Source organism: Actinomycetospora endophytica, assembly GCF_021026375.1.
GTDB lineage: Bacteria > Actinomycetota > Actinomycetes > Mycobacteriales > Pseudonocardiaceae > Actinomycetospora > Actinomycetospora endophytica.
On sequence record NZ_JAJNDB010000003.1, the window covers coordinates 57,672 to 168,649 of the forward strand.

The 110,978-nt window shown below is 73.0% G+C and carries 122 protein-coding genes and 1 riboswitch (2 of these 123 cut by a window edge); of the genes, 72 read left to right on the top strand and 50 right to left on the bottom strand.

The features are described 5' to 3' along the window. The 3 genes in view from LQ327_RS15580 to LQ327_RS15590 are tightly spaced (at most 16 nt apart) and all read right to left on the bottom strand, a layout consistent with a single transcriptional unit that may run on beyond the window. Positions 1-195 carry the beginning of a linalool dehydratase/isomerase domain-containing protein gene (locus LQ327_RS15580; protein ID WP_230735229.1) on the bottom strand. The gene continues 1,335 nt to the left of window position 1, outside the view, so only the first 195 of its 1,530 coding nucleotides appear in the window; it begins with the start codon at positions 193-195; the stop codon falls past the left edge of the window. Positions 196-211: 16 nt separating this feature from the next. Further along, on the bottom strand, positions 212-877 hold the full coding sequence (locus LQ327_RS15585) for a hypothetical protein (RefSeq protein ID WP_230735232.1): 666 nt from the start codon (positions 875-877) through the stop codon (positions 212-214). After that, positions 874-1,344: an SRPBCC family protein gene (locus LQ327_RS15590; RefSeq protein ID WP_230735234.1), complete on the bottom strand. Its 471-nt coding sequence runs from the start codon at positions 1,342-1,344 to the stop codon at positions 874-876. Before LQ327_RS15590 ends, LQ327_RS15585 begins: the two co-directional genes overlap by 4 nt. A gap of 97 nt (positions 1,345-1,441) precedes the next feature. On the opposite strand from LQ327_RS15590, the gene LQ327_RS15595 reads away from it, so the two are divergent. Continuing rightward, positions 1,442-1,912, top strand: coding sequence for a winged helix-turn-helix transcriptional regulator (locus LQ327_RS15595; protein WP_230735237.1), 471 nt, complete (start codon positions 1,442-1,444; stop codon positions 1,910-1,912). Positions 1,913-1,980: 68 nt separating this feature from the next. Here LQ327_RS15595 and LQ327_RS15600 read toward each other — a convergent pair whose 3' ends face one another. The 3 genes from LQ327_RS15600 to LQ327_RS15610 form a co-directional block, all read right to left on the bottom strand. After that, positions 1,981-2,580: a hypothetical protein gene (locus tag LQ327_RS15600; protein WP_230735239.1), complete on the bottom strand. Its 600-nt coding sequence runs from the start codon at positions 2,578-2,580 to the stop codon at positions 1,981-1,983. A gap of 40 nt (positions 2,581-2,620) precedes the next feature. Beyond that, positions 2,621-3,802, bottom strand: a complete 1,182-nt coding sequence (locus tag LQ327_RS15605; protein WP_230735241.1) for a sodium:calcium antiporter — start codon at positions 3,800-3,802, stop codon at positions 2,621-2,623. A gap of 167 nt (positions 3,803-3,969) precedes the next feature. Then, positions 3,970-4,554 carry a TMEM165/GDT1 family protein gene (locus LQ327_RS15610; protein ID WP_230735243.1) on the bottom strand — a complete coding sequence of 195 codons (585 nt, stop codon included), beginning with the start codon at positions 4,552-4,554 and terminating at the stop codon, positions 3,970-3,972. A gap of 183 nt (positions 4,555-4,737) precedes the next feature. On the opposite strand from LQ327_RS15610, the gene LQ327_RS15615 reads away from it, so the two are divergent. The 4 genes from LQ327_RS15615 to LQ327_RS15630 all read left to right on the top strand — a co-directional run bounded on the left by LQ327_RS15615 (position 4,738) and on the right by LQ327_RS15630 (position 7,977). After that, positions 4,738-5,376, top strand: coding sequence for a DedA family protein (locus LQ327_RS15615; protein ID WP_230735246.1), 639 nt, complete (start codon positions 4,738-4,740; stop codon positions 5,374-5,376). Positions 5,377-5,385: 9 nt separating this feature from the next. Continuing rightward, complete coding sequence (locus LQ327_RS15620) at positions 5,386-5,940, top strand: dihydrofolate reductase family protein (protein WP_230735247.1); 555 nt, start codon at positions 5,386-5,388, stop codon at positions 5,938-5,940. Positions 5,941-5,975: 35 nt separating this feature from the next. Further along, positions 5,976-6,329 carry a VOC family protein gene (locus LQ327_RS15625; protein WP_230735250.1) on the top strand — a complete coding sequence of 118 codons (354 nt, stop codon included), beginning with the start codon at positions 5,976-5,978 and terminating at the stop codon, positions 6,327-6,329. 328 nt (positions 6,330-6,657) lie between these two features. After that, the gene (locus tag LQ327_RS15630) at positions 6,658-7,977 is read left to right on the top strand and encodes an LLM class flavin-dependent oxidoreductase (protein WP_230735253.1); all 1,320 of its coding nucleotides are present in this window, start codon (positions 6,658-6,660) and stop codon (positions 7,975-7,977) included. On the opposite strand, the gene LQ327_RS15635 is transcribed toward LQ327_RS15630, so the two are convergent. Continuing rightward, positions 7,974-8,372, bottom strand: coding sequence for a hypothetical protein (locus LQ327_RS15635; RefSeq protein WP_230735256.1), 399 nt, complete (start codon positions 8,370-8,372; stop codon positions 7,974-7,976). The two genes, LQ327_RS15630 and LQ327_RS15635, sit on opposite strands and share 4 nt — an antisense overlap. A 1-nt stretch (position 8,373) precedes the next feature. Then, positions 8,374-8,763, bottom strand: coding sequence for a hypothetical protein (locus LQ327_RS15640; protein WP_230735259.1), 390 nt, complete (start codon positions 8,761-8,763; stop codon positions 8,374-8,376). 222 nt (positions 8,764-8,985) lie between these two features. Here LQ327_RS15640 and LQ327_RS15645 point away from each other — a divergent pair, with 222 nt between their 5' ends. Next, positions 8,986-11,391, top strand: coding sequence for an ATP-binding cassette domain-containing protein (locus LQ327_RS15645; RefSeq protein WP_230735261.1), 2,406 nt, complete (start codon positions 8,986-8,988; stop codon positions 11,389-11,391). Here the strand turns inward: LQ327_RS15645 and LQ327_RS15650 are convergent. From LQ327_RS15650 to LQ327_RS15660, 3 genes are read right to left on the bottom strand one after another with little or no spacing between them, the layout of a single operon-like run. Beyond that, on the bottom strand, positions 11,376-12,347 hold the full coding sequence (locus LQ327_RS15650) for a heme-dependent oxidative N-demethylase family protein (protein ID WP_230735264.1): 972 nt from the start codon (positions 12,345-12,347) through the stop codon (positions 11,376-11,378). The genes LQ327_RS15645 and LQ327_RS15650 overlap by 16 nt on opposite strands. After that, positions 12,344-13,270, bottom strand: a complete 927-nt coding sequence (locus LQ327_RS15655; protein ID WP_230735266.1) for a PDR/VanB family oxidoreductase — start codon at positions 13,268-13,270, stop codon at positions 12,344-12,346. Before LQ327_RS15655 ends, LQ327_RS15650 begins: the two co-directional genes overlap by 4 nt. Next, entirely contained in the window at positions 13,270-13,725 is a 456-nt protein-coding gene (locus tag LQ327_RS15660) for a dimethylamine monooxygenase subunit DmmA family protein (protein WP_230735269.1), read from the bottom strand. The genes LQ327_RS15655 and LQ327_RS15660 overlap by 1 nt, the downstream gene beginning before the upstream one ends. Positions 13,726-13,860: 135 nt before the next feature. Between LQ327_RS15660 and serA the strand changes: the two genes are divergently transcribed. Together serA and LQ327_RS15670 are read left to right on the top strand one after the other, a co-directional pair. After that, on the top strand, positions 13,861-15,060 hold the full coding sequence (gene serA, locus LQ327_RS15665) for a phosphoglycerate dehydrogenase (RefSeq protein ID WP_230735270.1): 1,200 nt from the start codon (positions 13,861-13,863) through the stop codon (positions 15,058-15,060). Positions 15,061-15,314: 254 nt separating this feature from the next. Beyond that, the gene (locus LQ327_RS15670; protein ID WP_230735277.1) at positions 15,315-17,717 is read left to right on the top strand and encodes a DUF8728 domain-containing protein; all 2,403 of its coding nucleotides are present in this window, start codon (positions 15,315-15,317) and stop codon (positions 17,715-17,717) included. Between the two features lie 3 nt (positions 17,718-17,720). Here the strand turns inward: LQ327_RS15670 and LQ327_RS15675 are convergent, their stop codons facing one another. After that, on the bottom strand, positions 17,721-18,236 hold the full coding sequence (locus LQ327_RS15675; RefSeq protein ID WP_230735279.1) for an isochorismatase family protein: 516 nt from the start codon (positions 18,234-18,236) through the stop codon (positions 17,721-17,723). Positions 18,237-18,267: 31 nt separating this feature from the next. Here LQ327_RS15675 and LQ327_RS15680 point away from each other — a divergent pair, with 31 nt between their 5' ends. From LQ327_RS15680 to LQ327_RS15690, 3 genes are read left to right on the top strand one after another with little or no spacing between them, the layout of a single operon-like run. Then, a complete protein-coding gene (locus LQ327_RS15680; RefSeq protein ID WP_230735284.1) occupies positions 18,268-19,500 on the top strand; it encodes an acyl-CoA dehydrogenase family protein in 1,233 nt (410 codons plus the stop codon). After that, positions 19,497-20,015 (top strand): adenylyltransferase/cytidyltransferase family protein, encoded by a 519-nt coding sequence (locus LQ327_RS15685; RefSeq protein WP_230735286.1) that lies wholly within the window; start codon positions 19,497-19,499, stop codon positions 20,013-20,015. The genes LQ327_RS15680 and LQ327_RS15685 overlap by 4 nt, the downstream gene beginning before the upstream one ends. Beyond that, a complete protein-coding gene (locus LQ327_RS15690) occupies positions 20,012-21,382 on the top strand; it encodes a BPG-independent phosphoglycerate mutase family protein (protein ID WP_230735287.1) in 1,371 nt (456 codons plus the stop codon). The genes LQ327_RS15685 and LQ327_RS15690 overlap by 4 nt, the downstream gene beginning before the upstream one ends. Here the strand turns inward: LQ327_RS15690 and LQ327_RS15695 are convergent. Further along, positions 21,345-21,704 (bottom strand): DUF1330 domain-containing protein, encoded by a 360-nt coding sequence (locus LQ327_RS15695; protein ID WP_230735289.1) that lies wholly within the window; start codon positions 21,702-21,704, stop codon positions 21,345-21,347. The two genes, LQ327_RS15690 and LQ327_RS15695, sit on opposite strands and share 38 nt — an antisense overlap. A gap of 65 nt (positions 21,705-21,769) precedes the next feature. Between LQ327_RS15695 and LQ327_RS15700 the strand changes: the two genes are divergently transcribed. Continuing rightward, positions 21,770-23,473: a DHA2 family efflux MFS transporter permease subunit gene (locus LQ327_RS15700; protein ID WP_230735293.1), complete on the top strand. Its 1,704-nt coding sequence runs from the start codon at positions 21,770-21,772 to the stop codon at positions 23,471-23,473. A 55-nt stretch (positions 23,474-23,528) separates the two neighbouring features. Here the strand turns inward: LQ327_RS15700 and LQ327_RS15705 are convergent, their stop codons facing one another. From LQ327_RS15705 to LQ327_RS15715, 3 genes are read right to left on the bottom strand one after another with little or no spacing between them, the layout of a single operon-like run. Beyond that, the gene (locus LQ327_RS15705) at positions 23,529-24,095 is read right to left on the bottom strand and encodes an HD domain-containing protein (RefSeq protein WP_230735295.1); all 567 of its coding nucleotides are present in this window, start codon (positions 24,093-24,095) and stop codon (positions 23,529-23,531) included. Positions 24,096-24,113: 18 nt separating this feature from the next. Continuing rightward, positions 24,114-24,479: a hypothetical protein gene (locus tag LQ327_RS15710; protein ID WP_230735297.1), complete on the bottom strand. Its 366-nt coding sequence runs from the start codon at positions 24,477-24,479 to the stop codon at positions 24,114-24,116. Positions 24,480-24,523: 44 nt separating this feature from the next. Then, positions 24,524-25,321, bottom strand: coding sequence for a hypothetical protein (locus tag LQ327_RS15715; protein ID WP_230735299.1), 798 nt, complete (start codon positions 25,319-25,321; stop codon positions 24,524-24,526). Between LQ327_RS15715 and LQ327_RS33965 the strand changes: the two genes are divergently transcribed. Continuing rightward, on the top strand, positions 25,283-27,361 hold the full coding sequence (locus LQ327_RS33965; RefSeq protein ID WP_308286322.1) for an HNH endonuclease signature motif containing protein: 2,079 nt from the start codon (positions 25,283-25,285) through the stop codon (positions 27,359-27,361). The genes LQ327_RS15715 and LQ327_RS33965 overlap by 39 nt on opposite strands. A gap of 66 nt (positions 27,362-27,427) precedes the next feature. Then, positions 27,428-28,156, top strand: a complete 729-nt coding sequence (locus LQ327_RS15730) for a UPF0158 family protein (RefSeq protein WP_230735301.1) — start codon at positions 27,428-27,430, stop codon at positions 28,154-28,156. Here the strand turns inward: LQ327_RS15730 and LQ327_RS15735 are convergent. From LQ327_RS15735 to LQ327_RS15745, 3 genes are all read right to left on the bottom strand, one after another. Continuing rightward, entirely contained in the window at positions 28,153-28,536 is a 384-nt protein-coding gene (locus LQ327_RS15735; RefSeq protein WP_230735304.1) for a cupin domain-containing protein, read from the bottom strand. The genes LQ327_RS15730 and LQ327_RS15735 overlap by 4 nt on opposite strands. Before the next feature lie 67 nt (positions 28,537-28,603). Beyond that, positions 28,604-29,389: a crotonase/enoyl-CoA hydratase family protein gene (locus LQ327_RS15740; protein WP_230735306.1), complete on the bottom strand. Its 786-nt coding sequence runs from the start codon at positions 29,387-29,389 to the stop codon at positions 28,604-28,606. Beyond that, positions 29,389-30,525 carry a TIGR03617 family F420-dependent LLM class oxidoreductase gene (locus LQ327_RS15745; RefSeq protein WP_230735308.1) on the bottom strand — a complete coding sequence of 379 codons (1,137 nt, stop codon included), beginning with the start codon at positions 30,523-30,525 and terminating at the stop codon, positions 29,389-29,391. The genes LQ327_RS15740 and LQ327_RS15745 overlap by 1 nt, the downstream gene beginning before the upstream one ends. A gap of 135 nt (positions 30,526-30,660) precedes the next feature. On the opposite strand from LQ327_RS15745, the gene LQ327_RS15750 reads away from it, so the two are divergent. Then, on the top strand, positions 30,661-30,819 hold the full coding sequence (locus LQ327_RS15750; RefSeq protein WP_230735311.1) for a hypothetical protein: 159 nt from the start codon (positions 30,661-30,663) through the stop codon (positions 30,817-30,819). After that, entirely contained in the window at positions 30,816-31,670 is an 855-nt protein-coding gene (kynA, locus tag LQ327_RS15755) for a tryptophan 2,3-dioxygenase (RefSeq protein WP_230735313.1), read from the top strand. The genes LQ327_RS15750 and kynA overlap by 4 nt, the downstream gene beginning before the upstream one ends. Positions 31,671-31,679: 9 nt before the next feature. On the opposite strand, the gene LQ327_RS15760 is transcribed toward kynA, so the two are convergent. After that, positions 31,680-33,170, bottom strand: coding sequence for an amino acid permease (locus tag LQ327_RS15760; protein ID WP_230735315.1), 1,491 nt, complete (start codon positions 33,168-33,170; stop codon positions 31,680-31,682). Positions 33,171-33,433: 263 nt separating this feature from the next. Here LQ327_RS15760 and LQ327_RS15765 point away from each other — a divergent pair, with 263 nt between their 5' ends. The 4 genes from LQ327_RS15765 (at position 33,434) to LQ327_RS15780 (ending at position 36,015) form a co-directional block, all read left to right on the top strand. After that, entirely contained in the window at positions 33,434-33,610 is a 177-nt protein-coding gene (locus LQ327_RS15765; protein ID WP_230735317.1) for a YegP family protein, read from the top strand. A 132-nt stretch (positions 33,611-33,742) separates the two neighbouring features. Further along, positions 33,743-34,549, top strand: a complete 807-nt coding sequence (locus LQ327_RS15770; protein WP_230735319.1) for a DUF1684 domain-containing protein — start codon at positions 33,743-33,745, stop codon at positions 34,547-34,549. A gap of 167 nt (positions 34,550-34,716) precedes the next feature. Further along, a complete protein-coding gene (locus LQ327_RS15775; protein WP_230735321.1) occupies positions 34,717-35,280 on the top strand; it encodes a hypothetical protein in 564 nt (187 codons plus the stop codon). Positions 35,281-35,538: 258 nt separating this feature from the next. Further along, entirely contained in the window at positions 35,539-36,015 is a 477-nt protein-coding gene (locus tag LQ327_RS15780; RefSeq protein ID WP_230735323.1) for a class F sortase, read from the top strand. A 1-nt stretch (position 36,016) separates the two neighbouring features. Here LQ327_RS15780 and LQ327_RS15785 read toward each other — a convergent pair whose 3' ends face one another. After that, positions 36,017-36,550 (bottom strand): GNAT family N-acetyltransferase, encoded by a 534-nt coding sequence (locus LQ327_RS15785; protein ID WP_230735325.1) that lies wholly within the window; start codon positions 36,548-36,550, stop codon positions 36,017-36,019. 47 nt (positions 36,551-36,597) lie between these two features. Here LQ327_RS15785 and LQ327_RS15790 point away from each other — a divergent pair, with 47 nt between their 5' ends. Both LQ327_RS15790 and LQ327_RS15795 read left to right on the top strand, forming a co-directional pair. Beyond that, positions 36,598-37,320: an SDR family NAD(P)-dependent oxidoreductase gene (locus LQ327_RS15790; RefSeq protein WP_230735328.1), complete on the top strand. Its 723-nt coding sequence runs from the start codon at positions 36,598-36,600 to the stop codon at positions 37,318-37,320. A 282-nt stretch (positions 37,321-37,602) separates the two neighbouring features. Further along, entirely contained in the window at positions 37,603-37,935 is a 333-nt protein-coding gene (locus tag LQ327_RS15795; protein WP_230735330.1) for a hypothetical protein, read from the top strand. A gap of 19 nt (positions 37,936-37,954) precedes the next feature. Here LQ327_RS15795 and LQ327_RS15800 read toward each other — a convergent pair whose 3' ends face one another. Next, positions 37,955-38,896 carry an amidohydrolase family protein gene (locus tag LQ327_RS15800; protein ID WP_230735333.1) on the bottom strand — a complete coding sequence of 314 codons (942 nt, stop codon included), beginning with the start codon at positions 38,894-38,896 and terminating at the stop codon, positions 37,955-37,957. Positions 38,897-38,916: 20 nt separating this feature from the next. Next, complete coding sequence (locus LQ327_RS15805; protein WP_230735335.1) at positions 38,917-39,783, bottom strand: oxygenase MpaB family protein; 867 nt, start codon at positions 39,781-39,783, stop codon at positions 38,917-38,919. A gap of 35 nt (positions 39,784-39,818) precedes the next feature. On the opposite strand from LQ327_RS15805, the gene LQ327_RS15810 reads away from it, so the two are divergent. Together LQ327_RS15810 and LQ327_RS15815 are read left to right on the top strand one after the other, a co-directional pair. Next, on the top strand, positions 39,819-40,562 hold the full coding sequence (locus LQ327_RS15810) for a GntR family transcriptional regulator (protein ID WP_230735337.1): 744 nt from the start codon (positions 39,819-39,821) through the stop codon (positions 40,560-40,562). Positions 40,563-40,615: 53 nt separating this feature from the next. Next, positions 40,616-41,752 (top strand): acyl-CoA dehydrogenase family protein, encoded by a 1,137-nt coding sequence (locus tag LQ327_RS15815; protein ID WP_230735339.1) that lies wholly within the window; start codon positions 40,616-40,618, stop codon positions 41,750-41,752. 15 nt (positions 41,753-41,767) lie between these two features. On the opposite strand, the gene LQ327_RS15820 is transcribed toward LQ327_RS15815, so the two are convergent. Beyond that, positions 41,768-42,445 (bottom strand): response regulator, encoded by a 678-nt coding sequence (locus LQ327_RS15820; protein ID WP_308286323.1) that lies wholly within the window; start codon positions 42,443-42,445, stop codon positions 41,768-41,770. Between the two features lie 5 nt (positions 42,446-42,450). Further along, on the bottom strand, positions 42,451-43,725 hold the full coding sequence (locus LQ327_RS15825) for a sensor histidine kinase (protein WP_230735341.1): 1,275 nt from the start codon (positions 43,723-43,725) through the stop codon (positions 42,451-42,453). 146 nt (positions 43,726-43,871) lie between these two features. Between LQ327_RS15825 and LQ327_RS15830 the strand changes: the two genes are divergently transcribed. From LQ327_RS15830 to LQ327_RS15850, 5 genes are read left to right on the top strand one after another with little or no spacing between them, the layout of a single operon-like run. After that, positions 43,872-44,366 (top strand): hypothetical protein, encoded by a 495-nt coding sequence (locus LQ327_RS15830; RefSeq protein WP_230735342.1) that lies wholly within the window; start codon positions 43,872-43,874, stop codon positions 44,364-44,366. Further along, complete coding sequence (locus LQ327_RS15835; protein WP_230735344.1) at positions 44,363-45,010, top strand: methyltransferase family protein; 648 nt, start codon at positions 44,363-44,365, stop codon at positions 45,008-45,010. Before LQ327_RS15830 ends, LQ327_RS15835 begins: the two co-directional genes overlap by 4 nt. Continuing rightward, on the top strand, positions 45,007-45,378 hold the full coding sequence (locus tag LQ327_RS15840; protein WP_230735346.1) for a VOC family protein: 372 nt from the start codon (positions 45,007-45,009) through the stop codon (positions 45,376-45,378). Before LQ327_RS15835 ends, LQ327_RS15840 begins: the two co-directional genes overlap by 4 nt. 12 nt (positions 45,379-45,390) lie before the next feature. Beyond that, positions 45,391-46,128, top strand: a complete 738-nt coding sequence (locus LQ327_RS15845) for an SDR family oxidoreductase (protein ID WP_308286324.1) — start codon at positions 45,391-45,393, stop codon at positions 46,126-46,128. A gap of 31 nt (positions 46,129-46,159) precedes the next feature. Continuing rightward, on the top strand, positions 46,160-46,612 hold the full coding sequence (locus LQ327_RS15850) for a GatB/YqeY domain-containing protein (protein ID WP_230735348.1): 453 nt from the start codon (positions 46,160-46,162) through the stop codon (positions 46,610-46,612). On the opposite strand, the gene LQ327_RS15855 is transcribed toward LQ327_RS15850, so the two are convergent. Further along, positions 46,609-47,364 (bottom strand): sulfite exporter TauE/SafE family protein, encoded by a 756-nt coding sequence (locus LQ327_RS15855; RefSeq protein ID WP_308286325.1) that lies wholly within the window; start codon positions 47,362-47,364, stop codon positions 46,609-46,611. The genes LQ327_RS15850 and LQ327_RS15855 overlap by 4 nt on opposite strands. Positions 47,365-47,422: 58 nt before the next feature. Here LQ327_RS15855 and LQ327_RS15860 point away from each other — a divergent pair, with 58 nt between their 5' ends. From LQ327_RS15860 to gcvP, 12 genes are all read left to right on the top strand, one after another. Further along, entirely contained in the window at positions 47,423-47,650 is a 228-nt protein-coding gene (locus tag LQ327_RS15860) for an RNA-binding S4 domain-containing protein (protein WP_230735350.1), read from the top strand. A 393-nt stretch (positions 47,651-48,043) separates the two neighbouring features. Beyond that, on the top strand, positions 48,044-48,931 hold the full coding sequence (locus tag LQ327_RS15865; protein ID WP_230735352.1) for a DUF742 domain-containing protein: 888 nt from the start codon (positions 48,044-48,046) through the stop codon (positions 48,929-48,931). 55 nt (positions 48,932-48,986) lie between these two features. Then, positions 48,987-49,991: a selenide, water dikinase SelD gene (gene selD, locus LQ327_RS15870; protein ID WP_372460683.1), complete on the top strand. Its 1,005-nt coding sequence runs from the start codon at positions 48,987-48,989 to the stop codon at positions 49,989-49,991. Positions 49,992-50,027: 36 nt separating this feature from the next. Then, on the top strand, positions 50,028-50,945 hold the full coding sequence (locus tag LQ327_RS15875) for a zinc-binding dehydrogenase (protein ID WP_230735356.1): 918 nt from the start codon (positions 50,028-50,030) through the stop codon (positions 50,943-50,945). A 48-nt stretch (positions 50,946-50,993) separates the two neighbouring features. Continuing rightward, on the top strand, positions 50,994-51,737 hold the full coding sequence (locus LQ327_RS15880; RefSeq protein WP_230735358.1) for an SDR family NAD(P)-dependent oxidoreductase: 744 nt from the start codon (positions 50,994-50,996) through the stop codon (positions 51,735-51,737). Between the two features lie 25 nt (positions 51,738-51,762). Then, positions 51,763-52,353: a cardiolipin synthase ClsA gene (gene clsA, locus LQ327_RS15885; RefSeq protein ID WP_230735360.1), complete on the top strand. Its 591-nt coding sequence runs from the start codon at positions 51,763-51,765 to the stop codon at positions 52,351-52,353. 99 nt (positions 52,354-52,452) lie between these two features. Beyond that, a complete protein-coding gene (gene gcvH / locus LQ327_RS15890) occupies positions 52,453-52,839 on the top strand; it encodes a glycine cleavage system protein GcvH (protein ID WP_230735362.1) in 387 nt (128 codons plus the stop codon). A gap of 250 nt (positions 52,840-53,089) precedes the next feature. Further along, entirely contained in the window at positions 53,090-53,563 is a 474-nt protein-coding gene (gene garA / locus LQ327_RS15895; RefSeq protein WP_230735365.1) for a glycogen accumulation regulator GarA, read from the top strand. Between the two features lie 58 nt (positions 53,564-53,621). Further along, positions 53,622-54,569 (top strand): MerR family transcriptional regulator, encoded by a 948-nt coding sequence (locus LQ327_RS15900; protein ID WP_230735367.1) that lies wholly within the window; start codon positions 53,622-53,624, stop codon positions 54,567-54,569. Positions 54,570-54,742: 173 nt separating this feature from the next. After that, on the top strand, positions 54,743-55,210 hold the full coding sequence (locus LQ327_RS15905; RefSeq protein ID WP_230735369.1) for a bifunctional nuclease family protein: 468 nt from the start codon (positions 54,743-54,745) through the stop codon (positions 55,208-55,210). Positions 55,211-55,446: 236 nt separating this feature from the next. Beyond that, a complete protein-coding gene (locus tag LQ327_RS15910; protein WP_308286339.1) occupies positions 55,447-56,037 on the top strand; it encodes a MerR family transcriptional regulator in 591 nt (196 codons plus the stop codon). Between the two features lie 69 nt (positions 56,038-56,106). Next, a riboswitch (glycine riboswitch) is annotated at positions 56,107-56,211 on the top strand. A gap of 229 nt (positions 56,212-56,440) precedes the next feature. After that, positions 56,441-59,359, top strand: coding sequence for an aminomethyl-transferring glycine dehydrogenase (gene gcvP, locus LQ327_RS15915; protein WP_230735371.1), 2,919 nt, complete (start codon positions 56,441-56,443; stop codon positions 59,357-59,359). 137 nt (positions 59,360-59,496) lie between these two features. Here gcvP and LQ327_RS15920 read toward each other — a convergent pair whose 3' ends face one another. The 5 genes from LQ327_RS15920 to LQ327_RS15940 all read right to left on the bottom strand — a co-directional run bounded on the left by LQ327_RS15920 (position 59,497) and on the right by LQ327_RS15940 (position 64,521). After that, entirely contained in the window at positions 59,497-60,369 is an 873-nt protein-coding gene (locus LQ327_RS15920) for a universal stress protein (RefSeq protein ID WP_230735373.1), read from the bottom strand. A gap of 79 nt (positions 60,370-60,448) precedes the next feature. Further along, the gene (locus LQ327_RS15925; RefSeq protein ID WP_230735375.1) at positions 60,449-61,513 is read right to left on the bottom strand and encodes an NAD(P)/FAD-dependent oxidoreductase; all 1,065 of its coding nucleotides are present in this window, start codon (positions 61,511-61,513) and stop codon (positions 60,449-60,451) included. Positions 61,514-61,522: 9 nt separating this feature from the next. Continuing rightward, positions 61,523-62,674 (bottom strand): hemolysin family protein, encoded by a 1,152-nt coding sequence (locus tag LQ327_RS15930; protein WP_230735377.1) that lies wholly within the window; start codon positions 62,672-62,674, stop codon positions 61,523-61,525. Continuing rightward, positions 62,671-64,047: a hemolysin family protein gene (locus tag LQ327_RS15935; protein ID WP_230735379.1), complete on the bottom strand. Its 1,377-nt coding sequence runs from the start codon at positions 64,045-64,047 to the stop codon at positions 62,671-62,673. Before LQ327_RS15935 ends, LQ327_RS15930 begins: the two co-directional genes overlap by 4 nt. 9 nt (positions 64,048-64,056) lie before the next feature. Next, positions 64,057-64,521: a PPOX class F420-dependent oxidoreductase gene (locus LQ327_RS15940; RefSeq protein WP_230735381.1), complete on the bottom strand. Its 465-nt coding sequence runs from the start codon at positions 64,519-64,521 to the stop codon at positions 64,057-64,059. A gap of 64 nt (positions 64,522-64,585) precedes the next feature. On the opposite strand from LQ327_RS15940, the gene LQ327_RS15945 reads away from it, so the two are divergent. The 4 genes from LQ327_RS15945 (at position 64,586) to LQ327_RS15960 (ending at position 67,703) form a co-directional block, all read left to right on the top strand. After that, a complete protein-coding gene (locus LQ327_RS15945; RefSeq protein WP_230735383.1) occupies positions 64,586-65,380 on the top strand; it encodes an SDR family oxidoreductase in 795 nt (264 codons plus the stop codon). Between the two features lie 73 nt (positions 65,381-65,453). After that, a complete protein-coding gene (gene coaA, locus LQ327_RS15950) occupies positions 65,454-66,389 on the top strand; it encodes a type I pantothenate kinase (RefSeq protein ID WP_230735385.1) in 936 nt (311 codons plus the stop codon). A gap of 149 nt (positions 66,390-66,538) precedes the next feature. After that, on the top strand, positions 66,539-67,003 hold the full coding sequence (locus LQ327_RS15955; protein WP_230735387.1) for a MarR family winged helix-turn-helix transcriptional regulator: 465 nt from the start codon (positions 66,539-66,541) through the stop codon (positions 67,001-67,003). A 115-nt stretch (positions 67,004-67,118) separates the two neighbouring features. Continuing rightward, positions 67,119-67,703, top strand: coding sequence for a mycothiol transferase (locus LQ327_RS15960; RefSeq protein ID WP_230735390.1), 585 nt, complete (start codon positions 67,119-67,121; stop codon positions 67,701-67,703). On the opposite strand, the gene LQ327_RS15965 is transcribed toward LQ327_RS15960, so the two are convergent. Genes LQ327_RS15965 through LQ327_RS15975 form a run of 3 tightly spaced genes read right to left on the bottom strand, consistent with a single transcriptional unit; the run spans position 67,621 to position 70,039 of the window. Next, positions 67,621-68,625, bottom strand: coding sequence for a DODA-type extradiol aromatic ring-opening family dioxygenase (locus tag LQ327_RS15965; protein ID WP_230735392.1), 1,005 nt, complete (start codon positions 68,623-68,625; stop codon positions 67,621-67,623). The two genes, LQ327_RS15960 and LQ327_RS15965, sit on opposite strands and share 83 nt — an antisense overlap. Further along, positions 68,622-69,548, bottom strand: a complete 927-nt coding sequence (locus tag LQ327_RS15970) for an alpha/beta fold hydrolase (RefSeq protein WP_230735394.1) — start codon at positions 69,546-69,548, stop codon at positions 68,622-68,624. Before LQ327_RS15970 ends, LQ327_RS15965 begins: the two co-directional genes overlap by 4 nt. Continuing rightward, positions 69,545-70,039, bottom strand: coding sequence for a cupin domain-containing protein (locus tag LQ327_RS15975; RefSeq protein WP_230735396.1), 495 nt, complete (start codon positions 70,037-70,039; stop codon positions 69,545-69,547). The genes LQ327_RS15970 and LQ327_RS15975 overlap by 4 nt, the downstream gene beginning before the upstream one ends. Positions 70,040-70,118: 79 nt before the next feature. Between LQ327_RS15975 and LQ327_RS15980 the strand changes: the two genes are divergently transcribed. The 3 genes from LQ327_RS15980 to LQ327_RS15990 all read left to right on the top strand — a co-directional run bounded on the left by LQ327_RS15980 (position 70,119) and on the right by LQ327_RS15990 (position 72,973). Next, positions 70,119-70,877: an IclR family transcriptional regulator gene (locus LQ327_RS15980; RefSeq protein WP_230735398.1), complete on the top strand. Its 759-nt coding sequence runs from the start codon at positions 70,119-70,121 to the stop codon at positions 70,875-70,877. 129 nt (positions 70,878-71,006) lie between these two features. After that, positions 71,007-71,471 carry a cupin domain-containing protein gene (locus LQ327_RS15985; protein WP_230735400.1) on the top strand — a complete coding sequence of 155 codons (465 nt, stop codon included), beginning with the start codon at positions 71,007-71,009 and terminating at the stop codon, positions 71,469-71,471. 14 nt (positions 71,472-71,485) lie between these two features. Beyond that, on the top strand, positions 71,486-72,973 hold the full coding sequence (locus tag LQ327_RS15990) for a flavin-containing monooxygenase (RefSeq protein WP_230735402.1): 1,488 nt from the start codon (positions 71,486-71,488) through the stop codon (positions 72,971-72,973). Here the strand turns inward: LQ327_RS15990 and LQ327_RS15995 are convergent. From LQ327_RS15995 to LQ327_RS16010, 4 genes are all read right to left on the bottom strand, one after another. Beyond that, complete coding sequence (locus tag LQ327_RS15995) at positions 72,954-73,757, bottom strand: DUF427 domain-containing protein (RefSeq protein WP_230735404.1); 804 nt, start codon at positions 73,755-73,757, stop codon at positions 72,954-72,956. The genes LQ327_RS15990 and LQ327_RS15995 overlap by 20 nt on opposite strands. 52 nt (positions 73,758-73,809) lie before the next feature. Then, positions 73,810-74,439 carry a class I SAM-dependent methyltransferase gene (locus LQ327_RS34790; RefSeq protein ID WP_230735406.1) on the bottom strand — a complete coding sequence of 210 codons (630 nt, stop codon included), beginning with the start codon at positions 74,437-74,439 and terminating at the stop codon, positions 73,810-73,812. A gap of 67 nt (positions 74,440-74,506) precedes the next feature. Further along, positions 74,507-75,274: an SRPBCC family protein gene (locus tag LQ327_RS16005; protein WP_230735408.1), complete on the bottom strand. Its 768-nt coding sequence runs from the start codon at positions 75,272-75,274 to the stop codon at positions 74,507-74,509. A gap of 1 nt (position 75,275) precedes the next feature. After that, complete coding sequence (locus tag LQ327_RS16010) at positions 75,276-76,004, bottom strand: VIT1/CCC1 transporter family protein (protein ID WP_372460685.1); 729 nt, start codon at positions 76,002-76,004, stop codon at positions 75,276-75,278. A 151-nt stretch (positions 76,005-76,155) separates the two neighbouring features. Between LQ327_RS16010 and LQ327_RS16015 the strand changes: the two genes are divergently transcribed. The 5 genes from LQ327_RS16015 to LQ327_RS16035 all read left to right on the top strand — a co-directional run bounded on the left by LQ327_RS16015 (position 76,156) and on the right by LQ327_RS16035 (position 81,800). After that, positions 76,156-77,043, top strand: coding sequence for an acyl-ACP thioesterase domain-containing protein (locus tag LQ327_RS16015; RefSeq protein ID WP_230735410.1), 888 nt, complete (start codon positions 76,156-76,158; stop codon positions 77,041-77,043). 66 nt (positions 77,044-77,109) lie between these two features. Further along, positions 77,110-77,583: an SRPBCC family protein gene (locus LQ327_RS16020; RefSeq protein ID WP_230735412.1), complete on the top strand. Its 474-nt coding sequence runs from the start codon at positions 77,110-77,112 to the stop codon at positions 77,581-77,583. A gap of 104 nt (positions 77,584-77,687) precedes the next feature. After that, on the top strand, positions 77,688-79,172 hold the full coding sequence (locus tag LQ327_RS16025; protein ID WP_230735415.1) for an efflux RND transporter periplasmic adaptor subunit: 1,485 nt from the start codon (positions 77,688-77,690) through the stop codon (positions 79,170-79,172). Beyond that, positions 79,169-79,933, top strand: coding sequence for an HlyD family secretion protein (locus tag LQ327_RS16030; protein WP_230735418.1), 765 nt, complete (start codon positions 79,169-79,171; stop codon positions 79,931-79,933). The genes LQ327_RS16025 and LQ327_RS16030 overlap by 4 nt, the downstream gene beginning before the upstream one ends. 160 nt (positions 79,934-80,093) lie before the next feature. Continuing rightward, positions 80,094-81,800, top strand: a complete 1,707-nt coding sequence (locus tag LQ327_RS16035; RefSeq protein WP_230735421.1) for a DHA2 family efflux MFS transporter permease subunit — start codon at positions 80,094-80,096, stop codon at positions 81,798-81,800. A 20-nt stretch (positions 81,801-81,820) separates the two neighbouring features. Here the strand turns inward: LQ327_RS16035 and LQ327_RS16040 are convergent, their stop codons facing one another. Further along, complete coding sequence (locus tag LQ327_RS16040; RefSeq protein ID WP_230735424.1) at positions 81,821-82,555, bottom strand: VC0807 family protein; 735 nt, start codon at positions 82,553-82,555, stop codon at positions 81,821-81,823. Positions 82,556-82,677: 122 nt separating this feature from the next. On the opposite strand from LQ327_RS16040, the gene LQ327_RS16045 reads away from it, so the two are divergent. The 4 genes from LQ327_RS16045 (at position 82,678) to LQ327_RS16060 (ending at position 86,886) form a co-directional block, all read left to right on the top strand. Continuing rightward, positions 82,678-83,325 carry a TetR family transcriptional regulator gene (locus LQ327_RS16045; protein WP_230735426.1) on the top strand — a complete coding sequence of 216 codons (648 nt, stop codon included), beginning with the start codon at positions 82,678-82,680 and terminating at the stop codon, positions 83,323-83,325. A 53-nt stretch (positions 83,326-83,378) separates the two neighbouring features. After that, on the top strand, positions 83,379-84,644 hold the full coding sequence (locus LQ327_RS16050) for a macrolide family glycosyltransferase (RefSeq protein ID WP_230735428.1): 1,266 nt from the start codon (positions 83,379-83,381) through the stop codon (positions 84,642-84,644). Positions 84,645-84,690: 46 nt separating this feature from the next. After that, a complete protein-coding gene (locus LQ327_RS16055; RefSeq protein WP_230735430.1) occupies positions 84,691-85,215 on the top strand; it encodes an AAA family ATPase in 525 nt (174 codons plus the stop codon). A gap of 114 nt (positions 85,216-85,329) precedes the next feature. Then, positions 85,330-86,886: an HNH endonuclease gene (locus LQ327_RS16060; protein ID WP_230735432.1), complete on the top strand. Its 1,557-nt coding sequence runs from the start codon at positions 85,330-85,332 to the stop codon at positions 86,884-86,886. A 12-nt stretch (positions 86,887-86,898) separates the two neighbouring features. On the opposite strand, the gene LQ327_RS16065 is transcribed toward LQ327_RS16060, so the two are convergent. After that, complete coding sequence (locus LQ327_RS16065) at positions 86,899-87,492, bottom strand: hypothetical protein (protein WP_230735434.1); 594 nt, start codon at positions 87,490-87,492, stop codon at positions 86,899-86,901. A 127-nt stretch (positions 87,493-87,619) separates the two neighbouring features. Between LQ327_RS16065 and LQ327_RS16070 the strand changes: the two genes are divergently transcribed. The 4 genes from LQ327_RS16070 (at position 87,620) to LQ327_RS16085 (ending at position 89,399) form a co-directional block, all read left to right on the top strand. After that, complete coding sequence (locus LQ327_RS16070; RefSeq protein WP_230735436.1) at positions 87,620-87,946, top strand: YnfA family protein; 327 nt, start codon at positions 87,620-87,622, stop codon at positions 87,944-87,946. 84 nt (positions 87,947-88,030) lie between these two features. Beyond that, complete coding sequence (locus LQ327_RS16075; RefSeq protein ID WP_230735439.1) at positions 88,031-88,480, top strand: group II truncated hemoglobin; 450 nt, start codon at positions 88,031-88,033, stop codon at positions 88,478-88,480. A 108-nt stretch (positions 88,481-88,588) separates the two neighbouring features. Beyond that, on the top strand, positions 88,589-88,984 hold the full coding sequence (locus LQ327_RS16080) for a helix-turn-helix transcriptional regulator (RefSeq protein ID WP_230736227.1): 396 nt from the start codon (positions 88,589-88,591) through the stop codon (positions 88,982-88,984). A 10-nt stretch (positions 88,985-88,994) separates the two neighbouring features. After that, positions 88,995-89,399, top strand: coding sequence for a VOC family protein (locus LQ327_RS16085; RefSeq protein ID WP_230735441.1), 405 nt, complete (start codon positions 88,995-88,997; stop codon positions 89,397-89,399). A 10-nt stretch (positions 89,400-89,409) separates the two neighbouring features. On the opposite strand, the gene LQ327_RS16090 is transcribed toward LQ327_RS16085, so the two are convergent. Both LQ327_RS16090 and LQ327_RS16095 read right to left on the bottom strand, forming a co-directional pair. After that, on the bottom strand, positions 89,410-89,604 hold the full coding sequence (locus LQ327_RS16090) for a hypothetical protein (protein WP_230735443.1): 195 nt from the start codon (positions 89,602-89,604) through the stop codon (positions 89,410-89,412). A 109-nt stretch (positions 89,605-89,713) separates the two neighbouring features. Continuing rightward, positions 89,714-90,547: a class I SAM-dependent methyltransferase gene (locus tag LQ327_RS16095; RefSeq protein ID WP_230735445.1), complete on the bottom strand. Its 834-nt coding sequence runs from the start codon at positions 90,545-90,547 to the stop codon at positions 89,714-89,716. Between the two features lie 94 nt (positions 90,548-90,641). On the opposite strand from LQ327_RS16095, the gene LQ327_RS16100 reads away from it, so the two are divergent. The 9 genes from LQ327_RS16100 to LQ327_RS16140 all read left to right on the top strand — a co-directional run bounded on the left by LQ327_RS16100 (position 90,642) and on the right by LQ327_RS16140 (position 97,843). Continuing rightward, entirely contained in the window at positions 90,642-91,490 is an 849-nt protein-coding gene (locus tag LQ327_RS16100) for an SDR family NAD(P)-dependent oxidoreductase (RefSeq protein WP_230735448.1), read from the top strand. Positions 91,491-91,587: 97 nt separating this feature from the next. After that, a complete protein-coding gene (locus LQ327_RS16105; protein WP_230735449.1) occupies positions 91,588-92,595 on the top strand; it encodes an AraC family transcriptional regulator in 1,008 nt (335 codons plus the stop codon). A gap of 165 nt (positions 92,596-92,760) precedes the next feature. Then, on the top strand, positions 92,761-93,903 hold the full coding sequence (locus LQ327_RS16110; protein WP_230735451.1) for an LLM class flavin-dependent oxidoreductase: 1,143 nt from the start codon (positions 92,761-92,763) through the stop codon (positions 93,901-93,903). A gap of 27 nt (positions 93,904-93,930) precedes the next feature. After that, entirely contained in the window at positions 93,931-94,689 is a 759-nt protein-coding gene (locus LQ327_RS16115) for an SDR family NAD(P)-dependent oxidoreductase (RefSeq protein ID WP_230735453.1), read from the top strand. 27 nt (positions 94,690-94,716) lie between these two features. Then, positions 94,717-95,154 (top strand): GlcG/HbpS family heme-binding protein, encoded by a 438-nt coding sequence (locus LQ327_RS16120; RefSeq protein ID WP_230735455.1) that lies wholly within the window; start codon positions 94,717-94,719, stop codon positions 95,152-95,154. 104 nt (positions 95,155-95,258) lie between these two features. Next, entirely contained in the window at positions 95,259-96,773 is a 1,515-nt protein-coding gene (locus tag LQ327_RS16125; protein WP_230735457.1) for an AMP-binding protein, read from the top strand. Between the two features lie 20 nt (positions 96,774-96,793). Beyond that, complete coding sequence (locus LQ327_RS16130; protein WP_230735459.1) at positions 96,794-97,135, top strand: ArsR/SmtB family transcription factor; 342 nt, start codon at positions 96,794-96,796, stop codon at positions 97,133-97,135. Next, entirely contained in the window at positions 97,104-97,577 is a 474-nt protein-coding gene (locus LQ327_RS16135) for an SRPBCC family protein (protein WP_230735461.1), read from the top strand. Before LQ327_RS16130 ends, LQ327_RS16135 begins: the two co-directional genes overlap by 32 nt. Continuing rightward, on the top strand, positions 97,574-97,843 hold the full coding sequence (locus LQ327_RS16140; protein WP_230735463.1) for a YciI family protein: 270 nt from the start codon (positions 97,574-97,576) through the stop codon (positions 97,841-97,843). The genes LQ327_RS16135 and LQ327_RS16140 overlap by 4 nt, the downstream gene beginning before the upstream one ends. Positions 97,844-97,847: 4 nt before the next feature. Here LQ327_RS16140 and LQ327_RS16145 read toward each other — a convergent pair whose 3' ends face one another. The 8 genes from LQ327_RS16145 to LQ327_RS16180 are packed head-to-tail and all read right to left on the bottom strand — an operon-like array spanning position 97,848 to position 109,166. Beyond that, entirely contained in the window at positions 97,848-99,563 is a 1,716-nt protein-coding gene (locus tag LQ327_RS16145) for an acyclic terpene utilization AtuA family protein (RefSeq protein WP_230735464.1), read from the bottom strand. Beyond that, complete coding sequence (locus LQ327_RS16150; RefSeq protein WP_230735466.1) at positions 99,560-100,372, bottom strand: TIGR03084 family metal-binding protein; 813 nt, start codon at positions 100,370-100,372, stop codon at positions 99,560-99,562. The genes LQ327_RS16145 and LQ327_RS16150 overlap by 4 nt, the downstream gene beginning before the upstream one ends. A 5-nt stretch (positions 100,373-100,377) precedes the next feature. Continuing rightward, positions 100,378-101,184 carry an enoyl-CoA hydratase/isomerase family protein gene (locus LQ327_RS16155; protein WP_230735468.1) on the bottom strand — a complete coding sequence of 269 codons (807 nt, stop codon included), beginning with the start codon at positions 101,182-101,184 and terminating at the stop codon, positions 100,378-100,380. Next, positions 101,184-102,734, bottom strand: a complete 1,551-nt coding sequence (locus LQ327_RS16160; RefSeq protein WP_230735470.1) for a class I adenylate-forming enzyme family protein — start codon at positions 102,732-102,734, stop codon at positions 101,184-101,186. Before LQ327_RS16160 ends, LQ327_RS16155 begins: the two co-directional genes overlap by 1 nt. Then, positions 102,731-104,728 (bottom strand): acetyl/propionyl/methylcrotonyl-CoA carboxylase subunit alpha, encoded by a 1,998-nt coding sequence (locus LQ327_RS16165; protein ID WP_230736228.1) that lies wholly within the window; start codon positions 104,726-104,728, stop codon positions 102,731-102,733. The genes LQ327_RS16160 and LQ327_RS16165 overlap by 4 nt, the downstream gene beginning before the upstream one ends. A 56-nt stretch (positions 104,729-104,784) precedes the next feature. Beyond that, entirely contained in the window at positions 104,785-106,383 is a 1,599-nt protein-coding gene (locus tag LQ327_RS16170) for an acyl-CoA carboxylase subunit beta (protein WP_230735473.1), read from the bottom strand. Positions 106,384-106,385: 2 nt separating this feature from the next. Then, positions 106,386-107,990: an AMP-binding protein gene (locus LQ327_RS16175; protein ID WP_230735475.1), complete on the bottom strand. Its 1,605-nt coding sequence runs from the start codon at positions 107,988-107,990 to the stop codon at positions 106,386-106,388. Positions 107,991-108,014: 24 nt separating this feature from the next. Continuing rightward, a complete protein-coding gene (locus tag LQ327_RS16180; protein ID WP_230735476.1) occupies positions 108,015-109,166 on the bottom strand; it encodes an acyl-CoA dehydrogenase family protein in 1,152 nt (383 codons plus the stop codon). Between the two features lie 228 nt (positions 109,167-109,394). On the opposite strand from LQ327_RS16180, the gene LQ327_RS16185 reads away from it, so the two are divergent. Continuing rightward, positions 109,395-110,144 (top strand): TetR/AcrR family transcriptional regulator, encoded by a 750-nt coding sequence (locus LQ327_RS16185; protein WP_308286326.1) that lies wholly within the window; start codon positions 109,395-109,397, stop codon positions 110,142-110,144. A 70-nt stretch (positions 110,145-110,214) separates the two neighbouring features. After that, positions 110,215-110,978, top strand: the start of a protein-coding gene (locus LQ327_RS16190; protein ID WP_230735478.1) for an AMP-binding protein. 925 nt of this gene lie beyond the right edge of the window; only the first 764 of its 1,689 coding nucleotides appear in the window; its start codon is at positions 110,215-110,217; its stop codon lies off the right edge, out of view.

Consider the following 110,978-nt stretch of genomic DNA (forward strand, 5'->3'; position numbering starts at 1 on the left):
CATCTCGGAGAGGTCGAAGCGGGGGAACACGCACATCGGCGGGCTGCCGTAGCGGTCCCACCACGGGTGGGGTTCGCCCTGGTCGCTCCAGTCGTCCGGGGTGGTCGCCTTGTCCCAGGCGAATCGCAGCCAGCCGAGGGCGCGGTCGCTGAGCTCGGGCTGCGGCACGGCCTGCGGGCCGGGGCGGGTCGACATCCGGTGACGTTCCGTTCTACGGCTCGGGCATGGGTTCGCCGGCGCCACCGCGCGGCATCCACAGCCTCGCGCGGGCCCGCCAGGCGTCCGTCCAGGTCGGGTCGAGCACCGTGACCGCGGGCTCCCGCGTGATCGTCTCGTCGCCGTCGAGGCTCGGGTCGGGGCTCAGGTAGGCCCCCGGGGGACGGACGCGGGGTCCGCGTCGGCGACCGATCCGCACGATCCGGCGGGTCAGTCCGTGGAACCAGATCACCACGAACGCGCTGCCCTCGATGCGCATCCGTTGGGTCACGACCCCGGCGACGACCCGATCGACGGTCCGGGTGGAGAGCAGCGTCGCGAGGGCCTGGCCGCTGGTGGCGAAGCGCAGCGCGTGGTCCGGGGCGCCGGCCGTGACCGTGGTGCTGCGGGCCCGTCGTCCCGGTCCGTCGAACGACCAACGCCGTGCCACTCCGTCGTCCGTGGTGATGTCGACGACCAGGCTGCGGGTGATCTGCCGGCGCAGGACCGGGTCCCAGCGCGACGCCGGCGGCAGCACGACCCCGAACAGGCCCAGGACCAGACGCAGCAGCGAGGCCGCCCACGATCTCGGCAGCAGCCCCCATGCCCGTTCCCACGCCGTGACGTCCTGCCGGGGAGAGCTGGTCGCCGACGGTGCGCGACGAGACCCGGGCGAGCTCACCGGCCGTTCTCGGCTGTCGCCTTGAGCCGTTGCAAGGTCGTCTCGAGCATGCTGTGGGTGAAGGCGACCCGGTCGTCGACGCCGGTGACGAGCTTGCCGACGGCGACGAGGGCACCCGGGCGGTGGTCGGTCCAGGTCTCGGTCACCGAGCATCCGCCGTCCTCGACGGGAGCGATGTCGTAGACCCACTCCGCGGCCATGACCGGGCCCAGGCGGGTCTCGAAGGCGAACCGACGGCCCGGTGTCGCGTCGGTGACGAGGGTGGTGGTCGGCCACCAGCGACGTGCCCCCTTGTTGGTGCCGACGAACCGCGCTCCGACGGCCGGACCGCGCCGTCGCCCGACCCAGCGGCCGCCGGTGTTCTCCGGGCTCCACTCGCCCATTCGCGGGAGGTCGCTGACCAGGCCGTAGACCTCCTCCGGGCTGGCGGTGACGGTGATCGACGTCGAGGCGGTCGCTCCGGTCATGGGGATCGTGGGCTCCTTCGCTGGGCCATGTGCCACTGACTGCTGCGAAGAAAGTTAGGGATGCACGGAGAGTGCCGCAATCCCTACTCTGAGAGAGATGAGCTGGCTGGACCTCGACACCGGGAACTGCTCGGTGCAGCGCGCACTCGACGTCATCGGGGATCGCTGGTCACTGCTGATCCTGCGCGAGACCTTCAACGGTGTCCGCCGCTTCGACGACCTGGCCGGGCACCTGGCGATCTCCGAGTCGGTCCTCAGCCGCCGACTCCGGAGCCTGGTCGAGGCCGGCGTGCTGGAGCGCAGCGCGTACCGCGCCGCAGGGCAACGCACCCGCCACCAGTACCGGCTCACCGAGCGAGGACTGGACCTCCTCCCGGTGCTGACCTCGCTCATGGAGTGGGGCGATCGCCACCTCGCCGACGAGGCCGGAGTCGCCTGGGAGGTCCACCACGCCGACTGCGGCCACCGAGTGGAGACCGTGGTGCGCTGCCCGGCCCACGAGCAGACCCTCGGACCGCTCGACACCAGCACGGCCGCAGGACCCGGAGCGTGCGCCCGCCCGGCGTAGGCAGGGCGCCCCCCGTCCACCCCCCCCCAGTTCGATGAGGCCGCCTCCTGCGAGCGATTCGCGACCGCTCAGTTGTCGTCGTCGTCCCCGTCGTTGTCCTTCTTGGTCGGCGCGGGCGCCTGGGTCTGCTGCTGCGGTGCCGGGTTGGTCGCCGCGGGTACCCCCGGTTGGCCCTGCCCGGGGACGGCCGGAGCCGTCTGGCTCGGTGGTGCCGGAGCGCTGGGCGCATTGTCGTCATTGTCGCCGCCGCCCTTCGTGCCGGCTCCGGTGACCACGAGGACCATTCCGACGATGGCCGCAATGGTCGCGAGTGCGTTCGCGATCCGATTCCTGGTCACCATGTCATCGCTCCCTTGTTGGATGGTCCTGATCTGCCGGGCCACGGAGGTGTTCGGATGGGCCGCCGGCCCCATGGATTGCGCGTGGTGCCGGTGGAGCAGACCGGCGATCGTCGGTGCTCGTTCGAGACGGCCCAGCCAGTCCTCGGGGCGCTCGGGAAAGATCAGGCGGCGTCCGATCAGCGCCGCGAACGCGTAGACGGCCGCGATGACGAAGCAGACCCAGGTGAGCCAGTTCGTGCTGCCGGCCGCGACGAGGCGGATCGACCCGACGGTGAACGCGACCACGGCGACCGCGAGCCCCGCCTTCCACCTCCGCAGCGCCCGCACGTGGCCGACTGTAGGTCGCCGTCATCGGCTGGCGCACGATCTAGCTGGTGTCGACCGGGACGCCGCTGAAGGCCACCAGGCTGACGACGAAGTAGATGACGTAGAGCCCGAGCAGGACCGCGCCGTGCCACCGTCGCAGCCGCCCGGTCGCCAGGAAGATCGCCGACAGCGCCGTCATGACGATGAGCACCGGGAGGTGCCAGCGCAGGACGTCGGCGTCGACGGTGATCGCCCCGCCGATGAGCAGGACGATGCCGAGCTTCCCCGTCACCGAGAACACGACGCTGCCGAGCACGTTGGCGATGCCGATCTCGGGTGCACCGCGGCGCTGGGGCTCGACGGTGAGGAAGATGTCCTCGAGGGAGAGCGCGAGGGTCGCGATGGTGACCCCGAAGACGGTGCCGTCGATGTCGAACGTGTTGAGGATGCCATCGGTGCCCTGACCGGCCACGATCGCGCCGATGACCAGGCCGATCAGCGCGACGACCGCCCAGCCGAGAGCGGCCCAGGGCGAGTGCTGGCGGGCGCGGAGGAATGCCTGGTCGACCCGCAGGTCGGGCGGGAGGTCGAAGCCGCCCGAGCCGCTGCCGCCTGGACCGCTGCCGCCTGGACCGCCGCCGCCTGGACCGCCGCCGACGCCCGGCCCCGCACCTCCCCCGTTCCCGCCTCCGGGAGCGGCATCATCGCCGCCGGCCACGAGGGTCGCGGTCCCGGCGCCACCACCGACTCCGGCTCCGACGGTCTCGAGCTGCTCGTAGAACTCCTCGTTGCGCCAGATCGGGCGTCGGCCGGCCTTCTCGCAGTAGGCGATCCAGCCGACGAACGCCACGAACAGCAGGCACAGGATGACGCCGGTGACCAGCGTCAGCGCCCCGGTGGCGGCGAAGGCGTACATGACGATCGGCGAGGCCACGAACAGCACCAGATAGGACTTCGGCACCTCGAACTCGCACGGTGCGATGAGTGCGGCGAGGGCGAGCACGATGCCGGTCATGGCCACCGTCGTCCCGATGACGGTGCCCAGTGCGGCCGACTTGAGGTCGTCGATGTTCAGCACGATCCCGTAGGCGAGGTCGTCGAACTCGATCCCGGTGAACACCACGGCGACCAGGAAGAGCGAGATCGCCCACCGACTCGCGACTCCGACGAGGTGCGCGATGAGTTTCTCGGCGCTGTAGACCAGGACCGCGATACCCAGCACGAACTCGATGATCGGGATCACGGCCGCCCCCTTCGCCACGCTGCCGCCGAACGGATCGCGCCCAAGAGCGTGATCGGCGCCACCCGAGGTATCAACCGTTGACATGGACACCGACATGTGTCTAAGCGGCGATTTGCCCTCTTCGGGCGGTACCGGTGTTCCGGAATCGGTGAACGGGAGGATGGGCGTCAGCCGCGGATGGCCTCGATCGCGCTGATCACCCCGAGGACCACCATGATCGCGGCCGCCGCGATGGTCACCCACCGCACCGGCACCCAGCGCTGGATCCGGGTTCCGCCGTACACCGCGAGCACGGACACCACCCACAGGGCGAGCAGGGCGCTGATCCCGACCGCGACGGGGCTGTCGTACCGCGCGGCGAGGGTGGCGATCACGAGTTCGGACGGGTCGGCGAACTCGGAGAGGGCGGTCACGAGGAACGCCGTCGTGATCACTCCCCAGCGGGTGCCGGAGGAAGTGCGGGCCTCCGACTCGTCATCGTCGTCGTCCTCGTTCGCTTCCCGCCACAGCAGGAACGCGCCGACGATGAAGATCACCGCGAGGACCGCCTCGAGAGGCCGTTCCGGGAGCAGCGCGACGAGGCGCCCGGCGATCACGGCCACCACGACGTGCACGGCCATGCCGGCGAAGACGCCGATCAGCACCCAACGGGCGGGGAACTTGGTGGCCAGCACGAGTGTCGCGATGGCGCTGGTGTCCGCCAGTTCGGCGAGGAACACGATCCCGAACGTGATGGCGACCACGACCACCACCTGATCGTCTCCTCTCTCCGCGCCGCACACAACGGCTGCGGGTCGACGGGGGGTCGCGCGACGGCGTCCGCCGGTGGGCCGGAAACGTAACGGCGGGCGACGTGCATTGACCGGTCGGTAGCCGTCCTGAACCGTCCCGGGGGAGACGGGTACGAGCCCAGGACACCGGGAGTCACGATCTCGATGCATGCTCTCGTCACGTCCGCCGCGCCCGCCGACGGGGGAGTCGTCGGATGGCTCGACTCCGTGATGTCGATGCTGGGGGCGCCGGGAGCCGGGGCCGTGCTCGCCGTCGAGAACGTCTCGCTGATCCCCTCCGAGGTCGTCCTGCCGCTGGCGGGGTTCGCGGCCGCCCGCGGGGAGTTCAGCGTCGCGGCCGCCGTCGTCTGGACCACGATCGGCACGACGACGGGTGCTGTCGTCCTCTATCTCGTCGGCATGCTCGCCACACCCGCCACCGTGCGGCGCTGGATCACGAGAATCCCGCTGATCACCGACCGCGAGGTCGATCTCGCCGAGTCGTGGTTCGACCGGCACGGTCGTGCGGCGGTTCTGCTGGGGCGGATGGTGCCGATCGTCCGCAGCCTGATCTCGATTCCCGCGGGGCAGCGGCGCATGCCGTTCCTGCAGTTCCTCGTGCTCACGGTGCTGGGCAGCGCGGCCTGGAACTCCCTGTTCGTCGGGGCCGGGTACGTGCTGGGTGCGCGGTGGGAGCTCGTCGAGCGCTACGCGGGTCCCGTGCAGATCACCCTGCTGGTGATCGTCGGCGTGGTCATGGTGCTCGCGCTCGTGCGCCACCGCGCATCGCCCGCCCGGCGGTAACCTCACGCCGTGGGCTCCCTCCGGTATTCGATCAACGTGACGCTGGACGGTTGCTGCGACCACCGCGCGATTCCCGCGGACGAGGAACTGCACCGCAACGCGGCCGAGAACCTCGCCCGGGCCGATGCCCTGCTGTTCGGCCGCGTGACCTACCAGATGATGGAACAAGCGTGGCGGCAGCCGGCCGACCCGGAGGAGCCACCCGGATCGACGGATCCTTTCGCCCGGACGATCGATGCGGCCGAGAAGTACGTCGTGTCGAGCACGCTCGAGCGGGTCGACTGGAACGCGGAGCTGGTGCGCGGGGACGACCTGGAGAGCACTGTCCGGGCGCTCAAGGAATCGAGGAGGACGCTCTTCGTGGGAGGCGTCATGCTTCCGCTCGCACTGGCCGAGCTGGGACTGATCGACGAGTACGAATTCGTCGTGCATCCCCGGCTGGCCGGTCACGGGCCCACGCCGTTCGCGGGCCTGTCCCGATTCGTCGACCTGAAGCTGGTGGGCCGTGAGGAGCTCGGGTCGGGCGCGGTGGCGATGCGCTACGAGCCGAGAGCCGCGGCCTGAGGCGGCGCCACCAGCCGACACACCGGGGAGGACCCGTGCGCGTCACCACCGTCTACACCAACCTCCGCGTGCCCGACATCGCGGAGGCCCGGAGCTTCTACGCCGGCTACCTCGGGTTGAGCGACGAGAGCATCAACATGGACTGGGTGACCCGGTTCAGCTCCCCGGACGGCGACGCGAACGTCCAGCTCGTCACCCGCGACGCCACCGCCCCGGAGGACTCGGTCGCCACGATCAGGGTCGACGACGTCGAGGCCGCCTACGACGAGGCCCGCGAGCGCGGCTACCAGATCGTCCACCCGCTCACCACCGAACCGTGGGGCGTGCGGCGGTTCTTCGTCCGGGCCCCGGACGGCAACGTCTTCAACATCGCCCAGCACCGGGACTGAGCACGACGCCGCCCGGCGGTGTCGATCACAGTCGCGCCCGTCGGATTGACGACGGGGCCGTCGAGGTCCCTAGTCTGATCGAGATCCCGCGTCCGGACGGTCGCGGGGGGTGAGCAGGAGGCGGACCGGATGTTCCTCGCGGTGCGGCGGCGCCACGTCGACCTCCTGCGCACGGCCAGCGACGGCTGTCGGGCCTGACCCACCGTTCCGCTCGTCCGTTCCTGAACTCCTCCCCCGACCGCGCCGCTCGGCGCCGGTTCGCCCCGCAGCGCCTCGGTCATCGAGTGTGACGGCGGGGCGGGGCCTTTCGACGACCAGGAGACCCCTGATGCCCCGGCAGCTCCACCTCGGCGGATTCGAGATCGCCTCGCACGTCCCGCACTCCCACGCGGCCTGGCGCCACCCCGGCTCCGACCTCGACTTCCTCCGCCCCGAGTACTGGCACCGCGTCGGCCGCACCCTGGAGCGCGGCCGGTTCGACTTCGTCTTCTTCGCCGACCTCCTCGCGGTGCCGACCAATTTCGGCGACGACGAGGACGAGGCGCTGCGGCGGGGGACGCAGGCCAGCGCCACGATCGATCCGTCCCTCGTGACGGCGAGCATCGCCGCCGTCACCCGGGACCTCGGCGTCGCGATCACCAAGAGCACGACGTACTTCCACCCCTTCGAGGTGGCGAGGATCTTCGCGAGCCTCGACCACCTCAGCGGCGGCCTGGCCGCCTGGAACATCGTCACCTCGCTGAGCAGCGCCGAGGCGCGCAACTTCGGCCTGGAGAAGGCGCTGGACCACGACCTGCGCTACGACCGGGCGCAGGAGCTCGTCGAGGCCGCGGTCGCCCTCTGGGAGAGCTGGGAGCCCGGGGCACTAGTCGGCGACAAGGTCGGCGGCCTCTTCGCGGACCCGGACAAGGTGCACCGCGTCGACCACGAGGGACGCTTCTACAAGACCCGCGGGCCGCTGCCCACGCCGCGCTCACCCCAGGGACGGCCGGTGCTCATGCAGGCCGGTTCCTCCGGCAAGGGCAAGGACTTCGCCGCCCGGTGGGCCGAGGTGATCTTCGAGATCGACCCCACGCCCGAGGGCCGGCGGGCCTACTACGACGACGTCAAGAGCCGGGCCTCGAACGCCGGCCGCAACCCCGACGACGTCAAGATCTTCCCGTCGTTCATCCCGTTCGTCGGGGAGACCGCCTCGATCGCGCGCGAGAAGCAGGCCTTCCACAACGAGCTGGCCGACCCGATCTCCGGCCTGATCACGCTCTCGGTGCACACCGACCACGACTTCTCCGCCTACGACCTCGACACCCCGGTCGAGCAGGTGGAGGTCGCGGGCAGCCAGGGCCTCTTCGACGTCGCGAAGCGGCTCAGCGACCGGGACAACCTGACCCTGCGCGAGGTCGGGAAGCTCTACGCCCAGGGCGTGCTGCTGCCGCAGTTCGTCGGGACGGCGTCCGACGTGGCCGACGAGATCGAGGCGAGCTTCACCGGCGGCGAGGCGGACGGCTTCATCCTGTCGTGCGCGCAGAGCCCGGGGACCTTCGACGACTTCGTCGACCAGGTCGTCCCCGAGCTGCAGCGCCGGAAGCTGTTCCCGGAGGACTACACCGGCGGCACCCTGCGCGACAACCTCGCGCAGGGCGACGTCTAGGAGGCGGGCTCGCCCGTCGCGAGGCGGTGCCCGGGGTGGATCCACAGCGGGTAGAGCAGCGCCCCGAGCCCCGGGAACAGGGTGAAGACGGCGAGCCAGACGAAGGTGCGGGGGCGGTGGCGCTGCTCGGCCGGGATGTCGGAGTACATCCAGAAGCCGAGCACGCCCGCCACCGCGCCGAAGTCGGACAGGCCCGCGCTGAGCACCGGGTCCCCGAAGGACAGCGTGAAGAACTTGAGGATCGCGCCGACCAGCCCGTCGTGCCTCGTCCGCCAGCCCCCGCCGCCCTGGAAGAACGCGTGCCACACGTGGAAACCCAGGAGGACGACGACGGCGGCCGTGAACCCGGCCCGTCGCCGTGCCGCCTCCGGCCCCGCTCCGGGTGACCACGACATCTCACCGACCTCCGAGGTGGGCGTGGTCGTCGAGGGCGACCGAGCCGAGGACGAGGCATGCGGTCGACGCGGCCCCGAAGATCGCCGCGGATCCCGCGGGCATCCGACCGGCCCGCCAGGCGAGGAGCACCGCGAGCAGGTCGGCACCGTCGCACGCCTGGCCGGTCCGCAGCCCGCGCCGCCGGGCGTCGTCGTCGCCGGCGTGCGGCAACGTCGCGAGCGCCACGTCGCGCGTCCCACCGAGGCGCAGCCACAGCGGAGCGCTGGCCTCCGTGCTCACGTCCAGCCCGAACACCCGTGACGCCCGCACCGGCGCGACCCACGTGCTCAGGCCGATCAGCACCCGGACGACCGAGAGCGCCCTCGCCGCCGATCCGTTGACCCCGCTCACGCGCACCCACCCGTCGTCGAGCCGTCTCTAATCCAGATTAAAGACTGTCCGAGGTGTCCGGTCCCGTCAAGATCGTGCCGGCCCGGTGGACGGACCCAACCGGTCAGGATCGGAGAAGCACGGCCGGGCCGTCCGCCTCTAGCGTGATCGCGGCCGCGTCGCTGTCGGGGATCTCGACATACTGGTCGTGGCGAGGAGTCGGGATCGAGGACGGAGACGCAGATGAGCACCGCCACGCGGACGGACACCGCCCGGACGCAGCACGCGGCGGACGGGCACGATCTGATCCGCGTGCTCGGCGCACGCGAGAACAACCTCGCCGACGTCAGCGTCGACCTCCCGAAGCGCCGCCTCACGGTGTTCACCGGTGTCTCCGGCTCGGGCAAGAGCTCGCTGGTGTTCTCGACGATCGCCGCCGAGTCGCAGCGGCTGATCAACGAGACCTACAGCACCTTCGTGCAGGGGTTCATGCCGACGCTGGCCCGCCCCGACGTCGACGTTCTCGACGGCTTGACCACCGCGATCATCGTCGGGCAGGAGCGGATGGGCGGGGATCCGCGCTCCACCGTCGGGACGGCCACCGACGCCGGGGCGATGCTGCGCATCCTGTTCAGCCGGCTCGGCGATCCGCACATCGGTTCGCCGCAGGCGTTCTCGTTCAACGTGGCGTCGATCAGCGGTGCGGGCGCGGTGACCTTCGAGAAGGGCGGGCGCGCGGTCAAGGAGCGCCGCGAGTTCAGCATCACCGGCGGCATGTGCCCGCGCTGCGAGGGGCGCGGGTCGGTCTCCGACTTCGACCTGACCGCTCTCTACGACGAGGAGAAGTCGCTCGCCGAGGGCGCCCTGACGATCCCCGGCTACAGCATGGACGGCTGGTTCGGCCGCATCTTCAAGGGCAGCGGCTATTTCGACCCGGACAAGCCGATCAAGTCCTACACCAAGCGCGAGCTGAACGATCTCCTGTACCGCGAGGCGACCAAGATCAAGGTCGAGGGCATCAACCTCACCTACGAGGGTCTGATCCCGAGGATTCAGAAGTCGATGCTCGCCAAGGACGTCGACTCGATGCAGCCGCACATCCGGGCGTTCGTGGACCGCGCGGTCGTATTCGCCACCTGCCCGGAGTGCGACGGCACGCGGCTCACCGAGGCCGCCCGTTCCTCGAGGATCCGCGGGATCAGCATCGCGGACGCCTCGTCGATGCAGATCAGCGACCTGGCGGACTGGGTGCGGGCTCTCGACGACGGGTCCGGCCCGACGACGGCGGGCGTCGCCCCGCTGCTCGAGACGCTGCGGGACACCCTCGACTCGTTCGTCGAGATCGGCCTGGGCTACCTCTCGCTCGAGCGGCCCGCGGGGACGCTCTCCGGTGGTGAGGCGCAGCGGGTCAAGATGGTCGGGCACCTCGGCTCCTCGCTCACCGACGTCACCTACGTCTTCGACGAGCCGACGATCGGGCTGCACCCCCACGACATCGCACGCATGAACGACCTGCTGCTGCGCCTGCGCGACAAGGGCAACACGGTGCTCGTCGTCGAGCACAAGCCGGAGACGATCGCGATCGCCGACCACGTCGTCGACCTCGGGCCCGGCGCGGGCAGCGACGGCGGCACGATCTGCTTCGAGGGCACCGTCGAGGGGCTGCGGGCCGGCGGGACGATCACCGGGCGCCACCTCGACGACCGCGCGTCGCTCAAGGAGTCGGTGCGGACGCCGTCGGGAGCCCTCGAGATCCGCGGCGCCGACGCCCACAACCTGCGCGGCGTCGACGTCGACATCCCGCTCGGCGTGCTGGTCGCGGTGACCGGGGTGGCGGGCTCGGGCAAGAGCTCCCTGATCCACGGGTCGGTGTCCGGGCGGGACGGCGTCGTCGCGGTCGACCAGACCCCGATCCGCGGCTCGCGGCGCAGCAACCCGGCCACGTACACCGGGCTGCTCGACCCGATCCGCAAGGCCTTCGCCAAGGCCAACGGCGTCAAGCCCGCCCTGTTCAGCGCGAACTCCGAGGGCGCCTGCCCGAACTGCAACGGCGCGGGCGTCATCTACACCGACCTCGCGATCATGGCCGGCGTCGCCACCACCTGCGAGGTGTGCGGCGGGAAGCGGTTCTCGGCGGACGTGCTGGAGTACACCTTCGGCGGCCGGGACATCAGCGAGGTGCTGGCGATGTCGGTGGCACAGGCGCGGGAGTTCTTCGGCTCCGGCGACGCGAAGACTCCGGCGGCGCACACCATCCTCGGCCGCCTCGCCGACGTCGGTCTCGGATACCTCCGCCTCGGGCAGCCGCTCACCACGCTGTCCGGCGGCGAGCGGCAGCGGCTCAAGCTGGCCACCCACCTGACCGAGAAGGCCGGGGTCTACGTGCTCGACGAGCCGACGACGGGCCTGCACCTCGCCGACGTCGAGCAGCTGCTCGGCCTGCTCGACCGCCTCGTCGACGCCGGGAAGTCGGTGATCGTGATCGAGCACCACCAGGCGGTCATGGCGCACGCGGACTGGATCGTCGACCTGGGGCCGGGTGCCGGTCACGACGGCGGGCGGGTCGTCTTCGAGGGCGCGCCGGCCGAGCTCGTCGCCGCCCGCTCCACCCTCACCGGCGAGCACCTCGCGGCCTACGTCGGCGCCTGATCCCGTAACCACGTGGCGGCGAGCGAGCCGAGCCGGGCGAGGTCCTTGTAGTCCGAGGTGTCCGGGTCGAGGGTCTCGAGGACCGAACGGAGCCGGGCCGCCCACGCCGGCACGAGGGCGACCCGCTCCAGGGGGAGCGGCCGGATCCCGATCAGGAAGAGCACGCTCCCCGTCAGCGGCAGCCGGATCAGGTGCTGCACCTCGGTGCGCAGGTGTACCTCCCGGCCCGGGTCGACGACGTCGAGGGCCGCCCGACGCGGGCCCCAGGTCGGGAACGTGTCGAGCGAGAGGTCGGGGCGGGCGTCGAGCTGCAGGCCCCAGTTCAGCCGCCGGTAGGCGTCGCCCGGGTGCAGCCCCAGCAGGAAGCGCTCGGCCCGTTCGAAGACCCGCCGGGCCTCGTCGCCCGGCACGGGACCGTGCAGCTCGGCGAAGCTCATCCCGGCGTCGAACCCGATCGACCAGACGGACGCGAACACGACCATCCCGGCGTCGAGCCGGAGCTCCCCCTCGCGGGCGCCGAGGACGACGACGTCCTCCTCGACCTGCCGGCCCGCGAACGTCACCGGGTGCACGGGCAGCGAGGTGTCGTCGCCGAAGGTGAACTCCCGGGTGACGCCGAGGCGGTGGTTGTACCAGCGGTACCGGTCGCCGTCGCGCTCCAGGGACGCCTCCGTCGGGCGCTCCCGGGCCATCCGCTCGAGCAGCCACAGCATCGCGTCCCAGGAGGCGGCCCGTGCGTGCGGCGCGGCGACGAACCGGCGCGGCTCGCGATGAAGGATCTCCGAGCGCAGTCTCACGACGGCGTCGTGGTCCGGGCCGACGTGCAGCATGTCCCGACCCCACGAGCCCGCCTCGGTGGGCCGCTCCACCCCGGCCTGCTCGACGTTCGCGCTGACCCGGTAGGTGTCGTACGGCAGCGGGAACGGATAGCCGGCGACGTCGTCCGGGAGGGTCACAGCTCCAGCTCCAGGGTCTCGCCCGCGGCCGCGCGGGAGACGCAGAGCGCGATCCGGCCCGATCGTCCGGCGTCGGACAGCACGGTGTCCCGATGATCGACGCGACCGGCGAGGAGGCCCGTGACGCACTCCCCGCAGACCCCCTGCCGGCACAGGTGGGGCGCCTCGACCCCGGCCCGGTGCAGGGCGTCGAGCAGCGACTCGTCCGCGCCGACCCCGACCTCGCGACCCGAGCGACGCAGTACCGCGGTGAACGCCTCGCCCGCCTCGACGGCGTGCACGAACGGCTCCGCGTGGATGCGGGCGTCGACCCAGTGGGCGCGGCGGGCGGCGGCCGCGACGTCGGCGATGAGCCCGGGCGGCCCGCAGGTGTAGACGTGGCTGTTGAACGGTGCCGCGCGCAGCGTCGGGTCGAGCAGCGCGTGCAGCCCGTCCCGGTCGGTCGCGGTCCTCAGCCGGTCACCCGCGGCGTCGCGCAGGTCGGTCGCGTGCGGCGTCGTCCCGGGCCGCTGCACCAGCAGGACCTCGAACGGGTTCCCCCAGAACGCGTGCCACCGGGCATGGGCGAGCACCGGGGTCACGCCGATCCCGCCGGCGACGAGCACGTGGTGCGCGGCCGTCTCCACGGGCGGGAACGACGAGCGCGGCGGCACCGCCCGGACGCGGTCGCCGGCCACCAGATCGTGCACCCGACGGGACCCGCCGGCACCGTCGGGACGCCGCGCCACGCTGATCTCGTACGTCTCCGGTGCGCGACCCGGCCCGGTCAGCGAGTACGGATTCACCCGGCCCGGCCGCCACTCGATCCCCAGGTGCGCCCCCGGCGGGAACGACGGCAGGGGCGCGTCGCCGTCGCCGACCAGGGTCACGGAGCGCACGCTCGGGCACGGCGTCGCGATCGCGGCGACACGGAGATCCAGCATCAGGGCACCGTCGGGACGCCGAGGGAGGCGCCGTGGATCCGGGAGCGGTGGTCGGTGACGCTGAGCGGTTCGCCGCAGCCGGGACACGGGAGCACGTCCCCGACGGCGGCGTCGAGATCCGCCTGGTGGTGGCAGTGGCCGCAGTGCACCCGTCGCAGGCGGCGGGTGCCGTCCCCGTCGTGCTGGTCCACCGCGAGCACCGTGATCTCCTCGTCCAGCGCGCCCCGGGCCAGCGCCGCCCGAGCCACGATCAGCACGTCCCGCTCGAGCCCGACCGCCAGGACCCGCCACCCGGTCGACAGGCGGGCGAGCTCCTCGTCGAGGACCGGGCCGGCGTCGTCGGCCGCGTCCAGGGCGCGGTACCGGTCACTGTCACGACGCAGTTCCTCGGCCACCGTCCGGGCTCGGGTGCCCACGGCGAGCACCAGGTGTGGTGCCGGTCCGGGCGTCGTCATGTCCGTTCCCTCCCGCGACACAGATCTCCCCGGAACACAGGGTGGCCCCGGTCATAGGCGGTCTGACCTGCACCGATACCGGGTTCCCCGGTCGACGGCGGCACAGGCACCCCTCGTCGACAGTAGGCTCGCCGTGTGAAGGTCCTTCTGCTGGAGAGCATCCACCCGACCGCCGCGGACGCGTTCCGGCGCGCCGGACTCGAGGTCGACGAGCGCCCGGGGTCGCTCTCGGCCGACGAGCTGGCCGACGCCCTGTCCGGCGTCTCCGTGCTCGGGATCCGCTCCAACACCAAGATCACCGCCGAGGTCCTCGATGCCGGGAAGGAGCTCCTGGCGGTCGGGTGCTTCTGCATCGGCACCAACCAGGTGGACCTGACCGCGGCGGCCGAGCGCGGCGTCGCGGTCTTCAACGCGCCGTTCTCGAACACCCGCAGCGTCGTCGAGCTGGTGCTCGGCGAGATCATCGCGCTGGTCCGGCGGCTGCCGGAGAAGACCCAGCGGATGCACGAGGGCATCTGGGACAAGTCGGCCCGGGGCAGCCACGAGTTCCGCGGCCGGACCCTCGGCATCGTCGGGTACGGGAACATCGGCACCCAGCTCTCGAACATGGCGGAGGCGGTCGGGCTCCGGGTGATCTTCTACGACACCGCGGACCGCCTGGCCCACGGCAACGCCCGCAAGGTCGACTCGCTCGAGGAGCTCCTGGCCGAGGCCGACGTCGTCACCCTCCACGTCGACGGCCGGCCCGGGAACGCCGGACTGTTCGGCGCCGAACAGTTCGCGCTGATGAAGGACCGTTCGATCTTCATCAACGCCTCGCGCGGGATGGTCATCGACGACGAGGCGCTGCGCGAGAACATCCTCTCGGGCCACATCGCCGGCGCCGCGATCGACGTCTTCCCGATCGAGCCGAAGGCCCAGGGCGACACCTTCGAGTCCCCGCTACGCGGCCTTGACAACGTCATCCTCACGCCGCACGTCGGCGGGTCGACCCAGGAGGCCCAGGAGGAGATCGGCGGCTTCGTCTCCACCAAGCTGCTCTCCTTCGTCGCGACCGGCGGCACCGCGCTGTCGGTGAACCTGCCCGAGGTCGCGACGCCGCTGGCGCCCGACGCGTTCCGGCTGGCCTACCTGCACACGAACAAGCCGGGTGTCCTCGCCCGCATCAACCAGCAGCTGCACGACGGAGGTGTCAACGTGCTCGCGCAGGCGCTGTCCACCCGGGGCGACCACGGCTACGTCGTCGTCGACACCGATGCTCCGGTCCCGGAGGAGGTGCTCGCCGAGCTCCGGCGCGCGCCGCAGACGATCTGGCTGCGGACCTGGACGCCCTGATCGAAATCCTGGTGGTTTCCCGGCGAGGTCGATCCTCGTCACGGGGTACAGACCCGTGTGCCGGGCGCCTCGGGGGGCGTCGGGCAGCGGGCCGGAGCTGACTCGGGGGTCGGCTCCGGCTCGCGCGGGACACGTTTCTCCCAGCCCCCGCACAGCGCGCGCACAGCCCCCTCGTACAGTTCTCCGTGACCAATTCGTGACATAGGCCTCCCCCGATCGTCGGGGACCGCGGTCACGACGGCCGGGGGGCCAGCATGCGAGCAGGGCCGGGGGGCTCCGTCGCGGAGCAGGAGAGCGTCGAGCCGCGGGGCGGGGACGCCGAGCCCGTCGACGCGTCCCCGTGGCGGTCGCGGTGGCAGGAGCGGCTGCGGCCGCGCGGCCGCCTCGATCCCGTCGTGGGCCTGGTGGCCCTGCTGTCACTGCTGTGCTCGGCGGCGTTCGTGGCGGTGAGCCTCGCCTACAACGACGGCCGGCTGATCGCCCCGCTCGACGACGTCTACATCCACCTGCAGTACGCCCGGGAGATCGGCGCGGGGAACTGGTTCGCCTACAACCCGGGCGACCCGGTCAGCACCGGGGCCTCGAGCCTGCTCTACGTCGTCGTCATGGGCGGTGTCGCCGCCCTCGGCGTGCAGGGTTCGACGCTGCTGGCCGCGGCCGTGCTGTTCGGCGCGGTCTGCGTGGCCGTGACCTGCGGGCTCGTCGTGGTGCTCGGGACCCGGGTGGCCGGGCGCCGGGTCGGGATCTGGGCCGGGCTGCTCACCGCTCTCAACGGGACCCTGCTCTGGGGCGCCACCAGCGGCATGGAAGTCGGCCTGATGGCGCTGCTGCTGATCGCCACGGTCCTCGGCTTCGTCGTCGAGGCGCCCCGGGTGCGTTTCGTGGTGACGCCGGCGCTCGGTGTCCTGCTGGCCCTCACCCGGCCCGAGGGCCTCATCGTCGCCGCGGCCGTGTGTGCGGGCATGCTCTGGACGCTGGTCCGCCACGCCCGCGCGCCGCGCTGGCTGCCCCCGGAGTGGGACGGCTGGGCGCGCTGGTCGGGCCGGGCGGTGATCACGCTGCTGCCCCTGCTGGCGGGCGCGGCCCAGTTCGCGTTCTACCGGTCGGCGACGGGCAGCGCGCAGGCCAACGGCGTGCAGTCGAAGTCGTGGCTGCACCAGGGCGCCGGGCTGCCGCTGCCCGAGGTGCTCGACCACACGATGCGCAACGTCCAGGACCTCGCGGCCACCCTCTCCGGCCTCGCGGGCGCCCAGGACGTCCTCCCGCCGGCGGCCGGGATCGTGGCGCTGCTCGGCCTCGCCGCCCTGATGGTCGGGCCCGCCCGGGGGTGGCGCACCCTCGGCGTCGTCCTCGCCGTCGGGATCGGCCTGGTGATCCTCTCGGTGTCGACGCTGGTCACCGCGATGTGGCAGAACCTCCGCTACGTCCAGCCGTTCCTCCCCCTGATCCTGCTGCTGGCGGTCGTCGGGGTCGACGCCCTGCTGCCGGCCCGGCCCGCCTCGACCTCCGACGGGCCCGACAGTCACGAGATCCGCCGGCGACGGCTGGCCTTCCACGGCCTGCTCGCGGTCGCGCTGATCGCCACCGTCGTCTACACCCCGACCTGGGCTCTCCGGCTGGCCCAGCAGGCGAGCACCATCCGGGAGGCGCCGGTCTCCATCGGGAACTGGCTGCGCGGGCACGTGCCCGCCGGGTCCACGGTCGCGGTGAACGACGTCGGCGCGGTCGCCTACTTCAGCGGGCTGCGCACCTTCGACCTGGTGGGCCTGGCGACCGACGGCATGGCGACCGCGGCGAACAACGGCCCGGGGACCCTCTACGAGCGCCTCGGCCACCTCCCCGCCGCCGCCCGGCCGACCATCTTCTCGATCTACGACGACTGGCCCGGCGTCGACGTGCAGGACCTCAAGCGCAGTGGCGTCCTCGGCACCGATCCGCTGACCACCTTCTATCTCAAGTCGCCCGCCCGGCCGGTGCTCGGCCTCGCCCCGCCACCATGTCAGACCGATCGCTCGTGCAAACAGGTCAGCGTGTGGCGGGCCGACTGGTCGCTCGTCGGGAGCGGCGACCGCCCCGACCGGCCGCTGGGTGGGACGCTGCGCGACGCGGTGAACGTCGGCGACCTCGACGACGAGGCGGCGCACGGCTGGCACGCCGACCTGCCGTTGCCCGGCCTGCAGCCCACCAGTGACGTCACCCGCCGTGAGCTGCCCGGCGCCCGCACCGTCGTCGACAGCAGTCGGCACATCGTCGGCGGCGAGACGTTCACCCTCCACCACCTCACGCCCGGACGGCCCGTCACGCTGACCGCCCGGGTCACGCCCCGCGCCGACGGCGAGGACCCGCCCGCCGACGCCGGGCCGGGTACCGGGGCGAAGCCGTCCACCACCTCCGCCGCGACCGGTACCTCGAGCTCGTCGGGGACCACCACGCTCGCCGGTCAGGAGGTCGCGGTGACCGCGGGCGGTGCCCCGGTGGGTCGTTGGACGCTCAACCCGGGCGAGGGGAGCAACGCGGACGCCTGGACCCAGACCCGGTTCGACATCCCCGCGTCGGATGTCACGGGCCCCGACCTCACGGTCAGCACCGGTCCGCTGCAGCCGTTCCTCGCGCCGTACCCGGACTACCGCTCCTACCACTACTGGGCCACCCAGTAGCCCTCACTTGATCAGCTTCTGCACCTCGCGGAACGCCGGGTTCCGGCTGGAGCCGAGCCACTCGAAGACGACCATCTCCGTCGTCACCACGTCGACGCCGTGCGCCCGCATCCGCGCGAGCGCGGCGTCCCGGTTGTCCGGCGACCGGCTCCCGACCGCATCGGCGACCACGGCCACGTCGTGACCCGAGGCGCGCAGCGCCAGCACGGTCTGCAGCACGCAGACGTGGGCCTCGCACCCGCAGACGACCACGGTCGTCGTCGGGAAGGACAGCCCGGCGGCGAAGGACGACTTCGCGACGGCGGGTGTGGGCAGCAGGGCCGCGACCGGCTCGACGGTGGCGCCGAGCTTGTCCGGGTCCTGCTCGGTGGTCGTGATCGCGACGTCGAGGCGCGTCGCCGCCCGGATCAGCCGACCGGCGTTCTCGAGCACCGCGGGCGCCCCGCTGATCGCGGGCATCAGCCGTTCCTGCAGGTCGACGACGAGCAGCACCGAGGACTCCGCGGACAGGGCAGGCACGGCTCCGACCATAGGTGCTAGACCAGCACCCATGACGAGCGCAGCGGGCCTGACCGACCGCGTCGAGCACTACCGGGAGCGGTTCGCCGGCTTCCTCACGACCGAGGTCGGGCCGCTCGAGGAGGAACTCGCGCGGCAGGACGTCGGCTCGGCCTTCAACCCCCGCCTCGACGACGCCGGGCGGATGCACCCCGCGGTCTGGGAGGCGCGCCGGGAGGTCCAGCGGCGCTCGGCGAAGGCCGGCCTGTACTCGCCCCACGTCGGCGAGGCGTCCGGGGGCGGCGGCTTCACCCGCGCCGAGATGCAGCACGTCGAGGAGTTCGTCTACCACCGCGCCGGACTCGGTCTCGGGCTCGCGGCACTGGGGTGGACCGAGGGCGCGAACGCGGCGATCGAGCACTGTTCCCCGGCGGCGCGCGAGCAGTGGTTGGCCCCGCTGGTGGCCGGCGAGATCACCGCGGCGTTCGCCAACACCGAGATCTCGGTCGGCACCGACGTGCTCGCGATGGAGACCCGGGCGGTCCGGGACGGGTCCGACTGGGTGCTGGACGGCCACAAGGCGTGGATCACCAACGCCCACTTCGCCGACGTCCTGCAGGTCACCGCCGTCACCGAGCCCGGCGCGGGGACCCGCTCGCTGACGATGTTCCTGGTCGACGCGAGCGCGCCCGGAGTCACCCGCGGCCGGGACATCCCGACGATGCTCGACGACGGCCTGACCGGCGAGCTGGATTTCTCCGGGGTCCGCGTCCCGGCGGAGAACGTCGTCGGGGAGCCCGGCGGCGGGTTCGCGCTGGCCATGGCCTGGATCAACTGGCGGCGGATGTGCCGGGGCGGGATGTGCGCCGGGTGGGGCGCATGGCTGCTGGAGCGCGCGGTCGACCGGGCGCGGACCCGCGCCTCGGGCGGGACGCCGATCGGCGACCTGCAGGCGGTGCAGCACCTGCTCGCCGACATGGACGCCGACGTCTACACCGCCCGGGCCGCCTCGCTGGCCGCGCAGGTCGAGCTCGACGAGCTGCCCGGCGGCCCGTACGGGATGCCGCTGCACCCCGACGCGCCGCGGCTGATGAGCCTGATCAAGGTGGTCAACGACGAGGCGTTCTTCCGGGTGGCCGACCGCGCGGTCCAGGTCCACGGCGGCACCGGCCTGCGTCTCGGCTCGCCCGAGGAGAAGCTCTTCCGGCTGGCCCGCAACCTCAAGATCCCGGCGGGCACGGTCGAGATCCAGCGCAACGCGATCGCGCGGAGGCTGTTGAGGTGAGCCTCGCCGCCGTCACCGGCCGGTTCCAGCCGGTCCACGCCCAGCACCTGGAGCTCTTCGCCCGCGCGCTGGCCGAGCACGACGAGCTCGTCGTCGCCGTCACCAACCCGGACAGCGGCGCCCGCCGTCAGGAGGCCACCTCCGCGCACCGCCACACCGACGCCGCCAACCCGTTCACCTACTACGAGCGGGCCCGGCTCCTGCACGCCGCGCTCGCGGGCGCGGGCCTCGCGGAGCGCGCGGTCGTCGTGCCGTTCGACCTCACCCGCCCGTCGTTCTGGCCCGAGTACGTGCCGCTGCACGCTCACCACTACGTGCGCGCGTACTCGGCGTGGGAGAAGGACAAGGCGGCGCAGCTCGAGGCCGGCGGGTACGCGGTGACGGTGCTCGACGGGGACCCGGCGACGAAGCTCGAGGCCGCCGCCATCCGGTCCGGGTTCGACGACGGGTCCTGGGTCGCGTCGGTCCCGCGGGCGACCGTCCCGCTGCTGCGGGCCCTGCTGGCGGCGCGGTGAGGACCCCGGGGCCCGGCTACGGGGAGAGTCAGCCGCGGCTCGTCGACGACCGGCTGCCGGTCGTGCTCGTCGTCCTCGACGGCCTGGGCGACCGGCCGGTCCCGGAGCTGGGCGACCGCACGCCGGCCGAGGCGGCTCACACGCCGGTACTCGACGCGCTCGCCGCGCGCGGGTGCTCCGGTTGGCACCTGCCGTTCGGCTGGGGTCGCGCGCCCGCGTCGGAGCTGGCGCACTGGGCGATGTTCGGGTTCGACGGCGTGCCGTTCCCCGGGCGGGCGGTGCTGGAGGCGCTGGGCGCGGGCGTCGAGGTGCCGCTCGGGACGGCGGTGACGCACGCGGCGCTCCGGGCCTCGACCGTCGGCGACGACGGGCGGGTGTGGATCACCGGGCGGGTCGGCCCGGACGACGGGGCCGATGCGTCAGCGCTGCTGGAGGTGCTCGGACCCGTCGTCGCGCGTCACGGGGCGGAGCTGGTGCCGCTCGGCGGGCGCGGCGAGGCGCTGCTCGTGCTGCACGGTCACGCGGACGGCGCGGTCACCGACTCCGACCCGTTCTTCGAGGACCGCCACCCGTGGCTGCGGGTGCTGCCGACGGTTCCGGAGGGCTCACCGGACGCGGCGGCGACGTTGAATGCCCTGCTCCTCGAGGCCTGCGCCGCGCTGGTCGACCACCCGGTCAACCGCTCCCGATGGGCCCGGCCGCCGCTGGACGTCCTCACGACGAAGTGGTCGGGCACGCGGGCCGAGCTCCCGGACTTCGTCGAGCAGACCGGGGTGGCGGGGGCGGCCGTCACCAGCACGCGGCTCTACCGGGGGATCGCGCGGCTGCTGGGGATGTCGTTCCGCCACGTGGCTCCGGTCGCCGACGCGGGAGAGGACCTGGCCGCTCGGCTGGCGGTCGCCGACGAGCTGATCGCGGCGGGCGCCCGGTTCGTCCACGTCCACACCAAGGCCACCGACGAGGCCGGCCACACCAAGGAGCCCCGCGCCAAGCTCGAGGTCCTCGAGGCGGCCGACCCCGGACTCGCGGGCCTGCTCGATCTCGCCGACCGCGCCGTCGTCGCCGTCACCGGTGACCACGCGACCCCGTCGACCGGCGGCGTGCTGCACACCGGGGACCCGACCCCGCTCGTCGTCGCCGGGCCGACCGTCCGGCCGGACCCCGTGACGACGTTCGGCGAGGCTCCGGCGGCGTCGGGGTGGTACGGCGTGGTGCAGGCGGCCGAGCTGATGCCGCTGCTCTTCGGGCACGCGAACCGGCCGGTGTTCCTGGGGCACCGCGCGACGGCGCGCCGGACGCTCGCGCTGCCCGACGATCCCGCGCCGATGCTCAGCGGGGAGTCGTCGGCTGCAGGACCGCCTCGGTGAGCGCCTCGGTCCGCAGGTGCGTGCCCTCCTGGTAGCCGGGGTCGCGCACCATGTCGGAGAACGCCCGACGGCTGGGGTACGAGACGAGCAGCACGGCGTCCCAGGCCTGACCCTGCTCGGCGACCACCGCGTCGGCCCCGTGCCCGAAGTAGACGATGCTCGCGCCGACCTTCTCCGCGTACGTCCGGAAATGCGCGAGGTATTCGTCGTAGCGCTCTGCTCCGCCCTCCGCGAAGCGCAGGAGGTTGAGCATGACGACGGGCTCGTCGGGATTTGCGGCGAGAAACGCCTTCATGTCCGATCCGCTGGGATTCACGGCCATGAAGGTCAGACTACGGAGTCCGCCTGCGAGGGATCCGGTCGGGAAACGGTGGCAGACTCCCGGTGATGACGACCACATCGGCGGCGGAGGACGCGGGCACGGCCACGGCCGTCGCGCCGGCTCCTCCGCAGGTCGACGCGCCCGCCCGGGAACCCGTCGCCCCACCGGCGCCGCCCGCGCCGTCCCCGGCACCGTCACGCGGCTCGGCGACGCCCTGGATCATCTCCCTGCTCGTCCTCGTCACCGGCATGTTCATGTCGGTGCTCGACGTGAGCATCGTGAACGTCGCGATCCCGTCGATGCAGAAGGACTTCGGGGTCACCACCGACCAGATCCAGTGGGTCTCGACGGCCTATTCGCTCGCCCTCGGCGTGATCGTGCCGGCGAGTGCGTGGCTGGGGGAGCGGCTCGGGCTCGGCCGGGCCTATGTCGTCTCGCTCGTCGCGTTCGGCCTCGGGTCGGCGCTGTGCGGGCTCGCGTGGGACATCAACTCGATGATCGTCTTCCGCATCCTGCAGGCGATCCCGGGCGGGATCATCCCGGTGGTGGCGCTGTCGATGGTCTATCGCCTGGTGCCGCGGGAGCGGATCGGCGCGGCGATGGGGCTCTACGGGCTCGGCATCGTGTTCGCGCCGGCCGTCGGCCCCACGCTCGGCGGCTACCTGGTCGAGTACGTGAACTGGCGGCTGATCTTCTTCATCAACGTCCCGATCGGCATCATCGGCGCGATCGCGGCGCTGATGCTGCTGCCGCTGCCGAAGGGGTCCCGCGGGAAGCGGTTCGACGTCCTGGGCTTCGTGTCGATCGCCACCGGGCTGTTCTCCCTGCTCCTGGCGCTCTCCGAGGGGGAGTCGTGGGGGTGGACGTCCTACCCCGTGATGATCCTGTTCACGGTGGGCGCGCTGTGCCTGGCGCTGTTCGTCGTCATCGAGCTCGAGGTCGACGAGCCGATGCTGAACGTCCGGGTGTTCAAGTACTGGGCGTTCACGAACTCGCTGATCCTCATCGCGGTGCTCTCGGTGGGCCTGTTCGGCGTGCTGTTCTTCATCCCGTTGTTCCTGCAGCAGACGCAGGGCCTCGGCGCATTCGACACCGGCCTCCTGCTGCTCCCGCAGGCCCTCGTCATGGGTGTCCTCATGCCGGTCGCGGGACGGATCTACGACCGGTTCGGGCCGCGCTGGCCGGCGGTGATCGGGTTGTCGATCCTCGCCATCGGCACCTGGATGCTGCGCGACCTCGGGGTGGACTCGTCGTGGAGCGACCTGCGCTACATCCTGATGTTCCGGGCGATCGGCATGGGGCTGGCGATGATGCCGATCATGACCGGTGGGATCTCCGCGGTGCCTCCGGACCAGGTCAGCGGGGCGAGCGCGTTCAACAACGTCACCCAGCGCACCGCGGCCGCGATGGGCCTCGCCGCGCTGACCGCCCTGCTCGGCTCCCGCGAGGCGCAACAGCTCTCCGACACCGGCGGGATGATGGGGATGATGCCGAGCGCGACCGGTGGTGCCGCCTCGGCGGCGGCGGCGGCGTCGTCGTCCGGTTCCGGTTCCGGTTCGGGTGGCGGGGGCGGTGCCGCGGCCGCCACGTCGCAGATGCTCGAGCACTACATGACCTACCAGCAGGCCTCGGCGCAGGCGTTCGTCACCGCGTTGGACAACCTCATGATCGTCACCTCGGTGCTGACCGCCGTGGGCGTGGTGCTCGCGTGCTTCCTGCGCAGCGGGCCCGCCCCGTCGAGTGGGGGACCCGCCGTCGTCGAGGCGTGATCGTCGGGGCTCTGCCACGTGGCGGGGTGAAGCTGGCGGGCTCAGAGTGGCGGGCTCAGGGGGTCGTCGTGACGGGGTCGATCCCGGCGGCGGCCATGCGCGCGCGAGTGCGGTCGACGGCGGCGCGGAGCTGCGGTTCGGCCTCGTCCAGGAACCGGCTCACGACGTGCTCGGGTCCGTACCGGCGCCGGATCTCGGCCCAGCGTTCGTCGGGGATGGTCGGTAGGCCGGTCGGGCCGCGGACGGCGTCGCAGTACCAGAGCGCGTCGCGGGTGGGAGTGGCCTCGTCGTCGTACTGGTCCAGGGCGTCGAGGCCGCGTAGTCGGGCCTCGACGACGGCGCCGCTGTGGTGGGCGACGAGGGCCGTCACCCGGCGGTCGTAGCCGCGGGTCCGCAGGAAGCGGGCGCCGTCGAGCGGGTGGAAGCCGGTGCGCGCGACGACGGGGGAGTACCCGACGTCGTGCAGGACGGCCGCGGTGATCAGCGGTTCGCGGTCGACGTCGGGCACCGCGGCGAGCCGGATCGCCTCGCGGGCGACGGCCTGGGTGTGGAGCCAGCGGTCGGGCAGGTGGTCGGCGAGGGTGAGCTCGGCGAGCGCCCTGGCATCGGCGAACGACGGCATCCCGCCGACGTTAGGTGATCAGTCCAGCGTTGTGGTGCGGCGTCGTCTCCGTCTCTCGGCCACGGCCATGTCGAGGGCGGCGACGCCGAAGAAGCCGGCCATCGTCAGGACCAAGCCCCCGATCCACACGCCCCACCCGGCCGCACCGACCCCGACCGCCGTCCACCCGTCGTGGTCGGCGGCGCCGCTCGCGACCCACGCCCCGACCAGCAGCGACGCGCCGATCCCGCCGAGCGCGGTGAGCTGGAGGAAGCCGTACCTGACCAGCGGGCCGCACCGCGGGTCGTCGTTCGCCATCGCGAACGGGATCAGCGCGAAGAGCAGGAACAGGCCGCCGACGCCGAGCAGGGCGACGACGTTCGTCCAGGCCAGGACCGTGGTCATGGGGTGGACGGTGCTCGGGTGGACCGGGTCGGGGGAGCGGGGAACTACTCAGTGGGGTCCGGGAGGGCGGTCAGGATGCGCTCGAGCAGTTCCGGGTCGGATCGCTGTGGCCGCGGGCTCGGCATGCCGCGGACGCCGTCGGACGGGAATGACCAGATCACACGGCCCGGGGCAACCCGCTCGACGGCGCGATACCACTCGCGCAGCGGCGGGCCGAGCGTCTGATGGAGCCCGAACGACCGCCGACGGCGCGAGCTGTCCTGCGCCCACCGCCGCTGCAGGATCTCCGGCGCGGGGATGAACACCAGGGCGACGTCGGCCAGGCCCAGGCGCCCGGTCCCGAACGCGGCCCGTGCGTGGCGCAGCTCGTGCTCGAACCTGGACCATGGCGCGGCGCCGACCCTCGCCAGGCACCACGCGTAGTGCAGCTTCAGCGGGTCGCTGTCGCAGAGCACGACACGGCTCTGCTGCTCGAGCCTCACCGCCTGATGCCACCGGCCGACGTTGACGTCCGTCCAGTACGCCGCTCGCCGTTCTTCGTCCGAGCCGTCGGGCTCGTGATCGGTCGGGGTGTACTCCGGCACGACCGGCCATTCCTGCTGGTGACACCAGGTCGTCTTGCCGGCCGCGCTGGGACCCTCGACGGCGATGATCACCGCCTCATCATCGGCCGCGCCGGTTCGTCTGAGGAGTTCCGTGCGACTGATGCCGCTGATCGACAGGCTGTTGTGATCCATTTGCCGTGTCGGAATTGCCCTGATCGTCGGCTGGTGTCGTTCGAACGTGTGTTCGATACTTGATGGGTGACCGAACCCGTCGAGCCGTCCTCCTGGGACGCGCACCTGCCCCCGCCGCCGGACTGCGGCGAGGACTGGGAGCTCGACCTCTCGATCGCCCCGGAGCGGGCACCGCTCGCGGTCGAGGAGCTCGACCGGTTCCTCGCGTGGGTCGACCAGCAGGAGGCCCGGGAGAACGCCCCCACCACCGAGAGCGTGGGCGCGGGCGAGAGCGCTCCTGTCGGCCTGGGAGCTTCCGACAGCGACTCTGACGGTGACCCCGATGGCGGTTCGGATGCGCCGGAGTGGGCAGTGCCCGGCGTCGTCGCCGACGACGACGGCGAGGGGCGGTTGTCGCGGGCGAGTGCGACGGCGTTGGCTGAGGTCAGCGAGTCGTGGACCGCGCTGCGGACGGCGCAGGCCCGCTGCTACCGAGCGTTGAACGGGCTGCACGCCTCGGACGCGGTCGCCGAGAGCGGCTACCGCAGCCTGTCCGGGCTGCTGGCCGACCAAGTCCGCGTCAACTCCGACGAAGCCCTCCGGCTGCACCGCCACGCCCTGTCGCTGGCCCCGGCGGTCTCGTCGACCGGCACCCCGATCCCGGCCGAGCTGCCGGCCACCGCCGCCGGGGTCGACGACGCGGTCATCGGGCCCGCCCACGTCGAGGTCATCCGCCCGACCATGCGCCGCCTCGCCGCGGTGACCCCGGCGATCGACCCCGAGGTCCTCGCCGTCACCGAAACCCAACTGGCCGGGCTGGCCGCCACCCACACCCCGGCGGCGCTCAAGCAGGCCGCCACCGCGATCCTCGCGCTGCTCGACCCCGACGGCACTGCCCCCGACGACGACCCACCACCCGAGAACGAACTGCACTACCTACGCCGCCGCGACGGCTCGCTGACCGGCAAGTTCATCTACCGCGACCCGGCCGCCGCGGAAACCCTGCACACCGCGCTGACCACGGCCACCCCACCGCCGGACACCGTCCCCGACCGGGAACCCGGACAGCCCCGCGGGGAGAGCGCCGACTCCCACGCCCGCCGCACCCTGCCCGAGCGCCGTGCCCAGGCCATGCTCGACCTCGCCGCCGAAGCCATCACCCGCGGCCTGAACATCACCGACCCCGACAGCCCCGACTCCGGCGCCGGCGAGGACACCGCCACCTGGGGCATCTTCCCCCTCGACGACCACCACGACGCCGAGAAGCGCACCCACAGCAACACCAGCGACAGCCCTGGCGGGAGCACCGGTACCGAGGCCCACCACGGCACCGGCGATGGCGACGGCGAGAGCACGGCCACCGACGCCCAGCACGGCACCGGCGACGGCGACGGCGACGGCGACGAGAGCCACGGCGGGGGCCAGAGCGACGGCGACGAGAGCCACGGCGAGGGCCAGAGCGACGGCGAGAGTGAGAGCGAGAGTGAGAGCGCCGCCGACGGGGCCGACGCTGCGGGCGACGAGCCGACCGGTCCCCACCCCGCACCGGGAGCACCCCAGCGCCCGCCCGACCCGTCCGGGGGCCCACCCGGCTGGACCCGCGCCGACCTCGAAGGCGGCGACCGGGTCGCGCTCACCCTGACCCTGAACTACGACGCTCTGCGCGCCGCGCTCACGACCATTGACTCCGACGCGCCCACCCACGCCGACGTCGGCTACACCGGCCACCTCGGACTGCTCGGCGAGAACACCTGGATCCGCCCCGAGACCGCCCGCCGGTTGGCGTGCGACGCCGAACTCATCCCCCTCGTGCTCGGCAGCGGCAGCGAAGTCCTCGATCTCGGCCGCAAGAAACGCATCGCCAACCCCGCGCTGCGCCGCGCGGTCACCCACCGCGACCGCCACTGCGCCCACCCCGGCTGCCGCCGTCGCGCCCGCCGCTGCCAGGTCCACCACATCCTCCACTGGATCGACGGCGGCGAATCCAACCCCGACAACTGCGTTCTTCTCTGCGGCTACCACCACACCCTGATCCACCACAGCGGCTGGGACGTCCACATGATCGACGGACTGCCCTGGTTCACCCCACCCACCTACATCGACCCCGCCCAGAGACCCCGCCACAACCGCCCCTGGACGCTGGTCGCCGTCCCGCCCGCCCCCTGAACGGCGCTGTATTGGTGAACCACCACCGGGGCGCCCGTCGACCGCAAGGGTGGAGACTCGACCGCCATGGACGCCGCCGACCCGAGGAGCGAGCTCCGAGGCGCCATCGCCCGGCGCGACACCCGCGCGGTCCTCGCTGCGCTGCGGAAGATCGAGCCGGATGAGTGCCTCCAGCTGGCCGGCGACGGGCTGGTCGCTGTGCTCGGCGAGAAGAACTCCGGTGCCCAGGAGGCCGCCGAGGCGTGGATCGCGAGACTGCGGGATCGGGACTGGGACGGCGACGGCGAGCTGGCCGTCCAGCTCGCCGCGCGGCTCGGGACTGCCGCGGCGCCCCTGCTGCGTCCGGTACCGGTCGACCTCGACGAGCTCTCGTCCTTTCTCGAGGGAGACCCCTCGAACGGCGGCGGCCGTATCGACCTGCGCACCGGTGTCGTCTGGCCCGATTTCCTCGGGGATGAGATCGACCTCGACGCGGAGGACGACGAGGACGACGAGGACGACGAGGACGACGGCCCCACGCGATGGCTCGCGTTCGACTGCCTCGGCTCCAGGTCGGGCTACCGCGACATGCAGCGGTTCGCCGAGACGATCCCGGACGAGGACCGTCGTGACCGCCTGGACGTCGCGCTCCAGGGCCGCGGCGCGTTCCGGCGATTCCGGGACGTCCTCGCGCCGTGGCCTGACGACTTCACCCGCTGGCACGCCTTCTCCGACGAACGCCGGGTCGGCCGGGCGCGGGCCTGGCTCGCGGACGCCGGATACTCCGTGGCCCCGCGCCCGCGCTCGCCCGGCTAGTTGGTCGGGTGGAGGTGGTGGATGTCGAAGGGCTTGTTGGTGATGAAGAGGAAGGTGCAGTCCTCGTCATCGGTCGCGCCGTGCTCCATCGACCCGCCCTCGGGGAACCACACGAAGCTGCCGGGGCCGTAGGTCCCCTGGTGGGTGTTCAGCGTCCCGGACAGCACGTAGATCCCGTGCCCGCACGGATGGGTGTGCCAGGGGTTGGTGAAGCCGGCGCGGTACACCATCTTGATCACCTGCATGCCGGTGTCCGGGTCGTCGAGCAACGGGACGTGCTCGAGCACCGCGCCGATCGCCGGCACCGGGAAGTCCTGCCACGCGGCGGTGGTGGTGTCGACGACGGTGAGCTTGACGGGTTCCGGCGCGGTGCTGGTCATGGAGCCGAAGCCTCGGCCACGGGTATTGCGGGCCGATGTCAGCCGGACGACGACGGAGTCACCGACGTCAGCGGCCGGTCCATTCGGGCGAGCGCTTCTCGGCGAACGCCCGAGGACCTTCGCGCGCGTCGTCGCTGGCGAAGACTCGGGACATGACGGCGGTGTTGTCGTCCCAGGCCGCGTCGCCGTGCTCGTCGGTGTGCGCGGCCCGCCGCATGAGGCCCCGGGACTCGCGCACGGCCAGCGGCGCGTTCGCGGCGATCGTCGCGGCCATCGCCCGGGCCGCGTCCAGGGCGGTCCCGGCCGGCGCCACGCGGTTCACCAGCCCCAGCTCGTAGCCCCGCGCCGCGCTGATCGGTTCGCCGGTCATCGCGATCTCGAGAGCGACCGCGCGGGGGATGCGCTGCGGCAGGCGGAGCAGACCGCCCGCGCCGGCGGCGAGACCGCGGGCGACCTCCGGCAGGCCGAGCTGGGCGTTCTCGTCGGCGACGGCGAGATCGCAGGCGAGCATGAGCTCCAGCCCGCCACCGAAGGCGAGGCCGTTGACCGCGGCGATCGTCGGGGTCGTGAGCGGGTGGCGGGCGAATCCGCCGAAGCCCCACTCGGGATGGTCGGGATGATCGAGCCGCAGACCCTGCGCGACCGCCTTCAGGTCGGCCCCGGCGCTGAACGCGCGGCCGGTGCCGGTGACCACGATCGCGCGCACCGAGTCGTCGTGGTCGGCGGTCTCGAGCGCGGTGCCGAGCGCGGCGGCGACCGCCGGGCTCACCGCGTTGAGTGCCTTCGGCCGGTCGAGGGTGACGACGGTGATCCCGTCGCTCGTCTCGACGTGCACCGGGTCCTCGTCAGACATCAACGCCTCCGATGTGGATGCTCGAGCTCCGCCGGCTCTCCCTGAATCTCGGCCCGTGCCGCCGAGTCGTCCGCACCCTGCACCACGGACGCCAGGCGCTGCAGGGTCGCGCGATCGCGATCGCGGTGCTCCGGGTCGATCGCGATCGAGAACTCGACGTCGGTGACCACCCGGGCGTAGCGCTCCAGCAGGCGCTCGCCGATCTCGTCGTGGGTGCCGATGACGGCGAAGCGGTCCAGCGTCGCGTCATCGATCATCTTCGGCAGCTCCTCCCAGCGCTGGGCCTTGGAGTGCTCCTTGGCTTCGGTGGCGAGGTCGCCCAGGCCGAGGTGGTCGAACGCGGCGCGGTAGCCGGGCGTCGAGGCGTAGAACGCGATCCGGGCGCGGGCGTCACGGATCTTCGGCTGGAGTTCCTCCTCGGTGGGCGCGGACGCGACGAGGGGCTTCATGGCGACGCGGAACCCGTCGAGCGAGCGGCCGGAGCGAGCGGCCCCGCGTCGCACGGCCGGGAGCATGACCTCCGCGATGTAGCTCGGGGTGCACACCGGGTGGGGGCGGACGCCGTCGGCGACCTCGCCGGCCACGGCGCACATGTTGGGGTTGACCGCGGCGAGGTGTACCGGGATGTCCGGGTGCTCGATCGGTCCGGCGTCGAACAGCGGCACCATGAGATCGAGGTCGTAGTGCTCACCGTGGTGGTCGAGCTGCTCGCCGGTCTGCCAGGTGCGCCAGACCGCCCGCACCGCGCGGACGTAGTCGCGCATCCACGGCGCGGGCGGGTGCCAGTCCATCCCGTAGCGGCGCCGGATGTGCCCGCGCACCTGGGTGCCGAGCCCGAGTGTGAACCGCCCGCCGGAGAGTTTCTGCTGGGTCCACGCCTGCAGCGCCATCGTCGTCGGGCTGCGCGGGAACGCGATGGCGACGGCGGTGGACAGCCGTAGGCGCCGGGTCGCGGCGGCGGCGAGGGTGAGCACGACGAACGGGTCGTCCTTGGTCTCCTCGACGGCGAGCCCGCCGTACCCGATCTCCTCGAGCAGCTCCGCGTTGGCGGCCACGCTGCCCAGGTCCATCGGCGTCTCGGGCGCGCGGAGCCCGGGATCGACCTTGCCCAGCGGCAGCAGGGTCTCCAGGCGCATCGGGCTACCGACCTCCTCGTCGGGGTGGGCGGAGCGGGTGTGGGCGCAGCGCGGGCGCGACCGAGTCTGGCACCGGCCGGGTGTGAAGGCAGAACAGACTGGTAGCGGCCCGTCCGGGCGCGCAGGATCGTCGTCGTGACCGCCGAGCATCGCGAGTACGAGTCCGAGGGCGGCGACCCGGTGTGCTGGATGCACCTGCTCTGCCCGTCGTGCGGGGCCATGCCGGATCCCGACGAGCAGGACCCGGCGAACTCCGGGACCTGCCCGCGCTGCGGCGAGGAGCGCGCCGGATGAGCGTCGATCCGGACCGCCACACCCGCCCCATCGAGGCGGGCGTCGTCCGGGACTTCACCGAGAACCTGTCGTACGGGAGCTACCTGCACCTCGACGAGCTGCTGGCCGCGCAGCACCCGCTCTCCCGCCCGGAGCACCACGACGAGCTGCTGTTCGTCATCCAGCACCAGACCTCGGAGCTCTGGCTCAAGCTCGCGCTCCACGAGCTCGCCACCGCCTGCGAGGACCTGGCCCGCGACGACCTCGCCCCGGCGCTCAAGCGGCTCGCCCGCGTCAAGCACGTGCAGCGCCAGCTGATCGAGCAGTGGTCGGTGCTCGCGACGCTGACCCCGAGCGAGTACGGCCAGTTCCGGGGGTTCCTGGGGACGTCGTCGGGGTTCCAGAGCTACCAGTACCGCGCCGTCGAGTTCGTCCTCGGGAACAAGAACGCGGACATGCTCACGCTGTTCGCCGACGACCCGACGGCGCAGCGCATCCTCACCGACGCCCTCGACCGGCCGAGCCTCTACGACGAGTTCCTCCGGCTGCTGGCTCGTCGCGGGCACGCGGTGCCCGAGGAGCTGCTGCACCGTGACGTGCGGGAGCCGCACGTCGAGAACGCCGGCCTCGTCGAGGTCTTCCGGGAGATCTACGCCGACCCGGAGCGGTACTGGGACGTCTACGAGGCCTGCGAGGAGCTCGTCGACATCGAGGAGAACGTCCAGCTCTGGCGCTTCCGGCACCTCAAGACCGTCGAGCGGACCATCGGGTTCCGCACCGGGACCGGTGGCTCGAGCGGCGCGGCGTTCCTGCGCCGCGCCCTCGAGCTCACCTTCTTCCCGGAGCTCTACGCCGTCCGGGCGGCGCTCTAGCCGCCCTGGTCAGTCGTCGTCGCGCTCCGGGCGTTCCGCGACGACGGGGTACTGGCCGGTGATCTCGCCGCGGGCCAGCGCCGCGGCCCGGACGCGGTCGCGGCACAGGTACCAGCCGACGATCAACGCCGGGATGATGACGACGAGCGTGGCGAGCGTGTAGGTGCCGACCGGGTAGTCGAAGCCCATCAGCACCAGCACCGCGACCAGGAACGCCACCGTGAGCCACCCCGACCACGGCGCGCCCGGCATCCGGAAGTGCGGCCGGTGCACGATGCCGTGCCGCCACCACGAGAACAGCCGCAGCTGACAGAGCACGATCGTGCCCCACGAGGCGAGGATCCCCAGCGCGGACATGTTCAGCACGATCTCGAACGCCTCGCCCGGGTTGAGGGCGTTGAGCCCGACCCCGAGCAGCGTGATGCACGAGGTCAGCACGATGCCGCCCCACGGGACGCCGTTGCCGGTCATCCGCGACGTGAACGCCGGGGCGCTGCCGTTCATCGCCATCGACCGCAGGATGCGCCCGGTCGAGTAGAGGCCGGCGTTGAGGCTGGAGAGCGCGGCGGTGAGCACGACGAGGTTCATGACGGTGCCCGAGCCGTTGACGCCGATGTGCGCGAAGAACGTGACGAACGGGCTCTCCGACTTCGAGTACATCGTGTAGGGCAGCAGCAGCGCGAGGAGCACGAGCGAGCCGACGTAGAAGAGCGCGATGCGGGCGACCACCGAGTTGATCGCGCGCGGCATGACCTTCTCGGGGTTCTCGGTCTCGCCCGCCGCGGTGCCCACCAGCTCGACCGCCGCGTACGCGAACACCACGCCGCTGATGACGATCACCAGCGGGAGGATCCCGGTCGGGAAGAGCCCGCCCGTGTCGCCGACCATCCCGAACCCGGTCGGCCGGCCCTCGACGGGGAACCGCCCGACGAGGAACACCGTGCCGATCACGAGGAACGCGACCAGCGCCACCACCTTGATGATCGCGGCCCAGAACTCGATCTCGCCGAACAGCTTGACCGAGATGAGGTTCATCGTCAGCACGATCACCAGGGCGATGAGCGCGATCGTCCACTGCGGGATCACCTGGAACGCCGTCCAGTAGTGCATGTAGGTCGCGATCGCGGTGGTGTCGACGATCGAGGTCATCGCCCAGTTCAGGAAGTACAGCCAGCCGGCGACGTAGGCGGCCTTCTCGCCGTAGAACTCCCGGGCGTAGGACACGAAGGACCCCGACGACGGCCGGTGCAGCACCAGTTCGCCGAGGGCTCGCAGGATGAGGAAGACGAAGATCCCGCAGAACGCGTAGACCAGGAAAAGGCCCGGTCCGGCGCTCGCGAGCCGTCCGCCGGCGCCCAGGAACAGGCCGGTGCCGATCGCGCCGCCGATCGCGATCATCTGGACCTGACGGGGCTTCAGCCCCTTGTGATAGCCCTCGTCCTCGTGGGCGAGCGATGAGTTGTCGTAGCTGTCCGCCGTCGTCGTCGTGGGTTCTGCCATCGCCGTCCTCCCCGTGACCGCTCCGTCACGGCGAGTACCGGACGGACGGGCGAGAGGCTAGTAAGCGCTTGCAACGATCACGGGACGACATGCTGAGAACATGTGAATTCTGGTCGGTTCGAGGCGATGGTCCGGAACGCGGCCGGCCGTCGTGATCATGGCTTCCGGGTCGACGCGCCGGGAGGAACGGTTCTCCTCGATGGTCGTCCGGCGCTAGCGTCCCTTCTGACCAGCAGTTTCGGCATCAAGGGGAGGCAGGGGTCATGTCTGGGAAGTTCGAGGTCTACGAGGACCGTTCCGGGAAGTTCCGCTTCCGTCTCAAGGCGAGCAACGGGCAGATCGTGGCGTCGGGGGAGGCCTACGAGACGAAGGCCGCGGCCCGGAAGGGTTGTGAGTCGGTACAGAAAGCGGCCGAGGGGGCCAAGGTCGTCGAGGCCTGAGCTCCGCGGGCTCCGGCGGGCCGGTGCGCCCGGCCCGCCGGAATCCGTGACCGTCTGAATTGGTGGCGACCGGAATCCGTGGCCGCCGCCCGGGGTTGGCCCGGGCAGGACCCGACACCGGGAGGACGTCCGATGACCGTCACCGACGACAGCACGACCCTGCTCGCGGACTGGCAGCGCTGGCACGACGACCGCGAGGCGACCCTGCGCGAGCCGCACGGCTGGCTGGCGCTCACGGCCCTCGAGTGGCTGGACGAGACCCCGCGGGCGATCGCCGACCTGCCGGGCACGTGGCGCGCCCCGGGTGACGGCAGCATCGAGATCGCCGCGTCGGCGGCGGACGGGGTCGAGGTCGAGGGCGAGCGCGTGGACGGCACGGCCACGGTCCGGCCCGTCGACGGGGCGCCGGGCGTCCTGGTCGCCGTCGGGGACCGGGTCGTCGAGCTCGCCCGCCGCACCGACTCGTACGCGCTGCGCGTCCGCGACCCGCGCGCCGCCACCCGCGCCGCCTTCACCGGCGTGCCCGCGTTCCCGGTGGACGCGCGATGGGTCGTCACGGGGCGCTTCGAGGCCTACGCCGCGCCGGAGCGGATCACGGTCGGCGCCGTCGTCGACGGGCTGCAGCACTTCCCGACGGCGGTGGGGACCGTGACGTTCCCGGTGGACGGGCACGAGCACCGGCTGGTGGCCCTCGCCGGCAAGGACGGCGGACTGTCGCTGCACTTCCGCGACGCCACCAGCGGCGTCAGCACCTACGGCGGCGGACGCATCCTGCGGACGGCCGATCCGGCGGCGGACGGCTCGCTCCCCATCGACTTCAACCGCACGGTCAACCTGCCGTGCGCGCTCACCGCCTACGCGACGTGCCCGCTCCCGCCGGCGGACAACGTGCTCGACGTCGCGATCGAGGCCGGCGAGACCCTGCCCGATCCGTCCTGAGACGTCGTCTTCGCTGGTCACGCGCCGGAGTCGGAGTGGAACACTGAGGAACGGATGAGAGAACTCCACAAAAGGTTGCGTGCTAACGGCTCGCGTGCTGTGTGAGACCTCGCGTATCGGGTAAGAAACCCGCGACTCGTCATCGGAACGAGACACGGGGAGGACTCATGACGCGAGTGACCATGACCCGCGCCGGGTTGGCGATCGCAGCGGCGGCGCTGTCGATCGGCGCCCTGGGAGCGTGCTCCGGAGGGACGCCGCAGGTTCCGCAGAACCTGCCGTCCGGGGTTCCGACGGCCCTGCCGTCGAACCTGCCGAGCATCCCGGGCCAGGGCGGCCAGCCCGGTCAGCCGGGCCAGCCGGCGCCGGGACAGCCAAGTGCCGCGAGCGGTGCCGCCGGCGGGGCCTCGGGGGGTGCCGCAGGCGGCGCGGCCGCGGGACAGCCCGGCGCCGAGGGCCAGGGCGGTGCGGCCGGTGGGGCCGCGGGCTCGGGCGGTGCCGCCGGGTCCGGAGGGTCCGCCGGTTCGGGCAGCTCGGGCAGCGGCTCCGGTTCGGGCAGCACCGGCACCGGCGGCGCGCCCAGCCAGACGCCGTCGGGTGGCGTGCAGACCGGCGCCGGGAGCACGTCGGGCGTCGAGCACGGCGAGCTGTTCGGCCTCGGTGGCGTCGCGCTGGTCGCGGCCGGTGGCGTCGCGGTGGCGGCGACCCGTCGTCGTCGCACCCAGGACTGACGACTGGGAACGAACGAGGACGGCGCCGACGCTCCGGCGTCGGCGCCGTCCGACCCCTCCACCTCCCGGTGGCGTCGCGGTCCGCTGCTGCTCGGCCTCGCGGGGCTGCTCGCGCTGATCGGGATCGGGGCGATCACGGCCGGGCTGCTCCTCCAGCAGAGCGCCCCCGTCGAGCACGACGCGGGCTCGCTCCCGGCACCGCCCCCGATCACCCAGGTCGCCCCGCGGCCCCCGGCGTCGACGGCCCCGTCTACCCCGGTGGGCCCGCCGCCCTCGCCGCCGGCCCGCATCGTCATCGGCCGGATCGGTGTCGACTCGCGCGTGGCCTCGGTCGGGCTGAACCCGGACCGGACGATGGAGGTCCCGGCCAAGGGCCCGCTCTACGACCTCGCCGCCTGGTACCGCTACTCGGTCACCCCGGGACAGCAGGGTCCGTCGGTGATCGTCGGGCACATCGACTCGGCGGCGAACGGGCCGTCGGTGTTCTTCCGGCTCGGAGCGCTCGTCCCCGGGGACACCGTGGCGGTGACCCGCGAGGACGGGCGCACGGTGCCCTTCACCGTCTACGCCACCCGCTCCTTCGCCAAGGACACCTTCCCCTCGACCGAGGTCTACGCCGGTACCCCGGGCCCGGAGCTCCGCCTGATCACCTGCAGCGGCTCGTTCGACGAGAGCACGCGCAACTACCGCGACAACACCGTCGTCTTCGCGAGGGAGAGCGGCCCGCCGACGTGAGTCAGTGGTCGAGCGCCGCCAGGTCGTCCAGCGCCGGACCGTCGACCCGGTGCGTGGTCCAGCCGTCCTGCGGGGTCGACCGGAGGGTCGCGTAGAAGTCGAGCGCCGGGGTGTTCCAGTCGAGCACCGCCCACTCGAGCCGCGCCCACCCGCGCTCACGGCACGTCGTCGCGAGGCGGGCCAGCAGGGCCCGCGCCAGCCCGAGCCGGCGGAACGACGGCGAGACGTAGAGATCCTCGAGGTGCATGCCGTGCGCCCCGGTCCAGGTCGAGAAGGTGACGAACCACAGCGCCATCCCGGCGACCGCGCCGTCGACGTCCGCGACGTGGCCGAACACCGCCGGACGGTCCGAGAACAGCGCGGCGTGCAGCTGCTCGGCGCTCAGTAGGCAGGACTCGGGCTCGCGCTCGTACTCGGCGAGCTCGTGGACGTAGCGGACCACCGTGGGCACGTCGTCCGGGCGGATCGCCCGGACGGTGACGACAGGTCGGGCATCGGGGTTCTCGGGCGCGGCGGAGTCTGGGCGGGCGGACACGCGACCATCATCTCCGTCGGGGACGACGACGAGCCGAGGAGGACCTCATGGCGGCGGTGGTGACGGGTGGCGGCACCGGCATCGGTCGGGCGATCGCGGAGGCACTCGCCCGCCTCGGGCACCCGGTGGCGGTGGTGTACAGCCGCTCCGCCGACGAGGCGGCGGCCACCGTCGAGGCCATCCGCGCGGCAGGCGGCACCGCCGCGGCGTTCCCGACCGACGTCACCGACGACGACGCGGTGCGGGCGCTGATGACCGACGTCCGGGAGGCGCTCGGCCCGGTCTCGGTCCTGGTCAACAACGCCGGCGGCACCGAGCACATCGCGCTGGACGACCTCGAGGCGGCGGACGACGAGGTCTTCGAGCGGCTCTTCCGGCTGAACACGCTCTCCGCGTGGCACTGCGCGCGGGCGGCGGCGGAGGACCTGCGCGCGGCCGACGACGGGTGCGTCATCAACGTCGGGAGCGCCTCGGTGTCGTCGGGGCGGGGGTCGTCGGTGCCCTACGTGGTGTCGAAGGCCGCCCTCTCCGGCCTGACCCGGGCGCTCGCGAACGCGCTGGCGCCGGCGCGGGTCAACGAGGTGTGGCCGGGCCTCGTGCTCACCCGCTGGTGGGCGGGCAAGGAGGAGCAGGGCCGGGCGCTCGCCGCGAACGCGATCGTCGGCCGCGAGACGACGGTCGACGACATCGCGGCCGCCGTCGTCGGGCTCGTGACGTCGCGGGCGATCACCGGCCAGACGATCACGATCGACGGTGGCCAGACGCTGTAGTCGCCCTCGGAATGATCACGCCTTCGGGTGGCGTGGCGGTGGTCGGCCACGGTCGCTCAGCGAGGCGGGCGGCGGCTTGCACTGCCCCGTTCGTGTCCGGACGGTCGGTCCCGTCGGCGTGGCGGCGACCGACCCACCGACGGGGGCGCCGGCGGGCACGACAGGGCGTCACGCGACCACGACCAAGATCAGCATCCGGGGGAGATCTCGGCGCCACGTTCGGCCGCACGGGGCCGGGAGGCCGGGCTCAAGGTCCGTCGCGGTACGGCCGAAACCGGACATGTGACCGTCTCGCGTGACATCTCCCCGGCCCCCGCTCCCCACGACACCGAGGCCGCCCCCGGCGCGCCGAGCCCCCGCACGCCGCAGGAACCGGCCGCCGTCGTCGTGCCGACCCAGTCGTCGCTCGACATGGGTGAGCGCACGCGCCGTGCCGTCACCGCCCTGCGCCGGGCCACCCGGGACGGGTCGGTGCACCACCACCGGCACCCCGGGGTGCCGCGGAACCGTCGCGCGCCGGGGATCGAGGTCGTGCGGGTCTGGGCGGACGGCCGGGACCTGGCCGAGCAGCGCCGGGCGTGCCGGACCTGCACGCCGGAGACCGCCGGCTGCTGACTGCTGACCGACCCCGGCGCTACAACCCGAGCAGCGCCTTCGCGTTCCCGTGGGCGATGCAGTCCCGATCGCCGTCGTCCAGCGCGGCGTCGCGCAGGAAGGACGTCGCCTGGGTCGAGTCCGCGAACGGGTGGTCGACCGAGAAGAGGATCCGCTCCGGCCCGAACGTCGCGAGCGCGCAGGCCAGCGGGGGCCCGGTGGTGTAGCCCGCGGTCGTGATGAGGACCTGGTCGAGGACCGTGTCCCACACCGACCGCTCGCCGGCGGAGGACGGGGTCAGGCGCTCGTCGGCCCGGGCGAGCGAGAACGGCAGGTTCTCGCCCATGTGCCCGACGACGAGGCGCAGGTCCGGGTGCGCGTCGAACGTCCCGGAGACGGCGAGGCGCAGCACGTGCATGCCGGTCTCGGCGTGCCAGCCCCACCCCGCCGTCGCGAGCGTGGCGCCCGCGTGTTCGGGCAGGCGCGCGAAGTAGACGTCGGCGACGGCGGGTGGCGGCGGGGCGGGGTGCAGGTAGATCGGCACGCCCAGCGCGGTGGCGGCGGCGAGCACGGGCGTGAACTGGGGATCGTCGAGGAAGCGCCCGTGGGTCTGGCCGAAGATCATGGCGCCGACGAAGCCCGCCTCGCCGACGGTGCGGCGCAGCTCCTCGGCGGCGGCCGTTGGGTCGCCGAGGGGGAGCGTGGCGAAGGCGCCGAAGCGGTCGGGGTGCTCGGCGACGGCCGCGGCGAGGCGGTCGTTGGCGGCGCGGGCCAGCCCGACGCCCGCGGCGCCGGCCTCCTGGATGCCGTGCCCGAGGACCGAGAGGACCTGCACGTCGACCCCTGCAGCGTCCATGGTCGCGAGCCGGCCCTCGCCGAGGTCGTCCAGCTCGTCGAGCACGCCGGGCATCCCGGAGCCCATCGCGCCGGGCAGGTCCAGGTCCTTCGGGAAGGCGTGTTCCTCGATCGCGATGATGCGCACCCGATCAGCCTGACCCGTCGTCACACCAGCGGCATCCCGAGGCGACGCCGCGCGCGGACGTCGGCGAGATAGGCGTTGTAGGGGAAGCGGCGCAGCGGTCCCGGGAGGCGGGTCAGGACCGCGCCGATCCGGCGCATCGTCGTCTCGAAGCGCTCCTGGTCGGCGTCGGACCACTCGAGCCCCATCAGCGATCGGAACGGCTCGCGCAGGAAGCCCGTGGTCAGGAAGGCGTTCGCCCCCGCGGTGATCCGGAACGGACCGGGCAGGAAGTCGAGGTCGATCAGGCGCCACAGGTAGGTGCGCACGGTGTCGTCGAGGCGCACGTTCTCGAGTTCGCCGTCCCACCAGCGCTCGAACGCCGCGCGATCGTCCGGCCACTGCTCCGGCCGGACCTGCAGGCCGGTGCCCAGCGGGGCGCACTCCCGGTAGACGTCGTCGGGCAGCCACGCGCCGGGGCGGCCGTGCAGGAGCGCCCAGGTGTCCTCGAACGCGCGCAGGAGGCAACCGGCGACCCACATCTGCAGCTCGCGGTCGAACGCGTCGTAGGCGACCGGGCTGGACGCCGTCGAGCGCACCTGCGCGTGGGAGCGCCCGACCGCCCGCCGGTACGCGCGGATGTCGGGCTCGTCGCCGAGCATCGTCACGGACAGGTAGCTGCTCGTGGTCCGGAGACGGTGCCACGGGTGGAGCATGAGGTTGCCGGACTCGACGCGACTCTCCACCACGCCGTGCCCGACGCCGGGCCGGGCCAGCTGCATGATCACGTTCGCCGCGGCGGCCAGGGCCACCGCCGCCGTCACGGTGTCGGCCGCGCGGCGTGGCGTGCCGTCACGGGCGGGGTCGATCAGCACGGTGCCTCCCGGGTCGTCGCGTCCGGCCCCGATCATGCACGATCCTATATTCAATAGGATACGGTGACAGCATGGTCGCGTCGTCGGGAACCTCGACAGGCGGGTCCTGGTCGCTCGGGGAGGCCCTCGCGCTCCCGGACCGCGTGGCGCTGCTGCTGCGGGACCGGATCCTCTCCGGGGAGCTGCCGCCGGGGACGTTCCTGCGCGTGGACCGCCTCGGCGAGGAGTTCGGGGTGAGCCAGACCCCGGTCCGCGAGGCGCTGCAGTCGCTCCGCGCGGACGACATGGTGCGGGCGCTGCCGCGGCGCGGGTACGTGGTCGCGCCGATGGCCCGCGGCGACGTCGGGGATCTCTTCGCGGCGCAGGCCCATCTCACCGGGGAGCTCGCGGCCCGGGCGGCGGTCGCCGTCGGCCCGGCCGACCTGACGGCGCTGCGGGAGCACGACGGCGAGGTCGGTCGGCTCGTCGAGGTGTGTGACGCGCATGGTGCTGACGACGAGGAGGGTGCTGATGACGAGGACGGCCTCGCGCTGGCCCACGCCGAGCACGAGTTCCACGCCGCGGTGAACCGGGCCGCGGCCTCGCGCAAGCTGGCCTGGCTCGCCGGCTGCGCCGAGCGTTACCTGCCACCGCGCTTCTACACGGCGAGCGCGGCCTGGCGCTCGGCCACGCGGCGCTCGCACTCCGACCTGCTCGACGCGCTCGCGGCCGGCGACGCCGAACGCGCCCGCGACGTCATGTCCCGTCACGTCCTCGACGGCCGTGACCTGCTGCTCGCCCACCTGGATCAGAAGGGCTTCTTCGAAGCCATGTGAATGGATTCGGTCGTCTGGACGACCACATTCGTTCACATCCGAAAGGAGAGACCATGCCCGTGACGCTCACCGAGGAGCAGGACGCCCTCGCCGCCGCGATCGGCGAGTTCGCCCGCCGGGAGATCCCGGACAAGGAGACGCGCGACCGCCTGACCGCGGACGGCCCGCACAGCGACGAGATCTACCGCAAGATGGCCGACCTCGGCTGGCTCGGCATCGCGCTGCCGGAGGCCTACGGCGGGGCCGACGGATCGATGACCGACCTGCTCGTCTTCCTCGAGGAGACCGCCTACCAGCAGGCGCCGATCGGCGGGTTCGGCACCACGATCATCACCGCGGAGGCGATCAAGAAGTTCGGCTCCGAGTCCCAGAAGCAGGAGCTGCTCGGCGGGATGATCCGCGGCGACGTCCTGGCGATCTCGATGTCCGAGCCGGGCGCCGGGTCCGACGTCGGCGGCCTGACCTGCAAGGCGACCAAGACCGAGGACGGCTGGCTCGTCGAGGGCCAGAAGACCTGGTGCTCGAACGCCCACATCGCCTCGCACATCCTGCTGGTGGCGCGGACCTCCACCGAGGGCGGCAAGCACGACGGCCTGACGATGCTCGTCGTCCCCACCGACGTCGAGGGCCTCGAGATCCGCGGGATCGAGACGATGGGCGGCAAGGAGGTCAACGACCTCTACTTCACGAACTGCCGCCTGCCGTTCGACGCCGTCGTCGGGACCGAGGGGCAGGGTTGGCGCCAGCTCATGGCCGGGCTGAACCTGGAGCGGATGATCCTCGCGGGTCTCATGCTCGGGCTCGGGCGCCGCGCGTTCGACGACACGCTGGCCTACGTCAAGGAGCGCGAGCAGTTCGGGCGCCCGGTCGGCAGCTTCCAGGCGATGCGCCACCGGATCGCCGACAACGCGACCGAGCTGGCCGCGACGAAGCTGCTCGTGCACGACACCGCCCGCACCATCGACGCGAACCCGACGGCGCTGTTCCCGAAGGAGGCGTCGATGGCGAAGCTCAAGGCCACCGAGCTGGCCAAGCACCTCTCGCTCGAGGGGATGCAGATGCTCGGCGGCTACGGCTACGCCACCGAGTACGGGATGGAGCGGCTGCTGCGCCAGTCGGTCGTCTCGACGGTGTACGGCGGCACCAGCGAGATCCAGCGCGACATCATCGGGAAGACGTTGGGCCTGTAGCGGAAGCGGGTCGCCTCAGCCCGAAGCAACCCCGTTCCGCCACGCCCACGCGACCAGCGCCGGCCGTCCCTCCACGCCCAGCTTGGAGATCAGGTGGTTGACGTGGGTCTTCACCGTCGCCTCGCTGACGAAGAGCTTCGAGGCCACCTGCTGGTTCGACAGGCCCTGGGCGACGAGCCGCAGGGTGTCGACCTCGCGGGCGGTGAGGCCCTCGGGCAGGTCGGGTTCCGGGGTCGGACCGGGCGCCACGGCGGGAGCCCCGGCCAGGTCGACGAGGCGCCGCTGCACCGCCGAGTCGAGCACCGACCCGCCCGCGGCGACGGTGCGGATCGCGGAGAGCAGCGCCTCGCCGGTCGTGTCCTTGGTCAGGTAGCCGGCGGCGCCCGCCCGCAGGGCCGGGAGCACGGCGTCGTCGTCGGCGAACGTCGTCAGGATCAGCACCCGGACCTCGGGGGCGTCGCGGCGGACCGCGGCGGTCACCTCGCTGCCGTCGAGGCCGGGCATCCGGAGATCCACGAGCGCCACGTCCGGGCGCTCGGCGAGCACGACCTCCACCGCGCGGGTCCCGTCGGCCGCGGTGGCGACGACCTCGAGATCGTCGGCGGCCGAGAGCAGCATGGCGAGGCCGTCGCGCACGACGGCCTGGTCGTCGGCGAGCACGACGCGGACGGGGGTCGACGACGGCGGGGTCACGGTGATCAGCCTGCCGGATGCCCCGCGGGGACGGGCACCGGGACGTGCAGGCTCACCCGCCAGCCGTCGCCGTCCGGCCCGGCGTCGAGGGTGGCGCCGACGAGGGCCGCACGTTCGCGCAGCCCGACCAGGCCCCGCCCGCCGCCGACGTCGCCGCGGGCCCGGGCGGGCCCCGGTTCCGACCCCGGCCCCTCGTTCGCCACCCGGACCTCGACGGCGTCGCCGACGTCGAGCGTGATCGTCACCGGGGCGTCGGGCGCGTGCCGGCCGGCGTTGGTGAGCGCCTCGCGGACCGTCGCGAACACCGTCTCCCGGATCGACGGCGCGAGCGCGTCCGGATCGCCCGAGACGGTCAGGGTGGCGCCGTGCTCGTCGGCGAGCGCGGCGAGGTCGGCGGCGCCGGGCGCGGGCCGCGGGGAGTCCTCGCGCAGGGCGGCGACCGCCTCCTTGGCCTCGGCGAGCCCGGTGCGGGCGAGGTCCGCGGCCTTGTCGACCGAGCCGATCACCGGGTCGTCGGGACCCAGCCGCTTCGCCGCGACCGCGCGGATGCCCTGCAGGTGCAGCGACAGGCCGGAGAGGGTGTGGGCGAGGACGTCGTGCAGGTCGCGGGCGATCCGCGCGCGCTCCTCGCCCGCCGCGGCGGCCAGCTCGACCTCGCGCAGCGCGTCCCGCTCGACGAGCAGCGCCGTGACGCGGGCGTGCTCGCGGTGCAGGCGGGCCCGGTCGAGCGAGCGTGAGGCGAGGGCGGGAACCGCCAGGCCGACGAGCAACGACCACGGCGACCCGGTGGCATGGCTGAACGCGACGCCGGCGGCGATCCCGGCGACGATCGAGAACCCCCAGATGAGCCGGGGGTCGATGACGAGGCGGCCGATCAGCGCCCCGCCGACGAGGGCCGTGGCCCACCCCGCGCCCTGCGGGACCAGCAGCGTCGCGATCAACCCGCCGAGGGCGCAGAGCGACAGCATCACGGTGCGCCACCGCTCGCCGTCGCCGGTGACCGACGGGATGCGCGGGTCGCGCGCCGCGACGACCGCGCAGGCCGCGCCGAGCAGCACGACGACGGCGGCCACGATCGCGCGGCCCGTCAACGGCCAGATCGTCCCGGCGACGACGGCGAGCCAGAGCAGCGGCCGGCCGGTCTGCGCGAGGCGGGCGCGGGTCGACGCGGTGCGCGGGGTCGGCACACCCGCCGTCTGGTAGGCGGGCCGCGGGGCGGGCTCCGGGGACACGCCGCCCGCAGTCTCGCCCGTTCTCCCGGGGCCGGTCCGCGTGGTCACGCCGTCGAGTCTGGACCTGCACCCGCCGTCGCACACCCGTCCTCCACCCCGTCTCCACCCGCGGGTGGACGCCCGCGCGTCCCGCGGTGACGAGTCTGGATCTCGTCCGGGCCGCGGGGCCCGGGGACGCGGGGAGGGCGAGGGCGATGAGCGGGACGCTGCAGGTGATCGTGGGGATCGCGGTGCTGGGCTGGATCCTCTACAACCAGCTGCGGGTGCGGCAGTTCTCGCCGCGCCGGCTGCGGCTGGCCGGGATCCTCGGGGTCGTCGGTCTCGTCGAGATCGCCTCCACGGCCGGGGCACACCCGGTGTCGGTGGTCGGTTGGACGCTGCTGACCACGGGGCTGGTGGTCGGCGCGGCGCTCGGCCTGCTGCGGGCGGCCACCGTGAAGCTCTGGGTGCGCGACGGCGTCGTCTACACCCAGGGCCATGCGATGACGGCGGCGCTGTGGATCGTCGGGATCGGGGTGCACATCGGTCTCGACGTCCTCGCCCGCGTGATCGCCCCCTCCGCGGACGCGGTGAACGCCTCGAGCGTGCTGCTGTTCATCGCGGTCAGCCTCGGCGTCCAGGGCCTCATGACGATGCGCCGGGTGCAGTCGCTGCCGGGCGCGCCGGTGATGGCCGGGGTGCGCTCGTGAGCGCCGGGGGAGCGGCCGTCCTCGCGCTGGCCGGGGCGTGGTTGACCGGCGAGGTCGTGCTGCAGGCCTGGCAGTGGCACCGGGGTCGTGGGGGTGGCCGGTCGGAGTGGGCGAGCCTCGTCGTGCTGGTCCTGGTCGGGTTCGCGTGCGGACCGGCCGCGGGTCCCTTCCAGGGGTTCCTGGTGCTCCCGCGGCCGGTGGCGCTGTGGGTCGGGCTCGCGATCGCCCTCGTCGGGATCACGTTCCGGTTCGCCTCGATCATCGTGCTCGGGCGGTTCTTCCGGGGCGTCGTGACCATCCAGGCCGACCACGAGGTGGTGCGACGCGGGCCGTACCGGGTGATCCGGCACCCGTCGTACCTGGGCGCGCTGGTCGGCGTGCTCGGGTTCGGCCTCACCGGCGGCAGCGTCGCGGCGGCGCTGGTCATGACCGCCGTCGTCGGGATCGGTCTCGGCTACCGGATCGCGGTCGAGGAGCGGGCGCTGCGGGCCGGGCTCGGCGCGGCCTACGAGCAGTACGCGGCGACGACGGGCCGGCTGCTGCCGCGGTTCCGTCGCCCGGTCGCCCCGTCGCCGACGGGGACGGGGCGATCGGATTCGTCCAAGCCGGCGGCCCCCGTCGTCGGGAACCCTGATCGGCCATGAGCCCCACACCGGTCCGGCGCGTCGTCGCGAACCTGTCCGTCACCGACCCCGCCGTCGACACCCCGTTCTGGACCGGCCTCCTCGGGCTGGAGACGGCGATGGACCAGGGCTGGGTGGTCAACCACCGCGCGGCCGACGTGACGATGCCGGTCCAGGTCCAGCTGGTCTCCCGGGACGCGACGGCACCGGTCGAGGCGGCGGTCTCGGTGGACGTCGGGACCCCGGAGACCGTGGACGAGCTGCACGCCCGGGCCGTGGCCGACGGTCTGCGCGTCGAGCATCCGCCGACCGACGAGCCGTGGGGCGTGCGGCGGTTCTTCGTCCGCACCCCGGGCGGGGTCGTGGTGAACGTCGTCGCCCACCGGTGATCTCATGGCCGCGTGCGCACACTGATCACCGGCGCGAGCTCGGGGCTGGGCGAGGGCATGGCGCGTGCGTTCGCCGCCCGCGGCCACGACCTCGCCCTCGTCGCCCGCCGCACCGACCGCCTCGACGCCCTCGCGGCCGAGCTGACCGCCCGCCCGGGCGGACCACGGGTGGAGACGGCGGCTCTCGACGTCACCGACGACGACGCGGTCGCGGCCGTCTTCTCCCGGATGCGCGAGGAGCTCGGCGGACTCGACCGCGTCGTGGTCAACGCGGGGATCGGCAACGGCCGCCCGGTCGGCAGCGGGAAGCCGGACGCCAACCTGGCGACCGCCCGGACGAACTTCGTCGCCGCGCTCGCCCAGTGCGAGGCCGCCATGGAGATCTTCCGGGAGCAGGGGTCCGGGCACCTCGTCGTCATCTCCTCGGTCGCCGCCGACCGCGGGCTGCGTGGGTCGGCGACCGTGTACTCGGCGACGAAGGCCGGGCTCTCGACGCTGGCCGAGGGCATCCGCTCCGACGTCGCGGGCACCGCCATCGACGTCACCACGATCGCGCCCGGCTTCATCCGCACCGACCTCAACGAGGGCATGTCGATGCCGTTCGCGGTCGACGGGCCGACCGGGGTCCGCGCGCTGGTGGAGGCCATCGAGCGCCGTCCCGCCCACGCCTACGTCCCGCGCTGGCCGTGGTCGCTGCTCGGGCCGGCGCTGCGGCTGCTGCCGATGCCGGTGGTGCGGGCGCTCACCTAACGCGCTGGACCATCGCGACTAGGCTGGACGCGTGCTCAAGGACAGGCTGCGCAGCGACCTCACCACCGCGATGAAGGCCCGTGACCAGGTGCGGGTCGCGACGCTGCGGATGGCGCTGACGGCGGTGTCGAACGCCGAGACCTCGGGTGACGCCCACCACGACCTCTCCGACGACGACGTCCTCGGCGTGCTGACCCGCGAGACCAAGAAGCGCCGGGAGTCGGCCGAGGCGTTCGACGGGGCCGGGCGCGCCGAGCTCGCCGAGCGGGAGCGGGCCGAGGAGCAGGTCCTCGCCGAGTACCTGCCGCAGCCGCTGACCGACGACGAGCTCACCGCGCTGGTGTCCGCCGCGATCACCGAGACCGGTGCGGAGGGGCCCCGTCAGATGGGCCAGGTGATGAAGGTCGTCCAGCCTCAGGTCGGGTCGCGCGCGGACGGCAAGCGGGTGTCGACCGAGGTGAAGCGGCAGCTGTCCGGGAGCTAGCCCCGGACGGCGTCGACGAACAGCACGACGGCGAGCACCAGCCCGGCGACGGCGATCCCGATCCGCAGCACCGCCGGCGGGAGCCGCCGCGCGATGGCCGGACCGGTGTAGTTCCCGACGAGCAGCCCGGCCGCCAGCGGGATCGCGGCACTCCACACCACGTCGCCGAGCACGACGAACCCGATCGCGGCCACCGCGTTCGAGGCCCCGAGCAGGACGTTCTTGACGGCGTTGACGCGCACCAGGGTGTCGGCGAGAAGCCGCGAGAGCAGGGCCAGCATCAACACCCCGGCGGCGGCGCCGAAGTACCCGGAGTAGACGCCGATCGCGATCGCGCCCACCACCGTGGCGGGCCCCGGCGTGCCGTCGGCGCGCGCGGTGCCCGCCGCCGCGGGCCGGGGCGGGCGCAGCAGCACCAGCGACGACCCGGCCACGAGGAACGGGACGATCAGGGCGAAGGTGTCCGACGGCGTCAGGAGCACGAGCGCCCCGCCGATCACCCCGCCGAGCACGGTCAACGGGAGCAGTCGCAGGACCCGCGCCCGCTGCCCGCGCAGCTCGGGACGGGAGCTGACGATCGCGCCCACGCTCGACGTGGCGAGGGCGATGGTGTTCGCCTGGTTCGCGACCGTCGGCGGCAGCCCGACCGCCAGCAGCGCGGGGTAGGAGAACAGCGACGCGAGCCCGGCCATCGATCCCGAGAGCCCGGCCGCGACGCCGGCGAGGACGAGCAGCACGGGGGCGGGGAGCACGCCGTCATCGGAGCACACCGCGCTCACTGGGAGACTGCGGTGGTGGGTGAGATCGCCAGTGGGTGAGCGCACGCCGGTCCGCGACGTCGAGGTGGCCGGCACGATCCGTCTCGGCCAGTTCCTCAAGCTCTCGGGGCTCGTGGAGCACGGGGCCGACGCGAAGGACGTCGTGGCCGCGGGCGAGGTGACCGTGAACGGCAGGTCGGAGACCCGCCGCGGCCGCCAGCTCACCGCGGGTGACGTGGTGGCGTTCGGCGGAGACCGCGCTCGGGTGGCCGACGCCTGATCGCGGATCTTGTGAGCTTATGCAACGAAACCCGGGGGCGACGTCCCGGCGGACCGGGTGGAACGACGACGACCCCGGGCTCCGCCGAGATGAGCCCTGCCGAGAGGTCAGAGGCAAGGCCACCTGTAGCGTAGCCCTCTCCGGCCTCCGAGGGTGAAGTGAGCCACCTCGGGTCACCGGAACGGCCGAGCACTGATGGCCACGGAGCACGAGCCGATCGGTTGTCCCCCGACGGCACCAGCTCCGTAGCCCGCTCGGCCCTACGTCTCGCAGCGGCGCGTGACGCGGTCTACGCAGGGTTACCCGCAAGGCCCTGACCGCCGTACCGTGACGTGATCCGTTCGTGTCTCGGCGAGGGGGCATCACACGGAGTACGGGAAGTAGGCACTCGGCGTGACTGACGAGAGCAGCGAGACCGGGCGCCGCTCGCGGTTGCGTCGCCGGCAGGGGATCGGTCGCACCGGGGCGCGATTCCCCACCGTCGACGACGACCCCGCTGCACCGGACGACCGGGCGCCCGATCCCGGTCGGGAGATCGCCCCGCCCGTCCCCGACGCCCGGTCCGGCGCCGACCCGCTCGTCGGCCGCACCGGTGCCCGGTTCAACTCCCGCGCCCGCCGCGGCCGCCGTGACCAGCCCGCCGCGCCGCTCGCGCTGCCGCCGGGCCCGTCCGCGTCGTCGGCACCGTCGCCGTCGATGCCCCCGGTCCCCACGGGCGGGGAGCTCGACCCCGACCCGTACGTCGGCCGCACCGGGGCCCGCTTCGACTCCCGGGCCCGCCGGGCGCGGCGTGACGCCGATCGCCAGGCGGCCGAGGACGCCGTCGTCCCGCGCCAGGCCGCCCCGGTCGGCCGTCGGGGCGACTTCCCGCCCCCGCTGCCCGACGACGCGCCCACCGCCCCGCTGCACCTCGCCGAGCTGCGCAACCGCGTGGAGGGCATCGAGCCCCGGGTGTCCGTGCGGCCGTACGTGCGGACCCGCGGACGGACCCGCGCGCGGACCGACCTGCGCGTCGAGACCCTCGTGTCGATCCCCTCGCCGCGCCCCGCGCTCGAGGACCCGGAGCACCGCACGATCGGGGAGCTGTGCGACGGCCCCCGCTCGGTGGCCGAGGTCGCCGCGCTGATGCAGGTGCCGCTCGGCGTCGCACGCGTCCTCATCGGCGACATGGCCGACGAGGGCACGCTGACGGTCCACCCGACGGTCGACACCCTGAGCCCGGGACGCGGGCCGGACCGCGCGGTGATGAACCGCGTCCTGCGGGGGCTGCACCGGCTCTGAGTGCCCGTTCCCGACGACGTGGCCGGGGCCGGTCCCGCGCGGCACGATGGACGGCATGGCCACGGCGATCACCCCGCGTCTCACCGGATACGCGCACGGCGGGGGGTGCGCCTGCAAGATCCCGCCGGGTGAGCTGGAGTCGGTGGTGCGCGGGCTGACGCCCTCGCCGACGACGGAGCGGGTGGGCGAGCTCGTCGTCGGGCTGGAGGACGGCGACGACGCCGCCGCGGTGACCATCCGCGACGGGCTCGCACTGATCGCCACGACCGACTTCTTCACCCCGGTCGTCGACGACCCCTACGACTGGGGCCGCATCGCCGCGGCCAACGCCCTGTCCGACGTCTACGCCATGGGCGGGCGCCCCGTCGTCGCGCTCAACCTGCTGTGCTGGCCGCGCGACGTGCTGCCCTACGACCTGGCCGCCGAGGTCCTGCGCGGCGGGCTCGCCGTCGCCGACCTCGCGGGCTGCCACGTCGCGGGCGGGCACTCCGTCGACGACCCCGAGCCCAAGTACGGCATGGCCGTGACCGGGACCGCGGACCCGGCGGCACTGATCCGCAACGACGCCGGGCGCGCCGGCCTGCCGCTCTCGCTGACCAAGCCGCTCGGCCTGGGCGTCCTGAACAACCGGCACAAGCAGACCGGTGAGGTCTTCGCGCACGCCGTCGAGACCATGGCGGGCCTCAACGCCGAGGCGTCGGCGGCGGCCGTCGCGGCGGGGATCGTCGCGGGGACCGACGTCACCGGGTTCGGTCTGCTCGGCCACGCCTACAAGCTGGCGCGTGCCTCGGGCGTCACCGCGGTGATCGACAGCAGCGCGGTGCCCTATCTCGACGGCGCCCGCGAGGCGGCCCGCGAGGGGTTCGTCTCCGGCGGGACGCGGCGGAACCTGGACTGGGTCGCCCCGGAGACCGACTTCGGGTCGGTCGGCGAGGACGACCGGCTGCTGCTCGCGGACGCGCAGACCTCGGGCGGCCTGCTGCTGGTCGGTGAGATCCCGGGCGCGCCGGTGATCGGCGAGCTGGTCGCCTCCGGCGACAAGAGCCTCCGGCTCATGTGAACGATTGTGGTCGCTCCAGCGACCACAATCGTTCACATGCGCAGCTACATCACCGACCCGGACGCGCCCCGCGGGCTGCGGCTCGACGACTCCGCCCCGGACCCCGACCCCGCTCCGGGCGAGGCCGTGATCGCCGTCGAGGCCTTCGGGATCAACCGCGGCGAGCTCGCCCTGCTCACGGTCCGCGACCGGGACTGGCGGCCCGGGCAGGACGTCGCGGGCACCGTCGTCACCCCGGCCGCGGACGGCACCGGACCCGGCGCGGGGACCCGGGTCGTCGCGATCGTCGACGGCGGCGGCTGGTCGGAGCGGGTCGCGTGCCCGACGAACCGGCTCGCCCCGATCGACGACGCGGTCGCCGCCGTCGACGCCGCGGCCCTCCCGATCGCCGGGCTCACCGCGCTGCGGGCGCTGCGCGAGGGCGGCTCGCTGCTGGGGGAGCGGGTGCTGGTGACGGCGGCGACCGGTGCGGTCGGGCAGTTCGCGATCCAGCTGGCCCGGGCCGCGGGCGCCCGGGTGACCGCGCTCGTGAGCCGTCCGGAGTCCGCCGACGAGGCGCGGGCGGCCGGGGCGCACGTCGTCGTCACCGACCTCGGAGACGGTCCCGGCGGGTACCGGCTGGTCTGCGACGGTGCGGGCGGCGACGTGCTGCGCGAGGCGCTGCACCACCTCGCCCCGCACGGCGTCATCGCCACGTACGGCGCGATGGCAGGCAGGACCGAGCTCGGCCTGGCCGACCTGCTCTCCGTCGCCAACCCCCGCATCGTCGGGCTCGTGCACTCCGAGCCGCCCGAGCTGCGCGGCGCCGACCTCGGGGTGCTGGCCGACCTGGTGGCGTCCGGGGCGCTGCGCCCGCGGATCGGGCGCGACGGCGACTGGTCCGAGGTTCGCGAGGTCCTCGATGCCATGGCGGGGCAGCAGGTGCGCGGGAAGGTGGTGCTGCGTGTCTCGTAGGGGCTCCGCGCGTGACCTTTCCGGCGGCGCGACCTACCGTCGGCGGACGTGAGCGAACGCGCAGCCATCGTCACCGGATCCGCCAGCGGCATCGGCCGCGCCGTCGTCGACCGGCTGGTCGCCGACGGCTGGCAGGTGCTCGGGGTGGACCTCGAGGAACCCGACCTCAAGGGCGCGGAGGGGCTCGGCGCCGACCTCACGACCCGCGAGGGCAACAAGGCCGCCGTCGACATCGCCCTCCAGCACTTCGGCCGGATCGACCTGGTGGTGCCCAACGCCGGGTTCCAGTACGTCGCGCCGGTCGAGGAGTTCCCCGAGGAGCGCTGGGACGCGCTGCTGGCCATCCTGCTGACCAGCCCGTTCCTGCTCGCCAAGTACTCCTGGGAGGCGCTGCGCGCGGCCCCGGAGGGCGGGCGGTTCATCCCGGTCGCCTCCGCGCACGCGCTCGCGGCGAGCCCGTACAAGGCCGGCTACGTCTCGGCGAAGCACGGCGTGCTGGGCCTGGTGAAGACGCTCGCGCTCGAGGGCGCCACGGACGGGATCACCGCCGCCGCGGTCTGCCCCGGCTACGTGCGCACGCCGCTGGTGGAGAAGCAGATCGCCGACCAGGCCAAGGCCCACGGCATCAGCGAGGACCGGGTGATCGAGGAGGTCATCCTCACCCCGCACGCCCGCAAGGACCTCATCGAGCCCAGCGACGTGGCCGACGTCGTCGCGTTCCTCACGACGCCCGCGGGACGCACGTTCACCGGCGCGCCCGTGACCATGGACATGGGATGGACCGCGCGCTGAGCGAACCTGCGTCAGACTGCCCGCCGTGACGATCCGCGAGATCGCCGCCGAGCGGTGGCTGACGGTGCCCAACCTGCTGTCGGTGGTCCGGCTGGCGGGGGTGCCGGTCTTCCTGTGGCTGCTGCTCGGCCCCCGTGCGGACGGCTGGGCGCTGGTCGTGCTGGTGATCTCCGGGATCACCGACTACCTCGACGGCAAGCTCGCCCGCTGGCTCGACCAGTACAGCCGGCTGGGGGAGGCGCTCGACCCGCTCGCCGACCGGCTCTACACCCTCGCGGCCCTGGTGGCCTTCGTCGTGCGGGACATCGTGCCGTGGTGGGTGGTGGTGCTGATCGTCGGGCGGGACGTCGTGGTCTCCGCGGCCCTGCCGCTGCTGCGCCGCAAGGGCTACCTCGCGTTCCCGGTGCTCTACCTCGGCAAGGCCGCGACGCTGTGCCTGCTCTACGCCTTCCCGCTGCTGCTGCTCGCGCAGATGGACTGGCCGGGCGCGGCGGCGACTCGACCGGTCGCGCTCGCGTTCACGGTGTGGGGCATCACGTTGCACCTCTATTCGGGCGCCCTCTACGTCGTCCAGCTGGTGCAGACACCTCCCCGGACGGCGAGCGCCCCGGCCTGAGGCGCCGTTTGCCCCGGTCAGTGGGTCCCTCTACGCTCGCCGCCGCCGTTGACGATCACCGTCGGCGCGCCCCCATCACCGAGGACGAGGGAGTCGAGCGTGGTCCCCGAGGGTCTGCAGTACACCGCCGAGCACGAATGGGTCGCCACGGCGGAGGACGAGGGGACCGTGCGCGTCGGGATCACCGACTACGCCCAGGACCAGCTCGGCGACGTCGTGTTCGTGCAGCTGCCGACCGTCGCCGAGACGGTCTCGGCCGGCGACTCGATCGCGGAGGTCGAGTCCACCAAGTCGGTCTCGGAGATCTACGCGCCGCTGGCCGGTGAGATCACCGCGGTGAACGAGGCGCTCGGCGACACCCCGGAGCAGCTGAACTCCGACCCCTACGGCGCGGGCTGGATGTTCGAGATGCGTCCGTCGGACCCGGGAGCGCTCTCCGAGCTGCTCGACGCGTCGGCGTACCAGGCGGTCATCGACGGGGAGTGACTCGCCGTCGGCAGTGGTCGACGGTCGGTGACCGAACCGGTCACGGCCCGTCGACCCCGGCCCCGGCCTGCGCGGGAACCACGAGGCGGGACCGACCCACGGGGCAGCGGTGACGCACGGTACCGTGACCACCACCTCGTCGCGGCGCCCCGAGCAGGGCGTATCACGGGACGTGGGACCCACCCCCGGGCTCGGCTCGGTGGGGCCCCGAACGGCAGTTCCAGCAGACGAGCATCGACGGAGGAGCACGGTGAGCACAGGCGGTCCGGTCCCCCCCGAACGTCAGGGTGAGACGACGTCGGTCTTCCGGGCCGACTTCCTCGCCGAGTCCGACGCGGACACCCGCGGAGGAGGCGGCGTCTCCGGCGTCGACTCGCTGCCCGCCGGGTCCGCACTGCTGGTGGTCAAGCGCGGCCCGAACGCCGGATCCCGCTTCCTGCTCGACCGCGACACCACCAGCGCGGGTCGGCACCCCGACAGCGACATCTTCCTCGACGACGTGACCGTCTCCCGGCGCCACGCCGAGTTCCGGCGCGACGGCGCGGAGTTCGTCGTCGTCGACGTCGGCAGCCTGAACGGCACCTACGTCAACCGGGAGCCGGTGGACACCGCCGTGCTCGCGAACGGCGACGAGGTGCAGATCGGCAAGTTCCGCCTGGTCTTCCTGACCGGGCCGCGCGACGCCGGCTCCACCGGCCAGGGGGCCGGACCGGAGTTCTCGTGAGCGGGGCGAGCGCAGCGACGGGGAGAACGGTCGCGGCGAGCGAAGCGACGGGGGTTCGATGACGGCGGCCGGGCTTCCTCAGGGCGCCGGCAGTGCGCTGTCCATCGGGTCGGTCCTCGACGCCCTACGCGACGACTTCCCCGAGATCACGATCTCCAAGATCCGGTTCCTGGAGTCCGAGGGCCTGATCTCGCCGGCACGCACGCCGTCGGGGTATCGGCAGTTCTCGCACGCCGACATCCAGCGGCTGCGGTTCGTGCTCTCGGCCCAGCGGGACCACTACCTCCCGCTCAAGGTCATCCGGGCCAAGCTCGAGGAGTTCGACCGCGCGCCCACCGCGGAGGGCCCGGTGCTCACCGCGTCGGCCGACACCGTGAGCCCGGCCGAGGCGCTGTCCGAGACCGAGATCGCAGCCCCCGAGACCGGCGGTCCCGGTGGCGGTGGGCCGGTCGGTGGTGGGTCCGGCGGCTCCGGTGGTGGCGACGGCGGTGACGGCCGCCGGTTCGGCCGGGTGCCCGACCCGCGGGCGATGCGCCAGCGCGGCGGCCTCATGGCGGTCGGCCCCACGGGGGATCCCGTGGACGACGACCCGGACCGTGCCGTCCCCGCGGACGCCGGTGCCGGACCCGACGTCGTCGAGGGCGTGGACCGCGAGACGGTGCTCGCCGAGGACGGCGTCGACGAGGCGCTGCTGACCTCGCTCGAGCACCACGGGATCCTCCGCCCGGACGTCACCGGCCGTTACGAGCCGGAGGCCCCGGTGATCGCGCGGACGGCCGCCTCGCTGGCCGCCCTCGGCGTGGAGCCCCGCCTGCTGCGGGGGCTGCGCGCGGGGGCCGACCGCGAGGTCGGACTGCTCACCCAGCTCGTCACCCCGGTGGCGCGCGGGCGGGCTCCGGAGGCCTCGCGGCACGCCCGTGAGCTGTCCGGGGAGCTCGCGAGCCTCTCGGGCCGGCTGCACGCCCTGCTCGTCGGTTCCGGCCTGCGGCACGGCCTGCGCCGCTGACCGAGCGCCCCCGCGGCGGGCTCGCGTCACCGCCCCTGAACCCCTCCGAGCGTGTAGCGTTCCCGGAGTCGACGGGGCCGCCCCAGCATGTGATGGAGCGCCGGGCGCGACCTTCGCTCGACCGGGATCCGACGGTGCGAATCACGCGCCACGTGGGAACAGGGAGGCGACGCATGAGCGAGATGCGTGTCGTGGGGGTACGGGTCGAACTGCCCGCGAACCAGCCGATCCTCCTGCTGCGGGAGTCCGACGGCGACCGTTACCTGCCGATCTGGATCGGGTCGGTCGAGGCCACCGCGATCGCCCTGGAGCAGCAGGGCGTCAAGCCGGCCCGGCCGCTGACTCACGACCTCCTGAAGGACGTGCTCGGGGCTCTCGACCGGCGGCTGGAGCAGGTCCGGATCACCGACCTGCAGGAGGGCACGTTCTACGCGGAGCTGGTCTTCGACGGCGACGTCCGGGTCTCCGCCCGGCCGAGCGACTCGGTGGCCCTCGCCCTGCGGGTCGGCGTGCCGATCCACGCCGAGGAGGGCGTCCTGTCCGAGGCCGGGTTGATCATCCCGGACGAGCAGGAGGACGAGGTCGAGAAGTTCCGCGAGTTCCTCGACACCGTCTCGCCCGAGGACTTCGCGGGCACGTGAGGTGCACGGCGCGTCCCGCCGGGACACGCCGCTCGTCTCACCCTGAAGTTCAGGTACAGAGTTCGCCGCGCGTCGCGTTGACCCCTGTGGACAGCTTTCGTACGGTCTTCTGACCAGGGCTCGACACGGGTCCGGAGGTCGTCGAGGAGGCAGGTGTGGCGGGAGCCGGAGAGCGGCCCGGGGCCGGCAGGACGCCCGGCGCGCGGGACGCGTCTGCGCACGGCCCGTCGGGCCCGGTGTCCCCGGGGCTCCAGCCGCTCGGGCCCGCGGGAGAACAGGGCTCGCTGTTCCCGGACGAGCTGTTCGGGGAGAGCCCCAACGACGAGGTGCTCGGCTACCGCGGTCCCGCGGCGTGCCAGATCGTCGGGATCACCTACCGGCAGCTCGACTACTGGGCCCGGACCAAGCTGGTGGTGCCCAGCATTCGCACCGCGACCGGCTCCGGCTCCCAGCGGCTGTACTCCTTCAAGGACCTCGCGGTGCTCAAGGTGGTCAAGAACCTCCTCGACACCGGGGTCTCGCTGAACAACATCCGCTCCGCCGTCGAGCAGCTGCGTCGTCACGGGGTGCGGGATCTGGCCAAGATCACGCTGTTCTCGGACGGTGTGACGGTCTACGAGTGCACCTCGCCGGAGGAGGTCGTGGACCTGCTCCAGGGCGGGCAGGGGGTCTTCGGCATCGCGGTCGGCGGCGCCATGCGCGAGCTGTCGGGGTCGATCGCGCACTTCCCGGCCGAGCGGGCCGGCGCCGGCGCGTCCGTCGTGGACCACGCGCAGGAGGACGAGCTCGCCTCCCGGCGCAACCGCGGGGCTCGTTCCGCCGGCTAGAGGTGACGTACTCCTCTCGCGGGGCTGACACCCCAAGATCACCCCGGTAGCATGCGCGGGGTCGGTCAACGACTCCACGCGGGAGAGACCTGCAGTCAGAAGCCTCTGGACGCAGGCGCCGAAGGAGCAACTCCTCCCCGGAATCTCTCAGGCATCCGGTACCGCGCGGATGAGACGACCTCTGGAAAGTGGTGATCTCCGGATCACCCGCCGATGGTGCAAGCCGGCCCGAGCAGTCGGGGTTGAGGTCCGGTGAAGCTCTCAGGCGCCCGTGCAGGCGGCGGGCAGCGGCAGAGGGGGAGGGAACCCGGCGCGTCCGTCGAGGCACGCGTCGGGGTGACCCTGACCGAGTCCGGTCGCGGCCGGTTCCCCGGCCCGCCCGGCAGCCACCGGGAGGCCCCGCGTGAGCTCTCTTGACCGCCATTCCCTCGCCGCGCTCGAGCACGGCACGCCGTTCACCGAGCGGCACATCGGACCGGACGCCGCGCAGCTGTCCCGCATGCTGTCCGAGATCGGGGTCGGTTCCCTCGAGGAGCTCGCCGACCGGGCGATGCCCACGTCGATCCGGTCCGACCCGGCCGACTGGGACGCCGAGCGCGACCGCGACAGCGTCGACAGCGCGCCGCCGCCCGCGGCCACCGAGGAGCAGGTCCTCGCCGAGATGCGGGAGCTCGCCGCGTCGAACACGGTGCTCACCCCGATGCTCGGCCTCGGGTACCACGGCACCGTCACCCCGCCGGTGATCCGCCGCAACGTCCTCGAGGACCCGGCCTGGTACACCGCCTACACGCCGTACCAGCCGGAGATCTCGCAGGGCAGGCTCGAGGCGCTGCTCAACTTCCAGACCGTGGTCTGCGACCTCACCGGCCTCGACGTCGCCGGCGCCTCGATGCTCGACGAGTCCACCGCGGCCGTCGAGGCGATGATGCTGCTGCGCCGGGTGAGCAAGGCGAAGACCGACCTCTTCCTCGTGGACGAGGACACGCTGCCGCAGACGATCGCGGTGCTCCGCACCCGCGTCGACTCGCTGGGCCTGCGCCTGCGGCTGGTCGACGCGACCGCGCCGCTGCCCGACGAGGACTTCTTCGGCCTGCTGCTCGCCGCCCCCGGCGCCTCTGGCGCGCTGCGTGACCACTCCGGGATCATCGCGGCGGCCCACGAGCGCGGCTCCCAGGTCGTCGTCGCGTGCGACCTGCTCGCCGCCACGATGGTCACCCCGCCCGGCGAGCAAGGCGCGGACGTCGCGGTCGGGTCCACCCAGCGCTTCGGGGTGCCGCTCGGGTTCGGCGGGCCTCACGCCGGGTTCCTCGCGGTGCGCCAGCCGCTCGCCCGGCAGCTGCCCGGCCGTCTCGTCGGGACCTCGATCGACGCCGACGGGAACCCGGCCCACCGGCTGGCCCTGCAGACCCGCGAGCAGCACATCCGCCGCGACAAGGCCACGAGCAATATCTGCACCGCGCAGGTGCTGCTCGCCGTCATCGCCTCGATGTACGCCGTCTACCACGGCCCGGCCGGGCTGGCCGCCATCGCGCGGCGGACCCACCGGATGGCCGCGGTGCTCGCCGCCGGGCTGATCAAGGGCGGGGTCGAGGTCGTCCACCGGGACTTCTTCGACACCGTGCTCGTCCACGTCCCGGGCGGCGCCGCGGCCGCGAGCGCCCGCTGTCGCGACGAGGGGCTGCTGGTCCGCGAGGTCGACGACGACCACGTCGGCATCTCGTGCTCGGAGGTCACCACCCGCGAGCACCTCGTGGCCGTGTGGCGGGCCTTCGGGATCGACGACCCGGGCATCCCCGACCTCGACGCCGCGACCGAGGACGCCGTCCCGGCCGCGCTGGGGCGCTCGTCGGCCTTCCTCACCAACCCGGTCTTCCACCGCCACCGCAGCGAGACCGGGCTGCTGCGCTACCTGCGGACGCTCTCGGACAAGGACGTCGCGCTCGACCGCAGCATGATCCCGCTGGGCTCCTGCACGATGAAGCTCAACGCCACCGCCGAGATGGAGCCGATCACCTACCCCGGCTTCGCGGAGCTGCACCCGTTCGCGCCGGAGTCCGATGCGCCGGGGATGCTGCAGGTCATCCGCGACCTCGAGGCCTGGCTGGTGCACCTGACCGGCTACCACGCGGTTTCGCTGCAGCCCAATGCCGGCTCGCAGGGCGAGCTCGCGGGCCTGCTCGCGATCCGGGCCTACCACCATTCGCGGGGGGACACGCACCGCGACGTCTGCGTCATCCCGTCGTCGGCCCACGGCACCAACGCCGCCTCGGCGATCTCGGCCGGCATGCGGGTGAAGGTCGTCAAGACCACGGAGCGCGGCGACGTCGACACCGAGGACCTGGCGCGGGTCATCGACGAGGTCGGCGACGCACTCTCGGCGATCATGATCACCTACCCGTCGACGCACGGGGTGTACGAGCCGCACGTGCGCAAGGTCTGCAAGGCGGTCCACGACGCGGGCGGCCAGGTCTACGTCGACGGCGCCAACCTCAACGCCCTGGTCGGGCTCGCCCGGCCCGGTCGCTTCGGCGCCGACGTCAGCCACCTGAACCTGCACAAGACCTTCTGCATCCCGCACGGCGGCGGCGGGCCCGGCGTCGGGCCGATCGGGGTCGCCGAGCACCTCGCGCCGTTCCTGCCGAACCACCCCGCGCAGCCGTCGGCGGGCCCCGAGACCGGGGTCGGCCCGGTGGCCGGCGCGCCGTGGGGCTCGGCGTCCATCCTGCCGATCTCGTGGGCGTACGTCCGGCTCATGGGCGTGGACGGGCTCCGGCGTGCGACGCTCACCGCGGTGGCCGCCGCGAACTACGTGGCCGCGCGGCTGCGGCCGTCGTTCCCGGTGCTCTACACCGGCGCGGGCGGCTTCGTCGCCCACGAGTGCATCCTCGACCTGCGGCCCCTGACGAAGTCCTCCGGCGTCACCGTCGACGACGTCGCCAAGCGGCTCGCCGACTACGGGTTCCACGCGCCGACGATGTCGTTCCCGGTGGCGGGGACGCTCATGGTCGAGCCCACCGAGTCCGAGGACCTCACCGAGATCGACCGGTTCTGCGACGCGATGATCGCCATCCGCGCGGAGGCCGCGAAGGTCGAGGCGGGGGAGTGGCCCGCCGACGACAACCCGCTGGTGCACGCCCCGTTCACGGCCCGGTCGGTGATGGTCGGCGAGTGGGACCACGCGTACAGCCGGGAGGAGGCGGCGTTCCCCGCCGCCGGTCGCCCGGACAAGATCTGGGTCCCGGTGCGGCGGATCGACTCGGCGCACGGCGACCGGCACCTGGTCTGCTCCTGCCCGCCGTTGGAGGAGCTGGCGGAGGCCTGATCCCTTCCCGCACGAGGGGAGCCCTCGCGCGGCTCTAGCGACCGCATCCTCCCCTCGCGTTCGGTTCACCCGGACGCGAGGGGAGGATCGAGTCGTTCCAGCCGACCGAGGGTTCCCCTCGTGCGGAGTCGGTGCCGTCAGCCCGAACGGACGATCACCGCGGGCACCGGGGCCGCCTGCAGGATCGCCCCGAGCCGGTCGCCCAGGAAGAACCGCGTCGCCGCTCCGGGCGAGCCGCCGACGACGAGCAGGTCGCCCGGCTCCCAGTCGGTCGCGTGGACCGCCTCGTCCCAGGTGGCGCCGGCGTGCACCCCGGTCTCGGCGCTGCGCCCGAGGTCGGTGAGCGCGTCGGCCTGCGCGGCCGCGATCTGCTCCGACCAGCCCGCGAGCACCGGGGCCCCGGGGTTCAGGCCCACCTCGGGCGGCGTGGTCGGGCGCCGCACCGCGAACGACGCCACCCGCAGCGTCGCGGACGACCGGTCGGCGAGCTCGGCTGCCGTCGCGAGCACGCCCGGCGAGGCGTCCGTGCCGTCGAACGCGCAGGTCACGCGGCTGATCGGCTCGTTGGGGAAGGCGCCGTGGCCGCGGGCCAGGACGACCGGCACCGGCGAGTCGCGGGCCACCCGCACCGCGATCCGTCCGGAGCGGTCCGGGTCGGTGCCCAGCACGACGGCCGTGACCCCGGGGGTCGCGGCCGCCTCCAGTAGCGCGTCCGCGACCGACCGGCCCCGGACGGTCACCCAGCGCGCGGTGAGCCCGGACTCGTCGAGGATCCCCTCCACGGCGGCCCGGGCGGCGTCCGCGGCAGGGTCGGCGTCGACGGAGACGACGGCGGGTGCGTCGACGTCGATCCCGGTCTCACCGGCCTCCGGGGACACCCGCGAGCCGGGCGTGAGGACGACCGCGACCGTCACGTCCTCCTTCCACGCGACCGCCAGCCGTGCCGCCAGGCCGACGGCGCCACCCGCGTCGTCGCGGGCGTCGGGCGAGAGCCCGACCAGGAGGGTCACGCGATCATCTCCCGGAGGGCGGGGCCAGGGGCACGGCCGCACCCTAACCGGACACCCGCCCGCCGGTCCGACGGTGAGGTCAGCCGCTCACCCGGCGGGCGAGCGCGCGCCCCAGCAACGTCCCGGAGCGCCACGCCGTCTCCACCCGGGGCCGGCCCCAGGCGTCTCCGACGACGGCGACGAGATCGTCGTCGAGGTGGAACGGGGCGTCCTCGCCGGTCTCGTGCGGCGCGGCGGGGCTGGCGTAGGTCCAGCGGTGGGCGTGGCTCCAGCGCGGACGACGGTCGAGCTCGAGGAGCGAGGTGACCGCGTCGATCACCGTCGGGACGACCGCGTCCGGGTCGTCGAGGTGGCGGCGCGCGGCGTCGCCCGTGGTGTGCGCGACGAGAACCGGGGCACCGTCGCCGCGGCGCGACCCGTCGTCGGCGATCAGCGAGAGGTCGGGGTGGGAGTTGACGAACAGCGCCGTGAAGTCCCGGTCCCAGCAGCGCTCGTCGTACCCGAGCGCCACCGAGATCACCGGATCCCACTCCCGGCCCGCGAGCACCTCGGCGCTGCGCAGCGGCGGGCCCACCAGCCGGGCCGCCTGCGGGTCGGGCATCGCGAGCACCACCGCGCGGGCCGCCTCGCCGTCGACGGCGGGCCCCGGGGTCACCGACCCGACGGTGCGGCGGGTCTCGACCGTCAGGCCCTCGGCGAGGTCGGCGACCAGCGAGCGCAGCCCGCCGGGGGCGGCCCACCGCTGCGGGCCCGGCCGCGGCTCCCACACCCCGTCCCGGCCGCGCGCCTGCAGCGTGTCGGTCCAGGGCCGCGCGAGGCCGCGGTCCTGCCAGGACCCGACGAGGGCCGCGAACTCGTCGGCGGCGGGCTCCCCGGCGCCGGCCACGGTGAAGTAGGCGGCGCCCAGGTCGACGGGTCGCGCGCCCTCAGCGTCCCGCGGCAGCGGCGGACTGGCCATCCGGCCGCCGGGACGCCCGGCGCGCTCGAGCACCCGCACCGGCACGTCGGCCGCGGTGAGCTCCCGCGCGCAGGCGAGCCCGCTGATGCCCGCTCCGACGACGAGGACGTGGGTGCGGTGCGGGGCGTCGGAGTACCCGGAGGCGGCGACCATGCCGGACAGGTCCCCGGCACCGGCCCGATCCATGCCGGTTCCTCAGGTGGTGTTCCGCGTGGCCGAGCGGGCCACGTGGGTGCTGTCGCGCACCGTGCCGACGTACTCCTCGACGAGGTCCTCCAGGGCGACGATGCCGACCGTGGTCCCCTCGGCGTCGACGGCGCGGGCCAGGTGGGAGCCCTCCCGGCGCATCGTCGCCAGCGCCTCGTCGATCGGCGCGTCCACCGAGAGCCGCGGCAGCGCCCGCACCCGCTCGGCGGGCACCACCTCGTCGGGGCCGCCGTCGAGGTCGAGGACGTCCTTGATGTGCAGGTAGCCGACGAGCTCCACGCTCGGCGCCACACCGGTCTGGCGGGGGAGGACCGGGTCGGTGCCCGGGTCCAGCGGGTGGGTGTCGAGCCGGGGATGGGCGTCCGGGGCCTCCGGGGCCTGCACCGGGTAGCGCGAGAACCCGGTGCGGGCCACCGCCGCCTCCAGCGCGCCGACGGTCGGGTTCGCGGGCAGCACCGTCAGGCGCTCGCGCGGGATCAGCACGTCGGCCACCGAACGCTCCGCGGTGTGCAGGGCCTGGGTGAGACGACGGGTCTGGGAGGCGTCGAGCAGCCCCTCGCGCCGGGACTCGGAGAGCATCTCGGCGATCTCGGAGGAGGTGAAGGCCGCCTCCCGCTCGTCCTTGGGCTCCACCCCGAGCAGCTTCAGCACGTGGTTGGCGATCCAGTTCAGGATCACGATCACCGGTCGCGCGACCTTGAGGAACACCACCAGCGGCGGAACCAGCCACACCGCGGTGCTCTCCGGGCCCGCGATGGCGATGTTCTTCGGGACCATCTCGCCGATCACGATGTGCAGGACGGTCACGACGAGCAGCGCGATGACGAAGGCGATCGGGTGCACGAGCGCGAGCGGCATCCCGAGCGGGGTGAACACCGCCTCGACCAGGTGGGCCAGGGCGGGCTCGCCGAGCGCGCCCAGCGCGAGCGAGCAGATCGTGATCCCGAGCTGCGCGGCGGCCATCATCATCGACAGGTGCTCGGTGGCCCGCAGCACCGTGGCGGCCCCGGACTTGCCCGCGTCGACCATCGTCTCGACCCGGTCGCGCCGGGCGGAGATCAGCGCGAACTCGGCGCCGACGAAGAAGGCGTTCAGGCCCAGCAGCGCGACCATCGCGAGCAGGGCGACCCCGTCGTTCATCCGTCCCCCTCGGCTGCGGTCACGGCGTCACCGGAGTGCGGGGCGGCCGGCGGCTCGCTGGTCGGGGCCGGGGCGGTGATCCGGACGTCGGCGATGCGGCGACGGTCCATCCGCGTCACCACGAGGGTCCGGCCGTCGTGGGTCACGCGGTCGCCGACCGAGGGGATGCGCCCGAGCTCGGCGAGCAGGAAGCCCGCGAGCGTCTCGTAGACCTCGGAGTCCGGGAACGACCAGCCGACCAGGTCGGAGAGCTCGTCGGGGCGCAGCGTCCCCGAGACGATCCAGGTGTCCGGCCCGGCGTCGCGGAACCGGGCGGCCTCGCCCCGATCGTGCTCGTCGCGGACCTCGCCGACGATCTCCTCGACCAGGTCCTCGAGGGTGACGATCCCGGCGGTCCCGCCGTACTCGTCGACGACGACGGCCATCTGGAACCCGGCGCCGCGCAGCCGGTCGAGCAGCTCGTCGCCGTCGAGCGAGTCGGGCACGGTGGTCGGGGTCCGCATGAGGTTGCGCACGAACTGGCTCCCGCGCCGGGACCGCGGCTCGGCGAACGCCTGCTTGACGTGCACCACGCCCCGGACGTCGTCGAGGTCGCCCTCCACCACCGGGAACCGCGAGAACCCGGTCCGCGCGGCCGCCGCGAGCAGGTCGTCCACGGTGTCGTCGACGGTGAGCGACTCCGCCCGCATCCGCGGGGTCATCAGCTCGTCCGCGGTGCGCTCACCGACCCGCAGGGTCCGGGTCAGGACGGCGGCGGTGCCCTCGTCGAGCGTGCCCTGCTCGGCGCTGGTGGCCACGAGCGAGCCCAGCTCCTGCGGGGACCGGGCCGAGCGCAGCTCCTCCGCGGGCTCGACGCCGAGCCGCCGCACGATCCAGTTCGCGGCACCGTTGAGTGCGGAGATGAACCACGACAGCACCCGCGAGAACATCGCCTGGACGCCGGCGACGGCGCGCGCGGTGCGCAGCGGCGCGGCGATGGCGAGGTTCTTCGGGACCAGCTCGCCGAAGACCATCGACAGCGCCGTCGCCAGCACCAGCGCGATCACCGCCGCCGTCCCGCCCGCGGCGCCCTCGCCCATCCCGACGTCGGCGAGCAGCGGGGAGATCAGCGTCGCGATCGCGGGCTGGGCCAGGTAGCCGGTGACCAGCGTGGTGATCGTGATCCCGAGCTGGGCCCCGGAGAGCTCGAAGGACAGGTTGCGGTGGGCCGAGGCGACGGTCCTCGCCCGCCGGTCCCCGACCTCCGCGACGTGGTGGTCGACCTGGCTGCGCTCGAGCGTGGTCAGCGAGAACTCGGCGGCGACGAACACCGCCGTGCCGAGCGTGACCGCGACGACCCCGACGAGGCCGAGCACGGAGAGCAGGACGTCCACCGGGGCAGCTCAGTCCTTCTGCAGCCGCGCCGGGAAGCCCCCGGTCGCGATCGGGCCCCAGCGCTCGACGGTGAGCCGGACCAGGCACTTGCCCTGCGAGGCCATGGCCTCCTTGTACTCGTCCCAGTCCGGGTGCTCCCCCGAGATCGAGCGGAAGTACTCGCACAGGGGATCCAGCGCCTCGGGCAGGTCGAGCACCTCCGCGGTGCCCTCGACGTGCACCCACGGGCCGTTGAAGTCCGGCGAGAGCACGCACATCGCGACGGCGGGGTCACGCCGGATGTTGTGCACCTTGGCCCGCTCGGGATACGTCGAGACCAGCAGCCGGCCCTGGGAGTCGATGCCCAGCGTCACCGGGGAGGTCTGGTCGCCCCCGTCCTTGCGCTGCGTCACCACGATCGCGTGGTGCCGGGTCCGCAGGAACTCCGTGAGCTCCTCGCGCCCGACGTGGTCGTTCGTCGCCGTGTTCGCCACGGTGACCAGCGTACGGCGGGGCGTCCCCTCCGCCCGATCCCGGAGTGATCATTACGGTGGGGGTGTGACCAGCGACGGAGCCGGTACCGGCGGTGACGGGGACGGTGGCCGGGGCGGCGGCCTCGCCGGACGGGCGGTGATCGTCGTCGGGGCGTCCTCGGGCATCGGCGCCGCCACCGCACACGCCGCCGCGGCGGCCGGGGCCCGCGTGGGGGTGATCGCCCGCCGCGCCGAGCGGCTCGACGAGCTCGTCGGGGCCCTCGACGGGACCGGGCACGCGGCCGCGGCGGCCGACGTCACCGACCCCGACGCCCTCCGCGCCGCCGTCGACGCCCTCGCGGCCCGCCTCGGGGAACCGCTGCACGGCGTCGTCGCCGCGGCCGGGGTGATGTCGCTCGGCTCGGTCGTCGACACCGACCCCGCCCGCTGGCGCGAGATCCTCGACGTCAACGTGGCGGGGCTGCTCGCGACCGCGCGGTCCGCGCTGCTCCACCTCGGGCCCGGCGGCACGTTCGTCGTCGTGTCCTCGATGTCCGGGCGGCGGGTGGCCTCGGCTGCGGGCGGGGTCTACGCGGCCAGCAAGCACGCCGCGCACGCCGTCGCCGAGACGCTGCGCCTGGAGGCCGGCCCGCGGGGGATCAAGGTCAGCACCGTCTCACCGGGCTTCGTGGCCACCGACCTGGTCGCCGACGAGGCCGCGGACGACGACGACACGGCTCGCTTCGAGGAGCGGATGCACGACCAGGGACTCGCCCCCGCCGACGTCGCGGCGGGCATCGTGCACCTGCTCGGCCTGCCCCCGGAGGTCGCCGTCGTGGAGTACGCGGTGGCGTCGGTGCGCCAGCTCGGACACCGGTGAAGGGAATCGCGGACGTGAGACCGGAGACAGCCGGTGGCGGGCGCCGGGGTGTCCGTGACCAGAATGTGTCCCCATGAGCGGGTCCCCGTTCGTCGACTTCGATCGTGCCTCGTGGGCCGCGCTGCGGGACGAGCACGGTGACCTCCCGCTGACCGCGGACGAGCTCGAGGAGCTGCGCTCCCTGGGCGATCCCGTGGACCTCGACGAGGTGCGCGACGTCTACCTGCCGCTCTCGCGGCTGCTCGACCTGCACGTCCGCGCGAACTCCGGGCTGCTCGAGGCCTACCGGACGTTCCTGCGCCAGGACGAGGAGCGCACCCCGTTCGTCGTCGGGATCGCCGGGTCGGTGTCGGTCGGCAAGTCCACCACCGCCCGCCTGCTGCGCCTGCTGCTGGCCCGGTGGGAGGACCACCCGAACGTCGCGCTGGTGACGACCGACGGGTTCCTGCTCCCGAACGCCGAGCTCGAGCGGCGCGGGATCATGGCGCGCAAGGGGTTCCCGGAGTCCTACGACCGGCGCGCGCTGCTGCGGTTCGTCTCCGACATCAAGGCCGGCAAGCCCGAGGTCCCGGCGCCGGTGTACTCCCACCTCGTCTACGACGTGCTCGACGAGCAGCGCTCCGTCGCCCGCCCGGACATCCTGGTGCTCGAAGGCCTCAACGTGCTGCAGCCGGCGCCGCAGACCGGGGAGCGGGCGAGCGCGCTGGCCGTCAGCGACCTCATCGACTTCTCGATCTACGTCGACGCGCACCCCGCCGACGTCCGCCGCTGGTACATCGAGCGGTTCCTGGCCCTGCGCGAAACCGCGTTCCGCGACCCGGCGTCGTACTTCCGCCGCTACGCCGAGATGGACACCGACGCCGCCCGGGCCCGGGCCGCCCAACTGTGGGACGAGATCAACGGGCCGAACCTGCGGGAGAACATCGCGCCCACCCGGTCGCGTGCCGGTCTGGTCCTGACGAAGGGCCCCGATCACTCAGTGCGACGGATTCGTCTCCGTAAGCTGTGAGTCCGCCACGGATGGCGGTACCCCGGGTTCCGGAAAAGGACGAAAGAGTCACGAAACACCTGCCCGGTGGTATGTGCGCAGCCTAAGTAGTGCGACGATGAGGTATGGCTGGTGCTTCCTCCTCCACTGCGTCCGCGGTGGCCCCGTCCGTGGGCGGGCCCACAACCGGGTCCGCGGGGCCGCCGGACCTCGGCGACCCGATGCTCCCCGCACGCCTGCGTCTCGCCATCGGCAGACTGAACCGCCGCATCCGGGTGGACGCCGCGGCGGTCCTGCCGCCGTTGCAGACCTCCGTGCTGGTGACGCTCGAGGAGCACGAACCGCTGCGCCTCTCCGAGCTCGCCCGCCGCGAGGCGGTCACCCCGCCGACGATGAGCCGGGTGCTCGCCGCGCTCGACGACGCCGGGCTGCTGGTGCGCACGCCGGATCCGCAGGACGCGCGGTCGGCGCTCGTGGAGCTCTCGCCCGAGGGCCGCGCCATGATCGAGCGCCTGCGCACCGAGCGCACCGCGCTCCTCGCGGAACGGCTCGACCGGCTGGCGCCCGAGCACCGCGAGGCCCTGGCCGCGGCCGTGCCGGCGCTCGAAGCGCTGGTCACGCTGCCGTCCGAGTAACCCGGACGGGTTGTCGCACGGCACCCGGCCGGGCATGCTCGGGCGTCGCCCCCTCCGGGTGCGGCGTCCCACGGGGACGACGCCGGGTCCGGGATCACCCGACGGCGGGACTTCAGTGAGCTTCGCAAACCACGACACCACGGACATCGCGCCCACCCCCGGTGCGCCCGTGGTCTTCCGCGCCCCGGTCCGGCGCCTGCAGCCGCCCCAGGTCGCGGACGAGCGCGAGTCGCTCGAGGGCTGGCTGGACTACTACCGCGCCCAGGTCGTCCTCGCGCTCGACGGCCTGCCCGCCGACGCCCTGCGCCGTCGGGTCCCCGAGACCGGACCCAGCCTCACCGGGATCGTCAAGCACCTGACCGATCTCGAGCGGACGTGGCTGGTCGAGCGCTGGGGCGAGCGCGGTGGCCGCACGAGCCACTCCTTCAGCCACATCGACGACTCCGACGAGGCCTTCCGCGTCAGCGACCTCGACGATCCCGAGGCCCTGGTCGGGGCCTACCAGGAGGTCTGTGAGAAGGGCCGGGACGCCCTGGCCGGCGCCGAGTCCCTGGACGACGCGGTGCGCGACGACCGCCGCGGCCACATCGAGCTGCGCTGGATCCTGCTCAACCTGATCACCGAGACCGCACGGCGCTCGGGACAGGCGCAGGCACTCCGCGAGGTGTTGCTGGCCGCGGAGGAAGGCCGGGCACCGTGAACGACGTCCCCAGCCCCATCCCCGTGATCCATTCCGGCACCGGCTCGTAGGCGGTGGCCGCCAGCCGGCCGCCGACGGCCGCGAGGCCCACGAGCCACGTCCGGATCTCCTGACCGCCGCTGCCCGCGGCGGACTCGATGCCGTCGTGACCGAGCGCGGCGACGGCGTCCAGGTCGCCCTCGGCGAGCCGGTCGAGGAACCAGCGGTCCCAGCCCGCGTTCACCGGGGCGTCGGGATCACCGGCCATGGCGCGCACCTTCGGTTCCCGCGCGGCCGCGAACCCGACGGCGTCGCGGCGCCCGTGGATGAGGGCGGACCGCCGCTCGCCGACGACGGCCGGGTCGCGGGGGTCGTTGGAGGGCAGCCAGTGCGACAGGCCGCCGCTCGCCACGACGAGCACGCGGTGGGCCAGTGGGGCGCGGCGCAGCGCGTCGCCCAGCGCCCGGCCCAGGGCCACGCAGCGCGCGGGGGTGGGCAGCGGGGGCGCGGCGGTGTTGAGCACGAGCGGGACGATCGGGGTCTCGGCGCCGTCCCCGAGGGCCATCTCGTAGCTCTGCACGATCCCGTGGTCGACGGTGAGCGAGTACGACAGCGCGAGGTCGAACCCGGCGGCGGCCACCGCGTCGTGCACCGCCCACGCGAGCGGCCCGGCCACCGGCAGCGCGCCCGCCCGGCTGCCGAAGTCGCCGAATCCCACCGCCTCCTCGACGCCGAGGGTGATCGGCGGCATGACGTCGTAGAAGTTCCCGTGGAAGTGGTCGGGACCGATCACGACGACGGCGTCCGGGGCCAGGGCGGTGACCGCGTCCCGCACCCGGGCGACGTCGGCGAGGAACGCCGCCCCCGGGTCGCCCGGCCCCGGGGGCATCAGGCTCGCGAACGGCGAGTGGGACATCCCGACGAAGCCCACGACGTCGCTCACGCCGGCGCCCCGGTCAGGAACCTCGCGTGGACGTCCACGAACTCGCCCGGCTTCTCCCACTGCGGCCAGTGGCCCGCCCCGGTGATCACGTGGAGGTCGACGTCACTCGTCTCGGATCCACGCAGCCAGCCCCGCAGCATCTCGGCCTCGTCGAGACCGCCCGTCGGGTCGTGGTCGGTCCAGAGCAGCAGGGTGGGCGCGGTGATCCGGCCGACCCACGACGGGTCCCAGCTGAAGCGGGCGCGGGTGGCCGGGTCCTGGAGCACCAGGGTGTTGGCGATCGCCGCCCGGAACCCGGGCCGGGAGTACACCGAGCGACGGAGGTTCACGAGCTCGTCGGTGACCTGGCCGGTGTCGTGGAAGAGCCACGCGACCCGCCGTCGCACGTTCTCGTCGCTGGGGTCCTCGACGGCCGTCGTCGTGCTCGCCCGCAGCCGGGCCATCACCTCGGGCTTGTTCGCGATGTTGCCGGGGGTGTTGAGCACCAGGCGCGCGACCCGCTCCGGGTGGTGCGCGGCCGTCCACGCCGCCACCCAGCCGCCGAGGGACTCCCCGGACAGGTGCGCGCGGGCGATGCCCAGGACGTCGAGGAGCCCGACGAGGTGGTCGGACAGCACGTCGACGGTGTACGGCACGTCGGGCAGGTCGGACCAGCCGTGCCCGACCATGTCGTACGCGGTGACCCGGAAGTGCTCCGCGAGCCCGGCGATGTCGCGGGCGTAGGCCTCGAGGTGCCCGCCGGTGCCGTGCAGGAGCACCAGGTCGGGGCCGGACCCGGCGCGCAGGACCCGGGTGCGCACCCCGGCCACGTCGACGTGGCGCAGCTCGTGGTCGACGTCGGCGAGCTCGCCCCAGATGCTCACGTGGTCGGGGATCGGCGGGCCGGACGACCGGGCGGTCCTGGCCTGGGCGGCTGCGGTCATGACGGATCTCCTCCGAAATTGGTCCGGGCCTCGGCCATCCCGACCTCGCCGGCGCTCTGCCGACGTGGCACGCCGAGGAGGGCGAGCAGGCGGGAGTTCTCGATCGTCAGGAACTCGACCGGATGCTCGGCCGAGTCGTTGTGGTGGCGGTGCCAGGTCCACGGCGGCGTGTAGACGAAGGAGCCGGTCCGCCAGGTGACCACCTCGTCCTCGATCTCGGAGTGGCCCTCACCGGAGACGACGTAGTGGATCGTCTCGTGGTGGTGGCGCTGCATGTCCGAGCTCGCGCCGGGGGCGAAGACCTGCTTGAACAGCTCGAAGGTGAGCGTCGGCAGGGCGCCGGCGATGCGCAGCGTCGTGGGGTTGTGGACGTCGGCGGCCGGGAGTGGGACCAGCTCGTCGTCGTGCACGACGAGGGGGCGGCCGGGGCCGGGCGGGACCGTCTCGTGCAGGCCGGCCAGGAACTCGTCCATCGCGAAGGTGCTCGCCATGCCGGGAAGCGTGGGTCGGCGGGCGCACTTGACCGAATCGCAGTCCCACTGGGCGGGACAGTTGCGGCACGATCGACGGGTGAGCACCACGGAGACGGCCAACCCCGCCGCGGCGCTGGACCGGGCGGCGGCGATCCTGGACGCCTTCGACGCCGAGCACCGCGAGCTCACCCTCGCCGCGCTCGTCGCCCGGTGCGGGCTGCCGCGGTCCACGACCCACCGCACCGCGGATCGGATGCTGCGTCTCGGCTGGCTCGACAAGCCGGGGGAGCGCTACCGCATCGGGGAGCGGCTGTTCGAGATCTCGGGTCTCGCGCCGGTGCGCCACGAGCTGCGCGAGGCGGTGCTGCCGTTCCTGCAGGACCTCTACGGCGCCACGAAGGTCGCGGTCCAGCTCGGCGTGCTGCGCGGGCCCGAGGTCCTCATCGTCGAGAAGATCACCGGGCACCGGCCGATGCCGATGCTCTCGGCGGTCGGGGGAAGCATCCCGACCTACTGCTCGGGTCTCGGCCGCGCGATCCTCGCCCACTCCGAGCCCGCCGTCGTCGACGAGGTCCTGGCCGCCGGGATGCCCGCGCGGACCCCGCGGACGCTGACCAGCGCCGATGTCGTCCGTCGCGAGCTCGCCGTCGTCGCCGAGCGGGGCTGGGCGGTCGATCGCGAGGAGGGCAACGCCGGCGTCTCCTGCGTCGCGGCGCCGATCTTCGGGCCGCTGCGGGAGATCGTCGCCGCCCTCTCGATCACCGGTCCGAGCGCCGCGATCCGCCCCGAGATGGCGGGCCCGGCGGTGCGGATGGCCGCGGCGGCGGCGTCGCGGGCGTACTCCGTGCGGCGGTAGGTGCGCTCACGAGGCCGGGGGCTGCCCGGTCCCACTGAGCGGGACCGCGCGTTGGTCAGGGCCCGCCGCGCGCTCACTGTGTGACGTGGCGCACCTCCGTCCGGGGGTGCGGACCACGAGGAGGAGCTCATGTCTCTGGGCGGCGGTTACATGCTGTCCTCACGCGAGGGCACCCAGATCCCGGCGATCGGGCTGAACATCACGGCCAAGGCGACGGGGGAGTCGACCCGCGACGCGTACTCGCTGTTCGAGTACGCGGTGCCGGGCGGGGTGACCGGTCCGCCGCCGCACGTGCACACCCGCGAGGACGAGTCGTTCATCTGCCTGGCCGGGCAGCTCGAGGTGATGCTCGGCGGCGAGACCTTCGTGCTCTCCCACGGGGACTACCTGCTGCTGCCCCGCAACGTGGTGCACACCTTCCGCAACCCGTTCGACGACGAGGCACGCGTCATCTCCGTGGTCTCCCCGGCCGGCCTCGAGGCCTACTACCAGGCGCTGGCCGAGCTGCCGCCCGGCCCGAAGGACATCTCCGTCATGGAGTCGGTGATGTCGCGCTTCGGCATCCAGCTGCGCCTCCCGGCGACGCAGGCCTGAGGAGCGCCGAGAAGATGAGGATCGCCGTCGTCGGGGCCGGGGTCGCCGGGCTCGTCACCGCCAAGGTGCTCCACCAGGCCGGGCACGAGGTCGTCGTCCACGACCGCACCGCCGACGTCGGCGGGGTCTGGAGCGCCGAGCGCCGCTACCCGGGCCTGTGCACCCAGAGCGCAAGGGACACCTACGCCTTCTCCGACTTCCCGATGCCCTCGGAGTACCCCGAGTGGCCCGACGGCGCGCAGGTCCAGGCGTACCTGGCGGGGTACGTCGAGCACGCGGGGATCGCGCCGCTGCTGCGGCTCGGGACCGAGGTCGTGCACGCCGCGGCACGTCCCGACGGCGGGTGGACGGTGCGGACCCGGCCCCGGGCGGGAGGCGCGGAGACCGCGGCCGAGTACGACCACCTCGTCGTCGCCAACGGTGTCTTCTCCGAGCCGCTGGTGCCCGACCTGCCCGGCGTCGAGGACTTCACCGCCGCGGGCGGGGTCCTGACAACGGCGGGTGCCTACCACGGGGAGGGCGCGGCCGGGGCCCGCGCGGTCGTCGTCGGGTACGGCAAGTCGGCGTGCGACGTGGCCGTCGCGATCTCCGAGCTCGCTGCGAGCACCGACGTGATCGCCCGCCAGCTGCTCTGGAAGATGCCGCGCCTCGTCGGTGGTCGGCTCAACTTCAAGCACCTGCTGCTGACCCGCATGGGCGAGGCGCTCTTCCGCTACATCCGGCTGCAGGGCTTCGAGAAGTTCCTGCACGGACCGGGCGACCGGCTGCGGCGCGGGCTGCTCGCCGGGGTCGGCGCCGTCGCGACCCGCCAGCTCAAGCTGCGCGAGCTCGACCTCCTGCCGCGCGGGCAGTTCTCCGACATCGTCAAGAACGCGATCGGGCTGACCACCGAGGGGTTCTTCGAGGGCGTCGAGGCCGGGACGATCCGGGTGCACCGCGACCGCACCGTCACGCGGCTGCTCGAGAAGGACGGCGCCCCGCACGCCGAGCTCTCCGACGGCACGGTGCTGCCCGCGGACCTCGTCGTGTGCGCGACCGGGTACCGCCAGAGCGTGGCGTTCCTCGACGAGGAGGTCCGCGCGCGGCTCCTCGACGAGCGCGGCAACTACCTGCTCTACCGCCAGATCGAGCCGGTCGCGGTCGACGACCTGTCCTTCGCCGGCTACAACTCCTCGTTCTTCAGCCCGCTCAACGCCGAGATGGCCGCGGTGTGGCTGGCCGCGCGGCTCGCCGGCCGGGTCGCGCTGCCCGGGTCCGAGGCGATGCGGGCGCAGGTCGACGAGCAGCTCGCGTTCATGGACGTGGCCGTGAACCACCACCACTGCCACGGCACCAAGATCATCCCGTTCTCGCTGCACAACGTGGACGAGGTGCTCGGCGACGTCGGGCTGCAGATCCCCGCGCGGGCGCGGGCGGCGCAGTGGCTGAACCCGGTCGACCCGGCGGCCTACCGCGACGTCACTCCGCGGCTGCTCGCCCAGCTCAGTTCGGTGACACCGTGACCGCGAAGTCGTCGGAGAAGCAGACCCGGCCGGCGATGCCGCGCGACTCGTCCCGCGGCGCCTCGTAGGACCACGCCCCGTCGACGATCTCGGACGAGCCGGCCTGTACCGCCCAGTAGCTCGAGACGCCCTTGTACGGGCAGACGGTGGTGGTGCCGGACGGGCGCAGGGTGGCGTCGACGTCGGCGCGGTCGATGTAGAAGCGCACGTCGAGGCCGGTCTCGTCGAGCAGGATCGCGCTCGTCGTGCGCGCGACGACCGTGCCGTCGGGCGCGGTCACGGTGACCTCGCGGCTCGTCGGGCGCAGGTCGACGCGGTGGTAGGGGTCGGGGAGGTGCCCGAGCACCTCCTCGTCCTCGTCGAGCCAGCGGTCGACGGCGCCCATCGGCAGCGCGACGAGCCCGGCCAGCCACGGGGTGTCCGGCTTCGGGTCGGGGTAGGACCAGACCGCGTTCTCGACGGTGCGTCTCCCGACCGTGAGGTGCTGGTAGGTCGCGTCGCCCTTGAACGGGCAGTGCGTCGAGTGCTCGCTGGGAGACAGCAGGTCCGCCCGGACGTCCTCGGCGGGCAGGTAGAGCTGCGGGCCCAGGCCGGTCTCGTGCAGGAGCGCGCCGCGCACGGTGTCGAGCACGACGACGTCGTTCCCGGCGTCGTCGGTGACGACCGCCCGGACCCGACGGCGGAACGGTTCCAGGAGCAGCGAGTGCGCCGGACCCTCGACGGTGAACGTCCGGGTCTCCGGGAGCTTGCGGGACAGCGGGCCGCCGAATCGCGTCAGTGCCATGTGGGGTGAGCGCCGTGCGCCGGGGGCGTATTCCGTCGCCGCCGGGCCGTGCTCACCGGCGCGCGGCGTGCACCGCGAGGACCGGGTCGCCCGTCGAGGGCGGGGAGGACAGCACGGGCTCGGCGAACGCGCCGGAGGCCCGGAAGTAGCCGGCGACGATGTCCTGGCGGCCCGCGTCGTCGGTCGCCAGCCAGCCGCGGATGGCCTTGGCCAGGAAGCACCGGTTGGAGAAGGCCACCGCGAACGTCCCGCCCGGGCGCAGCACCCGCGCGACCTCGCGGAACACCGCGACCGGGCTGGTCAGGTAGTCGACCGACACGGTGGAGATCACGGTGTCGAAGGCCGCGTCGGCGAAGGGGAGGACGGGGTCGGCGTTGAGGTCGTGCACCACCCGCTCGTGCGCCCAGCTGTTCGCGCCGAGCTCGGCGGTGTTCATGCCCAGCACGGTCAGGTGGCGGGGCTGCGTCGACAGGTGCGACACCCACGAGGCCATGAGGTCGAGGACGTCGCCGTCGGCCCCCACCTCGTCGTAGTACGCGGACACGGCGTTCACCGCGGCGTCGTCGAGGTGCTGCACGAGCCGTGGCGGGCCGTAGAAGATGGCGTCGTCGCGCTCGTCGGAGCGCTCGAAGAATCCGGGCGGGAAGGTCGCGGTGTCGGCGGGGCCGGCGGTGTCGGACACACCGTCATGGTTCCCGCGCGTGCCGCCGGGCACGCGGGGGCACGCGCGGAGAGTGACCCCCGCCTCGTCAGGCGTGCGCCAACCAGGCCGACCACTGGGCCGCGAGGCGCTCGGCGACCTCCTCGGCGGAGTCCCCGTAGAGCACCGCGCGGACCTCGTGGACCGGGTCGGCACCCGTCGTCGCGAGGGTGGCGACACCGGGCGCGGGACCGTCGAGCAGCAGCAGCGCGGCGCTGTGCTGGTGGCCGGCGCGGCGCTCGAGGCAGATGCCGGACAGCTGCGGGACACCGCGGAAGATCGTCAACGGCTGGCGGGGCGCAACGACGCCGACCTGCGAGAGGAAGCGGGCGTGGGCGCGCTCGTGGCCGCTGTCGGCGGTGCGTCCGCGCGAGGGTCCCCAGGCGTGCAGGCCGACGCCGGTCCGGCCCGGGAAGTGCTCGAGGTGAACGGCGAGCGTGGTCAGCGCGGTCGCCGCCCGCTCGCGCAGGGCGTCCGCCTGCGGACCGGCACCGAGACCCGTCGTCGTGACCCGGACCGCCGTCGTGCCGCCGTCGTGCGGCTCGACCCGCCAGATCGTCGTGACGACGACGTCCTCGCCGTCGACGGGGACGGCGGCCTCCGTGACGAGGCGGTGCGGCGGCTCCCGCTCGACGACGGGGGCGGTCGCGCCGGTCGCGACGGCGATGGTCCCGTCGGCGCGGGACGCGACCCCCGCCGGTTCCAGCCAGGCGCGGACGTCCGGGAGGCGGTCCACCGCGTCGAAGGCCTGCTCGACGGAGGCCGCCACCGCCACGCCGAGCTCGACCGCCTCGGTGGTCGTTCCGTCCGCCGCCACGTCAGCCGACCGCCGTCCCGACGAGGTGCCCGATGCCGTAGGTGACCGCGAGGCCGAGCGCCCCGCCGAGCACCACCCGCAGCACCGCCTTCCGGACCGAGCTGCCGCCGAGGTGCGCCGACACCCAGCCCGCGAGCCCGAGCGCGATCAGCACGCCGACGTAGGCGACCGGTACCCGCCACTCCGGCGGCGGCAGCAGGATCGCGAGCAGCGGGAGGATGCCGCCGAGGGTGAAGGCCAGCGCGGACGCCCCGGCGGCCTGCCACGGGCTGGAGAGCTCCTCGGGGTCGATGCCCAGCTCGGCCTCGACGTGCGCGGAGAACGCGTCGTGCTCGGTGAGCTCGCGGGCCACCTGCTCGGCGGTCTCGGGGCTCAGCCCCTTCCCCTCGTAGATCTGGGCCAGCTCGGAGAGCTCGTCCTCGGGGTCCTCGTCGAGCTCGCGCTGCTCCTTGGCGAGCATCGAGCGCTGCGAGTCGCGCTGGCTGGACACCGACACGTACTCGCCGAGGGCCATCGACACCGCGCCCGCCACGAGGCCGGCGACGCCCGCGGTGAGGATCGGTCCGCGCTCGCTGGTGGCGCCGGCGACGCCGAGCACGATGCCCGCCACCGACACGATGCCGTCGTTCGCGCCGAGCACCGCGGCGCGCAGCCAGTTCAGCCGGGCATCGGTCGCTTCGGCGTGCGGCTCGTCCTCATGGGTCGGCAGCACGGTGCTGTCGTCGGTCACGGGCGCAGAGTCAAGCAGCGACGAGGCGGTGCTGCCAGCAAGGTGAGGCTCGGCTATCGGGGCCGGGCGGGACGGGGTTGTGACGGGGCCCGCCTGTGACGCGGACCGAACCCGCGGGCCCCGGAGCCGCCGACTTCGCCACGATGGCTCCATGCAGGAGACCGCTTTCGACCACAGCGAGCTGACCCACCCCGGGGCTTATCCGGTCCTGCGTGACGTCTCGCCGCGGTACTCCGACCTCGGGCCGGACGGGATGATCTCCGCGACCGGCATCACCCGCTGGTTCGAGGACGTCCGCGTCGCGGTCGAGCTGCCCGCGTTCCGCCGGCTCATCGAGGACGGCGAGTTCGGGCCGTTCCGGGTGCTGCTCGCGGCGCAGCACGTCGACCGGCTCGCCCCGATGCGCTGGGACGGCAAGTACCGCATCGGCGTCGGCATCCGGCGCGTGGGCGGCTCCTCGTTCACCTACGGCTACGGGGTCTTCTGCGACGACCGCTGCGTCGCGCTCGGGGACACCGTGACCGTGTTCGCGACGGAGGCCGGCCCGGCCCACCTGCCCGACGCGCTGCGCTCGGACCTCGCCGGGATGGTGCTCGACGAGCCCGACGCCCCCGCGGTCCACCGGCCCGGGCCCGAGCGCCGCGACCGGGCGACCTACCCGTTCGCGACGTCGCTACGCGCCCGCATCGGCGACATCGACACCAACCGCCACGTCAACAACGTCGTCCTGCTCTCCTGGTACGCCGAGGGGATCGCCGCGCTGCACGACGAGGTCCTCACCCCCGGGTGGGGCGGCCCGTCACCGGAGATCGCCCCGACCGGCTACCGGGTGCAGTACGTCGCCGAGGTCGGCTACCCCGCCGAGTACGAGATCGGGGTGACGGTGCTCGGGCAGGGTGTCGACGAGGAGGGGAGCCCGACCGTGCACTACGGGCTCGGGCTCTTCCTCGGCGATCGCTGCGTGGGCCTCGCCGACGCGACCGGCCCGCGCGGGGAGCTGCCCGCCGAGGTCCTCGACGCCTGGCGTCCCGCCCGCTGATCAACCGTCCCCCCCCGCTGATCAACCGTTCTGCCCGCCGGACACCGTGCTGCGAGGATGCGGCGCATGGCCGAGCGATTCGAGGTCCAGCGCACCGTCCCCGCCGATCCGCACCAGATCTTCGAGGTGCTGACCGACCCGATCGGGCACGTCGCGATCGACAGCGCGGGCATGCTCATGGGCGCGACCGGGGAGCGCGTGACGGCGGTCGGCGACGAGTTCGTGGTCCACATGGACCGGGAGGCGCTCGGGGACCGTCCGCTCGGGCAGTACGACGTCACCGTCTCGATCACCGCCCTCGAGCCCGACCGGGAGATCGCCTGGACGATCGTCGGCGGCATCGCCAAGCCCCCGATCGGGCACGTCTACGGCTATCGCCTGGAGCCGACCGACGGCGGTACGGTCGTCACCTCGTACTACGACTGGTCGAACATCGATCCCGTCTGGCGCGAGCGCGACATCTTCCCGGTGATCCCCGAGGCCGCGCTGAAGGGCACGCTCGGCATCCTCGAGCGGGTCGTGCGCCGGGGATATCGCTGAGCTCAGCGAGTTGATCACCAGGTGAGGTGACTCTCTTGCGGGAGTCGTATCCCAGATCGTGTCCGTGCGTTGTCTGAAGCGTGACCCGTTGCTCCGTACGACGGATGACGCTGCCCGCCCTCGCCGTAGTGGCTGCCCTGACCCTGGGCGCCTGCGGTGGTTCGGGGGGTGCCGCCCCACCCAGGACCGCGCCCGTCACCCGGGCGGCGGTCAGTACCGGCGTGGAGTCGAGCGGGTCGGTCTCCGCCCTCGGCGCCACCAACCTCGGGTTCCCCACCGGCGGGCAGCTGACGTCGGTGAAGGTCTCGGTCGGCGACCAGGTGACGCCGGGCCAGGTGCTCGCCACCATCGACGACTTCAACGCGCGTGAGCAGCTGAAGCAGGCGCAGTCGCAGCTCGCGGCCCAGCAGGCCAACTACGACCGGGTCAAGGACGGCACCCAGGTCGACGGGGCCCAGAACTCGGTCGACGCCGCGTCCTCGGTCGTCTCCGCCACGAAGAAGCAGGCGAACGCGACGCTGGCCGCCGACGACGCCGCGATCAAGGCCGCGTCGGCGGCGATCGGGCAGGCGCAGTCCGGGGCGGCGGCGGCCCAGGCGCAGCTGCAGTCCACGCTCGCGGCCTGCCAGGGGGCCTACCCGGCGGCGAACGCGGCGGCCTGCCAGTCGGTCCCCACCGCCCAGTACGCCGTGCAGCAGGCGCAGCAGGGCATCCAGACCGCGCAGCAGAACCTCACGACGGCGCAGTCGAAGCGCAACATCGACGCCGCCTCCGGCAACCTGCAGGTGGCCAGCGCCCGCCAGGGTCAGGTGAGCGCGCAGAACGGTCTCGACTCGGCCAGCGCCGACCGGCCCAACAGCCTCGACGCTGCGGCCGCCGCGGTCGACGGTGCGCGCACCCAGGTCCAGCTCGCGCAGAAGGGCCTCGACAACACGACGCTGCGGGCCCCCGGGGCGGGCACGATCTCGGCCCTCAACGGCGCCGTCGGCGAGTTCATCGCGCCGTCCTCGTCGACCACGCCGTTCGCGCCCGGCGCCGACGCGCCCATCCCCGGCGCGGCCCAGGCGGCGGGCGGTGCGGCGGCGGCCGGGGCCGGGGCGGCGTCCCCGACCCGTCCGGGCGGCACCCAGTTCATCGTCATGCAGAACCTGGCCCGGTTCGCCGTCGTCGCGCCGTTCCAGGAGGTCGACGCGGCGAACATCTCGCCGCAGCAGCACGCGGTCGTCTCGCTGGACGCCATCCCGGACCGCACCTTCGACGGCACCGTCATGTCGGTGGCGCCGTCGTCGACGGCGATCGGCGGCAGCGTCTCGTACTACGTGACGATCGCCCTGCCGCCCGACGACCCCCGCATCCACGACGGTCAGTCGGCGCGCGCCTCGGTGACGACCGCGATGTCCGATCAGAAGATCAGCGTGCCGAACGCGGCCTTGCACCGGCAGGGGGACAGGGCCACGGTCACCGTCGTGACCTCTGACGGCAGGCAGGTACCGACACCGGTGACGACGGGCCTGGTGGGCTCCGACCGCACCGAGATCACCAGTGGGCTGGCCGAGGGCCAGCAGGTCCTGCTCGGGGCCTCGTCGTGAGCGCCCCGGAGAACCCCGACGGCGGTACGACGACCCAGGTCGACGACACGACGCCGGCCGAGGGCACCCCGGCCGAGGGGGAGAAGAAGGGCCGCCGCCCGCTCAAGCGGTCGACCAAGATCGCCCTGATCGTGATCATCATCCTGGCGGTGCTCGCGGCGGCCGCGTTCGCGGCGAACTACTTCATCAACTCGAGCAAGGTCGTCTCCACCGACAACGCCCAGGTCGACGGCACGCAGATCCCGATCGTCGCGCCGACCAGCGGCACGCTCGTCGGGTGGAAGGGCCAGGTCGGCAGCGTGCTGCGCCGCGACCAGGTCGTCGGGCGGGTCCAGCAGCAGGGCGCCTACGTCCAGCCGCAGCTCCCGATCCGGGCGCCCGCGGCGGGCACGATCGCGAACTCCGACACGACCGAGGGCGCCTACGTCACCGCGGGTGCGCAGCTCGCCGTCGCCTACGACCCGGCCAACGTCTACGTCACCGCGCGGGTCGACGAGACCGACATCGACGACGTCCAGGTCAACCGGCCGGTCGACTTCACGGTCGACGCCTACCCGGGCCGCGAGTTCCACGGCACCGTCACCGAGATCCAGGGCGGCGCCGCGGCCGTGTTCTCGCAGTTCCCGCAGTCCAACTCGGGCGGGAACTTCCAGAAGGTCACCCAGGTCATCCCGGTGCGCATCGGCATCGACGACGCGCAGGGCCTCGACCTCATCCCCGGTATGAACGTCACCGTCGACATCCACAAGCCGGGGGACTAGTTCCCGATTCTGGGAGACCTCTCCCACATCGACGGGCGGGCTGCCGCCCCTCGACCTACGGTTTCGATCGGGTGACGTGACGCCCTCACGGGTGGTCACGTGACTCCGTTGCTCCCGGGCATCCCCGGGGGACGCCGTCGGCGAGGAGGACAGCCCGCAGATGTCGACCGAGACCGAGGTCGGTACCGCACCGACAGCGCTCGACGACGGAACCCCCGGCTCGACGATCCCGGACACCCGGGCCCGTCCTCAGGACCGCACGACGGCGGCGCCCACCGCGCCCCCGCGCCCGGCCGCTCCGGCGCGGCCCGCGGCGCCCACGGCCCCGGCCCAGCCCGGGCCGCGGACCAACTGGCTGGTCCCGCTGCTCGTGCTCGTCGTCGGGATGTTCATGTCGGTGCTCGACATCAGCATCGTCAACGTCGCGATCTCGACGATGCAGAACGACTTCGGCGCGACGACGGACCAGATCCAGTGGGTGTCGACGTCCTACTCGCTGGCCGAGGGCGTGATCGTCCCCGCCAGCGCCTGGCTGGGCGCGCGCCTCGGGCTCGGGCGGACCTACACCTTCGCGATGGTCGGGTTCGCGATCTTCTCGGCGTTCTGCGGTCTCGCCTGGGACATCAACTCGATGATCGCGTTCCGGATCCTGCAGGCGATCCCGGGCGGGGTCATCCCGGTCGTGGCGCTCTCGATGCTCTACAAGATCGTCCCGCGCAAGAGCATGGGTGCCGCGATGGGCATCTACGGCCTGGGCATCGTGTTCGCCCCGGCCATCGGCCCGACCCTGGGCGGTTACCTCGTCGAGTACGTCGACTGGCGGCTGATCTTCTTCATCAACGTGCCGGTCGCCGTGCTCGGCGTCATCGGCGCGGTGTTCCTGCTGCCCCGCTTCCGCCCCGAGCCCGGGACGAAGTTCGACCTGCCCGGGTTCCTCGCGATCGCCGTCGGCCTGTTCTCCCTGCTCCTGGCCCTCTCCGAGGGGCCGAAGTGGGGCTGGACGTCCTACCCGACGCTGATCCTGCTGACCCTCGGGGTGCTCTCGCTCGCGCTGTTCGTCGTCGTCGAGCTCGAGGTCGACCAGCCGATGCTCGACGTCCGCGTCTTCGGCACGTGGGCGTTCAGCAACTCGCTGATCCTGATCTCGATCGTGTCGGTCGGGCTGTTCGGGGTGCTGTTCTACATCCCGGTCTACCTGCAGCAGTTCCAGAACATGGGCGCGTTCGACACCGGTCTGCTGCTGCTGCCGCAGGCCCTCGTGATGGCCGTGATCATGCCGGTGGCCGGGCAGATCTACGACCGGATCGGGGCGAAGTGGCCCGCCGCGATCGGGCTGACGATCGTCGCCCTGACCACCTGGGACCTGGCCGGCCTGACCCCCGACACCCCGCACGGGAAGCTCGAGCTGATCCTCGCCGTGCGCGCCGCGGGGATCGGCCTCGCGATGATGCCGATCATGACCGGCGGCCTGTCCGCGCTGCCCTCGGACCGCAGTTCGATGGGCAGCGCGTTCAACACGGTCGTGCAGCGTGCGTCGTCGGCCATCGGGCTCGCCGCGATGACGGCGCTCATGACGGTGCAGCAGGCGCAGGAGTCGGCGGACCGTTCCGGGCTGATGAGCTCGTCCGGGAGTGCTTCCTCGTCGGCGTCGGGTGCCTCGGCGTCGTCCGGTGGGTCGTCGGCGGGGAGCGCGATGCTCGAGCAGTACCAGGCGTACCAGCACCTGCAGAGCCAGGTGTTCATCACCGGGCTGAACGACCTGCTCATCGCCACCGCGATCCTCACCGCTTGTGCCGTCCCGCTCGCGCTCATGCTCCGCGGGGGCAAGCCGCCGGCGGAGGACGGGCCGCGGGTGATCGAGGGCTGACGGGGCCGCGGCGGGCGACGTCAGAGGGTCTTGTGCCGGGTGAAGGTGAAGCCGGGCAGTGACATCAGCCCGGACCGCCGGAGGTACACCTGCGTGATGACCTGCAGGAGCAGGTACACGACGGCGTACTGGATGCCGTTCGACGCCGGGACCGCATCGACCGGCAGGGTGTAGGCGAAGATGATGCGGATCGCCGCGTCGACGATGAGCCCGACGCCCCAGAGAACCGTCAGTACCCGCCACACACGCCGGAAGAGCGCGAACCGGTCCCAGACCGAGTCCCAGTCCTCCCCGGGCGGTCCGAGACGGCCCTCGGCGAGCGGGCGGGCGATCGAGAACACGAACGGTCGCCTCGCCCACAGCGTGGCGAGGAAGAACAGCCCGGCCAGGCCGGTGATCCAGCCGTCCCGCGCGAGCAGGGTGCGCGGGTCGGCGGCCGTGAGTGCGACGACCACGTTCAGCACGAGCACTGCGCCGATGAAGACGGCCAGGCCGTCGACGCGGCGCGTGACCAGGGCCTGGACCGCGAAGCTGACGATCGGGCCCACCGAGCTGATCAGCAGGGAGCCCAGCTCGGAGACGCCGAGGGCGCGGGCGACGTAGTACAGCGCGATCGGGACGACGACGTCGGCGATCGCCACGACGATCGTCAGGGTGCCGCCGGGGCGGGACGCCGGGGTGGCCACCTCCTCGTTCTCGTGTGCTCCATCTCCGGGGCCGCCGGCCGCCCGGTCGGTGCTCGGTTCGGTCGCCATCAGTCATCGCTCCCCGTCGCGACGCCGGCCCGGGCGCGGAACCTTCGCCGCCCGCGCCACCCCGGCGTCCTCGGTTTTGTATGACCGTACAAGAAACAGTATGGTCGTGCTAGGTTCTGTTCATGCCTGCAAGAACCAGCGAGACGAAGGACCGCCGGACCTTCACCGAGACGGCGCGGCGGGAGCAGATCGTGCGCGCCGCGGTCGACACCCTGGCCGAGCTCGGGTACAGCGACACCTCGCTGGGCAAGATCGCTCGGACCGCGGGCCTGTCCAGCGTCGGGATGATCTCGTACTACTTCTCCGGCAAGTCCGAGCTGATGTCGGAGGTCGTGTCCACCGTGCTCACGGCCGCCGGGGAGATCGTCGCGCCGCGCGTGGCGGCACAGGAGACGGCGGTCGGTCGGTTCCGCACCTACATCGAGGCGAGCCTCGAGCACCTGGCGGACCGGCGTGCCGAGGCCGTGGCGCTCATCGAGATCACCCTCGGCGCCCGTGACCGCGAACGGTCGGACGAGCTCGAGGCAGGGGCGACCGAGGTCGTCACCGACCTCGTGGCCCGCGCGCAGGCCGAACTGGACGCCGCGCGTGAGAGCACCGGCGAGCCGGCGCGCGAACCGCTCGATCCGCACGTCGTCGCCGTCGCCGTCCGCGGCGCGATCAACAGCGCGGTCGGTCGCTCGTTCCGTCGCCGCCCGGGGTCGGAGGCCGATCCCGAGCTGGCCGCGGAGGGCGCCCCCATCGCCGAACTGTTCGTCCGGGGTCTGTGAGCCGGCGGCGCCCACGATTCCTGATCCGCGCCCATGCCTGAGGAGGGACTCCGGTGGCCCACGTCCTCGTCCTGGCCTTTCCGGCGACCGGGCACATCAACCCCACGCTGCCGGTGCTCACGGTGCTCGTCGCCCGTGGGCACCGGGTCAGCGTGGTGGTGCCCGAGCAGTACCGGTCCACGGTGGAGGCCACCGGTGCCCGGGTGCTCACCTATCCGTCGATGGTCCCGACCGACTGGTCCGGCGTGGACATCCCGCGCCACCCGGACGCCGAGCAGCTCGCGAAGGCCCAGTGCGACACCGTCCGCGAGACGCTGACGCCGCTGCCCAGCGTGGTCGCCGACCTCGACGTCAACGCCGACGGCGACGTCGACGGCTCCGAGCGACCCGACGTCGTCGTCTACGACGTCCTCGGCAGCGCCGCCGGCCGGCTGCTGTCGCTGGCCTGGGACCTGCCGTCGGTGGTCACGTGCCCCACCTTCGTCGGCAACGAGACGTTCTCGCCGTACGCCCGCGCCGTCGCGGAGGGCGAGGCCGAGGCGCCGGATCCCGCGCACCCGGCGATGGTCGAGGCGGGAGCGATCCTGCGCTCCGCGCTGGACACCTGGGGTCTGTCGGACGTCACGGTCGGGGACTTCGTGGCCGGCTCCGGGGACCGCTGCCGGGTGGTCTTCCTGCCGCGCGCCTTCCACCCCGGCGAGGACACCTTCGACGAGCGGTTCCGCTTCGTCGGTCCGTGCCTGCGCTCGGGTGCCGACGACGACGGGTGGTCGCCGCCCGCGTCCGGGCGTCCGGTCGTGCTGGTCTCGCTGGGGACGCTCGGCTACGACGACTCCGCCGCGCTGCTGCGCCGGGTGGTCGAGGCGGTCGGGAAGATCGGCGGCCACGCGGTGGTCTCCATCGGCGAGGTCGACCCGGCGGTGTTCGGGGATGTCGGCGAGCACGTCGAGCTGCACCGTCGTGTCCCGCAGCTCGCCGTCCTGCGTCACGCCGCCGCGTTCGTCTCCCACGCGGGGATGAACTCGACGATGGAGGCGCTCTCGCACGGCGTCCCGCTGGTCGACGTCGCGCAGACGGGGGAGCAGCGCCTGGTGGCCGACCAGGTGGAGGCGCTCGACTGCGGGCGGGCGCTGGACCCGTCGGCGTCCGTCGAGGCGCTGGTGGCGGCACTGGACGAGGTCCGGAGCTCGGATTCCGTCGCTGCCGCGGTCGCCGCGATGCGCCAGGTGATCCACTCGACCGGCGGGGCGGTGGCGGCCGCGGACGCCGTCGAGGCGGCGGTGCTGAGCGGGGTGCGGTCGCCGGTCGCGGCGCACTGAGGGTCGTTCCCTGCGATGCTGCCCCGTTCCCTGCGATCCTCCTCCGGTGGCGGAGCTGCTCGTGGTCACCGGCCCGCCGGGTGCTGGCAAGTCGAGCCTGGCGCGTCTGCTCTCCGCCCGATGGCCGCTCAGCGCGCTGGTCGAGGGTGACCGTGTCTTCGGGTTCCTCGACCAGGGCTGGGTCGAGCCGTGGACGTCGGCGGCGCGCGAGCAGAACACGGTCGTGATCGAGGCCGCGGCGGCGGCCGCGGGACGGCTCGTGCGGGGCGGCTACGAGGTGATGTTCGACGGGGTCGTCGGGCCGTGGTTCCTGGACGGATTCCTGGCGGCGACGGGGCTTTCCCGGTTGCAGTACGTGGTTCTGCTGCCGTCGGAGCGCACGTGTCTGGAGCGGGTCGCAGGCCGCTCCGGTCACGAGTTCTCCGATGCCGAGGCGACCCGGCACATGCACGGGGAGTTCGCGTCGGCGACGGTGGCGGGCCGGCACGTGATCACTGCGGAGGATCCGCTCGAGGGGCTGGTCGGGGTGGTCGAAGGTCGCCGCGGTGAGGGTCTGCTCATGTACCCGTGAAGCCCGCTCCGGTGGGTTGCTCCACGTGCCCAGGCCCCATGGATCCGTTTGCTGTCGAACAAGCGTTCGAATGGCGTCTGGTGCAGTCAGGTCGGGGTGACTACCGTTGACTGTATGAGTTCCTCCGACGTCGACGAGGCGATGTTCGCCCGGGCCCGCGCCGCCATGGTCGCGGCGCGCGAGGCCGAGCACGCCGTCCTCGTCGCGGTCGGGGAGCTCGCCGAATCGGGGTCGTGGGCGGGGACCGGCCATCGGAGCCTGTCGAGGTTCCTGTCCGAGCTGTGGCGAATCAACGACGGTCATGCGCGGCGGCTGGTGCGCCACGCCGCGGCGGTGCTGCCGACGGTGGCGCTCTCGGGTGAGGCTCTCGGGGAGCGGATGCCGTCCTCGGCGGCTGCGTCGGGAGCGGGTGAGATCGGGGACGAGCACCTGACAGTGCTGACCAAGGCGGTCGACGCGGTGGAGCGCATCCCGGAGATCACTGCGGACCAGGTCGCTTCCGCCGAAGCGATCCTCGGCGAGGCAGCCCGCGCGCTGACGCCGGGCGGTCTGGAGAAGGCGGTCTCGCGGTTGCTGGAGACCCTCGACCAGGACGGCGCAGCTCCGGACGACGGCACCGGCGACACTCCGGACGAGTGGCAGCTGGTGAAGCGCAAGGACGGCACGCTGACCTTCACCGGTCGCATTCACGGCGCCGCCGACGTCGCCCTGCTGCTCGAGACCGTCGACGCACTCTCCGGCCCGGCCGGGCCGGACGACAAGCGCCCTCTTGCCGTGCGTCGCGCCGAAGCCCTGCTCGACCTGTGCGCCCACGCCCTCGGATGCGCCGGCTTCGACGACCTCGATGACGCCTACGGCAAGGACGTCGATCGCGACGACGCATACGACGACGGCGCGGGCGATGACGCCGACCGTGACGCGGCTGCCACGTCCGACAGCGATGAACCGACGGGAACCGATGAAGCCGGGTCCCGTGACGCGGAGTCCGACGGAACCGGGCCGACTCGGAGTGCGGAGCCGCGGGGCGGTGAGCCGGCCGACGACGCCGAGTCCGACGACGAGTCCGACGACGACGAGTGGGGTGACGGGCGGCTGCGTCTCGTTCCCGAACCGGAGGCCGATCCGCCTCCGGACCCCGCTCCGCCTCGCCGTCGTCGGGCGCCACGCCTGCCGATCCCGGCGCGCGCCACGCTGTCCGTCACCATTCCCCTGGAATGGCTGCGTGAGCAGCGCGGGCACATGCTGATCGACGACGCCCCGGCCGACGTCGCCGCCGCACGCCGGTTGGCGTGCGACGCCAAGATCATTCCCGCGGTCCTCGGGTCACGCGGAGAACCGCTCGACATCGGCCGCGCTGCCTACGCGGTTCCGCCGGCGATCTGGCGCGCCCTGCTCCTCCGGGACCGCGGCTGCGCCCACCCGGGCTGCCGGCGCCGGGCCAGCCGGACGCACGCCCACCACATCTGGCACTGGATCGACGACGGCCCGACCTCGCTCGAGAACACGGTCCTGTTGTGCCGGTACCACCATCAGCTGGTGCACCACGGAGACTGGCAGATCACGACGATCGACGGCCGGCCGTGGTTCACTCCGCCCCGCTGGGTGGACCCGGAGCGACAACCGATACCTGGCGGGCCGCTGCTGCCGGCCGCCCGTCCGGATGCCGCCTGAGCTCAGGATCGGTCAGCGCACGGCGCGCACCGGTCCCTGTCCGAAGGGGGTGCGTGCCCCGATGTGCCCGCCGTCGTCCGGGTCGGTGGAGACAGCGCCCCAGAACCCGCGCGGCAGCGTCGGGTCGCCCGCGGACCGTGGCATCACCGCATGCCCGGCGTCGCGCGCGGCAGCGAGGCAGGCGGGGGAGAAGCGGTCGTCGACGACCCGTTCCGGATCGGCCGGTCCGTCCCGGTGGGCGATCACGGAGGTCACCGAGTCCCCGACGACGATGTCATGGTCATGGACCAACGGCGCCCCGATCGCCGCGGCAAGCGGCTGACCGAGCGCCAGGGTCCGATGCAGACCGAGCCCCGTGGCCGGGTGCAGCCCGACCCCGATGCTGCTGCACGCGAGGACCGGGCGCCCGTCGCGCGATGCGAAGGCCGGCTCGAGCGGCATCGGCAGGTGCTCGCCGGGCGCCAGGCGAGCGAGTGCGCGCTGCTGGAACGCGGCCGGGTCGGGGATCGGGATGCCGTCGACGACGATGCCGGTCGTGCCCCACATCGCGGTGTTGATGCTGTGGCACAGCGCGGCGACGTCGCCCTCTGCGTCGACCGCGAGCACGTAGTCCGAGTGGCTGCCGAGCGACGGCCTCGGGGTCCGGGCCCGGACCGACGCCGCCGCACGGCGGAGCGGTCGTGAGGGGCCGCGTGTTCGGGCGGGCTGCGGGTGGCGGGATACCGTCCCGCCCGTGACGCTCCGGTCGATCGGGCTGTTCGTGGTCGCCGCGGTCCTCGAGATCGGTGGGGCGTGGCTGATCTGGCAGGCGGTCCGCGAGCACCGGGCGTGGTGGCTGGCCGGCCTGGGGATCGTCGCGCTCGGGCTCTACGGCTTCGTCGCCGCACTGCAGCCCGACGCCGCGTTCGGCCGGATCCTCGCGGCCTACGGCGGTGTGTTCGTGGCCGGCTCGCTGGCGTGGGGCGTCGTGCTCGACGGCTATCGGCCGGACCGCTTCGACGTGGTCGGCGCAGTCATCTGCCTCGTGGGCGTCGCGGTGATCATGTACGCGCCGCGGTGAGGTGCGGCGGAACGGCGGATTCCACCCGAGACGCCACGCGCGCATGATTACACCGTTACTGATGCCGGTCCCTGGGGGTGGGACGTGCCGAGTCTCTACGAGCACGCGGGCGGGGAGCCGGCGCTGCACCGACTGGAGCAGGTGTTCTACGACAGCGTGCTGGCCGACCCGGTGCTGCAGCCGTTGTTCGGGGCGGGGCGGCCCGAGCACGTCGACCACCTGACGGCGTTCACCGCCGAGAGCTTCGGGGGGCCCGACCGCTTCTCCCGCGAGCTCGGGTTCGCCCACCTGATCGACGTGCACCGTGGACTACGGATCACCGAGGAGCAGCGGGAGCGCTTCGTGCAGCTCGACGAGCAGGCGCTCGACACGGCCGGGATGCCGACGGACGTTCCGTTCCGCGACGCGGTGCGCGAGCACGTCGAGTTCGGCACGCACGTCGCGATGCAGAACTCCCACGCCACCACCGACGCCGAGCTGCACCCGCTGCGCGAGGTCCCGCGGTGGACATGGGCCGGGGACGACGCCTCCTGAGCTGAACACGCCGCCGGATCTCCCGGGGGCAGGTCTCGCCGGGGCAGAATCGAGCGCGTGACCGCCGACCTCGACGAGCTGCGCCGACTGCGCCGTGCCCGCGACCGGATGGACCGCGAGTACGCGCAGCCGCTGGACGTCCCGGCGCTCGCCCGGACCGCGCTGATGTCGACGGCGCACTTCAGCCGGCGGTTCCGGGAGGCGTACTCCGAGACGCCCTACTCCTACCTCATGACCCGGCGCATCGAGCGCGCGAAGGCACTGCTGCGCCGCGGCGACCTCAGCGTCACCGAGGTCTGTTTCGCGGTGGGTGCCGCCAGCCTGGGGTCGTTCTCGGCGCGGTTCACCGAGCTGGTCGGGGAGTCGCCGTCGGCGTACCGGGCCCGCGACCACGGCGATCTCCGCCACCAGCCGTCGTGCCACACGATGGCGATCACCCGCCCGCGGAAGGGCGTGGCGCAGGAGAGCAGTTTCGGAGAAGCCTCCGCGCTCGCGCGTCCCTAGCGTTGCGCCCATGACGATTTCTCTGAGCGGGATGCACGTGACCGTCGACGACGTCGACGAGGCCCTCGCCTTCTACCGGGACACGCTGGGCCTGACGGTGCGCAACGACGTGGGGAACGGCACGTACCGGTGGGTCACCCTCGGCACCGACACGCAGCCCGAGATCGGGATCGTGCTCTCCCCGCCGCACGCCGGGCGTTCGCAGGAGGACGGCGACGCGCTGGCGGCGCTGCTCGCCAAGGGCGCGCTCGGCATGATCCAGCTCCGGTGCGACGACCTCGACGCGATGTTCGACAAGATCGCCTCGGCGTCCGGGGTCGAGGTGCTCTCCGAGCCCGCCACCCAGCCGTGGGGCGTGCGCGACGCGGCGGTGCGCGACCCCGCGGGCAACATGGTGCGGATCGAGCAGGCGTAGGGCCCGCTCGTCAGCGGGGCAGGCCGGTGAGTCGGGCCAGGTCGAAGTCCGAGCCGTGCAGCGGGCAGAGCGGGTCGACGAACGCCGAGCGCTCGGCGTCGTCGTTGAACAGCACCGAGCACCGGCAGCCGTGGCGCACGGCGCCGTCGCTGCCGGGCCCCATGGCCGGGTCGACCAGCGCGGCCTTCTTCGCGAGCTCGTCCATCGCCGTCTCCTCCGACCGCAGAATCCTTACGCTTGACCAACGGTCACGGGTACCGGAGGTGACGATTCGCTCTGGCGTGTGAGCGAACCCATCCGGCCGTTCGGCGGGGTCAGCGCCAGAGCGACAGGGTGATCCCGCAGAGCCGTTCGCTGAACCGTCCGTCGGGGGACGCCCCGTCGAGCAGCGCGCGGAGCCCGGCGTCGAACTCCTCGAGGTCGGCGCCGAAGAGGTGAGGCGCGGCACGGGAGAGCGAGTACACCGACGCCCGGATCTCCTCGGCGGTGCGCTCCACGGTCCGCGCCGGGAGCTCCAGGTGCCGGGGCCCGCGGAAGCCGGCGGCGCGGTAGACGTCGTCCTCGTCGCCCGGGGTCCCGCTCGCGGGCACGACCGAGCGGCCGGCCCGGCGTGCGTCGCCGAGGTGGTGGCGGACCAGGGCGCCGATGGCCTCGCGGGGTGGCCGCGGGTGGGGGAGCACGTCGTCGGTCGGCATCCCCTCGTGGGTGGTGGCGCCGACGTGCACCAGGGCCCCGCCGGGGGCGAGCATCGTGCGCACGGCCGCGGCCACCGTCGGGCGGTCCATCCAGTGGAAGGACTGCGCGAACGTCACGACCGTCGGCGGCGCGAGGTCGGCCGGGAGCTCCTCGGCGCGCAGGTGGCGCCAGGTGACGTGCCCGACCGCGGCGCGCCGGGCCTGGCGGGCGCCCTCGGCGAGCATGTCGGCGTCGGCGTCGACGCCCACCACCTCGGCGAACAGCGGTGCCAGTAGCAGCGTCAGCGAGCCGGGCCCGCACCCGACGTCGAGCAGGCGCCCGTGCCCGTCGAGGTGCAGGGCCTCGGCGAGGCGCTCCGCCAGCGCGGCCGGGTAGGGCACGCGACCGACCGGGTAGAACGGCGCGCTGCCCGCGTAGAGCGTCGGATCCCAGGACCACCCGCCGTCGGACACTCCTCCATCCTCACCTTGCCGAGCCTCGGTACGCAGCCGTACCGTGCGCGGAAGCCGCGCCGCGGCCAGCAGTAGCCGTCGGAGGAGGAGCGTCATGGGCAGCGTCCGCGACAAGGTCGCCGTGGTCACCGGAGCGGGATCGGGCATCGGGCGCCGGCTGGCGCTCGAGCTCGCGCGCCGCGGGGCACGGCTGGCGCTCTCGGACGTGGACGAGGCCGGGCTGGGGGAGACGGCCGACCAGGCTAAGGCCCTCGGCGCCGAGGTCCACACCGCGCGGCTCGACGTCGCCGACCGGCAGGCGGTGTGCGACTACGCGGACGTCGTCGCGGAGCACTTCGGGGTCGTGCACCAGATCTACAACAACGCCGGCGTCGCCAGCTCGGGCTCGATCCTCGAGGGCGACTGGGACGAGTACGACCACGTCCTCGGCATCAACCTGTACGGCGTCATCCACGGCACCAAGGCGTTCCTGCCCCATCTCGTGGCGTCGGGCGACGGGCACGTCGTCAACGTCTCCAGCCTCAACGGGATCATGGCGCAGCCCGGTCTCTCCGCCTACTGCGCGAGCAAGTTCGGCGTGCGCGGCTTCACCGAGACGCTGCGCGCCGAGATGCTCTCCGGCGGCCACCCGGTGCAGGTCACCGTCGTGCACCCCGGCGGGGTGCGGACGAACATCGCGACGGCGGCTTTCGAGCGCGGCGCCGAGAAGCGCCCGACGACGGCGGCCGAACAGGCCCGGATGCGCACCTACAACGAGAAGCTCCTCAAGCTCCCGGCCGAGCAGGCGGCGAGGATCGTCGTCGACGGGGTCGAGGCCGGGAAGCCGCGCGTGCTCGTGGGGACCGACGCCAAGATCATCGACCTGGTCGTGCGGCTCGTGCCCCGCTTCTACCCGGCCGCGCTGGTGCGCTTCGGCGGGAAGGTGCTCGGCTCGGCGGATTGATCGCGCCGGCACGCCCACTCTTGCCCCCGCCCGACCCTGGTGCCACGGTTGCCGAACACACGCTCTCGGTCGCGGAGCAGCGGTGGAGGTGGGCCAGGTGCGCGTCGACGATCGGTATCCGCGCTCATCCGAGCCGCTGGCGCGGCACGCGATCATGCGCACCGGGGACGTCGAGGAAGCTCGTCACGTCGTGACCGAGGTGTACGTCCCCCATGAGCTGGACTCGCTCGGGGGGCGCCCGCTGGACGCCCGGCTCAACGTCGTGGCGTCACCGAAGCTCACGCTCGGGTACCTGGTCTACGGCGCCGACGCGACGTTGACCCTGCCGCCCCTGCGTCACTGCTACCACGTCAACCTGACCCTGACCGGGACGACGACGGCGACCCGGCGCGGTGGGCAGGACCGGGTGGTGACCTCCGGGCTGCGCAACGGGGTGGTACTGCTCCCCTCGGAGGACTCGACGGTGTCGTGGACCCCGGAGGCGACGCAGTACGTCATGAAGTTCCCCCGGGGCCCGCTCGAGGAGCACCTCGGCGGGTTGCTCGGGCATCCGGTCGGCGCCACGATCGACTTCGACGTGACCATGGACCTGACCACGGGTCCGGGCGCCCGACTGCTGTCGGCGGTCCGGTTCCTCCAGGCCGAGATCGACCGGCCCGACGGGCTCCTCGACGCACCGTTGGCCCGGGAGCAGGTCGAGTCCTATGTCCTGACAGCGCTGCTGCTCGGGGTGCCGCATTCCTACAGCGACGAACTGGCCCGGACGTCCGGACGCGATCAGCCCACCGTCGTGCGCCGCACGATGGACTTCGTCGAGGACCACGTCGACGAGGTGCTGAGCGTGTCGCGGTTGGCGCGCGCGGCCGGCGTCACGGCACGCACCCTGCAGATCAGTTTCGCCCGGCACATCGGTATGAGCCCCAGCGCCTATGTGCGGGACGTCCGCCTGGCGCGGGTGCACGCCGACCTGGAATCCGGATGTCCCGAGGACGTCTCAGTCACCGGCCGGGCGCTGCACTGGGGCTTCGCCAACATGGGCCGGTTCTCCGATCACTATCGCCGCAAGTACGGCGAACTCCCCTCCGCGACCCTGCGTCGTCGGTGACCTTCGGGTTCCGGCCGGGACGGTTCGCGTTCCGGCTGTCCCGGCCGGACGGGGCTCCCTAGCGTCGTGACCAGCGGTGACGCGCCGGGACGGCATCCACCGCGATGAGCCCGGCCCGCCCTCGCGGCCGCGGCGCCTTCATCACCGTGGCTGGAGGAACAGGCGATGGTTCAGACCGTGACCCGGGGCCGTACCCAGACCCTGCCGTTGGAGCACCCGCGGACGGGCCCCTCGATCTTCAACGATCAGCCCATGAAGCTCGGGCTGTTCGGGTCGAACTGCAGCGGCGGGCTCTGCATGACCGACGCTCCGACCAGTTACGAGATCACCTGGGATCACACCCGGGCGATTGCCCAGAAGGCCGACGGTCTCGGGTTCGAGGCCATGGTGCCCGTCGCGCGGTGGAAGGGCTTCGGCGGCAACGTCAACTTCAACGGCACCAACTTCGAGACCTTCACGTGGGGCGCCGGGCTCGCCGAGGCCACCGAGCAGATCACCATCTTCACGACGAACCACGTCCCGACCGTGCACCCGATCGTCGCGGCCAACATGGCGACGACGGTCGATCACATCTCGGGGGGTCGTTACGGCCTGAACATCGTGATGGGGTGGTTCACCCCGGAGATGCAGATGTTCCACGCCAGTCAGCTCGAGCACGACGAGCGTTATGTGTACGGCGCGGAATGGCTGGAGTTCGTCGAACGCCTCTGGACGGCCGAGGGCGAGTTCGACGTCGACGGGAAGTTCTTCCAGTCGTCACGCTGCGAGTCCGAGCCCAAGCCGGTCCAGTCGCCGCGGCCGGTGCTCATCAATGCCGGGAACTCTCCCGCCGGCGTCGAGTTCTCCGCGAAGTACGTCGACATCAACTTCGCCTCCCTCGACATCGCGGCCATGCCCGACTACACCGCCGCCATCAAGCGGAAGGCCCGCGAGGAGTACCGGCGGGCGATCAGCACGATGACGTACGGCCTCGTGGTGTGCCGTGACACCGAGGACGAGGCGAGACGCGATCACCAGCGCATCGTCGACGAGGGCGACTGGCCGGGCGCCCGCAACCTGATGAGCATCCTCGGCATCGAGAGCCAGTCCTTCGGCGACCAGCTCGAACGCTTCCAGGAGCGGTTCATCGCGGGGTGGGGCGGGATGCCGTTGATCGGTACTCCGGAACAGGTCGTCGAGGGCTTCCAGGAGCTCTCCGACGCCGGGATGGAGGGGATGATCATGGGTTTCCTCGACTACCACGAGGAGCTCGACCAGTTCGGGGAGAAGGTCATGCCGCTCCTGCGCGAGGCCGGCCTCCGTCACTGAAACTCCGACATCGACAAGGAAACCGTCATGACGCGACTGCAGGACAAGAACGTCGTCATCACCGGTGCGGCCGGCGGCCAGGGCGCCGCCGCGTGCCGCGCATTCCTCGCCGAGGGCGCGAACGTCCTCGGCACCGATCTCGACGAGGCCGCTCTCACCGCTCTGACCAAGGAGCTCGACACCGACGGTCGCTTCACCGCGGTCGCCGCCGACGCGTCCACGGGAACCGGAACGGCGCAGATCGCCACCGCCGCCCGAGAGCGCTTCGATCGGGTCGACGCCCTGTACAACAATCACGGCATCATCCTCGGCAAGCCGTTGCTCGACACCACCGAGGAGGAGTGGGACCGGGTCCACGACGTCGACCTCAAGAGCGTCTTCCTGCTGACCAAGCAGATCGCTCCGCTGATGCAGTCGCACGGCGGGTCCATCATCAACGTGTCCTCGGTCGGCGGCCTCGTGGCGTTCGGGAACATGGCGGCCTACGGCGCGGCCAAGGGTGGTCTCGCGATGTTCTCGAAGGTCGCGGCCGTCGACCTCGCCCCGTGGAACATCCGCGTCAACGCGATCTGCCCCGGCGTGATCGACACCCAGATGCCGCGCAACTTCGTCAGCGGTCTCGCCGACCGGGACGAGATCTGGCGTGGCTTCGAGCAGGGCCATCTCACGGGCCGGCTCGGCCGGGCCGACGAGATCGTGGGGCTCGCCGTCTATCTGGCGAGCGACGAATCGACCTTCATGACCGGCTCCGTCATCACCATCGACGGTGGCTGGTCCGTCCAGTAGTTCCCTCTCGACCCCGAGGAGAGACACATGACCACGAGCCGGGCCGTCACCGTCCGCACCGTCACCGCGGAGTTCGCCCAGGAGCTGATCGACGCCGCGACATCGAAGGCCGTCGAGATCGGAGTGCCCATGGTGATCAGCATCGTCGACCACGACGGGACCCTGAAGGCGTTCCGTCGGATGGACGGTGCCCCACTGCTCTCGGTCGAGATCGCCCAGAACAAGGCGTACACGGCGGCGGCCTTCGGTATCAGCACGGACGCCTGGCACGAGTTCATCAAGGAGGACGAGCCGCTGCGCCTCGGCATCGTGCACACCGATCGCCTCGTGACCTTCGGCGGCGGCTACCCGATCACCGTCGACGGCGATCTCGTCGGCGGTCTCGGCGTCAGCGGCGGGCACTACTCGCACGACATGCAGGTCGCCGGCGGCGCCCTGGAGGCCGTCGGACTCTCGACCGGCTGATGGAGGGGCCGGCTGCGCTGAACTGGTGAAGCGGTCCGCGGGCCGTGGACCGATCGGCACCCGGGGCGGGACTCTGCGTGGAACCACGAGGGGGCCGGAACGTCATGAGTCGCTCGAACGGGCCCGCGTCGGTCGTCGACCTGATCCGGGAACTGGCCCGCCGGGGCGAGGCTGCCGCGGTGGTCGAGGCGGACACCGGCCGGGTGATCGGTGGCGCCGAGTTCGCCGCGTCGATCGACGCGGAGGCCGGTCGACGACGGGTCCAGTTCCCCGACGGCGGCGCGGTGGCGCTCAGCGGTGGCAACGGGGTGGCGTGGCTGCGCACGATGCTCGGGGTGGTCGCGGCGGGGTGCGCGGTGGTGACCGTCAGCCCGCTGAGCCCGGTCGAGGACGTCGTCGCCCAGCTGTGGCGCTCCCGGGCACGACGGCTGGTGTGCGACGCGGCCGTGGCCCACCGGGTCGTCGACGAACTGCCGTCGGAGGTGACCCTGGAGGTGCTCGAACCCGATCCGCCCCCGGCCGGAGCCGAGGACACCACCGCGGCAACCCCGGTCGACGTGATAGCCCTCATGACGTCGAGCGGCACCACGGGACCCCCGAAGACCGCCCGGCTGACCGAGCGGGCGTTCGCCGTGTCCGCCCACCAGCTGGTCCGCCAGTGGGGGCTGACCGGCGACGACGTCTTCCTCGCGGTGCTCCCGTTCAGCCACGCCGCCGGGCTCAGCGCCGCGTTGTGCGCCCTCGCCGCGGGCGCCCGGCTGGTGACGATGCCGCGCTTCGAGCCGGCCGCCTTCCTCGACGCGCTCGAGGCGCACCGCGTCACGGCGTCCCTCCTCGCGCCGCCGATCGTGCGGCTGCTCGCCCTCCACCCCGCCGTCGACACCCACGACCTGACCGCGCTGCGGGTGCTCGGCTCCGCCGGGGCCCCGCTCCCCGCGGAGGTCGCCGAGGGGTGTGAGCGACGGCTCGGGGTCGCCGTCTGCAACGCCTACGGCATGACCGAGATCGGCTGGATCGCGATGGACTCGGCCGCCGCGCCGCGCCGGCCGGGGACGGTCGGGCCGCCGGTCGAGGAGGTCGAGGTGCGGCTCGTCGACCCCGAGACCGGGCTGGACGTGCCCGCCGGGGCCCGCGGCGAGATCTGGGCCCGCGGTCCGGCCGCCGGCCCGGGCTACCTCGACGACCCGGCGGCGACCGCGTCCCTGATCACGCCCGACGACTGGTGGCGCACCGGGGACCTCGCGGTCCTCGACGACGACGGGCGGCTCCGGATCGTCGACCGGCTCAAGGACCTCATCAAGTACAAGGGTCACCAGGTCGCGCCGGCCGCGCTGGAGCGGCTGATCGGCTCGCGGGCCGACGTCGTGGACGTCGCCGTCGCCGGGGACCCCGATCCGGAGGCCGGGGAGCTGCCGCACGCCTACGTCGTCGCGCCGGGCGGGCTGGACCCCGAGGAGCTGATGGCGTGGGTCGCGGAGCGCGTCTCGCCCCACCAGCGCATCCGCGCGGTCACGCTCCTCGAGGAGATCCCGCGCCTGCCCGCCGGGAAGATCCTCCGCCGGCTGCTGCCCACCGCCGTCCCGGCCTCCGCCGAAGGGCCTGTGCCGCAGCATCGGTAAGTGCTAGCTTACGGTTCGTCATGACGAACGCAACGGCGATGCTGACCGCCCTGGGTGACCCGACCCGACAGTCGATCATCGACGCCCTCTCCCGGGAGCCGCTCGCGGTCGGCGATCTCGCCCGCGTCCTGCCCATCAGCAGGCCTGCCGTCTCGCAGCACCTCAAGGTGCTCAAGGACGTCGGCCTGCTCCTGGACCACCAGGAGGGGACGCGGCGGCTCTACCAGGTCGACCCTGACGCGCTCGCCGAGCTGCGCCGGCACCTCGACACCTTCTGGGAACGGTCGCTGGCGGCGTTCGAACGCAGGACCCGAACCGAGGAGGAACGCGATGACCCGGACGATCCCGGCCATCCGTCGTGAGGTGACCGTGGGCGTGGACCGCACCCGCGCCTTCGAGATCTTCACGGCCGACATGACGTCGTGGTGGCCGCCGGCGCACCACATCGGCTCGGCCCCGATCGCCCAGATCGTGGTCGAGCCGCACGCGGGTGGCCGCTGGTACACCCGGCACGAGGACGGCACCGAGACCTCCACCGGCGTGGTGACGGTGTGGGAGCCGCCGGAGCGGGTGGTGGTGACCTGGCAGATCGGGGCCGACTGGCGCTTCCACGACGACCTGGTCACCACCGTCGAGGTGGTCTTCATCGAGCTCGAGCCCGGCCGCACGCAGGTGGTGCTCGAGCACCGCGACCTCGAGGCCTTCGGCGCCGACGCCGACGCGATGCACGGGACGTTCGACCAGCACGGCGCGTGGACGGCGACCCTCGAGGCCTACGCCGCGGTGGCCGGGGCGGCGTCGTGAAGTACGTGCTCTTCTACGCCGCGGCGCCCGACGCCCCGAGGACGGCACCCGCGCACTTCCCCGCCCACCAGGTACTGCTCGACGAGTTCCACGGGCGGGGCGACCTGCTCATGGTCGGCACCTTCACCGACCTCGTCGGGCGAGGAGCGATGGCGATCTTCACGAACGCGGAGGCCGCCGAGGAGTTCGCGGCGCGCGACCCCTTCGTGGCGCACGGCGTCGTCGCGTCGCACGAGGTGTGCGAGTGGAACGAGGTGCTCGCCTGAGCGCTCATGGCAGCAGCGACTCCGGGACGTCGACGACCCGGCTGCGCAGGTACTCGCCCAGCCCCTTGGCCTGCGGGTCGGGGCGCACCGAGGACGCCACGCCGTCGCCCAGGATCCCGTGCACGACGACGTTGAGCGCGCGCAGGTTGGCCAGCTCGTGGATCTCGATGTCGAGCTCCGCGACCTCCGGGCCGAGCAGCTCCCGGGCCCGCTCGACGGTCAGGAACCCGCGTAGCCACGCGTACTCCTCGTCGGTGCGGGTCCAGACGCCGATGTTCGCGTCGCCGCCCTTGTCGCCGGAGCGGGCGCCGACGATGCGGCCGATTGGGGCCCGCGTCGTCGGGCCGGTGGGCGGATTCGAGGATGTGGAGTTGGGGATGTTCAGCGTCTGTGACGCCGCATCGCTGACGGGGGTGGGCGGATCCGCCACGACCGACCGCGACCCGTCCGGCAGCACCACGGTCTGCGTCACGGCCGAGCGGGGGACCGCGGCCGGGTGGTAGACGCCGAAGGCCGACTCCGCGCTCGGCGGGGTGGTGGTGTGGAACCCGGCGTACCCGCCGAGCGCGAGCTCCATCGTCGCGTTCGAGAAGGTCCGGCCGACGACCCGCGGGTCGGGGTCCTTCACGGTGATCCGCAGGTGCGCGGTGGCCTCGGCGTTCGACGGGGCGTCCGGTGAGTCGAAGCGCAGCAGCCGGACGTCGACCTCGGCGAACCGGTCCCGCCCGCCGAGCACCTCGAACAACAGCTGCTCGGCGAACGCGGCCTTGGCCTCGATGTCGAGCCCGGTCAGCACCAGGGTCATCGAATTGCGGTAGCCGCCGGACTCGTTCAGCGCGACCTTCAGCGTCTCCGGCGGCGCCGACCCCCGCACCCCGGCGATCCGCACCCGGTCCTCGCCCTCCTGCGACAGCGAGATGCTGTCGAAGTGGGTCGTGCAGTCCGGGCCGAGATAGGCGGGCGCCGCGATCTCGTAGAGCAGCTGCGCGGTCACCGTGCCCACCGAGACCAGGCCGCCCGTCCCTGGATGCTTGGTGATCACCGACGAGCCGTCCGCGGCCACCTCGGCGATCGGGAACCCGGGATAGCGGCGGTCGGTGACCTCGTCGAGGAACGCGTAGTTCCCGCCGGTCGCCTGCGGGCCGCACTCGATGACGTGGCCCGCGACGACCGCGCCGGCCAGCGCGTCGAAGTCCTCCCGGCCCCACCCGTGCCACCAGGCCGCCGGCCCGACGACGAGCGAGGCGTCGGTGACCCGCCCGGTGACGACGACGTCCGCGCCCGCGGCCAGCGCCTCGGCGATGCCCCAGCCGCCGAAGTAGGCGTTCGCCGAGACCGGCTTGCCGACGACGGCGGGGGTGATCTCCTCGAGCGACCCACGCAGGTCGTCGCCCTCGACGTACGCGACCCGGGCGCCGGTGCCGAGCTCGGTGATCGCGGCGGCGAGCCCCGCCGGGTTGAGCCCGCCGGCGTTGGAGACGACCTTGACGCCGCGGGCGACGCAGTCGGCCAGCACGTCCTGCATCTGGGTCAGGAACGTCTTGGCGTACCCGCCGTCGGGGTCCTTGGCCTGCGCCTTCGCGAGGATGAGCATCGTGAGCTCGGCCAGGTAGTCGCCGCACAAGAGATCAACCGACCCGCCGTCGAGCATCTCCCGCGCGGCACCGAGCCGGTCGCCGTAGAAGCCCGAGATGTTGCCGATCCGGATCGCCCGGGTCACCGGACACCTCCCGTCTGTCGAGTACCGAGCGGCGCCCGGCCGGTCCCGGCGTCACCCGCGAAGGCCTGACCGATCTCCGCCCACTCCTGCGCCGCGTCCCCGACGACGGTCAACCGGAGGTCGTCCCGGTGCCGGCGCTGGGTGATGAGCAGCGCGAAGTCGAGCGCCGGGCCGGTGATCCGATCGGCGGCGTCCTCCGGCCCCCACGCCCAGGTCGACCCGTCCGGCGCGACCAGCTCGACCCGCACCGGCACCTCGGGCATCGGGCGCTCGTGGGCGGCGTAGCTGAACGGCCGTGCGCCGACCCCGATGTGCGCGACGTGCCGCAGCCGTGACGAGGGCTCGTGGACGGCGCCGACGGTGTCGAACACGTCCTGGCCGTGGGCCCAGGTCTCCATGATCCGCGCCGTCAGCGACGACGCGGCGCTCATCGCCGGCCCGAACCACGGCACCCGCAGGCCGGGCTCGAGGTCGCGGAACCCCGCGATCAGCCGGCCCCGGGCGTCGTCGAACCAGGCCAGCAGCTCGTGGCCGGGCAGATCGTGGAACGGCGCCGCGATGCTGTCCGGGTTGACGCCGCCCTCGGCGTCCATCGCGTCCTTCTCGGCGGTGAACGCCTCGGGGTCGGTCGCCGAGCGCAGCGCGACGTCGTCGAAGTAGGCGAGGTGGGAGACCTGGTCGGCGATCGTCCACCCCACGGCGGGGGTGTCCCGCCGCCAGTCGTCCTCGGTCAGGCCCGCGAGCACGCGGCGTAGATCAGCGGACTCCGCCGCCAGTTCGTCGCACAGCGCCGTCATCGACACCGGCATCGCGGCTACCTCCCCGTCCAGACCGGCGTGCGCTTCTCGCGGAAGGCCGTCGGCCCCTCCTGCGCGTCGGCCGACCGGTAGACCGGCGCCCAGATGTCCTCGGCGCGGTCGTAGGCCTCGGCCAACGACGACTCCGCCGACAGGTACGCCGTCCGCTTGGCCGCCCGGACCGAGAGCGGGGCGTTCGACGCGATCCGCGTCGCGAGCTGCTGGGCCTGCTCGCGCAGCTCGACGGCCGCGACGACGCGGTTGACCAGCCCCACCTCGTGGGCCCGGGCCGCGTCGAGCGGGTCGCCGGTCAGCAGGATCTCCAGGGCCACCCGCGGCGGGACCAGCCACGACAGCGGGGCGGCCCATGGCGACCCCCGACCGACCTTCACCTCCGACACCGCGAACCGGGCGTGCTCGGCGGCCACGACCAGGTCGCACTGCTGCGCGAGCAGGAACCCGCCGGCGTAGGCGACACCGTTGACCGCGGCGATCGTCGGCTTCGGCATGTCGACGTTGCGCCCGAACTGCGGCAGGAAGTCCGGCGGCGGGATCTCCAGAGAGGTCTCGGCCATCTCCTTGAGGTCGCCGCCCGCGCAGAACGCCTTCTCCCCGGCCCCGGTCAGGACGAGGACCGCGGCCGCGTCGTCGGCGACGAAGCGGTGGGTCCCCTCCCACAGCCCGTCGCGCACGTCCTTGCTGAGCGCGTTGCGCGCGTCCGGACGGTCGATGGTCAACCAGGCGACGCCGTCGACGACCTCGTAGGTCACCACGCTGTGTCCGGCCTCCGGCGCGCCAGCTCCGCTGCGCTTCGTGTCGCCCATCAAGGAAAGATCCTCCGCAGCTCGGGTCGGTTCAGCTTCCCGCTGCCGGTGCGCGGCAGCGCGTCGACGATCTCGATGCGCCGGGGCCGGTGCATGCCCCGCAGGTCGGGGTGGACCTGGCACCACTGGTCGAGGGCCTCGACGGTGACGCCGGGCCGGTTCGGGACGACGACGGCGGTCACCTGCTCCACCCAGCGGTCGTGGGCGGTGCCGATGACGGCGACCTCGGCGAGGTCGGGATGGTCGGCCAGGTGCTCCTCGACCATCTGCGGGAAGATGTTCTCGCCGCCGGAGACGATCATGTCGTCGATGCGGTCGACGTAGTAGAGGTAGCCGTCGGTGTCGCGGGACATGAGGTCGCCGGTCCGGAACCAGCGGCGCCCGTCGTCGTCGACCGCCCACTTCTCCGGGGCCTCGAGCCGCCAGTAGCCGGGCGTGACCGCGTCGCCGTGCACCCAGAGCTCCCCGACGCCGGGGTCGCCCGGCTCCAGGTCCGCAGTGTCTTCGGGTCCAGCTCCGCTCCGCTCCGTCTCCCGGCCGTCCACCGGGACCAGCCGCGTCGCGACGATCTGCGCCAGCGGCCGGCCCATCGAGTCGGGCCGGCGCTTCTCGCCCGGGTGGTAGGTGACGACGAGGCCGTTCTGCTCGGTCTGGCCGTAGATCTCGGTGCCGGGGATGCCGGTGCCGTGCTCGAGCCGCTCGATCGCCGCCGTCGGGGTCCGCGAGCCGCCGAACATGCAGAACCGGAACGAGTCGAGTCCGACCGGTTGCCGGGCGGTCCGGTTCCCGACGTCGATCATCATCGTCGAGATCAGCCCGCCGACGGTCGGCCGCAGCCGCTGCGCGAGCTCCAGCCACTTCTCGACGTCCCAGCGCGGCATCAACGTGATCTGTCCGCCGCGCAGCAGCAGCGGCAGCGACGCCAGCTGCAGGCCACCGACGTGGAACATCGGCATGCAGTTGAGCACGTGGTCGGCGCCGGTGATGCCGTAGAACTCGATCGCCCCGTCGGCCTCCGCGGCGACGTTGCGGTGCGTCTGCCGGACGCCCTTGGGCACCCCGGTCGAGCCCGAGGTGTACATCAGCAGCGCGTCGTCGTGGTCGAGCCGCGGCACCACCTCGTCGGTCGGGGGGTTCGTGGCCAGCGCCCGGGCGAACGTCCCTTCCGGGCCCGTGGTCAGGAGCTCGGGGGTCGCGCCCTCCAGCACCCGCTCGACGCGCTCGACGTCGTCGGGTGGCACGACGAGCAGCCGGCAGCCCGCGTCGGTGACGGCGTGGCGTAGCGGCGCGTCCGGGAAGAGGCAGTTGAGCGGCACGCCGACCGCCCCCGCCTGCCACGTCCCGAGGAGCCCGACGACGTACTCGACCACGTTCGGCAGCAGGAACCCGACGCGCTCGCCCGGGGCGACGCCGGAGGCCCGCAGGAACGCGGCGAACCGGCCGGCCCGGACGGCCAGCTCGGCGTAGGTGACCTCCTCCTCGCCGAGACGCACGGCCACGTCGTCGGCATGATCCGCCGCGGCCCGGCGCAGCAGCACGGCGATGTTCATGCGGTGGCTCCTCGGGCGTCGGTCACTTCTGCCGGGTCCTCCACGACGGCGAGCACCTGGCGTGTCTCGACCTGGTCACCCGGGGACACGTGCAGCTCCCCGACGACGCCGTCGACCGGCGCTGCCACCGTGTGCTCCATCTTCATCGCCTCGAGTACGACGAGCGCCGCCCCGGCCGTGACGCTGTCCCCGGTCGACGCCAAGACCCGCACGACCGTCCCGGGCATGGGCGCGAGCAACGACCCGGCGTGCGCGACGGCGTTGGGGTCGGCGAAGCGGGGGACGTCGGTGAAGGCGCTGGACCCGTCGGGACCGTCGACGAAGGTGTGGCCGTCGGCGCGGTGGATTGCGTAGGTGCGGCGCACTCCCGACGTCTCCAACGTCACCGAATGCGGCGCCGCACCATGTGAACGAATTTCGTCGTCCAGACGACCAGATCCGTTCACATGGGCCGCCAGGCCCTCGCGACGGAACGCGTAGCTCACCTCGAGCGTCCGGTCGCCGACGGTGTAGCTCACCGACTGCGGGGGACCGCCGACGTTGCGCCAGCCCGAGGGCAGGCCCCTGAGGACCTTCGCGTCGCGCCGGTGCTCGGCCTGCAGCGCGAGCGCGGCCGCCACCGCCCGCACCGGCTCGCCGTCGTCGGGCTCCGGGGTGACGAGCTCCGGGTGGCGGGGCAGGTAGCCGGTGTCGGTGCCGCCGGCGAGGAACTCGTCGTCGCGCAGGATGCCGACGAGCAGGTCGCGGTTGGTCGTGACGCCGTGGATGCCCGCCTGCGCGAGCGCGCGGGCGAGGGTCCGGGCGGCCTCGGCGCGGGTGCCGCCGTGGGCGATGACCTTGGCGAGCATCGGGTCGTAGTGCGGGCTCACGACGGAGCCGTCGGTCACCCCGGAGTCGACGCGCAGGCCGGGCAGGTCGGGCATCGCGAACCGGTGCAGCGTGCCGGTCGCGGGGAGGTACCCGGCCGGCACGTCCTCGGCGTAGAGGCGGACCTCGATCGCGGCGCCGTCGATCCGGGCGCCCGTCACCTCGGCCGGCAGCGGGTGTCCCTCGGCGACCCGCAGCTGCAGCGCCACCAGGTCCAGCCCGGTGACCAGCTCGGTGACCGGGTGCTCGACCTGCAGCCGGGTGTTGACCTCCAGGAAGAAGAACTGCCCATCGTGATCCAGCACGAACTCGACGGTCCCGGCGCCGGTGTAGCCGATCGCCTTCCCCGCGGCGACGGCGGCGGCCCCGAGCTCGGCGCGCAGCGCGTCGTCGACCGCGGGGGAGGGGCTCTCCTCCACGATCTTCTGGTAGCGGCGCTGGATGGAGCACTCGCGCTCGAAGAGGTGGACGACCTCGCCGTGGGTGTCCCCGACGATCTGCACCTCGACGTGGCGCGGGTCCTCCACGAACCGCTCGAGGAACACCGTGCCGTCGCCGAACGCGGAGGCCGCCTCCCGCCGGGCACCGTCGACGGCGTCGGCCAGCTCCGCCGACGATCGCACGATCCGCATCCCGCGCCCGCCGCCGCCGAACGCGGCCTTGACCAGCACCGGGAAGCCGATCTTCTCGGCCACGGCGTCGAGGTCGGTGTCGTCGGTGACGGTCGCGCCCGGCAGCACCGGCACGCCCGCCGCGCCCATGAGCGCCTTCGCCTCGAGCTTCGACCCCATCGACGCGATCGCCTCGGGGCTCGGCCCGACGAAGGTCAGCCCGGCCGCCGCGCAGTCCCGCGCGAACCCGGCGTTCTCGGAGAGGAAGCCGTACCCGGGGTGCACGGCGTCGGCCCCGGTCGCCTGCGCGGCCGCGATCACCAGGTCGGACCGCAGGTAGGTCTCGGACGGGGACGCACCGGGCAGGCGCACCGCCTCGTCGGCGAGCGCGACGAACGGGGCGTCGGCGTCGGGATCGGAGTAGACCGCGACCGTACCGATCCCGAGCGCGTGCGCGGTGCGCATGACGCGGGCGGCGATCTCACCGCGGTTGGCGACCAGCAGTTTCTGGATCATGACCTGCTTCTCGGGCATGCGGGGCGAGCGGAGCGACGGGGAGGTGGTCATGCCGTTCACATCCGGAAGACGCCGAAGCCGCGACGGCCCTCGACGGTGGTCGAGTGCACGGCCGAGAGCGACATGCCGAGCACGGTGCGGGTGTCCCGGGGATCGACGATGCCGTCGTCGTAGAGCTTCCCGGAGACGAAGAAGCTGTGGGACTCGGCCTCGATCTGCGCCTCGATCGCCCGCGTCCGGGCGGCGTCGGACTCCTCGTCGAACGCCTTGCCCTGGGAGGCCGCCGAGGCCCGCCCGACGATCGACATGACGCCGGCGAGCTGCGCCGCGCCCATGACGGCGAGCTTGGCGCCCGGCCAGGCGAACATCAGCCGTGGGTCGTAGGCGCGCCCCGACATGCCGTAGTTCCCGGCGCCGAACGACGACGCCATGTTGATCGTCAGGTGCGGGACCTTGCTGTTGGTCACCGCGTTGATCATCTTGGCGCCGTCCTTGATGATCCCGCCCTGCTCGTAGTCCTTGCCGACCATGTAGCCGGTGGTGTTCTGCAGGAAGATCAACGGGGTGTCGGTCTGGTTGGCGAGCAGGATGAACTCGCTCGCCTTCTTGGCCTCCTCGCTGAACAGCACCCCGCGGTGGTTCGCGAGCACGCCGACCGGATAGCCGTGGATGTTCGCCCAGCCGGTGACCAGCGACGTCCCGTAGACCGGCTTGTACTCGTCGAACTCCGAGCCGTCGACGGTGCGGGCGAGCACCTCGCGCGGGTCGAACGGCACCTTGGTGTCCGGCGGGATCAGCCCCAGGATCTCCTCCGGGTCATAGCGCGGTTCCGGCGCGTGGGGTGACGGCGGTGGGCCTAGCTTGCGCCAGTGGAACCGGGACACGATCTCGCGGCCGAGCCGGATCGCGTCGCGCTCGTCGGTGGCGAAGTAGTCCGAGAGCCCCGAGGTCCGGGAGTGCATCTCGGCGCCGCCGAGCGACTCGTCGTCGGACTCCTCGCCGGTCGCCATCTTCACCAGCGGAGGGCCGCCGAGGAACACCTTCGCCCGCTGGTCGACGAGCACGGCGTAGTCGCACATCCCGGGCACGTAGGCCCCGCCGGCGGTGGAGTTGCCGAACACCAGCGCGATCGTCGGGATCGCCATCGAGGACAGCTCGGTGAGCTCATGGAAGATCCGGCCGGCGGGGACGAACAGATCGGCCTGGGTCGGGAGGTCGGCTCCGCCCGACTCGACGAGGTTGATCACCGGGAGCCGGTTGGTCCGGGCGATCTCGAGCGCGCGCAGGGTCTTGCGCAGCGAGTACGGGTTCATCGCCCCGCCGCGCACCGTCGGGTCGTGGCCGATGATCAGGCACTCGACCCCGGACACCACCCCGATCCCGGTGAGGATCGACGCGCCGACGGTGAAGTCGGTGCCCCACGCGGCCAGCGCGGAGAGCTCGAGGAAGGGCGAGTCGGGGTCGAGCAGCAGCGCGAGCCGTTCCCGGACCGGCAGCTTGCCGCGCTCGCGGTGACGCTGCTGGTAGCGCTCCCCGCCGCCGGCGACGGCGAGCTCGAGCTGCTCGTCGAGCGCGGCGATGACCTCCAGCTGGTTCTTCCGGTTGCTGACGTAGCTCTCGGAGCCGGTGTCGAGCAGTGACTGCAGGACGGCCATGCCTAGCGGCCTCCGTAATGATCGGCGTGGGTGTCCCGGACGACGTTCTTCTGGATCTTTCCGGTGGAGGTCTTCGGTAGCTCCTCGGTGACGATCACGGCCTTCGGGACCTTGTAGCCGTCGAGCCGGTCCCGCAGGGCTGTTGTCAGCTGGTCCGGATCGAGCGTGGTCCCGGGCTTCGGCACGACGACGGCGGTGATCGCCTCGCTCCAGCGGGCGTGCGGCAGCCCCACGACGACGACCTCGGCGACGGCCGGGTCGGCGTCGTACACCGCACGCTCGACCTCGATCGACGCGACGTTCTCGCCGCCGGTCTTGATCACGTCCTTGTAGCGGTCGGCGAACCAGAGCACCCCGTCGTCCCCGAACCGCCCGACGTCGCCGGAGTGGAACCACCCGTGCGCGAACACGGCCTCGGTGGCCTCCGGGTTGCGCAGGTACTCCTGCATCGTGGACGGGCCGCGGTAGACGATCTCGCCGAGCTCACCCGGTCCGAGGAGCTCGCCGTCGGGACCCATGATCCCGACCTGCACCCCGGTCAGCGGCGTCCCGACCGCCCCGACGTGCGAGAGCTGGTGCTCCGGCCGGAACAGCGTGGTGATCGGCGACATCTCGGTCTGGCCGAACAGCAGCGCGAAGTCGCACCCGTAGCCGTCGAGGCAGGCCTTGATCTGCGCCTCGGGCATCGGCGCCATCGCGTAGACCGCGCGCCGCAGGCTCGACAGGTCGCGGGCGCCGAACGACGGGTGCTCCAGCGCCACCCGGTACATCATCGGCAGCCCGAAGACCTGCGTGATCTTCTCCTGCTCGATGGTGTCGAGGAAGCGCTGCGGGTCGAAGCCGCGGTGGACGTACAGCGTCGCGCCGACGGTCACCGCGGGTGTGCAGAACGCGTTGAGCTGCGCGGTGTGGAACATCGGCATCATCGCGATGAACCGGTCGTCCGGGCGCCAGCCCGAGTCCAGCGCCGCGGACATCGACTCCAGGTGGATCGCCAGGTGCGTCCCGACGACGCCCTTGGGGAACGACGTGGTGCCCGAGGTGTAGAGGTAGCTCAGCGGCGCGCGGTCGTCGATGGCGACCTCGGGCGGGGACTCGTCGCTGGTCTCGAGCGTGTCCAGTGTCAGGAATGACTCGTTGCTGACGTTGGACGTCCGAAAGGCGTCGTCGATCTTGCCCGGCTCGGTGCCGGGCGCGACGACGACGTCGGCGACCGTCGGGACCTGCGCGATCGCCGCGCTGATCGGCCCGAGCAGCTGGCTCTCGACGACGATCCCGCGGGCGCCGGAGTGCTCCAGGACGTACGCGACCTCGTCGGGGCGCCAGCCGAGGTTGACCGGCACGCACACCACCCCGGTCTTGGCGCAGGCGTAGTACACGGCGAGGAACTCGGCGCTGTTTCCGGACGCCAGCGCGAGCGCGTCGCCCGCCGCGTAGCCCCGCGCGAGCAGGCCGTGGGCGAGCCGATTGACCCAGATGTCGAACGCGGCGTAGGTCAGCCGCCTCGGACCGTCCACGACGGCGAGGTGCTCCGGCCGGGCGACCGCGGACCGGGTGAGGGCGTCGCCGACGTTGACCCGTCGGGCCAGATTCCGCTGCAGGTCCATCGCGAGCTCCTCCCGGGGCGATGGTCAGTAGGACCGGGGCAGGCCCAGGCCGTGCTGGGCGACGAAGTTGAGGATCATCTCCCGGTTGACCGGGGCGATCCGGAGCAGCCGGGCGAGGCCCCAGTAGGGGAGCAGGCCGAACTCGGCGGCGACGCCGTTGCCGCCGTGGGTCTGCATGGCGGCGTCGACGGCGGCGATCGCGGCCTCGGCCGCGGCGTACTTGGCCATGTTCGACTCCTCGCCGGCGGGCAGGCCCCGGTCGTGCAGCCAAGCGGCCTTGCGTGTCATCAGGGCAGCCAGTTCGGTCTCGATGCGGGCCTTCGCGAGCGGGTGTGAGACCCCCTGGTGCGCACCGATCGGCCGGTCCCAGACCTCACGCTCGTTCGCGTAGCGCGCGGCGCGGGCCAGCGCGTAGCGGGCGATCCCGACGCAGAGCGCGGCGCCGGTGATCCGCTCGGGGTTGAGCCCGTGGAAGACCTGCCGGAACCCCTGGCCCTCGTCGCCGACCAGGGCCGAGGCCGGCAGCCGGACGTCGTCGAAGTGCAGCGTGAACTGCTTCTCGGGGAGCATGACGTCGACGGGGAGCGGGGTCTTCTGCAGCCCCGGGGCGTCGGTGGGCACGAGGAACAGCGAGAGCTGGGCGTTGCCGCGCGGGTCGGTGCCGGTCTTCGCCACCAGCAGCAGCGCCGCGGCGTCGTCGACCCCGGAGATGTAGTACTTCTCCCCGCGGATCACCCACTCGTCGCCCTCACGGCGCGCCTTCGTGGCCAGCTGGTGGGTGTTGGACCCGGCGCCGGGCTCGGTGATCGCGAAGACCACCTTCTCCCGGCCGTTCGCCAGCCCGGGCAGCCACTCCTTGCGCTGCTCCTCGGAGCCGTACTCCGCGATCACCGCCGCGGAGATCGCGTGGGTGACGAGCAGCAGCAGGATCGGCGCACCCTGCGCCGCCGTCTCCTCGCAGACCAGCGCCAGTTCGACGAGCCCGCCGCCCCCGCCGCCGTAGGCCTCCGGGACCGAGACCCCGACGTAGCCGGCGTCACCGAGCGCGTGCCAGAGCTCGGTGCACTCCTCGCCACGGCGGGCGTGGTCGACGTAGTAGGTGCCGCCGAACGGGGCGGACACCTTCCCGACGGCGGCCCGGAGGTCCCGGTGCTCGTCGGTCTCCACGAAGTCCACGGCGGCTCCTCGGCGCGGTACGTGATCGGCGGTTCACTTCGACGGCGGACGCTAGCGGCTCGGCGGTCGACTGGCCAGAGGTGATTTGCGGTTCATGGGCGCTGACGTCGGGGAGCAGGCGGTACGGTGCAACCGGGCTGCCGCAGGCAATCGATGAGACTGCCGTTCACTCCGGTGGGACCCTGCCGAGGACGGGCGCCGTCGCGGTGACGAACGAGGAGGACGGACGTGGGGGCAGTCGAGGCGGCAGGGGGATCCCCCACGACCGCGGCGGAGGCGTCCGACCAGGTGGCTGCCGGCACGGACACGAACGCCGCGCCGGGCCCGGGCGTGGCCGAGGTGATCGAGGTCGGCGACCCGACGACGGAGACCGGCGCCGCGCGGCCCCGTCGTCGACGCGACCCCGCCCGCAAGGACCGCATCCTCGCCGCGGCCGCGGAACTGATCGCCGCCCACGGCTACCACGCCGTCGGGATGGCCGACATCGGTGCGGCGGCCGGGATCGTCGGCTCGGGCATCTACCGCCACTTCGACAGCAAGTCCGCGCTGCTCGCGGCCCTGCTGGAGCAGGTGATGGACGAGCAGGAGCGGAGTGCGGCGGAGATCGTCGCCGACGCCGCGGACGACCGGGAGGCCCTCGAGCGCCTCGTCGCCAACCACGTGCGGTTCGCGATCGAGGAGCGCCGGCTGCTCGGGGTCTACTACCGCGAGGCGCACCACCTGCCCGAGGAGGACCTCCGCCGGCTGCGACGGGCGCAGCGCCACTACATCGAGGAGTGGGTGATCGCGCTCGCGCCGCTGCGCCGGGAGCTCTCGGACGCGGAGCTGCGCGTCGTCGTGCACTCCGCGCTCGGCACCACGCAGGCGGTGCTCTTCCACCACAGCGGGCTGCCCGTCGCGCGTCTCGCGGAGCTGCTCGGGGAGATGGGCCTGAGCTGCCTCGGGCTCCGCGTTCGCGCCGAGAGTGAATCCGAGTAACTGAGGTCTTGCGCCGCCGGGCCCCGCCTGGGAATGCTGCACATCACAGTGTGGCGCCAGGGAGGCCCGGGTGAACAGCGTGGACACCGACAGCATCACCTTCGACGTCACGACCCTCCGGGGCCGGCGGGCCGTGCACCGCTGGGAACGGACCTCGGTCGGCGACGTGTTCGAGCGGCTCACCTGGAGCTACCCGGACCAGCAGGCGATCGTCGGGCGGCCCGGGGCGTACGGCGACGACCGGTTCGCGTCGCTGACCTACCGCGAGGCGGACCGCCTCGCGAACCAGGTCGCCCACGCGCTGCTGTCCCGCGGTCTCGAACCGTCGACCAGAGTCCTCCTGTTCTGCGAGAACTCCGTCGAGGCGTGGATCGCGAAGATCGGCATCGCGAAGGCCGGCCTCGTCGCGATGCCGCTGAACCCGAACCTCGCCCCGGACGTCATCACCCATCTCGTCGGCCACGCCGAGCCGGCGATCGCCATCGTCGACGCCGAGACCTGGCCCCGCGCCGAGGCGGCGTTCGCGGACGCCGGACTCCCCGCGGGCGTGACGATCACCGTCGGCGGCGGACCGGTGTCCGGCAGCCTGTCGTTCACCGACTTCGTCGCCGACCAACCGGTCTCGGAGCCCGATGTCGAGATCCACGGCGACGACATCTGGGAAATGCTGTTCACCTCCGGTACGACCGCGATGCCGAAGGGCGTGATGATCTCGCACTCGGCCAGCTACCTGGCGGCGCTGAACTTCGCGCTGTCGCTGACGCGCGGCCGTGGCCTCGAGAACGACCTGCGCGTCGGCACGTTCCTGCCGATGATCTACCACGTCGGCGAGCT

Coding starts and splice junctions, on each gene's coding strand:
- LQ327_RS16025 (WP_230735415.1), top strand. CDS start 77,688: ATGACGCTGCCCGCCCTCGCCGTAGTGGCTGCCCTGACCCTGGGCGCC.
- LQ327_RS16015 (WP_230735410.1), top strand. CDS start 76,156: ATGCAGGAGACCGCTTTCGACCACAGCGAGCTGACCCACCCCGGGGCT.
- LQ327_RS15905 (WP_230735369.1), top strand. CDS start 54,743: ATGAGCGAGATGCGTGTCGTGGGGGTACGGGTCGAACTGCCCGCGAAC.
- kynA (WP_230735313.1), top strand. CDS start 30,816: ATGAGCGTCGATCCGGACCGCCACACCCGCCCCATCGAGGCGGGCGTC.
- LQ327_RS16170 (WP_230735473.1), bottom strand. CDS start 106,383: ATGGCCGTCCTGCAGTCACTGCTCGACACCGGCTCCGAGAGCTACGTC.
- LQ327_RS15840 (WP_230735346.1), top strand. CDS start 45,007: ATGAGCCCCACACCGGTCCGGCGCGTCGTCGCGAACCTGTCCGTCACC.
- LQ327_RS15810 (WP_230735337.1), top strand. CDS start 39,819: ATGGTCGCGTCGTCGGGAACCTCGACAGGCGGGTCCTGGTCGCTCGGG.
- LQ327_RS16085 (WP_230735441.1), top strand. CDS start 88,995: ATGACGATTTCTCTGAGCGGGATGCACGTGACCGTCGACGACGTCGAC.
- LQ327_RS15705 (WP_230735295.1), bottom strand. CDS start 24,095: ATGCCGTCGTTCGCCGATGCCAGGGCGCTCGCCGAGCTCACCCTCGCC.
- LQ327_RS15975 (WP_230735396.1), bottom strand. CDS start 70,039: ATGGCGAGCACCTTCGCGATGGACGAGTTCCTGGCCGGCCTGCACGAG.
- LQ327_RS15735 (WP_230735304.1), bottom strand. CDS start 28,536: ATGACCAGCACCGCGCCGGAACCCGTCAAGCTCACCGTCGTCGACACC.
- LQ327_RS15740 (WP_230735306.1), bottom strand. CDS start 29,389: ATGTCTGACGAGGACCCGGTGCACGTCGAGACGAGCGACGGGATCACC.
- LQ327_RS15900 (WP_230735367.1), top strand. CDS start 53,622: ATGACGGCGGCCGGGCTTCCTCAGGGCGCCGGCAGTGCGCTGTCCATC.
- LQ327_RS15775 (WP_230735321.1), top strand. CDS start 34,717: ATGACGCGAGTGACCATGACCCGCGCCGGGTTGGCGATCGCAGCGGCG.
- LQ327_RS15745 (WP_230735308.1), bottom strand. CDS start 30,525: ATGCGCCTGGAGACCCTGCTGCCGCTGGGCAAGGTCGATCCCGGGCTC.
- LQ327_RS15995 (WP_230735404.1), bottom strand. CDS start 73,757: ATGGCACTGACGCGATTCGGCGGCCCGCTGTCCCGCAAGCTCCCGGAG.
- LQ327_RS15925 (WP_230735375.1), bottom strand. CDS start 61,513: ATGGATCGGGCCGGTGCCGGGGACCTGTCCGGCATGGTCGCCGCCTCC.
- LQ327_RS16125 (WP_230735457.1), top strand. CDS start 95,259: ATGAGTCGCTCGAACGGGCCCGCGTCGGTCGTCGACCTGATCCGGGAA.
- LQ327_RS16150 (WP_230735466.1), bottom strand. CDS start 100,372: ATGCCGGTGTCGATGACGGCGCTGTGCGACGAACTGGCGGCGGAGTCC.
- LQ327_RS15635 (WP_230735256.1), bottom strand. CDS start 8,372: ATGTCGTGGTCACCCGGAGCGGGGCCGGAGGCGGCACGGCGACGGGCC.
- LQ327_RS16060 (WP_230735432.1), top strand. CDS start 85,330: ATGAGTTCCTCCGACGTCGACGAGGCGATGTTCGCCCGGGCCCGCGCC.
- LQ327_RS16120 (WP_230735455.1), top strand. CDS start 94,717: ATGACCACGAGCCGGGCCGTCACCGTCCGCACCGTCACCGCGGAGTTC.
- LQ327_RS15700 (WP_230735293.1), top strand. CDS start 21,770: ATGACGACCACATCGGCGGCGGAGGACGCGGGCACGGCCACGGCCGTC.
- LQ327_RS15660 (WP_230735269.1), bottom strand. CDS start 13,725: ATGACGACGCCCGGACCGGCACCACACCTGGTGCTCGCCGTGGGCACC.
- LQ327_RS15710 (WP_230735297.1), bottom strand. CDS start 24,479: ATGACCACGGTCCTGGCCTGGACGAACGTCGTCGCCCTGCTCGGCGTC.
- LQ327_RS16115 (WP_230735453.1), top strand. CDS start 93,931: ATGACGCGACTGCAGGACAAGAACGTCGTCATCACCGGTGCGGCCGGC.
- LQ327_RS16110 (WP_230735451.1), top strand. CDS start 92,761: ATGGTTCAGACCGTGACCCGGGGCCGTACCCAGACCCTGCCGTTGGAG.
- LQ327_RS15615 (WP_230735246.1), top strand. CDS start 4,738: ATGCATGCTCTCGTCACGTCCGCCGCGCCCGCCGACGGGGGAGTCGTC.
- LQ327_RS15790 (WP_230735328.1), top strand. CDS start 36,598: ATGGCGGCGGTGGTGACGGGTGGCGGCACCGGCATCGGTCGGGCGATC.
- LQ327_RS15830 (WP_230735342.1), top strand. CDS start 43,872: ATGAGCGGGACGCTGCAGGTGATCGTGGGGATCGCGGTGCTGGGCTGG.
- LQ327_RS16090 (WP_230735443.1), bottom strand. CDS start 89,604: ATGGACGAGCTCGCGAAGAAGGCCGCGCTGGTCGACCCGGCCATGGGG.
- LQ327_RS15590 (WP_230735234.1), bottom strand. CDS start 1,344: ATGACCGGAGCGACCGCCTCGACGTCGATCACCGTCACCGCCAGCCCG.
- LQ327_RS15970 (WP_230735394.1), bottom strand. CDS start 69,548: ATGACCGCAGCCGCCCAGGCCAGGACCGCCCGGTCGTCCGGCCCGCCG.
- LQ327_RS16175 (WP_230735475.1), bottom strand. CDS start 107,990: ATGGACCTGCAGCGGAATCTGGCCCGACGGGTCAACGTCGGCGACGCC.
- LQ327_RS15695 (WP_230735289.1), bottom strand. CDS start 21,704: ATGGCCGTGAATCCCAGCGGATCGGACATGAAGGCGTTTCTCGCCGCA.
- selD (WP_372460683.1), top strand. CDS start 48,987: ATGGCCACGGCGATCACCCCGCGTCTCACCGGATACGCGCACGGCGGG.
- LQ327_RS15765 (WP_230735317.1), top strand. CDS start 33,434: ATGTCTGGGAAGTTCGAGGTCTACGAGGACCGTTCCGGGAAGTTCCGC.
- LQ327_RS16165 (WP_230736228.1), bottom strand. CDS start 104,728: ATGATCCAGAAACTGCTGGTCGCCAACCGCGGTGAGATCGCCGCCCGC.
- LQ327_RS15730 (WP_230735301.1), top strand. CDS start 27,428: ATGGACGCCGCCGACCCGAGGAGCGAGCTCCGAGGCGCCATCGCCCGG.
- LQ327_RS16020 (WP_230735412.1), top strand. CDS start 77,110: ATGGCCGAGCGATTCGAGGTCCAGCGCACCGTCCCCGCCGATCCGCAC.
- LQ327_RS16100 (WP_230735448.1), top strand. CDS start 90,642: ATGGGCAGCGTCCGCGACAAGGTCGCCGTGGTCACCGGAGCGGGATCG.
- LQ327_RS15815 (WP_230735339.1), top strand. CDS start 40,616: ATGCCCGTGACGCTCACCGAGGAGCAGGACGCCCTCGCCGCCGCGATC.
- LQ327_RS16080 (WP_230736227.1), top strand. CDS start 88,589: ATGGACCGCGAGTACGCGCAGCCGCTGGACGTCCCGGCGCTCGCCCGG.
- LQ327_RS15875 (WP_230735356.1), top strand. CDS start 50,028: ATGCGCAGCTACATCACCGACCCGGACGCGCCCCGCGGGCTGCGGCTC.
- LQ327_RS15930 (WP_230735377.1), bottom strand. CDS start 62,674: ATGAACGACGGGGTCGCCCTGCTCGCGATGGTCGCGCTGCTGGGCCTG.
- LQ327_RS15805 (WP_230735335.1), bottom strand. CDS start 39,783: ATGATCGGGGCCGGACGCGACGACCCGGGAGGCACCGTGCTGATCGAC.
- LQ327_RS15595 (WP_230735237.1), top strand. CDS start 1,442: ATGAGCTGGCTGGACCTCGACACCGGGAACTGCTCGGTGCAGCGCGCA.
- coaA (WP_230735385.1), top strand. CDS start 65,454: ATGAGCGGGTCCCCGTTCGTCGACTTCGATCGTGCCTCGTGGGCCGCG.
- LQ327_RS15680 (WP_230735284.1), top strand. CDS start 18,268: ATGACGAGCGCAGCGGGCCTGACCGACCGCGTCGAGCACTACCGGGAG.
- LQ327_RS15770 (WP_230735319.1), top strand. CDS start 33,743: ATGACCGTCACCGACGACAGCACGACCCTGCTCGCGGACTGGCAGCGC.
- LQ327_RS15630 (WP_230735253.1), top strand. CDS start 6,658: ATGCCCCGGCAGCTCCACCTCGGCGGATTCGAGATCGCCTCGCACGTC.
- LQ327_RS16160 (WP_230735470.1), bottom strand. CDS start 102,734: ATGAACATCGCCGTGCTGCTGCGCCGGGCCGCGGCGGATCATGCCGAC.
- LQ327_RS16045 (WP_230735426.1), top strand. CDS start 82,678: ATGCCTGCAAGAACCAGCGAGACGAAGGACCGCCGGACCTTCACCGAG.
- LQ327_RS15670 (WP_230735277.1), top strand. CDS start 15,315: ATGCGAGCAGGGCCGGGGGGCTCCGTCGCGGAGCAGGAGAGCGTCGAG.
- LQ327_RS15985 (WP_230735400.1), top strand. CDS start 71,007: ATGTCTCTGGGCGGCGGTTACATGCTGTCCTCACGCGAGGGCACCCAG.
- LQ327_RS16130 (WP_230735459.1), top strand. CDS start 96,794: ATGACGAACGCAACGGCGATGCTGACCGCCCTGGGTGACCCGACCCGA.
- LQ327_RS15645 (WP_230735261.1), top strand. CDS start 8,986: ATGAGCACCGCCACGCGGACGGACACCGCCCGGACGCAGCACGCGGCG.
- LQ327_RS16135 (WP_230735461.1), top strand. CDS start 97,104: ATGACCCGGACGATCCCGGCCATCCGTCGTGAGGTGACCGTGGGCGTG.
- LQ327_RS15990 (WP_230735402.1), top strand. CDS start 71,486: ATGAGGATCGCCGTCGTCGGGGCCGGGGTCGCCGGGCTCGTCACCGCC.
- LQ327_RS16035 (WP_230735421.1), top strand. CDS start 80,094: ATGTCGACCGAGACCGAGGTCGGTACCGCACCGACAGCGCTCGACGAC.
- LQ327_RS15655 (WP_230735266.1), bottom strand. CDS start 13,270: ATGCTGGATCTCCGTGTCGCCGCGATCGCGACGCCGTGCCCGAGCGTG.
- LQ327_RS16155 (WP_230735468.1), bottom strand. CDS start 101,184: ATGGGCGACACGAAGCGCAGCGGAGCTGGCGCGCCGGAGGCCGGACAC.
- LQ327_RS16040 (WP_230735424.1), bottom strand. CDS start 82,555: ATGGCGACCGAACCGAGCACCGACCGGGCGGCCGGCGGCCCCGGAGAT.
- LQ327_RS15760 (WP_230735315.1), bottom strand. CDS start 33,170: ATGGCAGAACCCACGACGACGACGGCGGACAGCTACGACAACTCATCG.